This window comes from Pseudomonas sp. FH4 (assembly GCF_000510915.2).
Taxonomy (GTDB): Bacteria; Pseudomonadota; Gammaproteobacteria; order Pseudomonadales; family Pseudomonadaceae; genus Aquipseudomonas; species Aquipseudomonas brenneri.
Genome location: NZ_AOHN01000026.1, coordinates 230,006 through 311,137, shown reverse-complemented (window position 1 = coordinate 311,137; position 81,132 = coordinate 230,006). Strand labels below are relative to the sequence as shown.

The window sequence follows — 81,132 nt, the reverse complement described above, 5'->3', positions numbered from 1 at the left end:
CCCCGGCCGGCGCCGGGATCTGTGACGACTTCCGGCCGCGCTATGCAGTTGATATCGAAGTACTGGGGCCGGATGGCGAGCCAGACAGCAAGCTGCCGATCCTGGCCGGTGTGCCGTTGCCACTGCCCACTGGTGGCGAGGAAATGGGCATCTATGCCTTTCCCGAGGAAGGCACCCAGGTGGTGGTGTGTTTTGCCTACGGCCTGCCGCACAAGCCCTATATCCAAACCATCCTGCCCCATGGCCTGAGCATGCCCAGCGTGCTGAAGGGTGACCAGGTGTGGCAGCACAGCGAGGCGTGCTAGCAGCGTGTGGACGCCGACGGCAACTGACTACGCCAGACTGACGGCAAGGCCCTGGACAAGGCGATCGAGCGGGAGGTGGAGGCGATGGGCAACACCGAACGGTTCCAGAGCCATACCAGGACGGTAGATGACCATTCCACCGAGTCGGTGGGGGGCATCAAGACGCTGGAGGCTCTGGGTGCGCTCAAGCTGCTGTCGGGCGGATCTGCCAGCCTGGCGGCAATGGATGACCTGCACCAGGTAACCGGGCGGGACTTGAACCTGGTGGTGGGGCAGAAGCACAACGCCACGGTGGGTGGCGATATGGAGGAAAGGATTCAAGGACTGCGCAGCAGTGTTGCGGCGGTCAGCCAGCGGCTGGTCGCGCCCAAGACCTGGTTGGGTTCCGAAGGGGTGAACGTTCTACAGGTGTTGTGTGATTTGCTCGACCTGGTGCAGCAGATGAACACCCAGTTAGCCTCTCATACTCACGGGCCGACACCGGTACCAGGAAATGCGTTGGTATTTTTAAGCAACTCAGGTATAGCTACTCAATTGGCCGCAAAGATAAAAACAATTACGTTCTGACTTCGATAATCCGAAGCTGTTAACTCCACCCAAGTTAGCTGTTGGCCGATTTCGCTTCTTAAAAAGGGCTGGAGTCGGCCAAGGGAGGCCGTCCAACGTCTACAGTCTCGAAGATGGTTCGAGACCGGCCATTCTGGACGCGATTAAGGAGAGGATTGATCAATCCTCTTCAGTAGACTCTTTTATGGCCTCTATCCGAGTGACCAAATACGAGGTTAGGCTCAAGATATCTAAGCAGTCTACCTCTGAAAATGTATTGGGGACTAGCGTATCAATGGGAGAGTGGTTTAAAGGGTTCCTAAAACCCATGAAAAGCCCTCTGGATAAATGATCCTGCCCTTTCTGAATGTTATCTCCAGAGTCAGTACTTACATCCGCCACTTGGATTAAGGGAGGTCGTGAGCCGAAGGCTTTACCTACTAAATCTGTACCATCGATTTTAAGGCCAGAGTTTTTTCTAATAGCTTCAAAGTAGATTTTAACACCCTGGTCAGCCGCATCTCCATATTGTTGGTTTTCATAATAGCTACGAACTCGATCTCTAAGTACCGAATGCAGGTGCCGCCAATGCAGTTGCGGGTATTCTGGTATTAGTTCATGTAGCGCTTCAACGATGGGGACATACTTCGTTATAGACTCGTCGTTATTCAGAGTATCAAGAATTATGGAAGTTTGCTCTCTAACTTTTTCGGGCATTGTGGACATCCATTTCTCGGTGTCGATGCCAGTCGCCTCTTTGATCGTGGTGCCCTTCTTTGTTCTTCTTTTTTCACGCCAGCTATTGTTGACCTTGGAAATAGTCTCGGAAAGAAATTCCCGGAATTCCGCCATCTCAAGGTTGTCCCAGTTTATTGATTGGCGATTCGTCGAGATTACATCTTCGTCAAGTTCATCAATGAAGTCTGCTCGGATCCAGCCAGTGAGATACTGGTAAAAGTGGCTGGAAGTGCTACTTGAAAAGAACTCGGGCGCATTCACAAGTTTTCCGCGCGAAAAAATAGATATGCCGCGTAACCCAGAGTTTGGGCGGATCGGAGTCTCGGCGGTAAAAAGCTTCCCAATTACATTGTTGTACTTAGAGTCATCTTCTATATAGTCGTCCAGATCCCACTCGAATTCTTTGTTAAAGTTTTTGTATCTCCGCTGCTCGTTAACGATAGCGCGCTCCGTACCCTTGTTTAAAATAATGCTAAATGTGGTGTCGGAGATAAAAATTTTAGACAAACTATCAGCCAGCGCTTCAATGTCGAAGCTCGATTGACGCTTTAGTTTCGAAAGCTTAATAGTGGTGCCCGAGGGGCGAGTGGTTTTTAAATTGTTAATTTCACGATTGGGCGAGTACTCTCCCTCAGACGTCATAAGCGTGTCCCAATCCAAGCTGAACCGGTTCTGCAGTCCGTCCTTAATCGTATCGATCGTTATATGTTTTGATAGTCCAAAAAGTGCAAGTTTTCCCAGACCTTTTTTACCAGTGGCAAGCCGCTTGAATCGTGTGGTGGGCTCATCACCTTCTTTCTGTCGGCGATTTCTACCAATGACTAGAAACTTTTCTTGAATGTCGAGCGCGCTCATCCCGTGCCCGTCGTCTGTCACACTAATAGAAGATGGCCCTGACGCAGTCTCTGTTAGATTTATTTTTACCTCGGATGAGTCCGCGTCATAGGCGTTAGAAATCAATTCAGCAAGCGCCGGAGGAAGCGTAGAGTACATTCGAACCCCCAAGTGCTCGATAGTCTTGGGGTCAAATTTCATTACAAAGCGCTTGGTCATTTTACATTCCCTGTTTCAACCGACTGTAGATGCTGTATATATTTTTTAGCGTGAGCTTTGATCAGCAAGGGCGGAAGTGCGTTACCTATCATGAGCGCGGCGTAATCTTTCCCTCGTTTTAGTGAGAATTTATAATCGTCAGGGAAAGTTTGGAGCAAGGCCGCTTCTCTAAGCGTGATTGAGCGATTCTGATCCGGGTGGATAAATCGCCCTTTAGAAGGGTTGGTGCAGCCGCCAGTGATTGTTGGTGCTACGTCATTCCAAGACATTCGCCCATAAACGTCTTTGTAAGAGCCAGGTCGTTTGATATGACAGGGTAGCCAAAGCTCAAGTGGAAGTTCGCTTCTTGAACCACCATCGATAGGAACGTTTTCGATTATCGTTAATACTTTTTTGCTTCTGGAAACAGGTAGGTCGTGAAGTACGTCACCTGAAAAACCAGGTAAAGCTAACGCACCAATTGACTGTTTTACCGTTTTTCTAGTTTTTACCTTTTCTGGCTCATTGATGATTCCAAAAAGTGAAGCTTGTAGAATCATGCGCTTTCGGCGTTGTGGCACGCCAAAGTCAGCAGCGTCCAGAACTTTTACAGTGTTCTCATCAATTATGTAGCCAAGTTCTTTAAGTTCGTCTTTAAGCTTTGACATGCGTTGATCTTTAGCAAGACCTGGCACGTTTTCCAACATAATGGTTTTTGGCAAGAAAACCTTTATGTAACGTAAAACCTCGAAGACTAGATCGTTTCGTATGTCATCTACGGAACTGGATCTGTTACGTGTTTTGTGGGTAGAGAAGCCTTGGCATGGTGGACAGCCTGCAAGTAGATCTAGTTCTCCTCGTTTTAACGCCAAACTATGCATAACTTCTTTAGGATCTATTAAAGAAAGATCGCCAATAAAAAGTCTTGTTTTTTTGTGATTTAATTTGTATGTGGCTGCCGCAGTTTCATTGAGTTCAAACCCTGCAAGTACTGAGAACCCAGCGGCTTTTAATCCAGTTGTGAGTCCACCTGCTCCACAAAACAGGTCGATTGCGCTTGCTTTCTTATGGGTCATATAAATTAACTAAGGCTCAAAAAAATAAAAAACGTCCATGTGTCCAGCTAAACGACATGCCCACTGAACGCTAGCAGAAAGCCATCCTTTGAGCCAGAGGAGCAGGAGTGAAACTCGGCTACTGCACTTTCTGTCATTCGCGAGAGGGAGTCGATTTTTGCATAGTCCTGTTGCTCATGCACGTGGCGAGCGCCAGTGCTAGCAAGCGAAAGCGCCAGACGGTCGGGCTAGGGCGTAGTCGGTCATTTTCTGCCGGCTATTTTTCTAAGCCCAAGTCATCCAGAAGCTGAAAAGATTTCAGGCAGAAGAAAAAAGATCACAAAAAAGCACTTATCCCCCTCCCGCCGACGGGGTTTGCGTCGTTTTTTTGTGCAAAGCGGGATGTAGTGCAAACAAACCTGCAGACCAGGCGGGCCGGGGGGCTCGGCAGGCGATCGGCAATTTCACAGATTGCAAAATTTTGAACAGAAATGCAGCGGGGTTGCAAAGAGCTGCTTCGGACGGACACGAATGGGGATCAACTGGAACCCCCGGTTTCATTGGGCGAAAAACTTGAAAATGCTCGGACTCGGGGGTTTTCAGAATCGCCACCAATCGAAAGCGCACATCATTGCAGGTGCAGGGTGTATAGCAGCCTATGCAGTGAGTCCCGCGCCGGTACGGGCTGGCAGGCTGATTACGTCGGGGTGAGGGGGTTCAAACTTTTGCACGGGCGCGGCGTACATGAGGAAGGGCGGCGAGAGCAGTCTGGTGCGGTACGCCTGAGCGGATGCTGACAACTTTTTCCAGGTACAGCCCCTCCTGACACGTAAGTAGCGTCAGCGGGTCGAAAAACGTCCGAAAACCCCGGATTCATTGGGGAACGTCACTTACAGTCACGTCGTCAAAAAGTGTAAGTAAGGAAAGCGTCTTAAAAAACCCTTTAAAAAGAGTAGGTTGAAGCCATCCTCACTTACAGTCATGAACTGTTCGGCGCCGACACTGATCTGACAGTCTACTTACGGTTTAGAGATGGTTCTAAGCTATTGAAATATAAGGGGTAGAGATAGATAAAAAATCTCACTTACACTTCTTACGCACTTTTGGTGGATGCACCGGAAAAAAATCTCGTGTGTCGTAGGAGGGGGCTTGATGCGTAGGCACACCTCGGCGGCGTTCAACTTGGCGGGGTAGTCTCGCCCGCTTTAAAGGTCGTCTGTGAAACCTTCATTACTTTCATTGGCTGGCGGCGTTGCTGCTTGAAGCCTCTCTATCAACCATGCGCAAGACGCTGACATCGAAAGTGCGTCGTCAGTATCGAGTTGCCTGTCGGTTAGGTGAGCAGCATCGTTTCGAACCTTGGTCAGCCGTACAAAGGTTGAGTAAGTCAGATCGTCGATGATTCCTTTACCTAATAGGATCTGCATCTTGTAGCTGGGGCGGTCGTATTTCGCCGCAAACTTCATTCCCAGCCTGGCAATCAACAGATTGAGCGCGGACTCAACTTCAAACCAAGAGTGCAGGATGGCAGCCCGGGGGGCGGTAGCGGCTAATTGGGCTGCGATAGAGGACATTGGCGGGACGATCAGCGCATCCGAATGGCTGGCTTTGGTAGTCAAATCCGCTTGGACTGCCTTCAGTTGTTCTTCAAGATCAATCTGGAGCTCGCCATATTTTAGGCTGCGGATTTTTGGCAGAAGCCCAGTGATGTGATGCTTGAACGACAAAAGCACAACGATCACTGCAATCGGCCAGGCCAATGAGGAAGTTAGTGCTGCCACAAACTGCATCCAATCCATGGTGCTACTCCCTTTTGGGGTCGTTGTTACGTGGCTTGTTACGTATTACGCAAAAAACAAAGGCCTGCATCGCTGCAAGCCCTTGTTTTGTATGGTGCCGGCACCAGGAGTCGAACCCGGGACCTACTGATTACAAGTCAGTTGCTCTACCAACTGAGCTATACCGGCGTGTTAGGGCGACGATTATAGCGATTGGAAAGGTTCTGTAAACCCCTGAATTCTGACTATTTTTCAGATCGCGGTTTTTCCGCTGCCGGCTGTGCTTTCCAGCGGATTCGTGGGGGTGAGATCCTGCTGTGGCAGCGGATAAATACTCGCCATTAATTTGACCATTTGCCGTTCGTCGAAATGGATCCAATAGAAAACACCAAAATAATGACACTTTCATGCTCCTGTCCCACACTGCCTAAACAACAAGTGCACCTAAAAGGTGCCGTGACAAGGGAGGATGGTCTGTGAGCCAGGACGACAAACGTTTTGCAACGAATACTGCCCGTCATGATCAGCAGATGACGTCGACGCTGCAGTTCTTCGAAGATACCCCCATCGCAGATGCGCCCTGCGCCGCTGAACAACCCCAGCCAATCGCTTTGCCAGCCTGCCATGCGCGGGTTGTGGTGTTGGCGTCGGTCAATGGCGGGGTGGGGCGCAGCACTCTGGCGGCGCTGTTGGGCAGTGGCTTGCAACGATTGGGGCGTGCGGTGACGGTCCTGGAGCTGGACCCGCAAAACGCCCTGCGCCTGCACTTTGGCCTGCCTCAGGACACCCCGGGCATCGGCCGCGCCAGTCTGTGCAATCAACCGTGGGATCACCTCGTCCAGCCCGGTTTCGCTGGCTGTCGGGTGCTGGTTTTTGGCGAGACCGACCTGCAACAGCAGGAGGACTTGCAGCGCTGGCTCAAGCAGGACCCGGATTGGCTGGCGCAACACCTGTCGCGCCTGGGCTTGAGTGAGCAGGACATGGTCATCATCGATACCCCCGCCGGCAATAACGTTTACCTGCACCAGGCGTTGCATGTCGCCAATAGCGTGGTGGTGGTTGCCCTGGCGGACGCGGCGTCGCTGGGTGCGCTGGAGCAAATGCAGCGCTTGCTGGCGCCGTACCTTGCGCGGCCGTCGGCCCCGCGTTGCCACGTGTTCGTCAACCAACTGGATGAAGGCAGCGCCTTCAGCCTGGATATGGTGGAGGTCTTCAAGCAGCGCCTTGGGGAAAACGCTCTGGAAGTGATCCATCGCGACCCGCTGATCAGTGAGGCACTGGCCTTTGGCGAGGACCCGCTGGACAGCGAGGCGGTGAGCATGGCCTGTGACGATATCCATGGGCTGTGCCAGCGATTGGATGGTGCTTGAACCGCGTCTTATACGGTTAACCGCAGATGCTTATGCACAATCTGTTGGTTGGACAGAGGTTGAAACAGCCATTTTGTGGAGCTGTTCTCATTACGCTGCAACTGCCTGTTTTGCGTGCGTTTTATTTTGTGAACAAAAAATGACCAGTCAGCATTTTTGCCTGTAGCGCCCGCTTCTACGGCGTCCTACAGAATTTCATCAACAGAGTTATCCACAGGGCGCATTGCCCTTTAATCGCGCTCGGCAAGCACCATCAGGTTGCGTGGTGTCAGGGCTGTTTCGCAGAAGTGGCCGACTTGAGCCTTGTAGCCGTTTTCCTGAAGAAACAATGCCCGATCCAGAACCAGCCACACTTCCAAGGGGCGACGAAACAGGCCACGCACCAGTTCCAGGTTTCGTACGTGGGCGAGGCGTTGCCAGCCGTGCTGTTCCAGCGTGACCCAGTCCTGTTCACCTGTGGATAACCCTTTGAGCGCCGCGAGGTGCTGGCAGTAATCGGCGTAGGGCCGATTCAGCCATTCGCTGGGCAACGAAGGCGTGGGCAGGTACTCGTCGCTCCCGCGCAGTTGCCGCTGTAACAGGTCGAAGCCCAAGCGCCGGGCCATGGAGGTGTCGCGTTGCAGGCGCACCCGCAAGCCTGCGGTGACGGTTTCGCTCAGGGGCAGGCCAAGGTCATCCCGCGACAAACGTAGCGCCGAAGCGCGGGCCGGGGCCGATAGGGCCTGGTAGTGTTCGCTGGCGATGCGGTTGTAACAGCAGGGCGCCACGGCCAGGTGTTGGCAGCCGGCGGCGCTGGCCAGTTGCAGCAGGCGCACGTGCAGGTCGCCACAGGCGTGCAGGGCGACCGGGGTGTGCTCGCGGGTGAGTTGCTGCACGGCGCTTTCGGCCATCACGTCTTGCTGATGGTGGCGGGCGGGCATTTGATGGTGGTCGCTGAGCGCCTGGCCTGCGGTGATCAGCGCCGGATCGTACTCCAGGCAAGTCAGGTTTTGCCCTGGTTGCAACAGTCGACGACCAAGATGGCCTTTGCCGGCGCACCAGTCGAGCCAGTGGGTGGGGCGCTCGGCAAAGTGCAGAGCGGCGCCAAACGCCTCGATCTGCTGCCATTTGCGCCCGGGCACATCCACATTCAGGCGCGATGGCGGCGCATGTAGCGCCCCCGACGGTAACTTATCCACAGCACTCAGACGCGTCGACAGCTCCGCCCATTGGCGAAACGGCGCTGGCGCCTGTAGTTCGGTGGGCAGGTTGTGGTTGCTTTCGGCCTCTGCCAGCGAGCGCTGGCGCAGCCATTGGGCAAGCGTTGGATGCCGGGTTTCCCAAGGCAATTGCAGGTGGGTGAAGGGCCGTGGTCGCCACAGCCCTTGATGCTCGGTAAGGAATGCATCCAGCGCAAGGAAGCGGGCCAGCAGCCGCTCGCCCTTCAGCCCGGTATCAGCGTCCCTGGCAGGCATCGACCCGCAACCAGCGTTCCAGCAGCTTGAAGCCACGCACCAGCACATAGGCCATCAACAGGTAGAACATCCCGGCGGCAAAGAAGATCTCCACCGGCAGGTAGGTTCGGGCAATGATGGTGCGGGCCATGCCGGTCAGTTCGAGCAAGGTCACGGTACTGGCCAGGGCGCTGGCCTTGAGCATCAGGATCACTTCGTTGCTGTAGGCCGGTAGGCCGATCCGCGCGGCACGCGGCAGGATGATGTAGAACAGCGCCTTGGGCTTGGACATGCCCAGCGCCCGCGCCGCTTCGATTTCACCGGGCGGGATGGCCTGGATCGCGCCGCGCAGGATCTCGGCGATGTAGGCGGCGGTGTGCAGGGTCATGGTGGCGGTGGCGCACCAGAACGGGTCCCGCAGGTACGGCCACAGGGCGCTTTCGCGCACGGCGTCGAACTGCGCCAGGCCGTAGTAGACCAAGAACAACTGCACCAGCAGCGGTGTGCCGCGGAAGAAGAAAATGTAGCAGTAGGGCAGGGTGCGCACGTACCACAGGCGTGATGAGCGCGCGATGCCCAGTGGGATCGCCAGCAGCAGGCCAGCGATCACGGCGATGGCTACCAGTTCCAGGGTCAGGGTCGCACCCTGGGCCAGTCTCGGCAGCCACTTGATGATCACGGCCCAGTTCAGGCCCAGGTCGAAATGCGACAGCCAGCTGTAGTCGCCGTTCATTGTGTGCTCCTCGCAAAGCCGCGAGCGGCACGTTTTTCCAGGAAGTACATGCCGGCCATGGCCAGGACGGTGAGGCCCAGGTACATAAAGGCCGCGACCATGAAGAAGGTGAAAGGCTGTTTGGTGACGGTCACGCCGATCTGCGCGTGGCGCATGATTTCTTCCAGGCCGATCACCGAGACCAGCGCGGTGTCCTTCATCAAGATCATGAACAGGTTGCCCAGGCCCGGCAGGGCGATGCGCCACATCTGCGGCATGATCAACCGGGTGAAGATGCGCAGCTTCGACAGGCCCAGGGCAACGCCGGCTTCACGGTGGCCCTTGGGGATCGCCAGGATCGCGCCCCGAAACACTTCGGTGGCGTAGGCGCCAAAGCACAGGCCCAGGGCGATCACCCCGGCGGCGAAGGCGCTGAGCGACAGGTCGGGGTTGCCGAAAAACTCCCCCAGGGCCCGCATCATATTGACCGTGCCGAAGTAGATCAGCAGCACCCAGAGTAATTCGGGAATGCCACGGACAAGGGTCGAGTAAGCGCCGCCAAGCCATTGCAGCGGCTTGTACGGGGAAGTCTTGGCCAGGGCGCCGGCGAGGCCGAGCACCAGCCCCAGGCATAACGCCGTGAGTGCCAGTTTGACGGTCATCAGCGCGCCGGCAGCGAGTGCGGGGCCGAATCCGTAGAGATCGAAATTCATGGTTTAGTCATATCGCGCAAGGCTTGCTAAAAGCCGGCACGCTCGGGTGAGCGCGCCGGGCAGGCCGATCAGATCATTCGATGCTGAAAGGGAAGTACTTGTCGTTGATCTTCTTGTAGGTGCCGTCGGCCTTGATTTCCGCCAGTGCCTTGTTCAGGCGCTCGCGCAGCGGGTCGCCCTTGCGCACGGCGATGCCGATCTTGTCGCTTTCTACAACCGGATCGCCTTTGAACTCATAGGCCGAACCGTCTTTGCTCTTGAGCCACTCGTATTGCACGTACTTGTCAGCGAGCATCCCGTCCAGGCGCCCGGAAGTCAGGTCGAGGTAGGCGTTTTCCTGGGTGTCGTAGAGCTTGGCGGTGGTGTCTGGCAGTTTGTCTTCCAGGTAGGTACCGGCCAATGTCGCGCGCTGTGCACCGATGATCTTGCCTTTGAGGTAACCAGCGTCGGTCTTGAAGTCTTTGATGGATTTTGCCGCGATGAACTGCAGCTTGTTGGAGTAGTACGGGTCGGTGAAGTCAACGGCTTGCTTGCGCTCGTCGGTGATCGACAGCGACGACACCAGGAAGTCGAACTTCTTGGCGTTCAGGGCCGGGATGATGCCGTCCCAGTCCGATACATACACTTCGCACTTCTCGACTTTCATCTTGGCGCACAGGGCGTCGCCGATGTCTTTGTCGAAGCCGACAACATTGCCGCTGGCGTCTTTATTGTTGAAGGGCGGGTAGGCCGCTTCGATCCCCATTTTCAACGTCTCGGCCATGGCCGTGGCGCTGAATGCCATGGAAACGGCGGCGGCCAGGAGGAATTTTTTATAGTTCTGCATGCATGTTGCTCCGTTAGCGGTTGCTGGACATGAATTGTTTGCAGCGCGCCGAAAGCGGGTTCTCAAACACCTGCTGTGGCGATCCTTGCTCTTCGACCAGCCCCTGGTGGAGGAACACCACTTCGCTGGACACTTGGCGGGCAAAGCCCATTTCGTGGGTGACCAGCAGCATGGTGCGGCCTTCTTCGGCCAGCGCGCGGATCACATTAAGTACTTCCTGAACCATTTCCGGGTCAAGTGCCGAAGTGGGCTCATCGAACAGAATGACTTTAGGTTGCATTGCCAGGGTACGGGCAATCGCGGCGCGTTGTTGCTGGCCGCCGGACAATTGCGCCGGGTAGGCGTGGCGCTTGTCGCTGATGCCGACCTTGGCCAGCAGCGCCTCGGCCACTTCGATGGCTTCGGCCTTGCTTTGGCCGAGCACGCGGCGTGGGGCCTCGATGATGTTGTCGAGGATGCTCATATGGGGCCAGAGGTTGAAGTTCTGGAAGACAAAACCGATTTCGCTGCGCAGGCGATTGATCTGCTTGCCGTCGGCGGCCATCAGTTCGCCGTTTTTCGCGGCCTTGAGCTTGAGCTCTTCGCCGGCCACCAGGATCTGGCCCTGGTGCGGGTTTTCCAAGAGGTTGATGCAGCGCAGGAACGTGGACTTGCCGGAACCGGAGGAGCCCAGGATCGAGATCACATCGCCGTCGCGAGCGGTCAGCGAGATGCCTTTAAGCACCTCCAGCTCACCATAGCGTTTATGCAAGTTGCGGATTTCAAGCGCGGGCGCGGCCAAAGCCATGTGCGGTCCTCATTGTGTTCATTGCGTTCCTGCTGTTGGGTCGCCTTCCTGGCGTGGCGCCAAGCTAGCATAGCGTCCGGATGACAGCCAACAGCGCCACGGGCGTTAAACAGACGGTGTGTGACAGGTTGTCGCATCGGCACAGCAGCGTGTCGCGCCATCAACAACCGAACAGCCGTTTTAACCGATAAACCCGTGGCAGTCGCGTAAAAAAGGGCGCGATGGTGCCAGCTTTGGCCGGGTGTTGGAAGGGTTAAACGGGTAAACGGTGCCTATCAGCCCTTTAATTGGGCGTCACTTACTTTTTGTGTGTGTTTTTGGTGCGCTGATTCGTTCTTGAAGTGAGTCGGCGGGTAACGCTGTGGCGGATTGCCAGCAATCTCAATGACTTGCGATCAGTTAGGAATTTCCCTACAGCCCGCATCAACCTTGAGTTTGTTACATTTTGGCGCAAATCTTGCGTAAGAAATAAAGAACGCCCCGTTTGTTTATTTTCACGAAACACGGCAGGCCGGGCGGACCGTATTCGCAATTCCTCGCAAAGGTGTGTCAATGAGTCGTACGCAAAGCTCCAATGACCTCGAACAGGGGCTCAAACCGCGACATGTCACCATGTTGTCGATTGCCGGTGTGATCGGCGCCGGTCTGTTTGTCGGCTCCGGCCACGCGATTGCGGCAGCCGGGCCCGCCGTGCTGCTGGCCTATGCGGCGGCCGGTACGCTGGTGGTGCTGGTGATGCGCATGCTGGCCGAGATGGCCGTCGCGTCTCCCGACACCGGTTCTTTTTCCACCTATGCCGACCGGGCGATCGGGCATTGGGCCGGCTTCACCATCGGCTGGCTGTACTGGTGGTTCTGGGTGCTGGTGATTCCCCTGGAAGCCAACGCCGCCGCGACCATCCTGCATGCCTGGTTCCCCGACGTGGCGATCTGGGCTTTTACCCTGGTCATTACCTTGCTGCTGACCGCTACTAACCTGTTCAGCGTGAAGAACTACGGCGAGTTCGAGTTCTGGTTTGCGCTGATTAAAGTGGTGGCGATCATCGGTTTTGTGATTCTCGGCGTGCTGGCGATTTTCGGCCTTTTGCCGGGCAGCCAGGTCAGCGGCGTTTCGCACCTGTTCGACACCCAGGGCTTTTTGCCCAACGGTATGGGCGCGGTGTTGGCGGCAATCCTGACCACCATGTTCTCGTTCATGGGCACCGAGATCGTGACCATTGCGGCCGCAGAATCGAAAAACCCGGGCCAGCAGATCACCAAGGCCACCAACTCGGTGATCTGGCGGATCGGCTTGTTCTACCTGGTATCGATCTTCATCGTTGTGGCCTTGGTGCCGTGGAACGATCCTACGCTCGCGGCCGTCGGTTCCTATCAGACCGTGCTGGAGCGCATGGGCATCCCGAATGCCAAGCTGATTGTCGACCTGGTGGTCTTGGTCGCTGTGACCAGTTGCCTGAACTCGGCGCTGTACACCGCGTCGCGCATGCTGTTCTCCCTGGGGCGTCGTGGTGATGCTCCGGCGGTGGCCAAGCGCACCAACAAGAGTGGCACGCCTTACTGGGCGGTGATGTTGTCCACAGGCGCGGCATTCCTCGCGGTGTTTGCCAACTACGTGGCACCGGCTGCGGTGTTTGAGTTCCTGCTGGCCAGCTCCGGCGCGATTGCGCTGCTGGTGTACCTGGTGATTGCGGTATCGCAACTGCGCATGCGTCAGAAACGTACGGCAGCGGGCGAGAAAATTGCCTTCAAGATGTGGCTGTTCCCGGGCCTGACCTACGCGGTGATCGTGTTTATCGTCGGCGCGTTGACCATCATGCTGTTCCAGGAGGCGCACCGGGTGGAGATCATCGCGACCGGTGTCTTGAGTTTGCTGGTGGTGGCGGCGGGGTTGCTGGTGGCGAGCCGGCGCCTCGGGGCTGCGGTGCTTAACTGATCAGTTGAAGCCTTGCTGCTAACGCCACGAAACACTGTAGGAGCGAGCTTGCTCGCGAAAAACGTCAACGATAACGCGTACAGCCTGAATAAACGCGTTGTTCTTGAGTTCTTCGCGAGCAAGCTCACTCCTACATGGGTTTTGTATCAATCTTGCGAATGGGTCAGTGCTTGCGACGCCGCCACGTAGTCGGCCTGGAACGCTGGCGATTCAATCCACGCCAACGCTGCTGCTTCATCATCGCTATGGGTGGACCACTGCCGATACTCGATCAGCGCCGCCAGGATAAAGTCAGTGGCGTTTTCTTCGCCTTCCTGCTCCAGCACCAACGCCAGCAACGGGTGCGCCAGGAAGGCCGCACACAGCGCCTGCTGGCTGGTCTCGCCGGCCTCGCGCATCTCCACGAACAGTTCGGTCAAATCTACCGATTCAAGGTCAATACGCTCGTCGTCGTCGGCAAACGCATCCTGCTTGGGTGCATTGGCGCGCTGGGTGCGGTTCTGCTTGGCCTTGGCTTTTGCCCGTTGGGCACGTTTTTGCTGCTTGTCTGGCGAAGCCATGGGCTCACGTCCTTGGTTCAGGATCTGGGTGGCGTATTGAAGCGCAGGTCTGGCGAAATCCCAAGGGTTTCTACAGGCGTGCCCCCGGTGTGTCGGCCGCGAGCTGGCCGTGCTGCAGCCAGGTCAGCGCAATCGGCCATAAGCGATCCTGATATTCACTGCGGAAAAATGCGAAATGCCCGACGGCTTCTTCGCCAATATCCGTCGGCGCAATCCGCAAGTGCAGGCGCTCGCTGGCGTGGAAGTAGTCCAGCAGACGTTCAATGGCTGGTACCGTGCCAAACGGGTCGTCGGTAATGCTGATCGCCAGGATCTGTGCCTTCACCCGGGCAAAGGGCAGCTCGCCCAAGGCGCGCCCACTGGGCCGTGTCTGGTAGGTGGGCGTGGGGCTGCTCCAGTCACGCACCACCCCGGCTGGCGTGTCTTCCAGCCAACCCAGGCGCTTGCCTGGGAAATACCCGCACACGGCCGTCACCAGCGGCATCACCAAGTGCCACTTGGCCAACATCCGCCAGCGGCCATTCGCCTGGTAGTCACGCCAGTACGCAAACTGCGCGCCCACCGTGACCAGCCGCCTGATGGCTGCACCCGATGCGCCAAGCCCGGCCGCGCAACCGCCAAAACTGTGGCCGACCACATCAATGGGCTGCCCGACAAACTCCCGCTGCGCGCGCTGCATGATTGCCTCGAAATCCAGCCGGCCCCAGTCTGACCACGAGGCCTTGAACCCGCGCAATGAGCCGCTGCGTGATTCGCCGATGCCGCGATAGTCGTAGGTGATGACGTCAAAACCGTTGGCAAACAGGTAGTCGGCAAAACGCGAATAGTGACGGCAGCGCACCGAGGTGGCGGCGTTGATGATCACCACCGGGCGCTTGGCATCCGTGCGGATATGCCGCCAGGTGAAACCGCCGATGGGGTAGCTGTCGGCGGCGGGCTCGCGGAATGCCTCGGGGTGAAGGCGGGTGGGCAGGTTCATGACGGGCCTCGGTCCATGCGCTTTCGATGGGGTTTGGTGACCCGTGCGCAGTTTTTATTGGAAGTTGACGCTAACAAAATCGACGGACAAAGGCTCGTGATCTTTAAATGCAACTGGGTGCGGGGAATGTTGCATTTGGTTCAGGCGTGATTCAGGCGTACTGTCGGCAATATACGCCAGCATTCCCCCGGCCTGGCAGGTTGAACCATGGAACACCGCACGCGTTTTCGTCTGGAGGCCCTGGGTGTTTTCCTGGTGGCCCTACTGCTGTTTACAGCAGGTATCTGGGATCAGCAGCCGCAAGGGTTTGACGGGCGTTGGGCGGTGTTCCTGCAGGAAATGTTTCGCCACGGCGCCAGCCTCTTCCCCACCACCTACGGTGAGCCTTACCCGGATTACCCAGGCACCGCGACCTATTTCAGCCTGCTCTTCGCTCGGCTGTTCGGCGCGCCTAACGACCTGGCTAACGTCATGCCCACCGCCCTGGCTTCGGCTGGGGTGATGGCGCTGGTCTACCGTTTGCTGGTGCCTTGCGGGCGAGCCTGGGCGTTGCTGACAGTGTTACTGACGGCATTGACTGCCCAGTTGCTGGAGAAGTCGCGCTCGGTCTGCCTGGATCAAATGGTCTCTTTATTGTGCCTGGGCTGTTTCTACCTGCTGCACACCGGTGAGCGCCTGGGGTCGCGGCTGCGCCAATACGCAATCTTTCCCCTGTTCGTGGCGGCGTTTGCCATTCGTGGTCCTCTGGGGCTGATCGAGGTCTGTGGGGTTGCTTGTGTGTACTGGGCGCTGGGGCCTGCGCGCTCGCGAGAAGAGAAGATTGGCCTGCTGAAAAAGGTGATTGCCCACGGGGTGATCGGACTGATCCTGCTGGCTGCCTGTTGGTGGGTGCTCTTGAAGCTGGCGCGGATCAGCGGGGGCGATGGGTTTGCCGATGAGGTGCAGAAGATGCAGGTGGCCGGTCGTCTTGATGAAAGTGGCGAGCCGTTTTACTTCTACTTCAAGCTGAGCCTGTATCGCTATTTCCCGGTGATACCGTTGGCGCTGGCGACGTTGATTGCCCTGCGCCATACATGGTCGGCGCGTCATGATGAGGCGGATGTGCGGTTGATGCTGCGCCTGGGCGGTTGTGGCTTGATGATTCTGTTGGGGCTGTCGGTGCCGAACTTCAAGCGCGCGTACTACATCGTGCCTATGGTTCCGATGTTTGCCGCTGTGGCGGCCTATGGCCTGCTTCAGGCCCGAGGCTGGCTGCTTGGCGTGCGTCGGGGCTATGAGTGGCTGGTGGCGATCCTGCCGCTGCTGGGGGTTGTCGTGGTATTGGTCTGCCGGCAACTGTGGAGCAAACACGGCTACTGGCCCGATGTCTCGGTGCCGGGATTGATTGCACTGTTGATTGCCCTGCAACTGGCGGCGGTCGTTGCCTGGCGTCGTCTGCGTGGTTGCGTCGCGCAGCGATTGGTGGTGCTCAGCCTGATCGCGTTGGCCACCCAATGGCTGGTGCTGGTGATGGTCGTGGAGCCGGCCAAGGACCTGCAATTTGACACGAAAAACTTCGTGGGCGCCGTGGAAACCCTGCGGGCCGAGAATCCCGGGCAGTTGGTGTTTCTCAACCTCGGCAAGGACACCTGGGCCATTCGCTACATCATGAACCTGGACCACGACGAACAGCCGCTGTTTATCGGGCGCGACGACCTTGCGCAACTGAACGCGCTGCCGCGCTCGTCCTGGGTCATCGTCGCGCGCAAGGAAACCCAACTGCTACACGGCACGCCGCTGGAGCACCTGGCTCCAGCGTTCAATGGGCGGCTCAATGACAACCCGCTGCTGGTGTTCCGTGTGCCGTGATCAGTTGTTCTGGCTTACAGCGCAATCAAAAGTTGTAGGCCAACGTACCAACGATCGTACGACGGTTGCCGATGAAGCAATCGCCTCGCGCCAGGCATGTTGTGTAGTAGGTCTTGTCTTCAAGATTGGTTGCGTTGAGGGTCATGTTCCAGTTCTGGTAGCGGTACCCCAGCATCGCGTCCAGCAAGGTTGAAGACGGCGTCTTCACCCGGTCAGCGCCATCCCAACTGGTCCCCACATAGCGAACACCCGCACCGACACTGAACCCGGGAATGTCACCGATGCTGAATCGATGCTGGCTCCATACCGAGGCCATGTTTTCGGGAACACTGGCCAGGCGTTTGCCTTGTTCTGCCGGTGAGCCGTTGAGGACGGTGGTGTCGGTGTAGCTGTAGGTGCCAATCAGGTCCCAGTCGGGTGTGACGGCTACCAGTGCTTCAAGCTCCAGCCCACGGGCGCGGGTCTCACCACTTTGCAGGGTGTTCATCGGATCCACGGGGTCGGGCATGCGGCGGTTCTGCTCGCGGATGTCATACACCGCTGCGGTGTAGAGGCTGCTGCTGCCAACCGGCTGATATTTCACGCCCAGTTCCCACTGTTTGCCCTTGAGCGGTACGTAGGGTTCAAGCGTGCGCTGGTTGAGGCCGATTTGCGGCTGGAATGATTCGCTGTAGCTCACGTAGGGCGCAATGCCGTTGTCGAACAGGTAGGTCAGGCCCGCGCGGCCGGTCACCTTGTCGTCCTTTTGCCGGGTTTTGCCTTGGGTCTGGCTGGTGGCCCAATCCTTGCGCAGGCCCAGGGTCAGCAACCACTGTTCGTATTTGATCTGGTCCTGGGCATAGAGCCCTTGTTGCATGACCCGTTGTTCCGGGTCTGCGGTGAGGCGAATGATTGACGGATCAAAGGTGCCATACACCGGGTTGTACATGTTCAGTGGTGTTGCCGCGCCGCTGGCACTGTCCCGGTTGGTGACCGCATGCTGGTAGTCGCCCCCCAGCAGCAGGGTGTGTTGCAGTGGGCCGGTATCAAACCGGGCCTCGACGTTCTGGTCGGCGACCCAGACTTTGACCTCTGGCTTGGACACGTAATAGACGCGGTCGAGGGTCTGGTTATCGGGTTTAAAGAGTGGTTTTGCTGCAAATTTCGCGTAGACCGACTGGTAGCTGACTTTGCTTTTCTGCCAGCGCAGGTTTTGGCGCAGCGTCCACGTATCGTTCAGGTGCCACGAGAATTGCGAGGTCAGGGCTGTCTGGTCACTGTCGTACTCGTCAAACCCTGGCTCGCTGGCGAAGCGGTTGCTGTGGAACCGACCGTACGGCGCGTTCCAGAGGGTGCCCTTATGTGGGAAAAACTGTGTGGTGGAGCCGCTGTCATCGCGCTGGATGTTAGCCATCACGGTCCAGTCGATATCCTCGTTGGGGCGCCAGGTCAGCGATGGCATCAGGACCTGACGGTTATCTTTGACGTGATCAACCTGAGTGTCGCTGTCGCGTTGAATAGCCACCAGCCGATACAGCAAGGTGCCTTCTGGGTTGAGGGCGCCCGTGGTGTCCACCGCGACTTGCTTGCGGTTGTAATTGCCGTATTGCAGTTGCAGCTCGGTGTGTTGCTCGGCTTTGGGGCGTTTGCTGACCTGGTTGATCAGGCCGCCCACCGGGCTCTGCCCATACAGCATCGACGCGGGGCCCTTGAGTACTTCAAGGCGTTCGAGGGTGAAGGGGTCGGTGCGGATGTTGGTGTAACTGCCGAAGCTCTGCTGTAAACCATCAAGGAACAGGGCGGGCGCGCTGCCTCGCACTTTCGACCAGTCTCCCCGGCTATCGAGCCCAAAGGGTTCGGCCCGCACCCCGGAAACATAACGCAGTGCGTCCTGCACGGTCAGTGCGCCCTGGTCGCGCATGCGGTCGGCGCTGATCACGGAAATCGACTGAGGGATTTCGGTGATCGGGGTGTCGGTCTTGGCGCCTGTTGTACTGCGCTTGGCGACATAGCCTTGGACCGGGCCGTTTGCCGTTTCTTCGGAAGCCGTCGCCGTAATACTTTGGCTGGGCAGTTCGAGTTGGCCTTTCTCCTCGGCCGCGACGGCGACGGGGACAAGCATCGAAACGAATCCGAAGGGGGCAAGGCTGAGTGCCTTCACCCATGAACCTGGCTCGCGTGCAAAGGGCATCGCAACTCCTTGATTATTTTTAGTGATGCGGGGGGAGGATATTTTGCGCGCAGCTTAAATGATAATAATTGCTATTAGCAATATTGGTGTGCAGTCGATCCTGGCCTGGGGCCGCAACGGTTGACTGCGAAGTGACCTTTACCCTGAGCTACCTGTAGCTCATGAACGAACTATTTGCAGCGGTACCCTTCAGGCATCGTAACGGTGTAATTGCGTTGCACACGGTCCTGGAAGTTCAGGTTCTGCAAGCCTTGCTGCACCACAAAGGCTTCGACCTTGGCGGCCTGGCAGTCGTCGTTGTAGGACGTCACGCGCAGCAGGTACACCGCGCGCTTGCTCGCTTCATCCCGCGCGGTGGCGGTGAAGGTGGTGAGGGTGGTGTAGCCGGTTCGTTCCGAACTGCCTACCGGGCCGTAGGTGGTGTTCGGCGTGCTGGTGCAGACCATTCGGTCGTCTTTTTTCTTACTGTTCTTGCACACGGTGGACGTGCTGGTCGGCACTTGCCCGTAGTCGGTGGCGACATAGCGGTAAGTCTTCTGGCGGCTGCCAATATCCAGGGTGACGGTCATTTTGATCGGCGCATGATGCTTGGGCTTGTTGGTGTCGGTAAACACCTCGCGAAAACCCTGGTCCTTCAGCGCGCTGACCATGTCGCGCAGGTAGTAGCGGGCATTGAGAGCGTTTTCGTCGCTGCCGTTTGCCGATGTCACCAGTACGGGGGCTTGCCGGTCAAAGTGATAGTCCGGATCCGGGGTTGCGTTGATCGCGACGTCCATCGTCGTGGCGCATCCACTGAGCAGCGCTGTCAGCATTAATAGCGTGCAGAACAAGTACCGGGTCATGAAATAACTACCTTGCTGAAAGTTGGGTAAAGGCTAGACGGTTGAGCTGCGCGATAAACAACCCTCAGGTGTTTACCGGGCCTGGCGCGGCATGCATGAAAGTATCCAGTTTCGGCTGTGGCGGCGTAAAGCCTGTAGGTATTAAATCGCAGGCAACAAAAAAACCGCACTAGCGGCCAGGCGGTTTTTTTGTGTGTTGCAGATGACATTTGCAGTGGCGCGTTCTTGGCAGTGCGTTGTGCCAATAGCCCCCTAGAATTGGGTCTCTTCTATTTCAGATGAGCACTTCTCACAGGGTTTCATCAGGCAATCGCTGTTTTGTCTCAGCGCATGCTCTCGGCGTTGATATAGAGATAGGCAGAGCCGCTTCTACCCCTCGTCCTGTCCTCATTTGCAGGCCTAGCATGGCAATGGCAACCAACGCCGCGCCTGCTCCCGCAATCGGTATATACGCCAGTCCCACATGGGTAATCACCCAGCCCGCGCCTATGCCACTCAATGCCGTGCCAAGGTTGAACGAAGCGATATTAAGTCCCGAAGCCACTGCACTGGATTGCGGGATGTATTGGTTCGCCAGGCGCAACAAACGCAGGGTCGACATGGTGACGATGGCAAAGAACACCACCCCCAGCAGCCCGACCAGCGTCAAGGTGACGATCTTCGAATCCCCCCACAGGTACAGACCCAACAGGTTCAGCATTAAGGCCGTCAGCCCGCCAAGCAGGCACCGGTCGACATCGAAGGCATCCACAAGATGGCCGCCCAGCAAGTTGCCGAGAATGGAGCAGACGCCGAACAGCAGCATGGCGAAGCTCAGAACCTGCGGTTGGATACGGGTGATATCCAGCAGAAATGGCGAAACGAAGGTAAAGAACGAAAAGGTGGCCACGCTCACCAGCATGGCGATCGTGGCAGCCATCAGTAGTTCGCGATGAAAGAGAGCGGTGAGGCCTTGTTTGATGCCCTGGTGTTCGTGGGGCTGGGGCGCAGGTTGAAGGCGCATCAGCAGCACCAGGCCAATGGTGCTGATCAGGCCCAAGCCGCCGATGGCCAGGAACACCACGCGCCACGACCAGTAGCTGCCGAAGAAGGTACCGATAGGAACGCCGAAGGCGATGGACAGGGTCAGGCCCATCCACACCAGGGATAATGCCCGCCCGGCGCGCATCGGGTCGACCAGTTTGACCGCGGCATTGGATGCCACGGCCATGAACACCCCATGGGCCAGGCCGATGATGAAGCGCACGCCGTACAAGGTCACGATGTTCGGTGCCAGGCTGATGGCCACGCTACCGACGGCGAGCACGGCGAGGGTCAGCAGCAGCACTGACTTGTCGCGCCAGGTGGCCAGCATTGCCGTGAGCAGCGGGGCGCCAATCGCCGCGCCCAGGGCGTAGGCCGCGATGGTCGAGCCGACTTGCGCGATGGATTCGTGCAGGTCCATGGAGATCGCCGACACCAGGCCGGCGACGACGAATTCGGACAGGCCGAAAGTGAAGGTGCAGAGCGAAAAAATGTAGATGACGGCTGGCATAGGAACTCAAGTTTTAGGAAAAGGGCAGGTGCACCTCAGCGAGGCGCGTGCTCCAGGTGCGCAACCCGCAGCGCCAGTTCAAGGGACTGTTCGTAGTTGAGGCGCGGATCGACCTTGCTCAGATAACGTCGAGACAGGTCATCGGGCTGCAGGTTGCGTGCTCCCCCCAGGCATTCGGTGACGTCGTCGCCCGTCAACTCCAGGTGCAGGCCGCCCAAGCGGGTGCCGTGTTCGCGGTGGACGCTGAAGGCCTCTTCGATCTCCGTCATGATCTGTTCGAAGCGCCGGGTCTTGGTGCCGCAAGCCAGGGTTTCGGTATTGCCATGCATGGGGTCGCACAGCCATAGCACCTTGGCCCCCGAGCGATGGACGGCGTTGAGCAGGGCCGGTAGTTTTTCCCGCAGGTGCTCGGCGCCCATGCGGTGAATCAGGGTCAGCCGCCCGGGCTCGTTATGCGGGTTGAGCCGGTTGATCAGGGCCAGCAAGGCTTCGGGGGTGACTTCGGCCCCGACCTTGACTCCCAGCGGGTTACGAATACCCCGGCAATACTCCACGTGGGCACCGTCCAGCTCGGCGGTACGTTTACCGATCCATGGGAAGTGGGTGGACAGGTTGAACCAACCGTCGAAACCAGGCACTTGCCGGGTCAGGCCGTGCTCGTAGTCCAGCAGCAGCGCTTCGTGGGAAAAAAAGGTCTCTCGATGCAGGAATTTATCCGCATCGCTACCGGCCAGGGACGCCATGAAGTGTGAGGAGTGCTGTACGTCCTGGACGGTGCGGTGGAAGTCTTCTCGTTCGGGCAGCGCATTGATCCACTCGGTGGCCCAGTGAGCGGGCTTGAGCAGGTCATCGACACCGGTTTCATAGAGTGCCCGGACAAACCCGAGCGTCGAGGCGCAGTGGGCATGAGCCTGCAGCAAGCGTTGAGGGTCCGCGCGACGCTCCTCGTGGGTGAACGCACTGCCGTTGACGATATCTCCGCGGTACACCGGCAGGGTTTTCTGCCCCTGGGTTTCACTGCCGCTGGAGCGTGGCTTGGCATATTGCCCGGCCAGGCGTCCCAGGCACACCACTGGCATGTGCAGGCGCTGCATCAGTATCTGGGCCATTTGCTGTAGCACTTTTATCTGCTGTGTCACCGCTTTGCTGGAGCACTGATCAAAGGACTCGGCGCAATCGCCGCCCTGCAGGATGAAGCGCTCGCCGTCCTGGGCCTGGGCGATCAATACCTTGAGTTGCAGGATTTTGTCGGCACACACCAGGGCCGGTCGCCTGGCCAGCGTTTGCAAGGCTTGGCGGTGTTCGGTGGGGCAAGGGTAGGTGGGCTGGTGCAGGGCAGTGCACGAGCGCCAGGTTTCGGGTGTCCAGCCAGTGACGGTGGCGTGGATGTGCTTGTGCGTCGTCAGCATTCAGCGTCTCCTTGTCGGTACAGCAATCGAGGATTCAGCCGGTGCAAATACAGTAAGTCGGCGCCGACTTTAGAGGGCAGCAGATGTTATGTTCGGGACTAGTTCTTCTGAGGTGGCGGTGATAGTGCGGTGGTAAAACTACGATGGGAAATACTATAAAAGTCTCTGTTTAATACTTTTGGCAGGTGCTAATGAATTATTGATGAAAAATTGATTCACGTTCGATGAGCTGTTTTTTAGGTTGATTGTATTGTGCAGGTGATTAGCGTATTGGCGGGCCCGCGACGATGCGACTAACAGATACCGCCAGGTCGCCAACAAGTAGTTGGGCTTTCTCTCTGATATCTGCAGGCTCTTACAAACAGACCGCGAAAGTATTTTACTTTGTCCGTCGACTCGCCAATTCTCGCTGTTTAAAGAAAGAGGGCGGGTTAATGTTAGTTCACAACGATCATTACTATGGGATTTTGCAGGGCGCCGAACGCGAAATCCTGCGTCATGGGGAGTTGATCCCCGACGCCACTTTCTATGAGCACAAACTTCAAGCCGTGTGGGCGCGTGCCTGCCACAGCGAGTTCTACCGGTCCCTGGGTGAGTACAGTTTTGCCGGGTTCCAGGCCTTGGAGTTGACGCCCAAGGCCAGCCTGAAGGGCTCTCCGCGCGCGTTCTGCACCGTCGATTACGGCCAGGCCGCCAAGTATTACGCGACCACGGGCACCACCGGCGAGCCCACCCCCAGCCCACGGCTGAAAGAAGACATCATCTGGAACGCCGTTTCGGTAGCCTTCCACTGGCGCCATGTCATCGAGCCCGGCTCGCGGGTGGCCAATCTGATGCCTTCGGATATCGTCCCAGTCGGCGACTTGATCGCCAATGTTTGCGAATACCTCGATGTTTCCCACGTGCGGGCCTATCCCTTTACTACCGGTATCACCGACTGGGAGCGCCTGTGCAAAATGTTCGAGACCTACCGCCCGACAGTGATCTTTATCGCCCCGGGGGTATTGGTGCAATTGACCCGCTACCTGAAGCAGCGGCAGATGCTCGAACGCGTCAGCGAGTCCATCAAGGCGATCATGTTGCTGGGCGAGGTCAACACCCGGCCGTTCCGGGAAAAGCTGGCTCAGTGGTGGGCCTGTGATATCCACGACGCCAGCTATGGCAGCACCGAAACCGGTACCTTGGCCGCTGTCACCCAGGGCAAGGTCCAGCGCTTGACCACGGCCACCAACTATTTCGAACTGGTGACAGCCAATGGCCAGATCGTGCCCCTGAGTGATGGCGCCACCGGGCGCTTGGTGGTCACCCCGCTGAATCTGTACGCCCGTCCCCTGCTGCGCCTGGACACTGGCGACAGCGTGACCATCACGTCCCAGTGCGCGCCGGGATTGCCGGGGCCGACGATGATGGTCAACGGTCGCGATTCGGACGCGGTAATAGTGTCCGGGGTAGATCTTGAAATCCGCAAGATCGAAGAAATCGTCTACGGCAACAGCAACGCCACCGGCTACCTGATCGAGGTGGACCGCCAGACGGATCGTGCCAGTCTGATCCTGGAACGCGACGTTGTCTGGGACAACGACTTGGAGGCGGGGCTCGCCGACGCGTTGCGCGAGTGTTCCCAGGAGCGGATCAAGCTGGATTGGGACAAGATTCTGTTCGTCAACAACCTGGCGGCGGTCAGCAAAAGCGGGGCCTCGCAGAAGAGCTGGAAAAAAACCAACCTGCGTTTTGTCGGTGGCCAGCAATGAATGCTTTGAGCCAGATCGCACCACGTTTTCCCGCGGGGAACGCGGTGGTCAGCGGCCAGCCGGACTTGTGGTGCACCTATGCCGCTATTCGCAGCCTGGCCTGGGTCGACCAGTTGCAAAGCGTCGACCGGCCGCAGATCTGCCGCTACATCGAGTCCCGGCTGAACCGCGATGGTGGCTATGCCTGGAGCAAAGGCATGCCTTCAGATGCCTGGGCGACTTTTTACTGCACAGAAACCCTCAACGACCTTGGCGCGCAGGAACGGGGGACGCAAAAGACCGAGTCCTGGCTGGACAGCCTTTGGGACGGCCACGCCTATGCCATGTGCGCGGGCCAGGGCGCAGACGTGTGGGCTACCCACTATGCCGTACGCACCTTGATCAATGTCTGTCATGGCGAAGTAAAAGAGCCGGCGGAGCTGCTCGATTGGCTCAGCGGGCTGCAATGTGAAAGCGGCGGTCTCAGTTGGTCTCCGGCGTTTGCCCGGCGCAACAAAGCCGACGTGCGCGCCTGTTTTTATGGGGTGATGGCTTGGAAAGCCCTTAGCCAGCAAGGCGCGTGGGTACCGACATGGGACATGGACCGACTGGTCCAGTGGATGCAGGCCCAGCAGCTTGAATGCGGCGGTTTCCGCTTCAGTGAAGCGGCGGATACGCCTTGCCTGTGGGCGACCTATCGCACGACCGCGACCCTGGCGGCACTGGGTACCAGCCCGCTGCACAGTGCCCGTTGCGTGGCATGGATTGATTCGTTGCGTGGCCCAGGCGGCGGTTTCGTGCGTTGGCAAGGCTACGATTGTGAAGACGTGTGGGCGGTGTTTTGTGCGGTGGGGTCGCTCAAGGCCCTGGGTCAGGATGTCAGCGGGCTGGCCCAGGGTGTCAGCCAGTTTATCCAGCGTCTTTATGTCGACAATGGCGGCTACACCTACCGTGAAAAAAGCGCGGCGGCTGACGTGTTGACCACAGCGGCCACCGTGTTGGGCGGAACTCTCGCCCCCCAGGACCGCGACTCGGCGGTGCGTTGGATCGAGGGATGCCAACTGCCCAACGAAGCCGGAGTGATGTACATGCCGGGCCGGGGCGCGGAAGTGCGCTGCACCGCCTGGGCCTTGGCTGCCGGAGCGTTGCGTGATGCTGTGCAAGGCCGACAGGCTGTGCTCGCCTGGCTGGGCCGGATCCAGAACCCTGATGGCGGTTTCGGCTTCTGGGAGGGGCGCGGCTCGGACATGGTTTCGACGGCCTCAGCCGTGTCGATCATGGCCATGTTGGGTAGCAATAACGGTGTCGACTGCGCTCAGTTGGAGCACTTTATCCGGCGGTGCGCCATCACCCAGGAGCCGCCGACCTACGGAAACTTTCCTGACGGCACGCCAACGCTTCGCTCCAGTATCCAGGCGCTCAAGTGCCTCCGGTACCTGGGGCACGGCAACGGGGGCGCGATGCAGGCTCTGCTCCTGCGGCACAAGGTCAAGCAGGGTGGTTTTGCCAATATCGGCAACCGCATTCCGGACCTGCTGAGCACTTACGAAGCCATGGCTGCCTCCAGTGCCTTTGATCTGGAGGTGGACCGCGCCCACGTGTTGTATTTCCTGGAGAAGGTTGAGACTGCCAGCGGATACGCCTGGTCACCGATGTATCGCGAGGGGCAAGACGCGCTCTCTACGTGCCTGGGAAGTTTATTAAGGCAATGGTTCCAGGGGCGCCTGGATGTACTTCCCCACTTATATTTGTCTTGAGAGGCTGTTGTGCCGACGATCAATATTCGTTCCGGTTTTCTTGGAATAAGTGAAAAGAAAAAAATCGCCTTGAAAGTTGCCCGTGAACTCAAAGGCCATGGACTTGACCCCGCTCACTGTATGGTGATTTTTAGTGCGCTGGATGAAGACAGTGTATTCAGCGCCGGTCTTTCGATGCCGATTAATCATGGCGACTCGAAGAAGAGTCGTGTGTTCTTTATTCGTGCATCAATCGCGGCCAGCCGCGATCAGTTTTTTCGCAAGGATTTCGCCACGCAACTGTTCAATTTTTTTAATGCCCAGTTTGCCGATGTATTTTTCTACCTGCAGTACGAAGATGTTTTCCCTGAAAGTGTTTTCTATTCCACAGGCGAAGCTCTGAATAACGCAGCCATAAAGGGTTAATAACATGATCAACTCCAACTCTGTAAAAGAAGATATTCGTTCAGCACTAGAGACCTTGCTTGGGCCTGAAGTCCGCACCATCGGCGTTGACCAGAGCTTTCGTGACTTTATCGGTGAGCGCTTTGACAGCCTGATGGCCGTAGAAGTGGTGACCACCATTGAAGAGCGCTTCGGGATCGAGGTGGACTATGTGGGCGATGACGTCCGCTACTGGTTCGAGACCCTGGAAAAGATGGAGCAGTTTGTCAAAGAACGCCTGGAAGATAACGTTACCTTGCAGGCTATGTAAGCGATGAGCCTGGAACACGTTTTCAGCACCTCGGGGTCCACCAGCGCGCCGCGCCAGTGGGTCCGCACCCGGTGGCAAATGGAGCAGGAGGCGCGGATGATCCTGGGGGCATGGGCTCCGGGCGTTACCGATATCTTGTCGTTTGCGCCCACTGAACACAGCTACGGCATGATTCTGGGGCAGGTGGGGGCCGACGTGACCAAGGCGCGGCTGCAACGGTGCTCCCTGGAAAAACTGGTGCTGCCGGACCTGCAAGTCACGGGGCCTACGGTCATCCTGTGTATTGCCAGCACCTGGACATTGCTCCCCTCTTTACTCAAGCGCCTGGCCCCGCAGGTGCCGGTGTTGGTACTGCATAGCGCCTCGACGTTACCGTCCAAGGCGTACGAGGTGGTCAATCGTTTTGCCGGGGGCAATGTGCGTTTTGTCGAGATCCTCGGTTCGACCGAGACCGGTGCCATTGCCCATCGCCCCATCGCCGAGGCGAGCATGCCCTGGACGGTATTCGAGGATGTTTCATTGCTCAGCCCGATTGGCGTCGAGTCGCGCCTCAAGGTCCACAGCCTGCGGATCGCCAGGGCCGCAGGGAACCGGGTGGCGGCGCTGACCCACCAGAGCGATGACTGGATCCTGGCCGGGGACCGCGAGCAGTTCCAGTGGTTGGGCCGCGCCAGCCAACTGATAAAAATCAATGGCGTGCGCCAGGACCTGGGCGTCCTGCGCGCCGAACTGGGTGCCGCGACCCAGTGCCAGCACCTCACCTGTGTGCCCCTGCGCGATGAGTTGCGCGGCGAGGCCTATGAAGTGCTGTTCAGCTCGCCGACCCTCAGTGAGGCGAGCATTACCTTGGCTATCGAACGCCTGGGCGTCCATTTTCCCAAGCCGGTGCAGATCCGGCGCGTCGAGTATTTGCCGTTGTCGGCCAGCGGCAAGCCGCAGGCTTGGGCTATCCAGCAAACAGGGAATTGAGTGTTATGAACACCCGTATTGCAGAGCAGAGCATTACCGCTTACCTGTCCGGCCACGCGAGTAGTGGTGAGCAAGCCGAGGCCATGCCGGACTTTCTCAAGTTGCCGTTACGCCAACGCCATCGCTTGCTGCAGGAACAGCCCCAACTACAACAACAGTGGGCCCGACAGTACAACCACTGGGCCGGCTGGGCCGACAACCAATACCGTTGCCTGGTGGCGAGTGTGATCGACGACAGTGCAATGTTCCGCCTGGGGGTCAAGGATACGGTCGACGTGGCGGGCATGCCGACGCGCCTGGGGCTGCGCAGCTATCGCCACTACCCCGAAGTTTCGGCCAGCGCCTTGTGTGGTTTGCATCCCGAGGTGCGCACCCTGTTCAAGGTCGCGACCACCGAACTCAATATCGGCTTTGGCTGTGGTGCCCGTAATCCGTTGTACCCCTCCATTGACCCGTCGGGCTCCAGCACCGGTTCGGCGGTCTCGGTGGCCGCCCACTTGTGCGATATCTCCTTGGGCACCGATGTGCTTGGCTCCGTGCGTTGGCCCGCGGCCCATTGCGGCATGGTCGGGCTGCGCATGACCCACAAGGCTTCCAATCTGGACGGCGTATTTCCGCTATCACCCTCCATGGATGCGCTGGGCTGGGTCACCCGCACCGCCGATGACCTGGATTTCCTGATGCCCAGGCTCGGCCTGGAGCAACACCTGGGCCAGCAGAGACCGCTGGCGGACACCTACCGGATTGGCGTGTTGAGCCACATCGACGAGGGCGTCACCAGCACACCGATGCTTGACATGATGAGGCAGGCCAAAAGCCTGCTGGCCGACCTGAACATGCCTCAAGTCGCCATGCAGTTGCCTGAACTGTGGGACTGCCGCGGTGCCGCCTGGCAGTTGTGTGCCCGGGACGCATGGCTGGCTTCGAAGGTCTGGCGTGATGTATTCGATACCGAACTGCATTGGTCGACCCAGGCGGCTCTTGACGTTGGCGCCGGTGTTACAGACAGCGAGCACCTGCAGATAATCGAGCGTATGCACTCGGTACGGGCTGGGATCGAAGGCTGCTTCGAGGACGCCGCGGTGGACTTCGTGGTGTTCCCCATCGACCCTTGCCGGCCTTTCGATATCCGCAACCCACAGCCGGGGGATTCGACCATTCCGTGCCCGACCGACCCGGACTACGGGCAAAAAATCGGCTTCACCCCGTTGGCCAGTTTCAGCGGCCTGCCGGCCATCACCTTGCCGATCATCCTCAGTGCCGACGGCAAGGCACCCCTTGCCTTACAGATCATGGGGCGCCGCGACAGCGAGCTGCAATTGATTGACCTGGCCAAACGGCTTGAAGCGTTACGCGGTCCGTTACCTGCTGCTTCAACCGAACGATAAGGATCATCTGATATGTGTGGAATTACTGGTTGGGTCGATTTTTCGAGAGTCCTGACAGACCAGCTGCCGGTGGTGCGCGAGATGACCGCCAGCCTCGCCCGACGCGGCCCGGATGCCGAAGGTATCTGGCAGGGCCAGCATGCCTTGCTGGGGCATCGGCGCCTGGCGATCATTGACTTGAGCGGCGGCGCGCAGCCGATGACGTTTACCACGGCGGGTGGCGCCACGGTGGCGCTGGTGTACACCGGTGAGGTGTACAACTATGTCCAATTGCGCGAGTCCTTGCGCAAGGCCGGGCATCAGTTCAATACCCAGAGCGACACGGAAGTGGTACTGCACGCCTATCTGGAGTGGGGCGAGCACTGCGTGGATCACCTCAACGGCATGTTCGCCTTTGCCATTTTCGATGAGCGCCACGGACGTTTCCTGCTGCTGCGCGATCGCCTGGGGGTCAAGCCACTGTTCTATGCCTCGCTGGACTCGGGCCTGTTGTTCGCCTCGGAGCCCAAGGCCATCCTCGCCCACCCGCAGTTCCAGCGCTCGCTGGACGTCGTGGGCCTGGTGGATGCATTGTCCCTGTCCAAGGCTACCGCGCAGACCCCATTCAAGGGCATTCGTGAGTTGCCTGCGGGCCATCGCTTGCAATTGCTGGCCGGGCGGGCGCCGTTGGTGCAGCGTTATTGGTCGCTGGAGCGTTGCGAACACACCGACAACGAGGCGCAAACGGTGGAGAAGACCCGCGCCTTGCTGGAGAAGGCTCTGGGTGAGCAACTGTATGCTGACGTGCCGGTGTGTACGCTGCTTTCCGGTGGCCTGGACTCGACCATTCTCACTGCCATGGCCCAAAAGAAATTGCAGGCAGAGCACGGGCGAGTGGTTAACTCGTTTTCCGTGGACTTTGTCGGCCAGGCCGAGCAGTTCCGCGCTGATACGTTCCGTCCGGATCGCGACCAACCCTTCGCCCTGGCGGCGGCCGAAGCCATCGGCAGCCATCACCAGACGATCCTGATCGACAACCAGGAACTGGTGGATGAGGCCGCGCGGCAATCGGTGTTCAGGGCCAATGATTCGGCCCAGACCTTCGGCGATGTGGATACCTCTCTGCACTTGTTGTTCAAGGCCATTGGCGAGCATTCCACCGTAGCCATTTCCGGTGAGGCGGCGGATGAGGTGTTTGGCGGTTATGCCTGGTTTCGCGATCCTCAGGCCCTGGAAGCCCAGCGCTTTCCCTGGCTGTCGCGCATGCAGCTGTTGCAGAGCGAAATGATCAACCCGGACTTCAACAAACTCTGTGATTTCACCGAGTACCAGCGTGCCAGTTATGGCCAGGCGGTGGACAGTGTCGAGCACCTGAGTGGCGACAGTCTTGAGGAGCGCAAGATGCGTGAGGTCTGCCACATGCACTTGCATCGCTGGCTGCCGATCCTGCTGGATCGCAAGGATCGCTTGAGCATGTACGCCAGCCTCGAAGTGCGGGTGCCCTTTACCGACCATGAGCTGGTTCATTACGTCTACAACGTGCCGTGGAGCATCAAGGGCAAGGACGGCGTGGAGAAGTGGTTGCTCAAGCAAGCCTGCGCCGACCTGGTACCGGCTGCCATACTGCAGCGCAAAAAGAGCCCGTACCCGACGTCAGCCAACCTCGCCTATGAGCAGTTCTTGCGTGGTCAGACCCGGGCGCTATTGCAGCAAGCGGATAACCCGGTGTTCCAGATTATTGATCGCACTCACCTGCGTCGCGAGCTTGAGCAGCCGGTGAGTTATTTCAACTCTCAACTCAAGCGCAATAATCTGGAAACGGCCCTGTCCCTTGCGGCGTGGCTGAAGGATTACAAGCTGGCGCTTTAACTGAGCTGGGTGGCCAGTGTCTTTTCAACCTGGGGGGCGGCGCCGAAATCGAGCATGGATATGAAACTGTCCATCAAGGGTGATTCGTTGTGGGTGTTCCACGTCATGTAGAGGCCGATTGCCGGGTTGGGGGACGCGGTGACTGGGTAGATCCGGCGAAACAACACCTTGTCGCGCATGATCGAGTTGGCAATCGACTCGGGTACCAGGGCCACGCCGAAGCCACAGGCCACGAGGCCGATCAAGGTATGGATCTGCGCGGCCTCCTGGACCACCTTGGGATAAAAACCGGCGGCTTCACACAAGGCAATGAGCTGACTGTGATAGCCGGTGCCCAGGGCTTCCGGGGTGAACACGAAGTCTTCCCCGGCGAAATCCCTCAGGTCGATCTGGCCATCCCGCGCCTTGGGATGATGAGTGGGCATTGCCATCACGATCTCTTCATCCAGCAGCAGGCGCGACTCGACGTTTTCCGCCGAGATTGGCAACTTGCGCATGAACGCGATATCCGCTTCCCCCGAAAGGATTGCCTTGGCCTGGCTGGAGGACGGCATCTCCTTGATGATCAGTTGGACCTTGGGAAAGGTTTCTCGGAACTGGCGCAGGGTACTGAGCAGCGACTCGTAGTAGGCGATCGATACGGCGGTTACGGTCAGTTTGCCCGCGATGCCTTCGGACACCTGGCGCGCGTGTTCGATACCCAGCTCCAACTCCTTGAGGGTGCTGTAGGCCGCATTCAGGAAAGCACCGCCGGCAGGGGTCAGTTTTACTCCGCGCTTGTTGCGGGTGAACAGGCTAAACCCCAGTTTGTCTTCCAGGCGATTGATGGCCTGGCTCAAGGGTGGCTGGGCCATGTGCAGGCGAATAGCGGCCTTGTGAAAATGCAGCTCTTCAGCCACGGCGATGAATTGGCGCAGCAGGCGGGTTTCGATCATTTCTTCTGTTCCTTCATTTGAATTGATCAGGGGAGGGCAATGTTACCGGCTATTGGACGCTCGATTGAGTGTTAAATACCGTTATTTGATATTTTGGATCCGGATTTTACAAGCCCATTCAGCAGGCCTAAATGCCATGGGGAAGTTCATGGATGGGGGGAGACAGGTGAATATTCTTTAATGCTTCACAAGAGTTAAACGTTAACTTGATATAGGGTAAGTATCAATTTGCGCCGTCGTTAGTATTAAACAAGCCAGATATTCATTGTTAAGGTGAGGTGATAATCAAGAGGAAGAACCAATGAACTTTACAGGTAAAACAGCGGTTGTAACGGGCGCTGGTCGAGGGTTGGGTTTTATTTATGCCCAAGAGTTGGCGAAATTGGGCGCCAATGTGGTGATCAGTGATGTTGGCTCGGATAACCTGGGTGCGGGGACCGATGCCTCGATTGCCATGGACGCTGCGCGAACGCTTCAGTCCAAGGGGTTTAGCGTGGTTGGCCACCATGGCGACCTTTCCACGGAGCAGGGTTGCCAGCAGTTGGTAGAGACGGCCATCAAGGCGTTTGGGCAACTCGATATCCTGATTCACAACGCCGGTTGGGTGGGTTATCAATCTATTGAAGATGCGGATGCAACTTTCATTGGGCGAGCGGTGGATATCAATATCTATACGCCTGTGTGGTTATGCAAGCATGCCTGGAAACACCTCAAAAAATCTGCTGCTGCGCGGGTGGTGCTGACTTCATCGGATCGGGCGATGTACCAGCAATATGCACAACCCGGCCTGACGGCGTATGCCGCAGGTAAAATGGCGCAACTGGGTATTATGAATGCACTGAGTATGGAAGGTGCAGAGGCGGGCATCCTGGTCAATGCGGTATCGCCGGTGGCCAAGACCCGTATGTGGGGCGTGAAGGGCGAGCCGGAAAACCTCAAGCCCGAATGGGTAGCCCCTGGCGTGATCTTCTTGGCGTCGCAGCAATGCCAGGACACCGGCTATATCCTGCGCGCCAGCAATGGCCAATTTACGGCCACACGGTTTGCCGAGAACCCGGGTGTCGACTATCCCGTCGATCTCGCCCGGATCAGCGCAGTCAGCGCCGAGCAAGTTGCTCAACAGTGGGACCACATCAAGGAGTGCTGAAAATGTCTGCTCAGGAAGAGCTACGTCTTTTTGCATCGTGCCAGGCCGACCTGGGCGAAAGCCCGGTCTGGGACGAAGCCCAAAACAGTTTGTTATTCGTGGATATCAGTGGCGGGCAGATCAATGCCCTGGATCAACAGGCCAACCTCACGCGACTGTATGAGTCGCCTTCGCGGATCGGTGCGTTGGCGTTGACCCAGAAGGGCAATCTGATTTTTGCCCAGAATGCCGGGGTTGCTATCCTCGACCGCACCAGCCTGCGGGTTATCCATAACTCCAAACTGGCCATCACCCTCTCGTCCTATCGTTTCAACGATGGTGCTTGCGACCCCCAAGGGCGTTTTGTCACCGGCTTGATGGATGAAGGGCACAGTCGAAGCACCGGCAAGCTCTATCGCTACGATGCCGGCTTGAATGCCTCGGTGATGCTGGATCACATCAGTCTGCCCAACGGCCTGGCCTGGTCGATCGACGGCACCGAGCTTTTTTTTGTCGACTCAGTGGCCTGTACCATTTACCGCGCCCGTTACCCGGCCAACGGCAGTTACCTGGAACAAGTGGCAGTGTTTGCCCAGACACCTGCCGAACTGGGCCGCCCGGACGGCCTTGCGCTGGACACGGAGGGCGGCCTTTGGGTCTGCCAGTTCAACGGCGGCTGCCTGCTCAGGTACGACCGTAACGGCGTCTTGACCCAGACCTTGCCAGTGCCAGTACCGCGCCCCACAAGTTGCTGCTTTGGCGGGCCGGACATGCGTACCTTGTTCATTACCACCGCCAAGTTCGGCATGTCGGCCGCCGAGCAGGCGGACTTCCCGGAAGCGGGAAATATTTACAGTATCCGGTTGCCTGTCCCCGGTGTTCCTCGCCACCGTTTCAAAGAACTGTGAGCCCAGTGGCATCAAGGGCGTGGCAGGCCTGTAGGAATCAGTGAGTAATCGGTCAGTGTCATGACCTTCTCTTGAATCTCCCCCACCATCGCGCCGTGCTCTGCGGCGCTTTTTGCCTTGATGGCCGACCATTCCTGGTCGGCCATTAATTTTTCCCATCCCTGGCGCATCACGTTGGCATCCGGCCACTTGATCAGATAGACAAATTCGGTGCGCTGGTCGGTCTTGGTTTCCCACAAGGCAATGATGTCGAACCCATAGCGAGTCATGATCCGCATGGCGTGATCGCGGAATCGCTCATGAAATGCGGCTTTGTTGGTCTCGAAAATCTCGTAGATACGCAATTGATAGACGGCGTCTTGTTTCTTGGCCGGCACGGTTGTTTCCACCGGGCTGGCGTGGGCAGTCAGTGAGGGCATGAACAGGCCTGCGAATGTCATGAGGTGGAAAGCCAATAGCGTGGTTTTAAGTCCCGCCATGATTGATCCTGCCGCAAGAATGAGGGAGGGGCCGCTGATGCGGGCGATGCATGGATATTTGGGGAGCGGGAAGGCTTTGTATAATATTTTTTGCCTGACCGTTTGAGACGCGGCAGGTCTCAATGGATGCGCAAATCGATCGTCATTCACTGGGCTTACAAGGAAACGGTTGTGAACCGTAGAAAGCAAAAAACCCGCACTAGGCGGGTTTCTTGGGTGCTTTCAGGTGTGCTTGGCATCACCTGAAAACGAAAGGTGGTGCCCAGAGACGGAATCGAACCGCCGACACGGGGATTTTCAATCCCCTGCTCTACCGACTGAGCTATCTGGGCAACGGGGCGCATTAAACGGGTTTTTCAGGGGGTCGTCAAGCAAGTTTTCAAAAAATATTTAATTATTACCGTCGCTTACGTGCCGACCCCGGTTTTTGATCAATTATTGAGCAGGCGGCACGTAGCCGTCAGCCTTGGCGTAATCCTCGCCGGAAAAGTACTTGTCCATCTCGCCTTGAAGATATTTGCGATCTTCGGCGTTCATCATGTTCAGGCGTTTTTCGTTGATCAGCAGGGTCTGGTGCTTCTGCCAGTCGGCCCAGGCCTGGGCGGAGACATGGTCGAAAATGTCCTGACCCTTGGCACCCGGGAACGGGGCGCGCTCCAGGGCAGGCAGTTCTTTGTGGTATTTGCGGCACATGATGGTGCGGGTCATGACGAAACTCCTGCGTTCAATACATCGGCCGCGCGCTTCAGCAGTTTTTTTACCGGGGCGGCAAGGCCCAGGCGCGGCGGGGTGGCGAGGTTATACCAGAGCCAGTCGGCCTCGGCCACGTGATGGGCCGATTCCTCGACCCGGACCAGCCAGGGTTCGATAGCCAACTGGAAATGGCTGAAGGTGTGGACCAGCCCAGGCAGCGCCTGCTGCTTGCCCAGCGCCAGTGAGTGCTGGTTGGCCAGGTGTTCCAGGTCATTCAGGTCGTCCAGTTCCGGCAAGCTCCACAACCCGCCCCACAGGCCCGTAGACGGGCGACGGTAAAGCAGGATCGCGCCCTCATGGTTGGCCAGCAAGGGCATCAGCGTGCGCTTTTGCGGGATGGTCTTGCGTGGCTTGGGGATCGGGTAGCGGGTCTCCAGGCCCAGCATGTGCGCTTCACAGCCCTTTTCCAGCGGGCACAGCAGGCAGCTGGGCTTGCTGCGGGTGCAGAGGGTGGCGCCCATGTCCATCATCGCCTGGGTGTAGGCGTTGACGCGATCGTGCGGGGTAAAGCGCTCTGCGGTGGCCCACAGCTGCTTGGCGACCTTGGGCTCGCCCGGATAGCCTTCCTGGGCGGTAAAGCGCGCCAGTACGCGCTTGACGTTGCCGTCGAGGATCGGCGCGCGCAGGCCCATGCTCAGGCTGGCGATGGCGCCAGCGGTGGACAGGCCGATACCGGGCAGCTCGGTGAGCTTCTCGACGTCGCGGGGAAACTCGCCGCCGTGCTCGGCGACGACGATCTTTGCGGTCTTCTGCAGGTTGCGTGCGCGGGTGTAATAGCCCAGCCCGGTCCACAGGTGCAGCACTTCATCTTCCGGTGCGGCCGCCAGGGCTTCGACCGTTGGCAGCGAGGCCATGAAGCGGTCGAAGTAGTTGAGCACGGTGCTGACCTGGGTCTGTTGCAGCATGATTTCCGAGACCCACACCCGATAGGGGGTGATGCCCTGCTGCCAGGGCAGGTCATGGCGACCGTGCTGGTCGTACCACTCCAGTACGGCCGCTGAAAATTGCTCGTTCCTCATCGGTTGAACAAACCTTTGAGGGCGTCTTTGAGCTTGGGATTGACCTTGTCGAGCTTCTCTTCAATCTTCTCGCTGAGCTTGTTGCCCGCCATCTTGGCCGCCACCTGGCCCAGGCCGTCCTTGTCCAGGCGGCAGGCCTTGGCGCCCAGCTCCAGCGGGCCACGGCAGCGCAGCGGGACTTCGATGCCGCGGAAGTTCGAGCCTACCTGGCAGGCCGGGTCCGGCATGTCACGCTTGTCGCCTTCGACGATGATGCCTACGCGGTAGTCCATGCCCAGCACGCGCAGGTCGATGTCGCCATTGCCGTTGACGGTCAGGCCGGGGATCCGCACTTTCAGGTCCGGGTTGCTGGCGACGCCGTTACGCAAGGTCAGGTTGCCCTTGAGCTCCTGGAACGGTGTGTCCTTGCCACGCGGCTCGCTGGCCAGGGTCTTGCGATTGAGCAGGGCGATGCCGGTACACAGCTGTTGTTCAATGTTGGCGTTGAGCAGCACGCCATTGTTGATCACAAAGCTGGCGCTGCCGTTGAGGCTGTCGATCAGCGCCTTCTGGCTGTTGCCGCGTCCCGTCAGGTTGCTGTCTAGGGTGAGCTGGCCCTTGACTGGTGGGGTTTTGCCCTGGGCCTGGAGGATGCGTTCGACCGGCACTTGCTTGATTTTGGTCTGCAGTGCCAGTACGGGCACATCTTCGCGGGCGTCAAGGTTGCCGTTGGCCTGGAACGTGCCGTTGTAGAGGCCACCGCTCAAGGTGTCGAGCTTGAGCTGACCACCCTGGCCGGAGGCTTTGAGGGTGGCGTTCTCGATGGGTAACTGGCCGAGGGTCAGTTGGCCGAAGGACAGGTCGGCAATCACATCCAGCGTGCGCAGGCGTGCCAGTGGCAGCAGTTTGTCGGTGCTCCAGGCGCCTTTGGTCGGTGCGTCCGGCAGCGGTGTGGTACCACCGGCGGCCATGGCCCCGGCTTCGCTGCTCTGCACTTCGGCCTGGCGTGCGACGGCGGCGCTGTTGGCCGCCTCGGACTTGGCCGGCAGGTAGTTATCGGCGTTGAACGTGTCGGCCTTGAGCTGGACGCGCAGGGATTGCTTGGCAAAGTCTTCAACGGCCAGGCGCCCGGTAAAGGTACTGCCGTCGAGTTTCAGGTTCAGGTCTTCCAGCGCGATGCTCGAAGGCGTGCCTTGCAGGCGGCTGACCAGTTCGACCTTGCTCAGGCTGCCGGGGGCCATGGCCGGCAGTGGCTGGCCGACGCTGTCGAGGAACTTGGCCAGGTCAAACTGGGCAATCGACAGGGCGCCGCTGACCTGTGGGGTTTTATCCAGGTCGTTGACCTTCAGTTCGCCCAGCGCCCGCAGTTGGTTGAGCGAGAGCTTGAGGCTGGTCCACTCGGCAATGTTCGCCGACAGGTCCACCAGCAACTGGCCCTGGGTGGCAAACGTCACGGTCTTGCCTTGCAGCGGCTCGCCCGTGGCTTCGCCGGCGATTTTCATGTCTTCGAACTGATAGCGCTTGAGGGCGCGGTCAAAGCGCAGCTCGCCGTTGAGTTCGCTCTTGACCCGCATGACCGGCTGGTTGCTGCCGAAGAACGCGGTGAGCTTGACCGGAATGCTCGCGCCTTCATGCACGGCACCGGTGCTCAGTTGGATGCTTTCGGCGCTGAATTGCTTGCCGGTCTGCTCGTCGTTGTACTCGATACGAGCGTTGTTGACCGTCAGGCTGTCGATATCCAGGCGGATCGGCTGGGCCGCTTTCTCCGGCGCTGGCGCCGTGGTTGGTGCTGGCGTCGCGGGCACCTCGGCGGTGCCTGTGGCCGCAACGGCCGGCGCCTTGCCGATATCTTCCCAGTTGCCATGGCCGTGCTTGTCACGGGTCAGGCGCAGGTTCAGGCCCTCGACGCGCACATCGCTCATCTGCACTTCGCGGCGCAGCAATGGCAGCACGCGTACCGACAGGCCAAGCATCTGCAGGTCGGCGAATGGTTGGGCAGGATTGCTCAGGGTGGCCACGCTGGCTTCATGCAGCTCCAGGCCCAGCCACGGGAACAGGCTCCAGCCGATATCGCCATTGAGCGTCAGCTCGATGTGGGCCTTGTCGCGGGCAATCTGGCGAATCTCGTCTTTATAGTCGTTGGGATCGAAGAGGTGGGTCAGGGCAAAGCCCAGGGCCACAATGATCAGCAACAGCCCGAGAAGTACCAGACCCAGGATTTTGCCGAACGCTTTCATGGGCGAGTCCTTGTATGTCGATTTTAAAATTTAGCCGCTGAGTATAACGCCGCGAGGCCGGTGGCTGTTTACGCATCGTTACATCGTGTCAAACAAAACAGATGAGCCGAAAAAGGTAGTGTCAGTTTGGTTTTTCTGTCACCGGCAAATGCTAATCTCTGCGCGTTCGCCCACCTTCTGCGACTAAACGTCGCGCTTACAGGGAGCTTTACTCAACAGAACGGCCACGCCTCGCGTGCAAAGGCCGAGGAGGAGAGCGCCTGGCGAACACAGACTAATAACTGGGGGAAACACCAATGAGCACTAGCACTGCGGCCGGATCTACCGCCGCGCAGCCTGCGTTCCTGTCCAAGGAACGCATCATCGCCAAGCCCGGGTTCAACCGCTGGCTGGTTCCGCCGGCCGCCCTGGCCATCCACTTGTGCATCGGCATGGCCTACGGTTTCTCGGTGTTCTGGCTGCCGCTGTCCAAGGCGCTGGGCGTCACTGCGCCGGTCGCTTGCGCACCGGACATGAGCTTTATCGCGCAGATTTTCTCGTCGTCCTGCGACTGGCCGATCTCCATGCTGGGCTGGATCTACACTCTGTTCTTTATCTTCCTGGGCTGCTCGGCGGCGATCTGGGGCGGCTGGCTGGAACATGCCGGGCCGCGCAAGGCGGGCGTTGTGTCGGCCTTGTGCTGGTGTGGTGGCCTGCTGATCTCGGCGCTGGGGATTTATACCCACCAGATCTGGCTGATGTGGCTCGGCTCTGGGGTGATTGGCGGTATCGGCCTGGGCCTGGGCTATATCTCGCCGGTCTCGACCCTGATCAAGTGGTTCCCGGACAAGCGCGGCATGGCCACGGGCATGGCGATCATGGGCTTTGGTGGTGGTGCGATGGTCGGCGCCCCCCTTGCAGCGGCACTGATGGGCCACTTCGCTTCGCCGACCGGCGTGGGCGTATGGCAGAGCTTTTTGGTCATGGCCGCGATCTACTTCGTGTTCATGATCGGTGGCGCCTTGTCCTACCGCGTGCCGCCGACCGGCTGGAAGCCTGAGGGCTGGACCGCGCCGGCGAAAAAAGCCAGCAACGCGATGATCACCCACCGTCACGTCCATGTGAACGTGGCCTGGAAAACCCCGCAATTTCGCCTGGTGTGGCTGGTGTTGTGCCTGAACGTGTCGGCCGGTATCGGCATTCTCGGCATGGCGTCGCCGTTGTTGCAGGAAGTGTTTGGCGGCAAGTTGCTGGGTGTCGATGTGCCATTTGGCCAACTGGATGCCGGGCAACTGGCCTCTATCGCGGCCATCGCGGCGGGTTTCACTGGCCTGTTGAGCCTGTTCAACATTGGCGGGCGGTTCTTCTGGGCGTCGTTTTCCGACTACCTGGGCCGTAAAAATACCTACTTCGTGTTCTTCGCCCTGGGTTTTGCCCTGTATGCGCTGATCCCGAACCTCGGCCACCTGGGCAACGTCTCGCTGTTCGTGGCGGCGTTCTGCATCATCCTGTCGATGTACGGCGGCGGTTTCGCGACCGTGCCGGCCTACCTGGCGGACCTGTTCGGTACGCAAATGGTCGGCGCGATCCATGGTCGCCTGCTCACCGCCTGGGCTGCGGCTGGCGTGCTGGGCCCGGTGTTGGTGAACTACTTGCGTGAATATCAGTTGAGCATCGGCGTCGAACGCGCCGCAGCCTATGACATCACCTTGTACATCCTCGCCGGCCTGCTGGTGCTGGGCTTTATCTGCAACCTGCTGGTGCGTCCGGTGGCCGACAAGTACTTCATGACCGACGCTGAACTGGCGGCCGAACAGGCGCTGGGCCATGACAAGGGGGCTGATGCCAGCACTTCCCTGGAGTGGAAAGCCGCTTCCGGCACCGTGCCATTGGCCATTGCTGCGTGGCTGGTGGTGGGTATTCCGCTGGCGTGGGGCGTGTGGGTGACCTTGCAGAAGACGGCAGTGTTGTTCCACTAACACCGCTGTAGGCATGTGGGCCCGGTTCCTGTGGGAGCCGGGCTTGCCCGCGATAGAACCAGCTCGGTGTATCTGTAGTACTCAGGCGTCTGCATCGCAGGCAAGCCAGCTCCCACACTTGTACTGACATGTCTATCCCCGACACGCGGTCAGTCTTATCCCCTCCGATGTTTCTGTTTAGCGCCCGCAGCCCCTATAATGGCCACTTTTTTCGCCCAATGATTTTGCGGAGTTGGTGATGGCCGAACGTAAGGCGTCCGTCGAGCGCGACACTCTGGAAACCCAGATCAAAGCCTCGATCAACCTGGATGGCACCGGAAAGGCCCGATTTGATATCGGTGTCCCTTTTCTTGAGCACATGCTGGATCAAATCGCCCGTCATGGGCTGATCGACCTGGATATCGTCAGCAAGGGCGACCTGCATATCGACGACCACCACACCGTGGAGGATGTCGGTATCACCCTCGGCCAGGCGTTTGCCAAGGCCATCGGCGACAAAAAAGGCATCCGCCGTTATGGCCACGCCTATGTCCCGCTGGACGAGGCGCTGTCGCGGGTGGTCATCGACTTCTCCGGCCGCCCAGGCCTGCAGATGCACGTGCCGTACACCCGCGCCACCGTGGGCGGCTTCGATGTGGACCTGTTCCAGGAGTTTTTCCAGGGCTTCGTCAACCATGCGCTGGTCAGCCTGCATATCGACAACCTGCGTGGCACCAACACCCACCACCAGATCGAAACCGTGTTCAAGGCTTTCGGCCGCGCCCTGCGCATGGCTGTGGAGCTCGATGACCGCATGGCCGGGCAAATGCCTTCGACCAAGGGCGTTCTGTAATGCAGACGGTCGCGGTTATCGACTATGGCATGGGCAACCTGCATTCGGTGGCCAAGGCCCTCGAGCACGTGGGTGCCGGCAAAGTGCTGATCACCAGCGATGCCAAGGTGATTCGCGAAGCCGACCGGGTGGTGTTTCCCGGCGTGGGCGCGATTCGTGACTGCATGGCTGAAATTCGCCGCCTGGGCTTTGACAGCCTGGTGCGCGAAGTCAGCCAGGACCGGCCGTTCCTCGGGATCTGCGTGGGCATGCAAGCCTTGCTCGATCGCAGTGAAGAAAACGGCGGCGTCGACTGCATCGGGCTGTTCCCGGGGGACGTGAAGTTCTTCGGCAAGGACCTGCACGAAGACGGCGAGCACCTGAAAGTCCCACACATGGGCTGGAACGAAGTGCGCCGCACCGTCGACCACCCGCTGTGGCATGACATCCCGGACATGGCGCGTTTCTACTTCGTGCACAGCTACTACATCGCCGCCGGTAACCCGCGCCAGGTGGTGGGTGGCGGGCACTACGGCGTCGATTTCGCCGCGGCGCTGGCCGAAGGCTCGCGCTTTGCCGTGCAGTTCCATCCGGAGAAGAGCCATACCCATGGCCTGCAATTGCTGCAGAACTTCGCCAGCTGGAACGGGCGCTGGTAATGGCCAAGAAGATCAAGCCGCCGATCCTCAATCTCACTCCCCAGCAGGAGAGTGAGGCGACCGACAAGATCAAGCGTTTCATGGAAGACCGCTTCGAGCTCAGGCTCGGGTCGTTCGAGGTGGCTGAGATCCTCGAACTGTTTACCACTGAAATTGCTCCGCACTATTACAACAGGGCGATTTTCGATGTGCAGACGCACCTTAAAGAAAGGTTCGAGAGCATCGAAAGCGACCTGTGGGCGCTTGAGAAACCCTGATTTTTCAAGCAATGCTGAATATCGAATAAGGTTTGCCAGATGCTGATTATCCCCGCTATCGATCTCAAGGACGGCGCTTGCGTACGCCTGCGCCAGGGCCGCATGGAAGATTCCACGGTGTTCTCCGATGACCCGGTGAGCATGGCTGCCAAGTGGGTGGAGGGTGGCTGCCGCCGCCTGCATCTGGTGGACTTGAACGGCGCCTTCGAAGGCCAGCCGGTCAATGGCGAAGTGGTTACGGCCATCGCCAAGCGCTACCCGAACCTGCCGATCCAGATCGGCGGTGGCATCCGTTCCCTGGAAACCATCGAGCACTACGTCAAGGCGGGCGTGAGCTACGTGATCATCGGCACCAAGGCCGTGAAAGACCCGGCCTTCGTCGCCGAGGCCTGCCGCGCGTTCCCGGGCAAGGTGATCGTGGGGCTGGATGCGAAAGATGGTTTTGTCGCCACCGACGGCTGGGCTGAAATCAGCACCGTGCAGGTGATTGACTTGGCCAAGCAGTTCGAAGCCGACGGCGTGTCCGCCATCGTTTATACCGATATCGCCAAAGACGGCATGATGCAGGGCTGCAACGTACCCTTCACCGCCGCACTGGCCGCCGCGACCAAGATCCCGGTGATCGCTTCCGGCGGTATCCACAACCTGGGCGACATCAAGTCGCTGCTGGACGCCAAGGCTCCAGGGATCATCGGCGCGATCACCGGCCGTGCGATCTATGAAGGTACCCTGGACGTCGCCGAGGCCCAGGCCTACTGCGATGCCTACAACGGCTGAGGACTGACCATGGCGCTGGCCAAACGCATCATCCCTTGCCTGGACGTCGACAACGGTCGGGTGGTCAAGGGCGTCAAGTTCGAGAACATCCGTGACGCCGGCGACCCGGTGGAAATTGCCCGTCGCTACGATGAGCAGGGTGCCGACGAGATTACCTTTCTCGACATCACTGCCAGCGTCGACGGCCGCGACACGACGCTGCATACCGTCGAGCGCATGGCCAGCCAGGTGTTTATCCCGCTGACCGTGGGTGGTGGCGTGCGCACCGTGCAAGACATCCGCAACCTGCTCAATGCCGGTGCGGACAAGGTCTCGATCAACACCGCCGCGGTGTTCAACCCCGAGTTTGTCGGCGAAGCCGCGCAGCACTTTGGCTCGCAATGCATCGTCGTCGCCATCGACGCCAAGAAGGTTTCCGGGCCGGGCGAAACCCCGCGCTGGGAGATCTTCACCCACGGCGGTCGCAAACCTACCGGGCTGGACGCAGTGGAGTGGGCGATGAAGATGGAAGGCCTGGGCGCTGGTGAAATCCTGCTGACCAGCATGGACCAGGACGGCATGAAAAACGGCTTCGACCTGGGCGTGACCCGCGCCATCAGCGATGCGCTGGGCATCCCGGTGATCGCTTCCGGTGGTGTCGGTAACCTGCAGCACCTGGCCGACGGCGTTATCGAAGGCCACGCCAGCGCGGTGCTGGCGGCGAGCATTTTCCACTTTGGCGAGTACACCGTTCCCGAGGCAAAGGCCTACATGGCGGCGCGCGGAATCGTCGTACGCTAAACGTCACTGGACACCATGACAGGCTCGCGGCACTCTGGGGCCTGCCATGGATTCCGGTAACCCTTGATGCTCAAAGACCTGCTTCTTGCCCTCGCCAGTTCCTCCATTTTATTGGCGGGTTCGCCCCATGCTGCCGAGCCGTCTGGTGATTCCCTGGTGTTGTTGACGGAAAACTTTCCGCCTTACAACATGGCGAAAAACGGCAAGAACTTCGCCAAAGATGAAAACATCGAAGGCATCGCCGCAGACATCGTGCGCGAAACCTGCAAGCTTGCCGGTATTTCCTACAACCTCACCCTGCGCTTCCCCTGGGAGCGAATCTATAAACTCGCCCTGGAAAAGCCCGGCTATGGGGTCTTTGTCATGGCCCGCCTGCCGGACCGTGAAGCGTTGTTCAAATGGGTCGGCCCGATTGGCCCGGATGATTGGGTGTTGCTGGCCAAGGCCGACAGCCCCATTCAGTTGACCGATCTTGAGCACGCCCGTAGCTACAAGATCGGTGCCTATAAAGGCGATGCCATTGCCCAGACCCTGGAAAAACGCGGGCTCAAGCCGATTATCGTGCTGCGCGACCAGGACAATGCGCAAAAGCTCATGGAGGGGCAGATTGACCTCTGGGCCACTGGCGACCCTGCTGGGCGCTATCTGGCGCGCCAGGTCGGTGTTTCCGGACTCAAGACGGTGCTGCGCTTCAACAGCGCCGAGCTCTATCTGGCGCTGAACAAGGAAGTGCCGGATGAGGTAGTGGCCAAGCTGCAGGCGGCGCTGGACCAGTTGCGTAAAGAGGGTGTCGTTGACGAGATCATGACGCGCTACCTGTAGGAGCGAGCTTGCTCGCGAAAAACTCACAAGCGCCGCGTTTAACCAGGCAGCTCGCGTTATCGTTGACGGTTTTCGCGAGCAAGCTCGCTCCTACAGGTTTCAGCGGTAAATTCCGTCCTTGCCGTGCCCAGCCATGGCCCGGTTGCTGCGCACACTGATCATCAGCTTGATATCAATCCACTCGATGCCCTGTGCCTTGAGCTTGGGCAGTTCGCGCTCCAATACCGCCAGGGTCTGCGGATAAGGATGGCCGATCATCACGGCCGAACCCTGTTTGTGGGCCAGCTTGATAGCGGTCTGCAACTGCGTGGTGATGGCCGCTTCGGTGCGTTCGTCATCGAGAAATACATCCCGCGAGACATGCGCCAGGTCAATCTTCTGCGCTTCAGCGGCGGCCACGGTCTTGGCGCTGGTGCGGCTGTCGACAAAGAACTTGTGGCGGCGTTGCAGTTCACCCATCAACCAGGCCATGGCGCCAGGCTCGGCGGTCATGCGGCTGCCCATATGATTGTTGATGCCTGCGGTGTAGGGCACAGCCTTGAACGCCGCGTCCAGGCGCTTGCCCAGTTCTTCGATGGGCAGCTCCGGGTGCCAGGCGAACGGGCCGGTGGCGGGGTCCATGGGCATGTGCAGGATCACGATCTTGCCGGCCTTGTGCGCCTCGCGGGCAAATTCGGCGGCGTGAGGGGTGTCAGGCATGATTGCTGTGGTCACCGGCCCGGGCAGGGCCAGCACGCGGCGGTCGCGGGGCAGGTTCTGCCCGAGGTCGTCGATGATCAGCGTCAGGTAAGCCTTGTGGGGCTGGTTGGCAGGGTTCGCCTGGGCGACCCCTGCCATGCAGCACAGCAAAGCGATGATCAGGGCAAAACGCATATCAACGGCTGCGCGTAATGCTCAAGCCCTTGAGCAGGCTCAGCGCCTGGGCCAGCTGGTAGTCATCGTCCTGAGGCATCGGCTTGGCTTTCGGGCCGCTGCCGGTTGGCTGGTCGGCACCGCCGTTGCCATTGCCCAGGTGACCTTGCAGGTCGGCTTCCTTGAAGTACTCGTTGTCGGTCTCGTTGGTGATCTTGGCCCGACGAACTTCGATATCCGGGACGATGCCCTGGGCCTGGATCGAGCGACCGTTAGGCGTGTAGTACAACGCCGTGGTGATTTTCAGTGCGCGTTCGTTGTTCAGTGGCAGCACGGTCTGCACCGAGCCTTTGCCGAAGCTGGTGGTGCCCATCAGCACGCCGCGTTTCTGGTCTTGCAGGGCGCCGGCGACGATTTCCGAGGCCGAGGCGCTGCCACCGTTGATCAGCACCGCCAGTGGGACGTTTTCGCTCAGGTCCTTGCCGGTGGCCGAGAAGCGCAGTTCGGAGTTGGCGATACGACCCTTGGTGTAGACGATCAGACCCTTGGTGATGAAATGGTCGACCACTTCCACCGCCGATTGCAGTACGCCGCCCGGGTTGTTGCGCAGGTCGAGGACGATGCCGTTGAGCTTCTTGCCGTTGTCCTTGCGCAACTTGGCCAGGGCCTTGGCCACTTCGTCGCCGGTCTTGACCTGGAACTGGGTGATGCGGATGTAGCCGTAGCCGGACTCCAGCAACTGGCTCTTCACGCTCTTGACCGTGATGGTGGCGCGGGTCAGGGTCACGTCAAACGGGCTGCCGCCGTCGCGTACCAGGGTCAGGGTGATTTTCTGGCCAACCTTGCCGCGCATCTTGTCGACGGCTTCGGTCATGGTCTGGCCCCGGGTCGGCTGGCCGTTGATCTTCACGATCAAGTCGCCAGCCTGGATGCCGGCCTTGGACGCCGGGGTGTCGTCGATCGGCGACACCACCTTGATGATGCCGTCCTCGGCGCCGACTTCAATGCCCAGGCCACCAAATTCGCCGCTGGTGCTTTCCTGCAGCTCGGCGAAATCTTCCGGGCCCAGGTAGGCAGAGTGCGGGTCAAGGTTGCTGAGCATGCCTTTGATGGCATTTTCCAGCAGAGTCTTGTCGTCGACGGGTTCGACATAGGCTGCCTTGATCCGGTCCATGACCTCGGCAAAGGTGCGCAATTCGTCCAGCGGCAGCGGCGCCTTGGTGGTCGCGGCCATGGCTGACGGGGCGGTCTGGTCGGCGAATGCCATAGGCGCGCCGATTATCAGGGCGATCGTCAGGGCCAGCGATGTGAGGCGGGACAAATGCAGCATGTCGAACGAACTCCTAATGTAGATGCGGCCCTATCCTTGGGCGCGACACCATTGTGCAGGGTCGCTTGGGCGGCCCTGCAGACGAATAGCGAAGTACAGCGCCGGGGTGTCCTGGCCGCCACTGTTACCGACAGTGGAGATGGATTCACCGGCTTTTACAACATCACCTGCGGCCTTGAGCAATGTCTGATTGTGGCCGTACAAGCTCAAATAGCCATTGCCGTGGTCAAGAATCACCAGCAAACCGGCGCCGCGCAGCCAATCGGCAAACACCACGCGCCCGCCGTGGACGGCATGTACCTGGCTGCCCGCGGAGGCGCTGATCATCACGCCGTCCCACTTGGTGCGGGTGTCATCGCCACGGGTTTCACCGAAGCGTGCCAGTAGTCGACCATCAACTGGCCATGGAAGTTTGCCTCGGGCAGTAGCAAAAGGCCCGCCAAACGATTCGCCGGCACTGGAAACCAGTGGGCCAGGTGCTGCGCGCGCGGGTTTGCGCGGGGCGTCGGTGGCGACCGCCTCGGCTTCACGCTGGCGCTTTTTTTCTGCTTCCTGCTGGGCGATCAGCGCTTTTTGCCGCGCTTGCTCGGCCTCGCGGGCCTGGCGGGCCAGGGTTTCCTCGATGGTTTTCAGCACTTTGGCCAGATCGGCCTGGTCCTGCTGGCGCGCCTGGAGCTTGGCATCCCGGGCTTTTACGTCGCTGTTGAGCTTGGCGAGTGCCTGCTGGCGTTCCTTGCGCACCTTGTCCAGTTCGTCGCGCTGGGTGTCGAGGCTGCTTTTGTGGGCCAGCAGTTGGCTTTGCTGGTCAGCGATTTCCTGCTCGACATTGGCCAACTGGCGCAGGGTCTCGTTGAAGCTTTTGAGTTGCTCCAGGCGCGCAGTGCTCAGGTAGTCGTAGTAGGTCAGGGTGCGGGCGAATTTTTCCGGGTTCTGCTGGTTGAGCAGCAGCTTGAGGTATTCCTGGCGGCCGTTCTGGTAGGCGGCACGGGCCTGGATTGCGATCAGGCGTTGTTGTTCAACGCGCGCGCTCTGGAGTTTTTTTTTCTCAGCGTCGAGTCGCTCCAGTTCCGACTCGCTTTTCTTTAGTTCTTTTTGCAGCTCCTGGACCTGCTTCTCCAGCTTGCCCATTTCGGTTTCCGTGCCGCGCAGGTCTTTCTGCACCCCGGATTTTTCTTCCTGGAGTTTGCCGAGCAGTTTTTTCAGCTCGGTAATGTCCTGACGCGTAGCGTCCAACTGTTGTTGGGTTTGCGCGCGCTCGTCGGCAAAGGCCGGTTGGAGCAGGCAGACAAGAGCAAGGGTAATCAAGGCGCGAAGCATAGAGGCGGGCGACACCAGGGAAAGGGACGGCCTAGTATGCCCGGCCCACGCGGCAAAAAAAACGTCCAATTCGGGCTGGCGGGCAAGTTAGGCGCCCAGTGGCGCGGGTGTGGCTAAAAGCCATCTTCAAAAACACCACCTACCCATGTGGGAGCGGGCTTGCCCGCGATTGCGTTGTGTCAGCCATGGAAATATCGACTGATCCGCCGCTATCGCGGGCAAGCCCGCTCCCACATTGTTTGGTGGTGGGTTTGAAAATTAGACCAGGATCGACGTACCGGTCATTTCGACAGGCTTCTTGAGCCCCATCAGCATGAGCATGGTCGGTGCCACGTCTGCCAGCACGCCGCCTTCGCGTACCTTGAAGTCGCGCTTGCCCACATAAATGAATGGTACCGGCTCGGTGGTATGCGCGGTGTGGGCCTGGCCGGTGGATTCGTCGGACATCTGCTCGCAGTTGCCATGGTCGGCAGTGATCAGCGCTTCGCCGCCAACCCTCTCCAGGGCATCGACGATGCGACCTACGCACAGGTCCAGGCATTCCACGGCCTTGATCGCCGCTTGCAGGTTGCCGCTGTGGCCGACCATGTCGCCGTTGGCGTAGTTGACCACGATTACGTCATAACGCTGGTGTTCAATGGCGTCGACGATCTTGTCGGTGACTTCCGGTGCGCTCATCTCTGGCTGCAGGTCGTAGGTGGCGACTTTCGGCGACGGGATCAAGATGCGCTCTTCGCCGGGGAACGGTTCTTCGCGCCCGCCGGAGAAGAAGAAGGTGACGTGGGCGTATTTCTCGGTTTCGGCAATGCGCAGTTGGGTCTTGCCGTTTTTGGCAAGGTAATCGCCCAGCACGTTTTCCAGGCTGCCCGGCGCGAAGGCCGAAGGGGCCGGGATGCTGGCGGCGTATTGGGTCAGCATGACGAAACCTGCCAGTTTGGGCTGGCGGGCACGTTCGAAGTCCTTGAAGGCGTCATCGACGAACACATGGCTCAGTTCGCGGGCACGGTCGGCGCGAAAGTTCATGAACACCATCGCGTCGCCGTCTTCGACTTTCACCGGCTCGCCGATGGTGGTGGCCTTGACGAACTCATCGCTCTCGCCACGGGCGTAGGCCGCTTCCAGACCTTGCTGGGCGGTGGCGGCGTTGAATTCGGCGTTGCCGTCGACGATCAGGTTGTAGGCCTGGGCCACGCGGTCCCAGCGGTTGTCGCGGTCCATGGCGAAGTAGCGGCCAACCAGGCTGGCGATACGGCCCTTGCCGAGCGCGGCGAAGGTCGCGTCCAGCAGCTCGATGGACGATTGCGCGCTTTTGGGTGGGGTGTCGCGGCCATCAAGGAAGGCGTGCAGGTAGATCTTCTCGGCGCCGCGCTTGAAGGCCAGTTCGGCCATGGCTACAAGGTGGTCCTGGTGGCTGTGCACGCCACCGTCGGACAACAGCCCCATGAAATGTACGGCCTTGCCGGCGGCAACGGCTTTATCCACCGCAGCGCAGATGGTCGGGTTCTCGAAGAACTCGCCATCGCGGATGGCTTTGGTCACGCGGGTGAAGTCCTGATACACCACTCGTCCGGCGCCCAGGTTCATATGGCCGACTTCGGAGTTGCCCATCTGCCCGTCCGGCAGGCCGACGTCCATGCCGGAACCGGAGATCAAACCATTGGGCACCGTGGCGCACAGGCGGTCTAGAACAGGCTTGTTCGCCGCGAATACCGCGTTGTCGTGGGGGTTTTCACTGTGACCGAAGCCATCGAGAATCATCAGGACCAAAGGTTTAGGCGTGGTAGTCATAGATCCTCTCGCGGCGGTATTAAAGGAAGGCGATTGAAAAGTGAGTGGCAGTTTAAAGCGAAGTTCCGATGCCGTCACCGCTTTACGGGGCTTGGCCCCCCATGACGGCTGTGTATACTTACCGCCATTTTAACGCCCTGGAACCTCCTTGATGGTTGATCACCTGATTGCATTTGCTACCTCTCACTATCTGCTGGTCGGTGCCTTCGTCGTACTGCTGGCGCTGCTGATTGCTCATGAAGTGAGCCGTGGCGGCCGTAGCCTCAGCACGGGCGAGCTGACCGCGCTGGTCAACAAGGACCAGGCCGTAGTGGTTGACCTTCGTCCGGTTAAGGATTTTGCCGCCGGTCACATCGTTGGTGCGCTGAATATTCCCCAGGACAAGCTGATCGCCCGCATCGCCGAGCTGGAAAAGCACAAGGCCAAGACCATTATCCTGGTCGACGCCCAAGGCCAGCACTCCGGCGGCCATGCTCGCGAACTGATGAAAAGCGGTTTCACCGCGGCCAAGCTGTCGGGTGGTATCTCCAGCTGGCGCGCCGATAACCTGCCGTTGGTGAAGTGATATGAGCCAGGTTGTCGTTTATTCCAGCGATTATTGCCCCTATTGCACGCGAGCCAAGCAGTTGCTCCAGAGCAAACAGGTTGCCTTCGACGAGATCAAGGTCGATGGCAAGCCCCAGGTGCGTGCCGAGATGGCCCAGAAGGCGGGGCGCACTTCCGTGCCGCAGATCTGGATCGGCAGCAGGCATATCGGTGGATGCGACGACCTGTTCGCCCTGGAGCGCGCCGGTAAACTGGATGCGCTGCTTCACGTCTGACTCCAAAAACCTAAAAGACCCCAAGATCAAGAAGGATCTGCGAGATGACTGACCAACAGAACACCGAAGCGGCAGCAGCAGAAGAGGCTCAAGGCCCACAGTTTTCCCTGCAGCGTATCTACGTGCGTGACTTGTCGTTCGAGGCCCCTAAAAGCCCGGCGATCTTCCGCCAGGAGTGGACTCCAAGCGTTGGCCTGGATCTGAACACCCGTCAAAAGCAACTGGAAGGCGACTTCCATGAAGTCGTGCTGACCCTGTCGGTCACCGTGAAGAACGGTGAAGAAGTGGCGTTCATCGCTGAAGTGCAACAGGCCGGTATCTTCCTGATCCAGGGCCTGGACGATGCGTCCATGAGCCACACCCTGGGCGCGTTCTGCCCGAACATCCTGTTCCCGTATGCCCGCGAGACTCTGGACAGCCTGGTCACCCGTGGTTCGTTCCCGGCGCTGATGCTGGCCCCGGTGAACTTCGATGCCCTGTACGCGCAAGAGCTGCAGCGCATGCAACAGGAAGGCGCGCCGACGGTTCAGTAAGCCTTCGATGCATAAAAAAGCGCCATCACAGGCGCTTTTTTTATGCACTGCTAACGCCTGTAGGCGCGAGCTTGCTCGCGAAAAGCGTCAACGATGACGCAGCGCTATTAGGTAGCCCACGTCGCCTGTTGGTTTTTCGCGAGCAAGCTCGCTCCTACAGGGAGAAGGGGTGTTACTTGAAACCGAGCTGGCGCCAGCCTTCGTAGACGGCAACGGCCACGGTGTTGGACAGGTTCAGGCTGCGGCAGCCCTCGCGCATCGGCAAACGCAGGCGCTGGCCGTCGGGCAGGGCGTCGAGGACCTCTGCCGGCAAGCCACGGCTTTCCGGGCCGAACAGGAAGGCGTCCCCCTCGGCAAAGCTGGCATCATGAAACGGCCGCGAACCTTTGGTGGTGAACGCAAACAGCCGTGGATGGCCCAGGCTTTCCAGGCAACTGGCAAGGTCGGCGTGGCGTTGCAGGGTGGCGTATTCGTGATAGTCCAGGCCTGCGCGACGCAGGCGCTTGTCGTCCATCTCGAAGCCCAGCGGCTCGATCAAATGCAGGTGGCAGCCACTGTTGGCGCACAGCCTGATAACGTTGCCGGTATTCGGCGGAATTTCTGGTTGAAAAAGGATGACGTGAAACATGCACGGCTCCGAAGGTAAAGATGCAGCGCATTCTACCCCTGAAGATGATCCCAGGCCGCAGCTATTGCCCAGAGTCTTGGGCTCACTGGCGATTGTCGGCCTGATGGTGGGCCTGATGATCGGTCGCCTGACCACCCCGGACCCGGTTGAGCTGCTCCAGGTGGAGCCTGCAACCGATGGCCTGGTGGTGTGGTTCAACAGCGAGCCGAAGCTGCACGGCGAACATATCGACGGCACCGTGGCGCTGCTGTTCGACGCGCTGGGTACGGCCCAGGCGGGACAATTGAAGGTCAATGACAAGGATGTGAACTGGCGGGTGCGCAAGGCTGACAAAGGGTTGCTGCTGAACCTGGTGGCGGCGCGGCCGCTGCGCGGGGAATGGTCGGGCAAGGCGGTCGATGACCGCTGGCGGCTGGAGATCCATCTCCTGGAGCAATAAAAGAGGGAGTTCCCGGCCTGCCTGTACCAGGGCTCCCAAAACGGTGTGAAGCTCGAATTAAAGAGGGGATTCTCGGCCTGCCTGTACCAAGGTCCCCGAAACTGGGTAGTACAAGGGTTAATGCAGGGTGCGTGCCAGAGTTGGCTGAGGGTGCAAAAAATCTTATCCAGAAAGCGAAAAGCCCCGATTTACGGGGCTTTTGTGTTTTCGGCGTTCAGGATTTCTGTGAAAACGACCCTGGGTTTGTGCGCGATGCCGGTTCGCGGTGCGTTGAAGCGGTGCACGATCCCGCGACAGGATGAAGATCCCACAGGGGGGATCTTCAGTGGCCTGGAGGGCTGTGCTCAGCCCTCTTCTCCCTCGTCATCCTCCCCGCCATCAACCTTCATCCCCAATTCCTTGATCTTGCGGGTCAAGGTGTTGCGGCCCCAGCCCAGCAGCACGGCGGCGTCACGCCGGCGGCCGGCAGTGTGCTTGAGGGCGGTCTCGATCATGATCCGCTCAAAGGTTGGCACGGCGCTGTCCAACAGGCTCGACTGGCCACGGGCCAAAGCCTGGTCGGCCCATTGGCGCAGGGCTTGTTCCCAGTTGGTCACCGGCGCCGAATCCTGCGGCAGGCTCAACAACTCGGGTGGCAGGTCGCTGATATGCACTTCGCGCCCGGACGCCATCACCGTGATCCAGCGGCAGGTGTTTTCCAGCTGGCGCACGTTGCCTGGCCACGGCAGGTTCTTCAGGTATTCCTCGGTTTCCGCCTTCAGTAACTTGGGCTCCACCGCCAGCTCCTGGGCAGCGCGGCTGAGGAAGTGACGGGCCAGGGTCGGGATGTCTTCGCGGCGGTCCGACATCCGTGGAATATGGATGCGGATCACGTTGAGGCGGTGGAACAAGTCTTCCCGGAACTTCCCGGCGTGTACCAGGGTTTCCAGGTTCTGGTGGGTCGCGGCGATGATCCGCACATCGACCTTGACCGGCGTGTGGCCACCCACGCGGTAGAACTCACCGTCAGCCAGCACCCGCAGCAGCCGGGTCTGGGTATCGGCCGGCATATCGCCGATTTCATCCAGAAACAGTGTGCCGCCATCCGCCTGTTCAAAACGGCCACGACGCAGGTTGGCCGCGCCGGTAAACGCGCCTTTTTCATGGCCGAACAGCTCGGACTCCATCAGGTCCTTGGGGATTGCCGCCATGTTCAAGGCGATGAACGGCGAGGCGGCCCGTGGGCTGTGACGGTGCAGGGCATGGGCGACCAGCTCTTTGCCGGTGCCGGACTCACCGTTGATCAGCACGGTGATGTTGGAGTGGCTCAAGCGCCCGATGGCGCGAAACACTTCCTGCATTGCCGGCGCTTCGCCGATGATCTCCGGGGTGCGGGTCAGTGTGGGCACGACGGCCTGGCCCTGCTGTTCCTGGGCGTGCTGGTTGGCGCGCTTGACCAACGCCACCGCTTCATCGACATCGAATGGCTTGGGCAGGTATTCGAAGGCACCACCCTGGTAGGACGCGACAGCGCTATCGAGGTCCGAGTGCGCGGTCATGATAATCACCGGCAAGCGCGGATGCTGCTCGCGGATCCGCGCCAGCAAGTCCAGGCCACTGGCGCCGGGCATGCGGATATCGGAGATGATCACATCAGGCTGCTGGCGTGCCAGGCGGCTCATCACCCCGTCAGCGCTGTCGAAGCTCTGGGTGGTCATGCCTTCCTGTTGCAAGGCTTTCTCCAGGACCCAGCGGATGGAACGGTCGTCATCGACGATCCAGACAGTTTCACTACGGCTCATGTCGATGGGGCTCCTTGTTCCAGTGGCAGAAAGATCGAAAAGGTCGTGTGGCCGGGATGGCTGTCACATTCGATCAAGCCCTGGTGCTGGCTGATGATGTTCTGGGTAATGGCCAGGCCCAGCCCGGTACCGTCCGGGCGGCCGCTGACCATCGGGAAGAAAATGGTTTCCTGCAGTTCGGCCGGGATGCCCGGACCGTTGTCGATGATCTCGACCTTGGTCACCAGGCGATGGCGCACGTGGCCGATGGTGAACTGGCGCAGGGCGCGGGTGCGCAGGCTGATGCGGCCCAGACGCAGCTCATTCTGGCTGCTGATGGCCTGCATGGCGTTGCGCACGATATTGAGTACCGCCTGGATCATCTGCTCGCGGTCGATCAACACGTCGGGAATACTCGGGTCATAGTCGCGCACCAGGGTGATGCAGCCCTGGCTTTCGGCCTCCACCAACTGGCAGACGCGCTCCAGCACTTCATGCACATTGGTCATCGCCAGCGACGGCAGCTTGTTGGAGCCGAGCATGCGGTCCACCAGGTTACGCAGGCGGTCGGCTTCCTCGATGATGACGTTGGTGTAGTCCTTGAGGTGCTCATCCGGCAGCTCGCGGGCCAACAACTGTGCGGCGCCGCGAATCCCGCCCAGGGGGTTCTTGATCTCGTGGGCCAGGCCGCGCACCAGCATCTTGCTGGTTTCTTGCTTGGACAGTTGCGCCTCTTCCTTGGTGATCCGCAGCAGGCGATCACGGGGGTGGACTTCCAACAGCAGCAGGGTCGCACCTTTGCTCAGGATCGGCGTGACCGCGTAATCAACGGTCAGGGTCTGGCCGGTGAGGGCGGTGAGCATCGCTTCGCGCTTGGTGAACGGGTGGGCTTGCTCCACGGCCTGGCGCAGCGAACTCAAGGCCTCGGCGGACTCGGTGAACAGCTCGCTGATGAATTGTCCATGGCTGCGCTGACCGCTGATGGCCAGCAGCATCTCTGCCGCGGGGTTCATGTACTCAAGGCGCAATTGGTCATTGAGCAGGATGGTCGCGGTGGTCAGGTTGTCGAGTAGCAAGCGGTGCAGTGCGTCGCTGATGGTCATTAGGACCTCTTTTGGAGCAAGGCGCGGGCTTGAGGCTCACGCTGATACCAGGAAAATGCAAAAACCAAACCAAGGCTCCGAAAAGAAGCGTAAATGCCCTGAAATAAGGGCTTGAGGCGCGAAACAATGGCGCTCTGCCAGCCAGTTCGGGAGATTTCGACCCAAAATGGGTTGGCCTGTGGGCGTGGGTGCAACCTATCGCACCAATATAGTGCGAATCACGGCATTCTGTTCATCGATCAAATATTTCCTGAAAGCACCCAATCAAACTGTAGGGGCTGGCTTGATGGGGTTTGCAAAGGTGGATCGTCATTATTCCAGGCAAAAAAAGACCTCCCGAAGGAGGTCTTTTTGTCACGCCACGTTAAGCAGCGCTACCGGATCAGCAGCTGTAGTACAGCTCATATTCCAGTGGGTGTACGAAGGTGCGGACCTTGATTTCTTCTTCGCTTTTCAGGGCGATGTAGGCATCGATAAAGTCGTCGCTGAACACGCCGCCTTTGGTCAGGAACGCACGCCCCTTGTCCAGCTCTTCCAGGGCTTCTTTCAGGCTGCCGCACACTTGTGGGATTTCCTTGGCCTCTTCAGGCGGCAGGTCGTACAAGTTCTTGTCGGCGGCGTCGCCTGGGTGGATCTTGTTCTGGATGCCGTCCAGGCCAGCCATCAGCAGTGCAGCGAAGCCCAGGTACGGGTTGGCTGCTGGATCCGGGAAGCGGGCTTCGATACGGCGAGCACGCGGGCTGGACACGTAAGGAATACGGATCGAAGCGGAACGGTTACGAGCCGAGTAGGCCAGCATTACCGGTGCTTCGAAACCTGGGACCAGACGCTTGTAGGAGTTGGTCGACGGGTTGGTGAAGCCGTTCAGGGCCTTACCGTGCTTGATGATACCGCCGATGAAGTACAGGGCGGTGTCCGACAGGCCGGCATAACCTTCGCCAGCGAAGGTGTTCTTGCCGTCTTTGGCGATGGACAAGTGAACGTGCATACCCGAACCGTTATCGCCGTACAGAGGCTTAGGCATGAAAGTAGCGGTACGGCCGTAGGCAACGGCAGTGTTGTGTACGCAGTACTTCAGGGTCTGGACTTCGTCAGCCTTGGCTACCAGGGTGTTGAACTTCACACCGATCTCGTTCTGGCCGGCAGTGGCCACTTCGTGGTGGTGCACTTCGATGACCAGGCCCATGTCTTCCATGGCGTTGCACATGGAGGTACGGATTTCGTGGTCGTGGTCGAACGGCGGAACTGGGAAGTAGCCACCTTTGATGCCTGGACGGTGGCCATGGTTGCCGCCTTCCACGTCCTGGTCGGACATCCACGAACCTTGTTCGGAGTAGATCTTGAACATGGAGCCGGAGATGTCGGACTTGAATTTGACTTGGTCGAAGATGAAGAATTCTGGCTCCGGGCCCACGAATACAGTGTCACCGATACCGGTCGACTTCAGGTATTCCTCGGCACGCTTGGCGATCGCACGTGGGTCGCGGTCGTAGCCTTGCATGGTCGAAGGCTCGATCACGTCGCAGACGATGATCAGGGTCGACTCTTCGGTGAATGGGTCGAGGACTGCAGTGGAGTCGTCCGGCATCAGGATCATGTCGGAGGCTTCGATGCCTTTCCAGCCAGCAATGGAGGAGCCGTCGAACATTTTGCCTTCTTCGAAGAAGGCGTCATCCAGCGCGTCGCGAGCCGGCATGGTCACGTGGTGCTGAGTGCCTTTGGTGTCCGTGAAGCGCAGATCAATCCATTTAACGTCATGATCTTTGATGAGTTGAACCGACTTCGACATAGTGTCCTCCGGGTGGCTTCGGGCTTGGGTAGTGGAGTAGCCCTTAGAATGTGGGTGATGCCGGCGCGGATAGTCCGCCATGGCAACCTGCCTCACAAGAGAGCAAATTGCATGCCAGTGCCCCGACATGGGTTTTTTGCCTCAAAATCGCCCCTATAAAGGTGCAAACCGTCAAAACGGCAAAAATAGCGCACTGCAATGTAGCGCAATCCTCTGCAAATGCACCTGTTTGGTGCGCTGCATGCCGTTTGTATATTAACTGGTTAAACCTTGAGCTATTTCCGCTATAATCCGCGCCCCCCTTTTTCGGCTGGCCCTGTGCGCGCTGTTTCCATGAAATTAATCGTTAAAGTCTTCCCCGAGATCACCATCAAGAGCCGACCGGTACGGATGCGTTTCATCCGTCAATTGGCCAAGAATATCCGCGCCGTGCTCCGTGACTTGGACCCGGCTGTGGTGGTGAATGGTGTGTGGGACAATCTCGAACTGGAAACCCGCGTTACCGACCCTAAAGCCTTGAAAGATATGACCGAGCGCCTGAGCTGCATGCCGGGCATCGCGCATTTCCTGCAGATTGACGAGTACCCGCTGGGCGATTTCGACGACATCACCGAGAAGTGCAAGCAGCACTACGGCGCCCAGCTGGCGGGCAAGATTTTTTCCGTGCGTTGCAAGCGTGGCGGCAAGCACCCGTTCAGCTCCATGGACGTCGAAAAATACGTCGGCAGCAAGCTGCGTCGTGAGTGCGGCGCCGCTGGAATTTCGCTCAAAGAGCCACAAATCGAAGTTCGCATCGAAATTCGCGACCAACGGTTGTATGTGATCCACAGCCAGCACAACAGCATCGGCGGCTACCCGCTGGGCGCGCTGGAGCAGACCCTGGTATTGATGTCCGGTGGTTTCGACTCCACCGTGGCGGCCTACCAGATCATGCGCCGCGGCCTGATGAGCCACTTCTGCTTCTTTAACCTGGGCGGGCGTGCACACGAATTGGGCGTGATGGAAGTCGCGCACTATATCTGGAAGAAGTACGGCAGCTCCCAACGTGTACTGTTTGTCAGCGTACCGTTCGAGGAAGTCCTGGGAGAAATTCTCGGAAAAGTCGATAACGGTCATATGGGCGTCGTATTGAAGCGTATGATGTTGCGCGCAGCGTCGAGAATCGCCGACCGTCTGCAAATCGAAGCGCTGGTGACCGGCGAGGCGATTTCCCAGGTCTCCAGCCAGACCCTGCCGAACCTGTCCGTGATCGACTGCGTGACCGACAAGCTGGTATTGCGCCCGCTGATCGCCAGCCACAAGCAGGACATCATCGACCTGGCCAACGAAATCGGCACCGCGGATTTCGCCAAGCACATGCCAGAGTACTGCGGGGTCATCTCGGTGAACCCCAAGACCCATGCCAAGCGCTACCGCGTGGAGCATGAAGAGAAAGAATTCGACATGGCGATTCTGGAGCGAGCGCTTGAGAACGCCAAACTGGTGCCGATTGATCGTGTAATCGATGAACTGGGCCAGGATGTGCAGATCGAAGAAGTCAGCGAGGCCCTGGCCGGCCAGATCGTCATCGACATCCGTCACCCGGATGCCGCTGAGGATGAGCCGCTGGAAATCGCTGGCATCGACGTGCAAACGCTGCCGTTCTATGCACTGAACGCGCGTTTCAAGGAACTGGATAACAGCCGTCAGTACCTGCTGTATTGCGACAAAGGCGTGATGAGTCGCCTGCATGCCCACCATTTGCTCAGTGAGGGGCATGCCAATGTGCGCGTTTATCGACCGAGCTAAGAGCCCGGGGCTGTTTGCCTGTGGCCTGCGTCACCGGCCCCCCGACTCTGCCGTCAAGCTGTAACGGCAAGGCCTGACTCTACTGTTAATCGCTGCCACGACCTGTCAGCACACCGAATCCTCTGATCGAGATACACAAGTGATCGAAAATCTACGTAACATCGCCATCATTGCCCACGTTGACCATGGTAAAACCACCCTGGTAGACAAACTCCTGCGTCAATCCGGCACCCTGGAGCGCAACGAGCTCAACGACGAGCGCGTGATGGACTCCAACGACCAGGAAAAAGAGCGCGGTATTACCATCCTGGCGAAAAACACCGCCATCAACTGGAACGGCTACCACATCAACATCGTGGACACCCCGGGCCACGCCGACTTCGGCGGCGAAGTTGAACGTGTAATGTCGATGGTTGACTCCGTTCTGCTGCTGGTTGACGCTCAAGACGGCCCTATGCCGCAAACCCGTTTCGTGACCAAGAAGGCTTTCGAAGCCGGCCTGCGTCCGATCGTGTGCATCAACAAGGTTGACCGTCCAGGCGCGCGTCCGGACTGGGTTCTGGACCAGATCTTCGACCTGTTCGACAACCTGGGTGCTACCGAAGAGCAACTTGATTTCCAAGTGATCTACGCTTCGGCCCTGAACGGTATTGCCGGTCTGGAACACACCGCCATGGCGGAAGACATGACCCCGCTGTACCAGGCGATCGTTGACCACGTGCCACCACCGAAAGTTGACCGTGACGGTCCGTTCCAGATGCAAATCTCGGCACTGGACTACAACAGCTTCCTGGGTGTTATCGGCGTTGGCCGTATCGCTCGTGGTAGCGTCAAGCCGAACACCCCGGTTGTGGCTATCGGCGCCGACGGCAAGAAGCGCAACGGTCGTATCCTCAAGCTGATGGGTCACCACGGCCTGCACCGTATCGACGTTGAAGAAGCTTTCGCCGGCGACATCGTTTGCGTGAGCGGCATGGACTCGCTGTTCATCTCCGACACCCTGTGCCAGCCGGACACTGTCGAGGCGATGAAGCCTCTGACCGTTGACGAGCCAACCGTTTCCATGACCTTCCAGGTAAACGACTCGCCTTTCTGCGGTAAAGAAGGCAAGTTCGTGACTTCCCGTAACATCAAGGAACGTCTGGACAAAGAGCTGCTGTACAACGTTGCTCTGCGCGTTGAAGAAGGCGACTCGGCTGACAAGTTCAAGGTTTCCGGCCGTGGTGAGCTGCACCTCTCGGTACTGATCGAAACCATGCGTCGCGAAGGCTTCGAAATGGGCGTTGGTCGTCCGGAAGTGATCATCCGTACCGTTGACGGCGTGAAGCAGGAACCGTTCGAGAACGTCACCATCGACACCCCGGAAGAATCCCAGGGCAAGGTGATGGAAGAGATGGGCCTGCGTAAGGGCGACCTGACCAACATGGTGCCGGATGGCAAAGGCCGTGTGCGTCTGGAATACAACATCCCTGCTCGTGGTCTGATCGGTTTCCGTAACCAGTTCCTGACCCTGACCAACGGTGCTGGCATCCTGACCTCGATCTTCGATCGCTACGACACCATGAAGTCCGGCGATATGTCCGGCCGTCAGAACGGTGTTCTGGTATCGGTAGAAACCGGCAAGGCGCTGACCTACTCCCTGGAAACCCTCCAGGCACGTGGCAAGCTGTTCGTTGAACACGGTCAAGAGATCTACAACGGCCAGATCGTTGGTTTGAACAGCCGTGACAACGACATGGGCGTCAACCCAACCAAAGGCAAGAAGCTCGACAACATGCGTGCTTCGGGTAAAGACGAAACCATCGCCCTGGTTCCACCTGTTCGCTTCACCCTAGAACAGGCCCTGGAATTCATCCAGGACGACGAGCTGTGCGAAGTGACGCCGAAGTCCATCCGTCTTCGTAAGAAGATCCTGGACGAAGGCGAGCGTACCCGCGCTGCCAAAAAGGCCAAGAACTGATACTGGGTTCTAGCTGAATAAAAACGCCCCCGGTCGAAAGGCCGGGGGCGTTTTTTTATGCCTGCAGTTTTTGTGGTGTCTGGCCTGGCCTCATCGCGGGCAAGCCCGGCTCCCACATTGACCGAGTTTATTCAGGATGAACGCGATCAACTGTGGGAGCTGGCTTGCCTGCGATGGCGATCTGTCAGGCAACAAACATTTAGAACTTGTCGAGCGTACGCAGCTTGGTCTCACGCACCACTTCCTTGGGCTTGTACGCGCAATACCCCGGCCGTGGCCCGATCTTCGGGTGGTTACGGCAGGTATCCGGGCGCTTGTCATAAATAGTGCAGAAGCGCGTCTTACGATCCAGGTACAGGCAGTCGTTGTTGCTCATGCGCTGCAGGGTAAAGATCTCGGATTTGGAGTTGAAACGCTCGACGATGCCTTCCTTCTGCAAACGCTTGGCGATGTTCTTCGGCGGGTCACCGCGCTCGAATTCGTCGACGATGCCAATGCGGATCAAATCCTTGATCTTCACCTCAACCGGCAGGGTGCAGCAGTTGGACGTGCAGCCGCCGCACATGTGGCTGGAGTATTTCTGCCACGTTTCGAGACGGTCGAGTTCCGCGGCGGCGATCAGTTGAGGCTTCATCAGGTTTCCAAGAGGGGCTTTGTCCGGGCGCGCGATCATACCGGGATTGGTGATTTTTTGAACAATATTTTGCGGGTTTCGGCTCAAAGGCTGATTCGCTGCCTGAGTTGGGCACGGCCCCTGCATCTAATTCCTGCGCCAGGCAATCAGTGAAAAAACTGCCGAACCGTCAGCCATGCCGTTTGTCAGACCGTCTAGGCTCTAGGATTTCCCTTCTTCTATCTCGCCCGAGGTCGCACCGATGTCTCAGGAACCGCTTGTACGAGAAGCAGAGGTAGCCGCATTTCGCGATGCCGTCTTGACCAAACTCACTTACGCGGTGGGCAAGGATCCCGATCACGCCTTCGACCACGACTGGTTCGAAGCCATCGCCCTGGCGGCGCGCGACCATATGGTCGATCACTGGATGGACCATACCCGGCATATCTACCGGCGCGGGCAGAAGCGGGTGTATTACCTGTCCCTGGAGTTCCTGATTGGCCGTCTGCTGTTTGACAGCCTGAGCAACCTCGGCCTGCTGGAGGTGGCGCGCGAAGCTCTAGGCGAGTTGGGCGTGGACCTGGAGCGCATTCGCCTGCTGGAGCCCGATGCGGCCCTGGGCAACGGTGGCCTGGGACGCCTGGCCGCGTGCTTTATGGAAAGCATGTCGACCCTGGGTATCGCCGGCCATGGCTATGGTATTCGCTACGAGCACGGCCTGTTTCGCCAGGCGATTGTCGATGGCTGGCAGCAGGAACAGACCGAACGCTGGCTGGATTTCGGTAACCCCTGGGAGTTCGAGCGCGCCGAGGTGATTTACCCGATCGGCTTTGGCGGCAGCGTCGAGACTGTGCTGGATGCGTCCGGCAAATCAATCCAGGTCTGGACGCCCAGCGAGACCGTGCGCGCAGTGGCCTACGACACTCCGGTCGTTGGCTGGCGCGGTGCCAGCGTCAACACCTTGCGCTTGTGGCGTGCGCGGGCCGTGGAAGACCTGCACCTGGAGCGCTTCAATGCCGGCGACCATTTGGGCGCCGTGGCCGAAGTGGCCCGTGCCGAAAGCATCTCCAGGGTGCTTTACCCGGCCGACAGCACCGAAGCAGGGCAGGAATTGCGCCTGCGCCAGGAATACTTCTTCGTTGCCGCCTCTTTGCAAGACTTGCTGCGCCGCCACAAAAACATGCACGGCTCGGTACTGAGCCTGGGTGAACACGCGGCGATCCAGCTCAACGACACTCACCCGTCGATCGCCGTGGCCGAATTGATGCGCCAGTTGGTCGATTTGCACGATATCGCCTGGGATGCGGCCTGGCAGGTCACCGTCGAGACGCTGTCCTACACCAACCACACCTTGCTGCCCGAAGCCCTGGAAACCTGGCCGGTGGGCCTGATGGAGCGCATGTTGCCCCGGCACATGCAGATCATCTACCTGATCAACGCCCAGCACATCGACTCGCTGCGGGCCAAGGGCATTCACGATTTTGACGTACTGCGCGCCGTATCGCTGATCGAGGAAGACAACGGCCGCCGCGTACGCATGGGCAACCTGGCGTTTCTCGGTTCCCATAGCGTCAACGGCGTTTCCGGCCTGCATACCCAATTGATGCGCAGCACGGTGTTTTCCGAACTGCACAAGCTCTACCCCGACCGTATCAACAACAAGACCAACGGCATTACCTTCCGCCGCTGGCTGTTCCAGGCCAACCCCAAGCTCACCGCGATGCTGGTGGAGGCCCTCGGGCCGGACATTCTCGACAACATGGAACAGCGCCTGGTAGAGCTGGAAACCTTCGCCGAGAAAGACGCCTTTCGCAAAGCCTTCGCCGAGCAGCGCCTGCACAGCAAGCGGGTGCTGGCGGACATCATCCACGAGCGCCTGGGCATTTCGGTCAACCCGGCGGCGATGTTCGATGTGCAGGTCAAGCGCATCCACGAATACAAGCGCCAGTTGCTCAACCTGCTGCACACCGTCGCCCTGTACCAGGCGATTCGCGCCGAGCCCGAAGTGGACTGGGTGCCACGGGTGAAGATCTTCGCCGGCAAGGCAGCGGCCAGTTATCACCAGGCCAAGCTGATCATCAAGCTGACCAACGACATCGCCCGCACCGTGAACAACGACCCGACCGTGCGTGGCTTGCTCAAAGTGGTGTTCCTGCCCAACTACAACGTCAGCCTGGCAGAAAACATCATTCCGGCGGCTGACCTGTCGGAGCAGATCTCCACCGCAGGCTTCGAGGCCTCGGGCACCAGCAACATGAAGTTCGGCCTCAATGGTGCGCTGACCATCGGCACCATGGACGGCGCCAACGTCGAGATGCACGAACGCATCGGCGGCGAGCACATGTTCATTTTCGGCCTGAGTGCCGAGCAGGTCGAAGCACGCAAACAGGCCGGAGAATTTAATGCCAGCCCTGATATTGCCGCCTCCCACCGCCTGAACGACGTGCTGCAAGCGATCCGTGGCGGGGTGTTCTCGCCGGACGATCCGGGCCGTTATGTGGGGCTGATCGACTCGTTGATCTACTACGACCGTTTCCTGGTGTGTGCCGACTTTGATTCCTACTGGGACGCCCAGGCGCGGGTCGAGGCCCATTGGCATGATTCCAAGGAATGGTGGCGTTCGGCGGTGCTCAATACCGCACGCACGGGTTGGTTCTCCTCGGACCGCACCATCCGGGAATATGCGACCGAGATCTGGAAAGCCTTGGACTAGACGGCGCAAAGCGAGGTGTGACGGGCTTGTGTGGGAGCTGGCTTGCCTGCGATGCAGGCGCCTCGGTGTATCAGTGACACCGAGGGGATGCTATCGCAGGCAAGCCAGCTCCCACACAAGCCTCCCACATTGGGATTGCATCGATATACTAGGCCTCGGTTTGCTTAGGGATCTCGACCATGCAATGGATGTTCATGCTGATTGGCCTGGTGCTTGGCTGGGCACTGGATGAATCGTTCAGTGACGCAGGCTTCGGTGCGCTACTGGGTTTGGGGATTGGCCAAGCCATTCGTCTGTCGAACCTGGGCAGCGCCTTGAAGGCTCTGGAGCAACGCCTCGCGGTGCTGGAAAAGCCGCCTCAAGTCGAACCGCCCATTGCTGAACCCGTGGCTGCACCCGAGCTGGTCTGGGAACTGCCCGCCGAACTGCAACCGACCTATCCCCCCGAACCCACTCAGCCACTACCGGACGACCTGTGGAAACCTGCCGCTGCTGCGCGCGTCGCTGAACCCGAAATTCCCCGCGGCCCCAACCTGATCGAACGTGCCATTTTGGGGGCGCGCAACTGGCTGCTGGGCGGCAATACCGTGCTGCGCGTGGGCGTGGTGCTGCTGTTTCTTGGCCTGGCCTTTTTGCTGCGTTATGCCACTGAAGGCGTCGATGTGCCCATCGAACTGCGTTACGCCGGGGTTGCTGCCTGCGCCCTGGGCTTGCTGGGCCTGGGCTGGTGGCTGCGCCTGCGCAACGGCAATTACGCGCTGATCCTGCAAGGCACCGGCATCGCCGTGTTGTACCTGACGGTATTCGCCGCCATGCGTCTGCACCCTTTGCTCGACCCCGGCGCGGCACTCGGCCTGCTGGTGGCGGTGACGCTGTTTTCGGCGATCCTCGCGATTACCCAGGACGCCATCGGCCTGGCCTGCGCCGCCGCCCTGGGCGGTTTCGCCGCGCCGATCCTGGCGTCCACCGGCGAGGGCAGCCATGTGGCGCTGTTCAGTTACTTCACTTTGCTCAACGTTGGCATCCTCGCCATTGCCTGGTTCAAGGCCTGGCGCTTGCTCAATGTGATTGGCTTTGCCGGCACCTTCGGCATTGGCTTTGCCTGGGGGATTCGCTCCTACACGCCGGAGTTGCTATGGAGTACCGAGCCGTTCCTGATTGTGTTTTTCCTGATGTACCTGGCCATCGGCCTGCTGTTTGCGCGGCGCAAACTCCTGGAAATGAGCGATGCCCCGGCCGATGACAGCCGTGGCGCACTGCTGCGCTGGTCGGCGGCCAAGGGCGATTATGTCGATGGTGGCCTGTTGTTCGGCCCGCCGATTGTGGCGTTCGGCTTGCAGTTCACCCTGGTGCAACACCTGGCGTTCGCGCCGGCATTCAGCGCGTTGGCGTTGGGCATCATCTATATGCTCCTGGCGCGTGTGCTCAGTGGCGGGCGTACGGTGTTGCTCGCAGAAACCTGCCTGGCCCTGGGTGTGATCTTTGCCAGCCTGGCGATCCCGCTGGGCCTGGATGCGCGCTGGACGGCTGCGGCCTGGGCGGTGGAAGGCGCTGGGATCTTCTGGCTGGGCCTGCGCCAGCAGCGCTTGCTGGCGCGCGGGTTTGGCCTGTTGCTGCAACTGGGGTCGGCACTGGCGTTTCTCAGTGAGTTGGAGGCGGGCGAACACACACTGCTTGAGGGGGCACCGTTGGGTGCGTTGCTGCTTGGCGTGGCATTGCTGTTCAGCTTCTGGCAACTGCGCAAGGCGGGCGATGGGCAGGTGTCTGGCTGGGAGCGCTACGGCTTGCCGGTGTTGGCCGGCTTGGGGCTGGGCGGCTTGTACTTGCTGGCGCCGTTGCTGTTGTCGATTAACGGTACGGCAATCAGTTGGGCGCTGGCGGGCGCGGTGACGCTGTTTGTCGGCCTGCACATCGCTTCGCGCACCTTCCTGTTCGCGGGGCTTGCTGTGCAAGTGCTGGGCGGCGCATTGCTGTTGTGGTGGGCGCCATGGATCGATGAAGAGTGGCCGGCGTTCCGGCACCTCGCATTCTGGGCGCCGATGCTCGTGGGCCTGGCGGCATTTGTGGGCGCCTGGCGTTTGCAGGGTACGGGTCAATCGTCGGTGTTTGACGGGCTCAAGTTGCCGCGCATCTCGGACGGGCTGCTGGCCTGGGGCGTGATCTGGTGGGCGTCGGCGTTGAGCAACGAAGTGCTGCGCTTCACACCACCGGAGCTGCAAGCCACGTTCCTGTTGGCGGCCGCGGCGGCCAGTGTGGCGCTCTGGACCCTGTTGGCCGTGCGCCTGCGCTGGGCATCGCTGGGCGCCCTGAGCCTGTTGCTGATGCCGGCGGCGGCGATGGTGCTGCTGGTCTCGGCGCATCGTTATTATCACCCGGCGGCCGAATTTGGCTGGCTGGCCTGGATCAGCGTGTTCGCCGTGCATTTCATCGCGCTGCGCCGGTTGAGCAACGTGGCGCCGGTCAAAGCCCTGAGCATCGCCCATGTGCTGGGCTGCTGGATGCTGATCGGCATGCTCGCCCTGGAGTTGCGCTATGGCTTGCTGGTGCTGTCGGTGCAATACAACGCCTGGCGTTGGCTGGGCTGGGCGATTTTCCCAAGCCTGTACCTGATCGCCATCGCTGCGCCGCGTCAGTGGCCGTGGCCGATATCTGCCTATTCGCGTGAATACCGCCTGCTGGCGGCGCTGCCGTTGGCCGCGCTGATGCTGGTGTGGTTCTGGTTGGCCAATATCTTCAGCGACGGTACCGCCAAGCCGTTGCCCTATGTGCCGTTGCTCAACCCCTTGGACCTTGGCCTGCTGTTCGCGCTGTTGGGCGTGTACTTGTGGGCGCGCAGCGCGGCGCCGCAATTGGGCGGGCGCACCCCATGGATTGCGCAGGGCGTGGCCGGGGTTTCGTTGTTTGCCTTCTTCACCGCGTTGGTGATGCGTGCGGCGCACCATTGGGGTGGCGTGCCGTTTCATCTGGATGCGTTGCTGGAGTCAATGCTGGTCCAGGCCGGTCTGTCGATTGTCTGGACCCTGATTGCCCTGGGCCTGATGATCGGCGGTCACCTGCGCAATCGTCGGGAGGTGTGGCTGATTGGCGCGGCGCTGATTGGCGTGGTGGTCGCCAAGCTGTTCCTCGTCGAGCTGAGCAACCGTGGCGGCCTGGAGCGGATCGTGTCGTTTATCGGCGTGGGCGGACTGTTGCTGGTGGTGGGGTATTTCGCCCCGCTGCCGCCCAAGCGTGAACCCCAAGGAGCAACCTCTTGATCGGCAAACTGAGCATCACACTGCTGGGCCTGTGTACCGCGTTCACGGCAGGTGCCCGGGAAGCCCCCGCTGATTTCAGCAGCCAGGCACCACTGGCGATCAGCGGCGAAGGCCCCTGGTACACACTGGAGCTGCCGTTGGCGGTGCAATTGAGCGCCCGCCAGGCCGATCTCAGTGATGTGCGGGTGTTCAACGCGGCCGGTGAACCCCAGGCGTATGCGTTGGTGCGCCAGTCGGCTGAAAACGCAGACAGCCTGGCCCGCCTGAAGGGGTTCCCGTTGTACGCCGTCGACAACACTGGCGAGACCGTACCGGGCGTGCGCGTGCAGTCCAGCGCCACCGGAACCTTGGTCCAGGTGCAACCGATGGGTGAGTTGCCGACCAGCGTGCAGGTGCGTCGTGGTTGGTTGCTGGATGCCAGTGCAATCAAGGCGCCGCTGCAAAAGCTGATCCTCGACTGGAGCAGTGAGCATGACGGTTTCCAGCGTTTCAGCATCGAAGCCAGCGACGATTTGCAGCACTGGCGATCCTGGGGCGAAGGGCAGGTGGCGCGCCTGGCATTTGCCGACGAACGGGTTGAGCAGCGTGAAGTGGTTTTACCCGGACAGTCCACCCGCTACTTGCGGTTGTTATGGAAAGGCCAGGCCGCGCCGGAGCTGACGTCGATCCAGGTGCAGAGCACTCACAGCCAGCCATTGCCGCTGGTGTGGTCGCAGCCACTGGCCGGTAGCGTCATCCAGCCTGGGCAATACAGCTGGCAGTTGCCCACCGCGCTGAACATCGAGCGGGTCCGCATCGAGTTGCGCCAACCCAACAGCCTGGCTCCAGTTGGCCTGCTGGGGCGCCAGGACAGCCAGCAGGTGTGGCAACCGTTGAGTCGTGGCTTGCTCTACCGCTTGACGCAGGGTGGGCAAGAAGTCACCCAGGATCAATTGCAGTTGCCCGGTTACCCGGTCCAGCAACTCAAGCTGGATGTCGATGAGCGCGGCGGTGGCTTGGGGCCCCAGGCACCGGCGTTGAGCTTTGCCGTGCGGGCCACGCAATTGGTGTTTCTGGCACGGGGCGAACCGCCGTTTACCCTGGCGGTGGGCAATCCGTCGGCCAAGGCGGCGAACCTGTCGTTGACGACGCTGATTCCTGACTACAGCCCCCAGCGTCTGGCAGGTTTGGGCCAGGCCAGGCTCGATGGCGAGTGGCGGCTCAATCCACCTGTCGCACCCAAGGCCGCAGGCATCAACTGGCAGGCAGTCGGCCTGTGGGCCGTGCTGTTGCTGGGCGTGGCGGCACTCGGGGCGATGGCCTACAGTCTGTTGCGCAAGCCTGTGCCCAAGCCCTGAGCCGGGGGTTGCATGAACTCTGTCAGGGTTATCTCGTCTGATAGGAGGAAATGCGCCCCGACTCGCGCTAAACTGCGCGGGTTTTTAGCCCCCCATTCTCCGGAGCCGTCCATGTCCCGCGTTACCCTGAGTCGCTATTTGATTGAGCAGACCCGCAGCAACAACACCCCTGCCGATCTGCGCTTTTTGATCGAAGTGGTGGCGCGTGCTTGCAAGGAAATCAGCCACGCCGTGTCCAAGGGCGCGCTGGGCGGCGTCCTGGGCAGCATGGGCACTGAAAACGTGCAAGGCGAAGTGCAGAAGAAACTCGACGTGATTTCCAACGAAATCCTGCTCGAAGCCAACGAATGGGGCGGTCACCTGGCCGGCATGGCGTCCGAAGAAATGGACAATGCCTACCAGATCCCGGGCAAATACCCCAAGGGTGCCTACCTGCTGGTATTCGACCCGCTGGACGGTTCGTCGAACATCGACATCAACGCGCCAGTCGGCACCATCTTCTCGGTACTGCGTTGCCCGAACGAATACCTGAGCCAGAACGAAGCCCTGAACGAAAAGGCCTTCCTGCAGCCAGGCACCGAGCAGGTTGCTGCCGGTTATGCGATCTACGGCCCACAGACCATGCTGGTGCTGACCCTGGGTGATGGCGTCAAGGGCTTCACCCTGGACCGTGAAATGGGCAGCTTCGTGCTGACCCACGAAGACATCTCGATTCCTGCCTCTACCCAGGAATTCGCGATCAACATGTCCAACCAGCGCCACTGGGAAGAGCCGGTCAAGCGCTACGTCAACGAGTTGATGGAAGGCGAAGAAGGCCCGTTGAAGAAGAACTTCAACATGCGCTGGGTGGCCGCGATGGTCGCTGACGTACACCGCATCCTGACCCGTGGTGGCTTGTTCATGTACCCACGCGACAGCCGCGAGCCGTCCAAGCCGGGCAAACTGCGCTTGATGTACGAAGCCAACCCGATGTCGTTCCTGGTCGAACAAGCCGGCGGTGCTTCCACCGACGGCCACCAGCGCATCCTCGACATCCAGCCTGAAGGCCTGCACCAGCGTGTAGCGGTGTTCCTGGGCTCCAAGGAAGAAGTGGCGCGTGTGACCGGTTACCACAAGAAGGCGTAACGCCTTCTGTAGGAGCGAGCTTGCTCGCGAAAGTATTCCAGGCAGCATTGCTGCCTTGGCTGTACTTTTTTCGCGAGCAAGCTCGCTCCTACAGTGAACCTTGCGCGTCAGATCAAGCCCCGAAACGTTTCAGCGTTGCGGGGCTTTTTATTGGATAAGGTTTTTGAGTAGCAGTGCCTGCAGGTTTCTACGTGTGTCGGCAATGATGTGGATGTAGAGGGTCTTGTCTCGGACTTCGTAGATGATCCGGTTCATTGCGCAGATAACTTGTCGGTACTGGGTCAGGTTCAGCTTTTCGATTTCTTCCGGCATCGAGCCTGCATACGGTTGGGTTTCCAGGCGGCGTAAAGCCTGTTTGAGCAACTCGTAAGTCTGTTGCCAGGTTGATGTAGAGAACTGTCGCGTGAGGTAGGACTTGAGTTCTTTCAGATCGTTTTTTGCAGATTGAAGAATAACAACTCGATAAGTCATTGAGCTTCGTCCTGATCCAGTTCAGCGAACACGTCCTCCATATCCTGAAACTGGCCCAGCTCAATTTGTCGGTTGCCTAGTGCCAAAAGCTTCAACAGCGCCATCGTTTCCGCTTGCTCTTCAAAGCTCTTCACATCCATTACGACTAATTTTGCCTCACCATTTTGGGTGATGACCAGCGGTTCGCGGCTTTCTGTGAGGTTCTTGACGATCTCTGCGGTATGGCTTTTCAGGTAACTGATCGGTTTTATCTGGGATGAGAATTTCATTACAAGACCCCTACTTGAAATTAGGACTGATTTTAGTCTTAATTTAGTTGTTTCTGGTCTGTTCAATCAGTCTGATCGACGAAAGGCGGCGATCTACTCGTTTAAAAATTTTCGAAAAAGGCCATTTTGTAGAAAAAAGAAATACCACCCCCTTCCGGGAACCAGACCCCCCTTTTCCCTTCTAAGCTTCTGGCAGATCCCCACTGCTGTGTGTCCCTCCAGGAGCTCTACCATGTCGTTACGCCGTATCGCCCTCTTGTGTTTTTGCGTCCTGCTGGCCGCTTGCAGCAAGGTCACCCAGGAAAACTACCAGAAGCTTTCGGCTGGCATGGCCAAGGCCGAGGTGGAGTCATTGCTGGGCAAGCCCACTGATTGTTCCGGCGCGCTGGGCATGTCCAGCTGCACCTGGGGCGACAAAACCAGCTTTATCAGCGTGCAGTACGCCGGTGACAAAGTTCTGATGTTTTCCGGGCAAGGCCTGAAGTAAACCGGGGCGAAAGCCTGCGGGAGAAGAAGAATGATGCGTTTTGTTTTGTACCTTTGCGCCAGCCTGTTTTTGGCAGGCTGCGCCAGCCATTCTGGCGATGATCTGCAACCCAAGACTGTCGGCAGTGTCAACCTCAAGCGTTACCAGGGCACCTGGTACGAGTTGGCCCGCCTGCCCATGTACTTCCAGCGTAACTGCGCGCAGTCCGAGGCGCGTTACTCCCTGCTGCCCGATGGTGACATGTCAGTGTTCAACCGCTGCCTGACCACCGAGTGGAAGTGGGAAGAAGCCAAGGGCACGGCCACGCCGCAAGTACCGGGCAAGACTGACAAGCTGTGGGTCGAATTCAACAACTGGTTCACCGCATTGCTGCCGGGTGTGGCCAAGGGTGATTACTGGGTGTTGTACGTCAGCGATGACTACAAGACTGCCATCGTCGGCAGCCCGAGCCGACGCTACATGTGGCTGCTGTCGCGAACGCCGACTGTCAGCGCCGACACCCGCGAAGACCTGCTCAGCAGGGCACGCCAGCAGGGTTACGACACCACGCGGTTGATCTGGCGTACGTCGGACAAGCAGATGGCGAAGACCTCGCAGTAACCTGGCCACGGGTCGATTAAAAAAGGCGGGCTTGCCATACAAGCCCGCCTTTTTTTGCACTCAGGTTTTTGCCCTGGCAGGGTGCAGGCACTCAATCGATTGATCGACGGTGGTCTTGGCCATTTCCAGTAGATGCCACACCGCCAACACCTTCGCCCGCTCGGGGCTCTCCAGCGACTCTGTGCAATCGAGTGCCGTCGCGCAGGCACTGTCCAGCAGGCTGGCGGTATAGAGCAACGCATCTTCGAAGCTCAAGTCTGCGTGGTTGCTGTGAACTTCCCGGGTCGGCAGGTAATGGTCGATGGCGCGGTTGAACGCGGCGCGGTCTTTGGCGGGATCACGAGGTGGGTCGGGGACAAGTTTATGGATGGCGAAGCTCCTTGTGAGAATCGGAGCCGGTCCGTCGCGACTAAACGAAGGGTGGCGGCTGTACGCAGGTTAGTCGACCGGCCACAAGGAAATCCGGCGCACCCGAGGGTGCCCTGCGCACAGCCACCATAAAACTTCATGGGACCATGCACCTTGTGATGTACCGGGCGACTAAACCCGATCACTGATGAGCAGTGACGGAGCGCAGGCTAGCCATCGATTCCAACAGACACAAGGCGGCAGGGATTGTCTCGGAAACGTCCTGCAATTTAAAGGGACACGCCTTGCTGGCCCTTTACAAACCATGACCAAATTGTAGGAGCGAGCTTGTCTCCGGGCGGCGTTCCGACGAAAAACTTACAGGCGCCGCATTCATTCAGTAAGCACGCGTTATCGTTGACGTTTTTCGCGAGCAAGCTCGCTCCTACAGAGGGTTCCGGCGTCGATGATGGATTTTGATGGCTGTGCTGATGAGGATTCGCTTCTGGCCAGCGCGCGAGGCTGAGTTAAATACCCGCCTTTTCCTCTGAACGGCCCCACCCCATGGACAACTCCGATATTGCGATCACCCTGGTCCTGATCTCCGCCTTTATGCACGCCACCTGGAATGCGGTGGTTCGGGCCGGTAGCAGCCGTTTCATGACCCTGGCCCTGGTCGATGGCACCGCATTGCTGATCTGCCTCGCGGCGCTGCCGCTGGTCGATGTGCCGAGCCTGCAGGTCTGGGGTTATGTCCTGCTTTCGGTGGTGCTCAATACGGTCTATCGACTGTTTCTGATCAAGGCCTATGAAACGGGCGACTTCGGCCAGGTCTACCCGGTGATGCGCGGCGTGCCGCCGGTATTGGTCGCGCTGTTTTCCTACTTTCTGCTGCACGAACACCTGTCGTTCCAGGCGATGGCGGGGGTGCTGTTGATCTGCCTGGGGATTATCAGCCTGACGTTTGTGCGCAGGATGACGGCGCACAGGCTCAGGCCGATCCTGATGGCGGTGGGCGCGGGGGTGTTTATTGCGTCCTACACAGTAGTGGATGCCAAGGGTGTAAGAGCCAGTCAGACGGTACTGCAATACATCATCTACCTGACTGTGTTCCAGAGCATTCCGATTCCGCTGCTGGCGTTTTTGAAAGCGCGTACGAGTTTCGTCCAGGCAATTCGCAGCCATTGGCGGGTAGGCATGCTGGGCGGTATTTTTTACCTCGCGTCCTACGGCCTGGTGTTGTTCGCGCTGTCGCTGGATGCGGTCGCCAAGGTGTCAGCGCTGCGGGAAACCAGTGTTATTATCGGCGCCATTATTGCCGCGCTGTTCTTCCATGAACGGTTCGGCTGGCGGCGGATGCTTTCGGCGCTTGTCATTGTTTGCGGGATCATCCTGATCAAAGTGAGCACCTGATGGCCCAGCGCCCACCTCCGACACCCATGCTTCAAGCGTTTGTCAGTGCCGCACAGACCGGCAGTTTCGCTCGTGCAGCTGCTGGCCTTAACCTCACCGCCAGCGCCATCAGTCACCAAATTTCCGGACTGGAGGAGTGGTGGGGCGTGCAGTTGTTTGAGCGCCACTCGCGGGGTGTCAAGCTGACCGACGCCGGGCAGGCCTTGTTGCCGGTGACGGCTGGTTTTTTCAACGAGTTGGATGCCGTGCTGCATTCGCTCAACCTGAGCACACCCCAGCCGCTCTATTTTTCGTGCACCTCGTCCCTCTGTTCGACATGGTTGACTCCCAGGCTGCATGGCTCTCATGCAGAGGCTTCGTTCAATCTGGATCTGGTGTTGACCAGTACCGATAACCTGGGTGCCCATCAATACGACGTCGCGGTGGTGATGGGGTACGGCGACTATCCGGAGCATCATGTCGAACTGCTGATGCGTGATGGCGTGTTCCCGGTCTGCTCGCCGGAGTTTGTGCGGGCCAATGGCGATATTGCGCTGGAGGATATCGCGCGGCACTCGTTGATTCATCGGGTCGACGATCAAGTGTGTCCAGGCTGGGACGGCTGGTTTGCATTCCAGGGGATGGCGCCTGTGCCGTCTCACCATGGCCCGCGGTTTGCGGATTCCAGTCAGGCCATCAGTCTGGCGGTCAAAGGCGGCGGGATTGCTCTGGGCAGGACGGCGCTGGTGTATGACGCGCTGAAAGAGGGGAGCCTGCTGGCTTTGAACTGTCCGGTGATGATGTCACCGGCGGCGTACTACATCATTTGTCGAAACGGGCGACAGTCTGAGCCGGATATCGCCCGGCTATTTGCTTGGCTCAAGGCGACTGCCGATGAGTTTGTGGGAGAAGTCCGCGAGCAGTGTCCGCAAATCTGTAGCTGAAGAGGTCCATGTAGGAGCTGGCTTGCCAGCGATAGCGGTGGGTCAGCCAATGAATTTATTGACTGGCAATCCGTCATCGCTGGCAAGCCAGCTCCTACAGTGGGATGTACTGTTAGGACAGTAGGTCTCTAAGAACCTGCGTGAAGGCCCGGCTGCTCTCTTCCTCGCCAGCATGCCGCCCATCGCGCACCACCCACTGGCCATTGACCAGCACATCACGCACTTGCCGATCACCCCCGGCGAACAGCCAGCGGTTGAGAATCCCGTCTTCACTGGCCGTCGCCAGGTACGGATCATTGCCGTCCAGCACCAGCCAGTCCGCACGCTTGCCCACTTCCAGTCGGCCAATCGGCTGGCCCAAGGCCTGGGCGCCACCGTCCAGGGCTGCGTCGAACAACGTACGCCCGACCATCGGTTGATCGCTGCGATACAGCCGGTTACGCCGCTGGTCGCGCAGGCGCTGGCCGTATTCCAGCCAGCGCAGTTCTTCGACCACGCTCAACGACACATGGCTGTCAGAGCCAATCCCCATGCGCCCACCCTGGGCCAGGAAGTCCACCGCCGGGAAAATCCCGTCGCCCAGGTTGGCTTCAGTGGTCAGGCACAGCCCGGCAATCGCTCGGCTCTGGGCCATCAGCGTCACTTCTTCGGGGTTGGCGTGGGTGGCGTGCACCAGGCACCAACGCTGGTCGACGTCGACATTGTCATACAGCCATTGCAGCGGGCGCTTGCCGCTCCAGGCCAGGCAGTCGTCGACTTCCTTTTGCTGTTCGGCGATGTGGATATGTACCGGGCAGGCCTTGTCGCTGGCGGCCAGAACTGCGCTGATCTGTTGCGGCGTTACCGCGCGCAATGAGTGGAAACACAGGCCCAGTTGCTGCGCCGGTTGTGCGGCCACTATCGGTTGTAAACGCGCTTGCAGGTCCAGGTAGTTTTCGGTGCTGTTGATAAACCGGCGCTGGCCGTCGTTCGGTGCCTGGCCGCCAAAACCTGCGTGGCTGTACAGCACCGGCAACAACGTCAGGCCGATGCCGCTGCTGGCCGCCGCCAGGCTGATCTGGCGTGACAGTTCGGTGGGGTCGGCGTACGGCTGGCCGCTGACATCGTGGTGCACATAGTGGAACTCGGCGACTGAGGTGTAGCCGGCCTTGAGCATCTCGATATACAGCTGGCGGGCGATGACCTGCAATTGCTCGGGGCTGATCTGGCCGACCATGCGGTACATCAGGTCGCGCCAGGTCCAGAAGCTGTCATTGGGGTTGCCGGCGACTTCCGCCAGCCCCGCCATGGCCCGCTGGAATGCGTGAGAGTGCAGGTTCGGCATGCCCGGCAGCAACGGGCCCCTGAGCCGCTCGGCACCGTCTGCGCTGGCATTGGCCGTCACGTTGGTCAGCAGGCCATCGGCGCTGACTTCAAGACGTACATCGTTGGCCCATCCATTAGGCAGCAGCGCGCGTTCGGCAAAGAAAGCGGACATGATCAAGGCACCCCGGTCGTGTGTTTATTTGTATATACATATACAGACGTTTGCCTGCTCGGTAAACTCCGGCAATCTATGCATCTTTTCCCCCTGCAAGGATTCCCCGTGCCGACTCCGCCCGCCAAGTCTCCACTGGCTGCCCACATGGACGAAAGTCCGGCGCCCTTGTATGCCCGCGTCAAACAGATGATCAGCCAGCAGATTCTCAACGGCAACTGGCCGCCGCACTATCGCGTGCCGTCGGAAAGCGAACTGGTCAGCCAGTTGGGCTTCAGCCGCATGACCATCAACCGCGCCCTGCGGGAGCTGACCGCCGAAGGCCTGCTGGTGCGCATGCAGGGCGTCGGCACCTTCGTCGCCGAGCCCAAGAGTCAGTCGGCGCTGTTCGAGGTGCATAACATCGCGGACGAGATTGCCTCCCGTGGCCATCGTCACACCTGCAAGGTGATCACCCTGGGCGAAGAAGCCGCCGGGTCCGAGCGGGCCGTGGCCCTGGAAATGCGCGAAGGCGGGCGCGTCTTCCACTCGCTGATCGTGCACTACGAAAATGATATCCCGGTGCAAATCGAAGACCGCTTCGTCAACGCCCTGGTCGCACCGCAGTACCTGCAACAGGATTTCACCCAGCAAACCCCTTACGCCTATCTCAACCAAGTGGCGCCATTGACCGAGGGCGAGCATGTGGTGGAAGCCATCCTGGCTGACCCGCAGGAGTGCCAGTTGTTGCAGATCGAGGCCGGCGAGCCGTGCCTGCTGATTCGCAGGCGCACCTGGTCCGGTCGCCAGCCGGTGACGGCGGCGCGGTTGATCCACCCTGGCTCGCGTCATAGCCTCGAAGGGCGTTTCAGCAAATGACTACGGTAAAGGTCTGGCGCGCCGCTGATTACGTGCGCATGCCGTGGAAAAACGGCGGCGGCAGTACCGAAGAAATCACCCGGGACGCAGGCCACGGCCTGGACGGTTTTGGTTGGCGCCTGTCGATTGCCGATATCGCCGAGTCGGGTGGTTTTTCCACGTTTGCCGGCTATCAGCGGGTGATCACTGTGATCCAGGGCGCCGGTATGGTGTTGACCGTGGATGGCGAGGAGCAGCGTGGGTTGTTACCGCTGCAGCCCTTTGCCTTCAGTGGCGAAAGCCAGGTCGCGTGCCGCTTGATCACCGGGCCGATCCGCGACTTCAACCTGATCTATGCGCCCCAGTGTTACCACGCACGTTTGCAGTGGGTGGATGGGGTGCAGCAGTTTTTCAGTACTGCGCATACCGTGCTGGTGTTCAGCGTGGCTGATGAGGTGAAGGCGCTTGGCGAAGTGCTGGGCCATCATGATTGCTTGCAGGTGGACGGTAACACCGGCCTGTTGGACATTGCGGTAACTGGCCGCTGCTGCCTGATCGAACTGACCGCACACGATTAAAAATGTGGGAGCGAGCAAGCCCGCTCCCACATTTGGATCTTCATAGGCTACAAAATCTGTTTCCAGTCCCGCACCAAGTTGTTACCGAATGCCCCAGCATGGCGCAATGCCCTGCTTCAGTAGCAATCCTGCGGCACTTCAAAACCCCTTTGTAAGAAATTTCATCAAGCCGAAAAGCCTTGTTTTCCGGGGCTTTCACTCATCTCCAGAAAAATCTCCACCTCGTCCAATCCAAGTTGGCCGCTTGATTGCATATGCTTGTATGTACAAGTAAATATGTGTGCGTAAGAGTCACAGGCAATCCTCTTCGCACCCATCATGTTCGCGCATTGATCGCAGAGGAATTTTTCGTGAGTAAGCCCACCAAGTACCGTGACGTCGAAATCCGCGCTGCCCGCGGTAACAAGCTCACTGCCAAAAGCTGGCTGACTGAAGCGCCGCTGCGCATGCTGATGAACAACCTCGACCCACAAGTGGCCGAAAACCCCAAGGAGCTGGTGGTGTATGGCGGTATCGGGCGTGCGGCGCGTAACTGGGAGTGCTACGACCAGATCGTCGAAAGCCTGACCCACCTCAATGACGACGAAACCCTGCTGGTGCAATCGGGCAAGCCGGTCGGCGTATTCAAGACCCACAGCAATGCCCCGCGTGTACTGATCGCCAACTCCAACCTGGTACCGCACTGGGCCAGTTGGGAACATTTCAACGAGCTGGATGCCAAGGGCCTGGCCATGTACGGCCAGATGACCGCCGGCAGCTGGATCTACATCGGCAGCCAGGGCATCGTCCAGGGCACTTACGAGACCTTCGTCGAAGCCGGTCGCCAGCATTACAACAGCGACCTGACTGGCCGTTGGGTCCTCACCGCCGGCCTGGGCGGCATGGGTGGCGCACAACCGTTGGCCGCGACCCTGGCCGGTGCCTGCTCGCTGAACATTGAATGCCAGCAGGTCAGTATCGATTTTCGCTTGAGCAGCCGCTATGTCGACGAACAAGCCAGCGACCTCGACGACGCCCTGGCGCGCATCGCCAAGTACACCAAGGAAGGCAAGGCCATCTCCATTGCCCTGCTTGGCAACGCTGCTGAAATCCTGCCTGAACTGGTCAAGCGCGGCGTACGCCCGGACATGGTCACCGACCAGACTAGCGCCCACGACCCGCTCAACGGTTACCTGCCGGCTGGCTGGACCTGGGACCAATACCGCGCGCGCGCCAAGACCGAACCGGCGGCGGTGATCAAGGCGGCCAAGCAGTCGATGGCCGTACACGTCCAGGCCATGCTGGACTTCCAGAAAATGGGGGTTCCGACCTTCGACTACGGCAACAACATCCGTCAGATGGCGCAAGAAGAAGGTGTAGAAAATGCCTTCGACTTCCCGGGTTTTGTACCGGCCTACATCCGCCCGCTGTTCTGCCGTGGCATCGGCCCGTTCCGTTGGGCGGCACTGTCGGGCGACCCGCAGGACATCTACAAGACCGACGCCAAGGTCAAGGAACTGATCCCCGACGACGCCCACCTGCACAACTGGCTGGACATGGCCCGCGAACGCATCAGCTTCCAGGGCCTGCCGGCGCGTATCTGCTGGGTTGGCCTGGGCCAGCGCGCCAAGCTGGGTTTGGCATTCAACGAGATGGTGCGCAGCGGTGAGTTGTCGGCACCGGTGGTGATCGGTCGTGACCATCTGGACTCCGGCTCGGTTTCCAGCCCGAACCGCGAAACCGAATCCATGCAGGACGGTTCCGACGCTGTGTCTGACTGGCCGTTGCTCAACGCCTTGCTCAACACCGCCAGCGGCGCGACCTGGGTCTCGCTGCACCACGGTGGCGGCGTAGGCATGGGCTTCTCCCAGCATTCGGGGATGGTGATTGTCTGCGACGGTACCGATGAAGCCGCCGAGCGGATTGCGCGGGTGCTGCATAACGACCCGGCTACCGGAGTGATGCGCCATGCCGATGCGGGCTACCAGATCGCTATCGACTGCGCCAAGGAGCAGGGCCTGAACCTGCCGATGATCAAATAACGGCTGGCTCGGCTCCTGTGGGAGCCGGGCTTGCCCGCGATGGCATCACTGCGGTCTGCCTGACAGACCGCGTCGCGCGTATCGCAGGCAAGCCAGCTCCCACATTTGAACTGCTGTGTACACAAGACCTGCTTCATCCGCACCACCGAAAAACAATCCATCAGAGGTTGAACACCCATGGCTGCAAACGACGCGCGTGCAAGCTCCACCCCGTTGATCGAAAGGCGTTCGATCGACTACATCCCGGAAGCGGAAAGACACGGTCGTCTATTGAGCCAGTTCACCCTGTGGATGGGCGCCAACCTGCAAATCACCGCGATTGTCACCGGGGCCCTGGCCGTGGTGTTGGGCGGTGATGTGTTCTGGTCGTTGATCGGTCTGTTGATCGGTCAACTGCTGGGCGGCGGCGTGATGGCGTTGCATGCGGCGCAAGGGCCAAGGCTCGGCCTGCCACAGATGATCTCCAGCCGGGTGCAGTTCGGTGTGTATGGCGCGGCCATTCCGATCGTGCTGGTGTGCTTGATGTACCTCGGTTTCACCGCAACCGGGACGGTGCTTTCCGGCCAGGCACTGGGCCAGTTGTTTGGGGTCAGCGACAGTGTCGGCATCCTTATCTTCGCCAGTGTCATTGTGCTGGTCACGGTGCTCGGTTACCGGGTGATCCATTTCATCGGGCGTGTTGCCAGCGTCATTGGCGTGATTGCCTTTGTCTACCTGTTCAGCCGCCTGATGAGCCAGACCGACATTGGCGCACTCCTGCAAATCCGTCACTTCAGTTGGAGCAGTTTTTTGCTCGCAGTGTCGCTCGCGGCCTCCTGGCAAATCGCCTTCGGCCCCTACGTGGCTGACTATTCGCGCTACCTGCCGAGCAATACGTCCTCGGTGAAAACCTTTCTGGCCGCAGGCGCAGGTTCGGTCATTGGCGCACAGGTGGCGATGATCCTTGGGGTGTTCGCCGCCGCCATGTCCAACGGGCAATTTGCCGGTAACGAAGTGGCCTACATCGTGGGGCTGGGTGGCACGGGGGCCACGGCGGCGCTGCTGTACTTCAGCATCGCGTTCGGCAAGGTCACCATCTCCACGCTCAATTCCTACGGCAGCTTCATGTGCATTGCGACCATTGTCAGCGGCTTTCGGGGGCGCATGGAGGTGACGCGCTTGCAGCGCCTGGCTTTCGTGCTGCTCATCGTCGGTGCTGCGACCCTGATCGCGTTGCTCGGCCAGCACTCGTTCCTCAGTGCGTTCAAGTCCTTCATCTTGTTCTTGCTGGCGTTCTTTACGCCCTGGAGCGCGATCAACCTGGTGGACTACTACTGCATCACCCGCGATCGCTATGACGTACCGGCATTGGCCGACCCGAACGGTCGCTACGGCCGGTGGAACCTGCTCGGTATCAGCGTCTATGTGTTCGGCGTGCTGGTGCAATTGCCGTTCATCGCCACCAAGTTCTACACCGGCCCCCTGGTGGCCGCCCTGGGAGGTGTGGATATTTCCTGGATCATCGGCCTGGTACTGCCAGCAGCCCTGTATTACGTATGTGCAAAAAAATGGCACGGCGCAATCCCTGAACGACTGATCCTGCCGGTAGAGCAGGGCGCTGTATCAACAACAACCGGGCAGCTTGCACAAGCCTGATGGGACGTGGACGAGGCAGGATGCCTTTTGACTGCCGTAATCCATTTCATGATTGGGAGCGTCACACAATGAAAATGCATAAGACCTTGCTGACCCCATTGCTCGCCGCAGGCTTGCTCACCGCTGCTGGCGCCTCTCAGGCAGCCGGTTGGTGCGAGTCGGGCAAACCGGTGAAATTCGCCGGCCTGAATTGGGAAAGCGGCATGTTGCTGACCGATGTCCTGCAAGTGGTCCTGGAAAAAGGCTACGACTGCAAAACCGATAGCCTGCCGGGCAACTCCATCACCATGGAAAACGCCCTGGGCAGCAACGATATTCAGATCTTCGCCGAGGAGTGGGTTGGCCGCAGCGAAGTGTGGAAGAAGGCCGAGAAGGCCGGCAAAGTCGTGGGTGTCGGTGCGCCCGTGGTCGGTGCTGTTGAAGGCTGGTACGTGCCACGCTACGTGATCGAAGGCGACGCCAAGCGCA

The 81,132-nt window shown here is 59.4% G+C and carries 70 protein-coding genes, 2 tRNA genes and 1 pseudogene (1 of these 73 running past the window's edge); 39 read left to right on the top strand and 34 right to left on the bottom strand.

The genetic code is table 11. The annotated features are described in order from the left end of the window. A pseudogene (locus H097_RS21510) lies at positions 1–872 on the top strand (hypothetical protein); the annotation flags it as partial. A 159-nt stretch (positions 873–1,031) separates the two neighbouring features. On the opposite strand, the gene H097_RS21505 reads toward H097_RS21510, so the two are convergent. The 4 genes from H097_RS21505 to H097_RS21495 form a co-directional block, all read right to left on the bottom strand. After that, positions 1,032–2,642 carry a TIGR02391 family protein gene (locus H097_RS21505; RefSeq protein WP_032862332.1) on the bottom strand — a complete coding sequence of 537 codons (1,611 nt, stop codon included), beginning with the start codon at positions 2,640–2,642 and terminating at the stop codon, positions 1,032–1,034. Continuing rightward, positions 2,639–3,697: a DNA cytosine methyltransferase gene (locus H097_RS27970; protein WP_032862330.1), complete on the bottom strand. Its 1,059-nt coding sequence runs from the start codon at positions 3,695–3,697 to the stop codon at positions 2,639–2,641. Before H097_RS27970 ends, H097_RS21505 begins: the two co-directional genes overlap by 4 nt. Positions 3,698–4,881: 1,184 nt before the next feature. Then, complete coding sequence (locus tag H097_RS21500) at positions 4,882–5,475, bottom strand: hypothetical protein (protein ID WP_032862329.1); 594 nt, start codon at positions 5,473–5,475, stop codon at positions 4,882–4,884. A 92-nt stretch (positions 5,476–5,567) separates the two neighbouring features. Then, positions 5,568–5,643 (bottom strand) — tRNA-Thr (locus H097_RS21495). 341 nt (positions 5,644–5,984) lie between these two features. On the opposite strand from H097_RS21495, the gene bcsQ reads away from it, so the two are divergent. After that, a complete protein-coding gene (gene bcsQ / locus H097_RS21490; protein ID WP_082445653.1) occupies positions 5,985–6,824 on the top strand; it encodes a cellulose biosynthesis protein BcsQ in 840 nt (279 codons plus the stop codon). 230 nt (positions 6,825–7,054) lie between these two features. On the opposite strand, the gene H097_RS21485 is transcribed toward bcsQ, so the two are convergent. The 5 genes from H097_RS21485 to H097_RS21465 all read right to left on the bottom strand — a co-directional run bounded on the left by H097_RS21485 (position 7,055) and on the right by H097_RS21465 (position 11,295). Continuing rightward, the gene (locus H097_RS21485) at positions 7,055–8,278 is read right to left on the bottom strand and encodes a methyltransferase (RefSeq protein WP_032862325.1); all 1,224 of its coding nucleotides are present in this window, start codon (positions 8,276–8,278) and stop codon (positions 7,055–7,057) included. Continuing rightward, the gene (locus tag H097_RS21480; RefSeq protein WP_032862362.1) at positions 8,259–8,948 is read right to left on the bottom strand and encodes an ABC transporter permease; all 690 of its coding nucleotides are present in this window, start codon (positions 8,946–8,948) and stop codon (positions 8,259–8,261) included. Before H097_RS21480 ends, H097_RS21485 begins: the two co-directional genes overlap by 20 nt. A 38-nt stretch (positions 8,949–8,986) precedes the next feature. Continuing rightward, positions 8,987–9,682: an ABC transporter permease gene (locus H097_RS21475; protein ID WP_032862323.1), complete on the bottom strand. Its 696-nt coding sequence runs from the start codon at positions 9,680–9,682 to the stop codon at positions 8,987–8,989. A gap of 73 nt (positions 9,683–9,755) precedes the next feature. Next, complete coding sequence (locus H097_RS21470) at positions 9,756–10,508, bottom strand: ABC transporter substrate-binding protein (protein ID WP_032862321.1); 753 nt, start codon at positions 10,506–10,508, stop codon at positions 9,756–9,758. Between the two features lie 13 nt (positions 10,509–10,521). Next, the gene (locus H097_RS21465) at positions 10,522–11,295 is read right to left on the bottom strand and encodes an ABC transporter ATP-binding protein (RefSeq protein ID WP_032862319.1); all 774 of its coding nucleotides are present in this window, start codon (positions 11,293–11,295) and stop codon (positions 10,522–10,524) included. A gap of 552 nt (positions 11,296–11,847) precedes the next feature. Here H097_RS21465 and gabP point away from each other — a divergent pair. Beyond that, positions 11,848–13,227 (top strand): GABA permease, encoded by a 1,380-nt coding sequence (gabP, locus tag H097_RS21460; protein ID WP_032862318.1) that lies wholly within the window; start codon positions 11,848–11,850, stop codon positions 13,225–13,227. A 146-nt stretch (positions 13,228–13,373) separates the two neighbouring features. Here the strand turns inward: gabP and H097_RS21455 are convergent, their stop codons facing one another. Further along, entirely contained in the window at positions 13,374–13,787 is a 414-nt protein-coding gene (locus H097_RS21455) for a hypothetical protein (RefSeq protein ID WP_032862316.1), read from the bottom strand. Positions 13,788–13,857: 70 nt separating this feature from the next. Beyond that, positions 13,858–14,766: an alpha/beta fold hydrolase gene (locus H097_RS21450; RefSeq protein WP_032862315.1), complete on the bottom strand. Its 909-nt coding sequence runs from the start codon at positions 14,764–14,766 to the stop codon at positions 13,858–13,860. A 207-nt stretch (positions 14,767–14,973) separates the two neighbouring features. Between H097_RS21450 and H097_RS21445 the strand changes: the two genes are divergently transcribed. After that, a complete protein-coding gene (locus H097_RS21445; protein ID WP_032862314.1) occupies positions 14,974–16,614 on the top strand; it encodes a glycosyltransferase family 39 protein in 1,641 nt (546 codons plus the stop codon). Positions 16,615–16,639: 25 nt separating this feature from the next. On the opposite strand, the gene H097_RS21440 is transcribed toward H097_RS21445, so the two are convergent. The 4 genes from H097_RS21440 to H097_RS21425 all read right to left on the bottom strand — a co-directional run bounded on the left by H097_RS21440 (position 16,640) and on the right by H097_RS21425 (position 22,569). Next, positions 16,640–18,715, bottom strand: a complete 2,076-nt coding sequence (locus tag H097_RS21440; protein ID WP_050593427.1) for a TonB-dependent siderophore receptor — start codon at positions 18,713–18,715, stop codon at positions 16,640–16,642. A gap of 239 nt (positions 18,716–18,954) precedes the next feature. Continuing rightward, positions 18,955–19,626, bottom strand: coding sequence for a hypothetical protein (locus H097_RS21435; protein ID WP_032862311.1), 672 nt, complete (start codon positions 19,624–19,626; stop codon positions 18,955–18,957). 289 nt (positions 19,627–19,915) lie between these two features. Beyond that, positions 19,916–21,160, bottom strand: coding sequence for an MFS transporter (locus H097_RS21430; RefSeq protein WP_082445652.1), 1,245 nt, complete (start codon positions 21,158–21,160; stop codon positions 19,916–19,918). Positions 21,161–21,195: 35 nt separating this feature from the next. Continuing rightward, entirely contained in the window at positions 21,196–22,569 is a 1,374-nt protein-coding gene (locus tag H097_RS21425; RefSeq protein WP_032862309.1) for a 3-deoxy-7-phosphoheptulonate synthase class II, read from the bottom strand. Positions 22,570–23,003: 434 nt separating this feature from the next. Here H097_RS21425 and H097_RS21420 point away from each other — a divergent pair, with 434 nt between their 5' ends. Genes H097_RS21420 through asnB form a run of 7 tightly spaced genes read left to right on the top strand, consistent with a single transcriptional unit; the run spans position 23,004 to position 30,955 of the window. Further along, positions 23,004–24,320: an AMP-binding protein gene (locus H097_RS21420; RefSeq protein WP_032862308.1), complete on the top strand. Its 1,317-nt coding sequence runs from the start codon at positions 23,004–23,006 to the stop codon at positions 24,318–24,320. Continuing rightward, the gene (locus H097_RS21415) at positions 24,317–26,056 is read left to right on the top strand and encodes a prenyltransferase/squalene oxidase repeat-containing protein (protein ID WP_032862307.1); all 1,740 of its coding nucleotides are present in this window, start codon (positions 24,317–24,319) and stop codon (positions 26,054–26,056) included. The genes H097_RS21420 and H097_RS21415 overlap by 4 nt, the downstream gene beginning before the upstream one ends. A gap of 9 nt (positions 26,057–26,065) precedes the next feature. Further along, positions 26,066–26,461 carry a hypothetical protein gene (locus H097_RS21410; protein ID WP_139115756.1) on the top strand — a complete coding sequence of 132 codons (396 nt, stop codon included), beginning with the start codon at positions 26,066–26,068 and terminating at the stop codon, positions 26,459–26,461. 4 nt (positions 26,462–26,465) lie between these two features. Beyond that, complete coding sequence (locus tag H097_RS21405) at positions 26,466–26,750, top strand: acyl carrier protein (protein WP_223232732.1); 285 nt, start codon at positions 26,466–26,468, stop codon at positions 26,748–26,750. 3 nt (positions 26,751–26,753) lie between these two features. Then, the gene (locus H097_RS21400; protein WP_032862304.1) at positions 26,754–27,719 is read left to right on the top strand and encodes an acyl-CoA synthetase; all 966 of its coding nucleotides are present in this window, start codon (positions 26,754–26,756) and stop codon (positions 27,717–27,719) included. 5 nt (positions 27,720–27,724) lie between these two features. Next, positions 27,725–29,107 (top strand): amidase, encoded by a 1,383-nt coding sequence (locus tag H097_RS21395; RefSeq protein WP_050593424.1) that lies wholly within the window; start codon positions 27,725–27,727, stop codon positions 29,105–29,107. A 12-nt stretch (positions 29,108–29,119) separates the two neighbouring features. Then, the gene (gene asnB, locus H097_RS21390) at positions 29,120–30,955 is read left to right on the top strand and encodes an asparagine synthase (glutamine-hydrolyzing) (RefSeq protein ID WP_032862302.1); all 1,836 of its coding nucleotides are present in this window, start codon (positions 29,120–29,122) and stop codon (positions 30,953–30,955) included. Here asnB and H097_RS21385 read toward each other — a convergent pair. After that, positions 30,952–31,890 carry a LysR family transcriptional regulator gene (locus H097_RS21385; RefSeq protein WP_032862301.1) on the bottom strand — a complete coding sequence of 313 codons (939 nt, stop codon included), beginning with the start codon at positions 31,888–31,890 and terminating at the stop codon, positions 30,952–30,954. The two genes, asnB and H097_RS21385, sit on opposite strands and share 4 nt — an antisense overlap. 301 nt (positions 31,891–32,191) lie before the next feature. Between H097_RS21385 and H097_RS21380 the strand changes: the two genes are divergently transcribed. Beyond that, entirely contained in the window at positions 32,192–33,037 is an 846-nt protein-coding gene (locus tag H097_RS21380) for an SDR family oxidoreductase (protein WP_032862300.1), read from the top strand. A 2-nt stretch (positions 33,038–33,039) separates the two neighbouring features. Further along, complete coding sequence (locus H097_RS21375) at positions 33,040–33,924, top strand: SMP-30/gluconolactonase/LRE family protein (protein WP_032862299.1); 885 nt, start codon at positions 33,040–33,042, stop codon at positions 33,922–33,924. Between the two features lie 11 nt (positions 33,925–33,935). Here H097_RS21375 and H097_RS21370 read toward each other — a convergent pair whose 3' ends face one another. From H097_RS21370 to H097_RS21350, 5 genes are all read right to left on the bottom strand, one after another. Beyond that, positions 33,936–34,553 (bottom strand): NIPSNAP family protein, encoded by a 618-nt coding sequence (locus H097_RS21370; protein ID WP_241495440.1) that lies wholly within the window; start codon positions 34,551–34,553, stop codon positions 33,936–33,938. A 106-nt stretch (positions 34,554–34,659) separates the two neighbouring features. Then, positions 34,660–34,735: transfer RNA gene (locus H097_RS21365), tRNA-Phe, on the bottom strand. Between the two features lie 103 nt (positions 34,736–34,838). Further along, positions 34,839–35,111: an oxidative damage protection protein gene (locus H097_RS21360; protein ID WP_032862296.1), complete on the bottom strand. Its 273-nt coding sequence runs from the start codon at positions 35,109–35,111 to the stop codon at positions 34,839–34,841. Further along, on the bottom strand, positions 35,108–36,175 hold the full coding sequence (gene mutY / locus H097_RS21355; RefSeq protein ID WP_032862295.1) for an A/G-specific adenine glycosylase: 1,068 nt from the start codon (positions 36,173–36,175) through the stop codon (positions 35,108–35,110). Before mutY ends, H097_RS21360 begins: the two co-directional genes overlap by 4 nt. After that, the gene (locus H097_RS21350; protein WP_032862294.1) at positions 36,172–38,391 is read right to left on the bottom strand and encodes an AsmA family protein; all 2,220 of its coding nucleotides are present in this window, start codon (positions 38,389–38,391) and stop codon (positions 36,172–36,174) included. The genes mutY and H097_RS21350 overlap by 4 nt, the downstream gene beginning before the upstream one ends. A 296-nt stretch (positions 38,392–38,687) precedes the next feature. Here H097_RS21350 and H097_RS21345 point away from each other — a divergent pair, with 296 nt between their 5' ends. The 7 genes from H097_RS21345 to H097_RS21315 all read left to right on the top strand — a co-directional run bounded on the left by H097_RS21345 (position 38,688) and on the right by H097_RS21315 (position 44,455). Beyond that, positions 38,688–40,349, top strand: a complete 1,662-nt coding sequence (locus H097_RS21345) for an OFA family MFS transporter (RefSeq protein ID WP_032862292.1) — start codon at positions 38,688–38,690, stop codon at positions 40,347–40,349. Positions 40,350–40,587: 238 nt separating this feature from the next. Continuing rightward, positions 40,588–41,181 (top strand): imidazoleglycerol-phosphate dehydratase HisB, encoded by a 594-nt coding sequence (gene hisB / locus H097_RS21340; RefSeq protein WP_003218037.1) that lies wholly within the window; start codon positions 40,588–40,590, stop codon positions 41,179–41,181. Further along, a complete protein-coding gene (gene hisH, locus H097_RS21335; RefSeq protein WP_032862291.1) occupies positions 41,181–41,819 on the top strand; it encodes an imidazole glycerol phosphate synthase subunit HisH in 639 nt (212 codons plus the stop codon). The genes hisB and hisH overlap by 1 nt, the downstream gene beginning before the upstream one ends. Further along, positions 41,819–42,076: a DUF2164 domain-containing protein gene (locus H097_RS21330; protein WP_029295898.1), complete on the top strand. Its 258-nt coding sequence runs from the start codon at positions 41,819–41,821 to the stop codon at positions 42,074–42,076. Before hisH ends, H097_RS21330 begins: the two co-directional genes overlap by 1 nt. A 39-nt stretch (positions 42,077–42,115) precedes the next feature. Further along, positions 42,116–42,853: a 1-(5-phosphoribosyl)-5-[(5-phosphoribosylamino)methylideneamino]imidazole-4-carboxamide isomerase gene (gene hisA / locus H097_RS21325; protein WP_003187784.1), complete on the top strand. Its 738-nt coding sequence runs from the start codon at positions 42,116–42,118 to the stop codon at positions 42,851–42,853. 9 nt (positions 42,854–42,862) lie between these two features. After that, a complete protein-coding gene (gene hisF / locus H097_RS21320; RefSeq protein ID WP_003171107.1) occupies positions 42,863–43,633 on the top strand; it encodes an imidazole glycerol phosphate synthase subunit HisF in 771 nt (256 codons plus the stop codon). Between the two features lie 66 nt (positions 43,634–43,699). After that, complete coding sequence (locus tag H097_RS21315; RefSeq protein ID WP_032862289.1) at positions 43,700–44,455, top strand: ABC transporter substrate-binding protein; 756 nt, start codon at positions 43,700–43,702, stop codon at positions 44,453–44,455. Positions 44,456–44,554: 99 nt separating this feature from the next. On the opposite strand, the gene H097_RS21310 is transcribed toward H097_RS21315, so the two are convergent. From H097_RS21310 to gpmI, 4 genes are all read right to left on the bottom strand, one after another. Continuing rightward, entirely contained in the window at positions 44,555–45,328 is a 774-nt protein-coding gene (locus H097_RS21310; protein WP_032862288.1) for a divergent polysaccharide deacetylase family protein, read from the bottom strand. A gap of 1 nt (position 45,329) precedes the next feature. Then, positions 45,330–46,637 (bottom strand): S41 family peptidase, encoded by a 1,308-nt coding sequence (locus tag H097_RS21305; RefSeq protein ID WP_032862287.1) that lies wholly within the window; start codon positions 46,635–46,637, stop codon positions 45,330–45,332. A gap of 30 nt (positions 46,638–46,667) precedes the next feature. Next, on the bottom strand, positions 46,668–47,954 hold the full coding sequence (locus H097_RS21300) for a murein hydrolase activator EnvC (RefSeq protein WP_032862286.1): 1,287 nt from the start codon (positions 47,952–47,954) through the stop codon (positions 46,668–46,670). A 258-nt stretch (positions 47,955–48,212) separates the two neighbouring features. After that, positions 48,213–49,742: a 2,3-bisphosphoglycerate-independent phosphoglycerate mutase gene (gene gpmI, locus H097_RS21295; RefSeq protein WP_032862284.1), complete on the bottom strand. Its 1,530-nt coding sequence runs from the start codon at positions 49,740–49,742 to the stop codon at positions 48,213–48,215. A 151-nt stretch (positions 49,743–49,893) separates the two neighbouring features. Between gpmI and H097_RS21290 the strand changes: the two genes are divergently transcribed. The 3 genes from H097_RS21290 to secB are packed head-to-tail and all read left to right on the top strand — an operon-like array spanning position 49,894 to position 51,096. Then, entirely contained in the window at positions 49,894–50,307 is a 414-nt protein-coding gene (locus tag H097_RS21290; RefSeq protein ID WP_032862282.1) for a rhodanese-like domain-containing protein, read from the top strand. 1 nt (position 50,308) lies between these two features. Next, positions 50,309–50,563, top strand: coding sequence for a glutaredoxin 3 (grxC, locus tag H097_RS21285; protein WP_032862280.1), 255 nt, complete (start codon positions 50,309–50,311; stop codon positions 50,561–50,563). Between the two features lie 44 nt (positions 50,564–50,607). Next, the gene (gene secB / locus H097_RS21280; protein ID WP_032862279.1) at positions 50,608–51,096 is read left to right on the top strand and encodes a protein-export chaperone SecB; all 489 of its coding nucleotides are present in this window, start codon (positions 50,608–50,610) and stop codon (positions 51,094–51,096) included. 172 nt (positions 51,097–51,268) lie between these two features. Here the strand turns inward: secB and H097_RS21275 are convergent, their stop codons facing one another. Continuing rightward, positions 51,269–51,724 (bottom strand): tRNA (cytidine(34)-2'-O)-methyltransferase, encoded by a 456-nt coding sequence (locus tag H097_RS21275; protein ID WP_032862277.1) that lies wholly within the window; start codon positions 51,722–51,724, stop codon positions 51,269–51,271. On the opposite strand from H097_RS21275, the gene H097_RS21270 reads away from it, so the two are divergent. After that, on the top strand, positions 51,723–52,163 hold the full coding sequence (locus tag H097_RS21270; RefSeq protein WP_032862276.1) for a hypothetical protein: 441 nt from the start codon (positions 51,723–51,725) through the stop codon (positions 52,161–52,163). The two genes, H097_RS21275 and H097_RS21270, sit on opposite strands and share 2 nt — an antisense overlap. Positions 52,164–52,507: 344 nt before the next feature. Here H097_RS21270 and ntrC read toward each other — a convergent pair whose 3' ends face one another. The 3 genes from ntrC to glnA form a co-directional block, all read right to left on the bottom strand. Beyond that, positions 52,508–53,944 (bottom strand): nitrogen regulation protein NR(I), encoded by a 1,437-nt coding sequence (gene ntrC / locus H097_RS21265; protein ID WP_032862275.1) that lies wholly within the window; start codon positions 53,942–53,944, stop codon positions 52,508–52,510. Continuing rightward, positions 53,941–55,026, bottom strand: a complete 1,086-nt coding sequence (gene glnL / locus H097_RS21260) for a nitrogen regulation protein NR(II) (protein WP_032862274.1) — start codon at positions 55,024–55,026, stop codon at positions 53,941–53,943. The genes ntrC and glnL overlap by 4 nt, the downstream gene beginning before the upstream one ends. 382 nt (positions 55,027–55,408) lie before the next feature. Next, on the bottom strand, positions 55,409–56,815 hold the full coding sequence (gene glnA / locus H097_RS21255) for a glutamate--ammonia ligase (RefSeq protein WP_032862273.1): 1,407 nt from the start codon (positions 56,813–56,815) through the stop codon (positions 55,409–55,411). A 333-nt stretch (positions 56,816–57,148) separates the two neighbouring features. Here glnA and thiI point away from each other — a divergent pair, with 333 nt between their 5' ends. Continuing rightward, complete coding sequence (gene thiI / locus H097_RS21250) at positions 57,149–58,603, top strand: tRNA uracil 4-sulfurtransferase ThiI (protein WP_032862272.1); 1,455 nt, start codon at positions 57,149–57,151, stop codon at positions 58,601–58,603. Between the two features lie 139 nt (positions 58,604–58,742). Beyond that, positions 58,743–60,563 (top strand): translational GTPase TypA, encoded by a 1,821-nt coding sequence (gene typA / locus H097_RS21245; RefSeq protein WP_024072901.1) that lies wholly within the window; start codon positions 58,743–58,745, stop codon positions 60,561–60,563. A 199-nt stretch (positions 60,564–60,762) separates the two neighbouring features. On the opposite strand, the gene H097_RS21240 is transcribed toward typA, so the two are convergent. After that, entirely contained in the window at positions 60,763–61,197 is a 435-nt protein-coding gene (locus H097_RS21240) for a YkgJ family cysteine cluster protein (RefSeq protein ID WP_032862271.1), read from the bottom strand. 241 nt (positions 61,198–61,438) lie between these two features. Between H097_RS21240 and H097_RS21235 the strand changes: the two genes are divergently transcribed. The 4 genes from H097_RS21235 to H097_RS21220 all read left to right on the top strand — a co-directional run bounded on the left by H097_RS21235 (position 61,439) and on the right by H097_RS21220 (position 69,605). Beyond that, positions 61,439–63,889 carry a glycogen/starch/alpha-glucan phosphorylase gene (locus H097_RS21235; RefSeq protein ID WP_032862270.1) on the top strand — a complete coding sequence of 817 codons (2,451 nt, stop codon included), beginning with the start codon at positions 61,439–61,441 and terminating at the stop codon, positions 63,887–63,889. Positions 63,890–64,068: 179 nt separating this feature from the next. Further along, the gene (locus tag H097_RS21230) at positions 64,069–67,143 is read left to right on the top strand and encodes a DUF2339 domain-containing protein (RefSeq protein ID WP_032862269.1); all 3,075 of its coding nucleotides are present in this window, start codon (positions 64,069–64,071) and stop codon (positions 67,141–67,143) included. Beyond that, entirely contained in the window at positions 67,143–68,480 is a 1,338-nt protein-coding gene (locus tag H097_RS21225) for a DUF3999 domain-containing protein (RefSeq protein ID WP_032862355.1), read from the top strand. The genes H097_RS21230 and H097_RS21225 overlap by 1 nt, the downstream gene beginning before the upstream one ends. A 111-nt stretch (positions 68,481–68,591) precedes the next feature. Then, positions 68,592–69,605: a class 1 fructose-bisphosphatase gene (locus H097_RS21220; RefSeq protein ID WP_032862268.1), complete on the top strand. Its 1,014-nt coding sequence runs from the start codon at positions 68,592–68,594 to the stop codon at positions 69,603–69,605. 147 nt (positions 69,606–69,752) lie between these two features. Here H097_RS21220 and H097_RS21215 read toward each other — a convergent pair whose 3' ends face one another. Next, the gene (locus tag H097_RS21215) at positions 69,753–70,076 is read right to left on the bottom strand and encodes a type II toxin-antitoxin system RelE/ParE family toxin (RefSeq protein ID WP_032862267.1); all 324 of its coding nucleotides are present in this window, start codon (positions 70,074–70,076) and stop codon (positions 69,753–69,755) included. Then, positions 70,073–70,345, bottom strand: a complete 273-nt coding sequence (locus H097_RS21210) for a type II toxin-antitoxin system Phd/YefM family antitoxin (protein ID WP_032862266.1) — start codon at positions 70,343–70,345, stop codon at positions 70,073–70,075. Before H097_RS21210 ends, H097_RS21215 begins: the two co-directional genes overlap by 4 nt. A gap of 232 nt (positions 70,346–70,577) precedes the next feature. Between H097_RS21210 and H097_RS21205 the strand changes: the two genes are divergently transcribed. Then, on the top strand, positions 70,578–70,832 hold the full coding sequence (locus tag H097_RS21205; RefSeq protein ID WP_032862265.1) for a lipoprotein: 255 nt from the start codon (positions 70,578–70,580) through the stop codon (positions 70,830–70,832). A gap of 30 nt (positions 70,833–70,862) precedes the next feature. After that, positions 70,863–71,432 (top strand): lipocalin family protein, encoded by a 570-nt coding sequence (locus tag H097_RS21200; RefSeq protein WP_032862264.1) that lies wholly within the window; start codon positions 70,863–70,865, stop codon positions 71,430–71,432. Positions 71,433–71,492: 60 nt separating this feature from the next. Here H097_RS21200 and H097_RS21195 read toward each other — a convergent pair whose 3' ends face one another. Continuing rightward, the gene (locus tag H097_RS21195) at positions 71,493–71,801 is read right to left on the bottom strand and encodes a hypothetical protein (RefSeq protein ID WP_032862263.1); all 309 of its coding nucleotides are present in this window, start codon (positions 71,799–71,801) and stop codon (positions 71,493–71,495) included. A gap of 543 nt (positions 71,802–72,344) precedes the next feature. Here H097_RS21195 and H097_RS21190 point away from each other — a divergent pair. Both H097_RS21190 and H097_RS21185 read left to right on the top strand, forming a co-directional pair. Next, a complete protein-coding gene (locus tag H097_RS21190) occupies positions 72,345–73,193 on the top strand; it encodes an EamA family transporter (protein WP_032862262.1) in 849 nt (282 codons plus the stop codon). Continuing rightward, on the top strand, positions 73,193–74,116 hold the full coding sequence (locus H097_RS21185) for a LysR substrate-binding domain-containing protein (RefSeq protein WP_032862261.1): 924 nt from the start codon (positions 73,193–73,195) through the stop codon (positions 74,114–74,116). The genes H097_RS21190 and H097_RS21185 overlap by 1 nt, the downstream gene beginning before the upstream one ends. A 112-nt stretch (positions 74,117–74,228) precedes the next feature. On the opposite strand, the gene H097_RS21180 is transcribed toward H097_RS21185, so the two are convergent. After that, on the bottom strand, positions 74,229–75,593 hold the full coding sequence (locus H097_RS21180; protein WP_032862260.1) for a formimidoylglutamate deiminase: 1,365 nt from the start codon (positions 75,591–75,593) through the stop codon (positions 74,229–74,231). 147 nt (positions 75,594–75,740) lie between these two features. Here H097_RS21180 and hutC point away from each other — a divergent pair, with 147 nt between their 5' ends. From hutC to H097_RS21155, 5 genes are all read left to right on the top strand, one after another. Next, a complete protein-coding gene (hutC, locus tag H097_RS21175; protein WP_223820148.1) occupies positions 75,741–76,451 on the top strand; it encodes a histidine utilization repressor in 711 nt (236 codons plus the stop codon). Then, positions 76,448–77,008 carry a HutD family protein gene (locus H097_RS21170; protein WP_032862258.1) on the top strand — a complete coding sequence of 187 codons (561 nt, stop codon included), beginning with the start codon at positions 76,448–76,450 and terminating at the stop codon, positions 77,006–77,008. The genes hutC and H097_RS21170 overlap by 4 nt, the downstream gene beginning before the upstream one ends. Before the next feature lie 350 nt (positions 77,009–77,358). Beyond that, the gene (gene hutU, locus H097_RS21165; protein ID WP_032862257.1) at positions 77,359–79,029 is read left to right on the top strand and encodes a urocanate hydratase; all 1,671 of its coding nucleotides are present in this window, start codon (positions 77,359–77,361) and stop codon (positions 79,027–79,029) included. 177 nt (positions 79,030–79,206) lie between these two features. Continuing rightward, positions 79,207–80,664 carry a cytosine permease gene (locus tag H097_RS21160; protein ID WP_032862256.1) on the top strand — a complete coding sequence of 486 codons (1,458 nt, stop codon included), beginning with the start codon at positions 79,207–79,209 and terminating at the stop codon, positions 80,662–80,664. A 68-nt stretch (positions 80,665–80,732) separates the two neighbouring features. Next, on the top strand, positions 80,733–81,132 hold the beginning of the coding sequence (locus H097_RS21155) for an ABC transporter substrate-binding protein (RefSeq protein WP_032862255.1). It continues 569 nt past the right edge of the window; only the first 400 of its 969 coding nucleotides appear in the window; its start codon is at positions 80,733–80,735; its stop codon lies beyond the right edge, outside the window.

What these genes read in the sequence shown, in the direction of transcription:
- H097_RS21440 (WP_050593427.1), bottom strand. Translation starts at nt 18,715, where the DNA reads ATGCTTGTCCCCGTCGCCGTCGCGGCCGAGGAGAAAGGCCAACTCGAA.
- H097_RS21310 (WP_032862288.1), bottom strand. Translation starts at nt 45,328, where the DNA reads ATGCGTTTTGCCCTGATCATCGCTTTGCTGTGCTGCATGGCAGGGGTC.
- hisH (WP_032862291.1), top strand. Translation starts at nt 41,181, where the DNA reads ATGCAGACGGTCGCGGTTATCGACTATGGCATGGGCAACCTGCATTCG.
- glnA (WP_032862273.1), bottom strand. Translation starts at nt 56,815, where the DNA reads ATGTCGAAGTCGGTTCAACTCATCAAAGATCATGACGTTAAATGGATT.
- secB (WP_032862279.1), top strand. Translation starts at nt 50,608, where the DNA reads ATGACTGACCAACAGAACACCGAAGCGGCAGCAGCAGAAGAGGCTCAA.
- H097_RS21395 (WP_050593424.1), top strand. Translation starts at nt 27,725, where the DNA reads ATGAACACCCGTATTGCAGAGCAGAGCATTACCGCTTACCTGTCCGGC.
- H097_RS21470 (WP_032862321.1), bottom strand. Translation starts at nt 10,508, where the DNA reads ATGCAGAACTATAAAAAATTCCTCCTGGCCGCCGCCGTTTCCATGGCA.
- H097_RS21200 (WP_032862264.1), top strand. Translation starts at nt 70,863, where the DNA reads ATGATGCGTTTTGTTTTGTACCTTTGCGCCAGCCTGTTTTTGGCAGGC.
- H097_RS21240 (WP_032862271.1), bottom strand. Translation starts at nt 61,197, where the DNA reads ATGAAGCCTCAACTGATCGCCGCCGCGGAACTCGACCGTCTCGAAACG.
- H097_RS21375 (WP_032862299.1), top strand. Translation starts at nt 33,040, where the DNA reads ATGTCTGCTCAGGAAGAGCTACGTCTTTTTGCATCGTGCCAGGCCGAC.
- H097_RS27970 (WP_032862330.1), bottom strand. Translation starts at nt 3,697, where the DNA reads ATGACCCATAAGAAAGCAAGCGCAATCGACCTGTTTTGTGGAGCAGGT.
- H097_RS21430 (WP_082445652.1), bottom strand. Translation starts at nt 21,160, where the DNA reads ATGCCAGCCGTCATCTACATTTTTTCGCTCTGCACCTTCACTTTCGGC.
- H097_RS21350 (WP_032862294.1), bottom strand. Translation starts at nt 38,391, where the DNA reads ATGAAAGCGTTCGGCAAAATCCTGGGTCTGGTACTTCTCGGGCTGTTG.
- ntrC (WP_032862275.1), bottom strand. Translation starts at nt 53,944, where the DNA reads ATGAGCCGTAGTGAAACTGTCTGGATCGTCGATGACGACCGTTCCATC.
- hisB (WP_003218037.1), top strand. Translation starts at nt 40,588, where the DNA reads ATGGCCGAACGTAAGGCGTCCGTCGAGCGCGACACTCTGGAAACCCAG.
- H097_RS21190 (WP_032862262.1), top strand. Translation starts at nt 72,345, where the DNA reads ATGGACAACTCCGATATTGCGATCACCCTGGTCCTGATCTCCGCCTTT.
- H097_RS21425 (WP_032862309.1), bottom strand. Translation starts at nt 22,569, where the DNA reads ATGCTGACGACGCACAAGCACATCCACGCCACCGTCACTGGCTGGACA.
- grxC (WP_032862280.1), top strand. Translation starts at nt 50,309, where the DNA reads ATGAGCCAGGTTGTCGTTTATTCCAGCGATTATTGCCCCTATTGCACG.
- H097_RS21160 (WP_032862256.1), top strand. Translation starts at nt 79,207, where the DNA reads ATGGCTGCAAACGACGCGCGTGCAAGCTCCACCCCGTTGATCGAAAGG.
- H097_RS21400 (WP_032862304.1), top strand. Translation starts at nt 26,754, where the DNA reads ATGAGCCTGGAACACGTTTTCAGCACCTCGGGGTCCACCAGCGCGCCG.
- H097_RS21435 (WP_032862311.1), bottom strand. Translation starts at nt 19,626, where the DNA reads ATGACCCGGTACTTGTTCTGCACGCTATTAATGCTGACAGCGCTGCTC.
- H097_RS21420 (WP_032862308.1), top strand. Translation starts at nt 23,004, where the DNA reads ATGTTAGTTCACAACGATCATTACTATGGGATTTTGCAGGGCGCCGAA.
- H097_RS21205 (WP_032862265.1), top strand. Translation starts at nt 70,578, where the DNA reads ATGTCGTTACGCCGTATCGCCCTCTTGTGTTTTTGCGTCCTGCTGGCC.
- hisF (WP_003171107.1), top strand. Translation starts at nt 42,863, where the DNA reads ATGGCGCTGGCCAAACGCATCATCCCTTGCCTGGACGTCGACAACGGT.
- hutC (WP_223820148.1), top strand. Translation starts at nt 75,741, where the DNA reads ATGGACGAAAGTCCGGCGCCCTTGTATGCCCGCGTCAAACAGATGATC.
- H097_RS21235 (WP_032862270.1), top strand. Translation starts at nt 61,439, where the DNA reads ATGTCTCAGGAACCGCTTGTACGAGAAGCAGAGGTAGCCGCATTTCGC.
- mutY (WP_032862295.1), bottom strand. Translation starts at nt 36,175, where the DNA reads ATGAGGAACGAGCAATTTTCAGCGGCCGTACTGGAGTGGTACGACCAG.
- H097_RS21305 (WP_032862287.1), bottom strand. Translation starts at nt 46,637, where the DNA reads ATGCTGCATTTGTCCCGCCTCACATCGCTGGCCCTGACGATCGCCCTG.
- H097_RS21450 (WP_032862315.1), bottom strand. Translation starts at nt 14,766, where the DNA reads ATGAACCTGCCCACCCGCCTTCACCCCGAGGCATTCCGCGAGCCCGCC.
- H097_RS21405 (WP_223232732.1), top strand. Translation starts at nt 26,466, where the DNA reads ATGATCAACTCCAACTCTGTAAAAGAAGATATTCGTTCAGCACTAGAG.
- H097_RS21220 (WP_032862268.1), top strand. Translation starts at nt 68,592, where the DNA reads ATGTCCCGCGTTACCCTGAGTCGCTATTTGATTGAGCAGACCCGCAGC.
- H097_RS21290 (WP_032862282.1), top strand. Translation starts at nt 49,894, where the DNA reads ATGGTTGATCACCTGATTGCATTTGCTACCTCTCACTATCTGCTGGTC.
- H097_RS21445 (WP_032862314.1), top strand. Translation starts at nt 14,974, where the DNA reads ATGGAACACCGCACGCGTTTTCGTCTGGAGGCCCTGGGTGTTTTCCTG.
- H097_RS21465 (WP_032862319.1), bottom strand. Translation starts at nt 11,295, where the DNA reads ATGGCTTTGGCCGCGCCCGCGCTTGAAATCCGCAACTTGCATAAACGC.
- gpmI (WP_032862284.1), bottom strand. Translation starts at nt 49,742, where the DNA reads ATGACTACCACGCCTAAACCTTTGGTCCTGATGATTCTCGATGGCTTC.
- H097_RS21500 (WP_032862329.1), bottom strand. Translation starts at nt 5,475, where the DNA reads ATGGATTGGATGCAGTTTGTGGCAGCACTAACTTCCTCATTGGCCTGG.
- H097_RS21300 (WP_032862286.1), bottom strand. Translation starts at nt 47,954, where the DNA reads ATGCTTCGCGCCTTGATTACCCTTGCTCTTGTCTGCCTGCTCCAACCG.
- H097_RS21180 (WP_032862260.1), bottom strand. Translation starts at nt 75,593, where the DNA reads ATGTCCGCTTTCTTTGCCGAACGCGCGCTGCTGCCTAATGGATGGGCC.
- H097_RS21270 (WP_032862276.1), top strand. Translation starts at nt 51,723, where the DNA reads ATGCACGGCTCCGAAGGTAAAGATGCAGCGCATTCTACCCCTGAAGAT.
- H097_RS21215 (WP_032862267.1), bottom strand. Translation starts at nt 70,076, where the DNA reads ATGACTTATCGAGTTGTTATTCTTCAATCTGCAAAAAACGATCTGAAA.
- H097_RS21505 (WP_032862332.1), bottom strand. Translation starts at nt 2,642, where the DNA reads ATGACCAAGCGCTTTGTAATGAAATTTGACCCCAAGACTATCGAGCAC.
- H097_RS21485 (WP_032862325.1), bottom strand. Translation starts at nt 8,278, where the DNA reads ATGCCTGCCAGGGACGCTGATACCGGGCTGAAGGGCGAGCGGCTGCTG.
- H097_RS21380 (WP_032862300.1), top strand. Translation starts at nt 32,192, where the DNA reads ATGAACTTTACAGGTAAAACAGCGGTTGTAACGGGCGCTGGTCGAGGG.
- H097_RS21385 (WP_032862301.1), bottom strand. Translation starts at nt 31,890, where the DNA reads ATGATCGAAACCCGCCTGCTGCGCCAATTCATCGCCGTGGCTGAAGAG.
- glnL (WP_032862274.1), bottom strand. Translation starts at nt 55,026, where the DNA reads ATGACCATCAGCGACGCACTGCACCGCTTGCTACTCGACAACCTGACC.
- H097_RS21345 (WP_032862292.1), top strand. Translation starts at nt 38,688, where the DNA reads ATGAGCACTAGCACTGCGGCCGGATCTACCGCCGCGCAGCCTGCGTTC.
- H097_RS21330 (WP_029295898.1), top strand. Translation starts at nt 41,819, where the DNA reads ATGGCCAAGAAGATCAAGCCGCCGATCCTCAATCTCACTCCCCAGCAG.
- H097_RS21230 (WP_032862269.1), top strand. Translation starts at nt 64,069, where the DNA reads ATGCAATGGATGTTCATGCTGATTGGCCTGGTGCTTGGCTGGGCACTG.
- H097_RS21360 (WP_032862296.1), bottom strand. Translation starts at nt 35,111, where the DNA reads ATGACCCGCACCATCATGTGCCGCAAATACCACAAAGAACTGCCTGCC.
- thiI (WP_032862272.1), top strand. Translation starts at nt 57,149, where the DNA reads ATGAAATTAATCGTTAAAGTCTTCCCCGAGATCACCATCAAGAGCCGA.
- H097_RS21210 (WP_032862266.1), bottom strand. Translation starts at nt 70,345, where the DNA reads ATGAAATTCTCATCCCAGATAAAACCGATCAGTTACCTGAAAAGCCAT.
- hisA (WP_003187784.1), top strand. Translation starts at nt 42,116, where the DNA reads ATGCTGATTATCCCCGCTATCGATCTCAAGGACGGCGCTTGCGTACGC.
- bcsQ (WP_082445653.1), top strand. Translation starts at nt 5,985, where the DNA reads ATGACGTCGACGCTGCAGTTCTTCGAAGATACCCCCATCGCAGATGCG.
- H097_RS21415 (WP_032862307.1), top strand. Translation starts at nt 24,317, where the DNA reads ATGAATGCTTTGAGCCAGATCGCACCACGTTTTCCCGCGGGGAACGCG.
- H097_RS21455 (WP_032862316.1), bottom strand. Translation starts at nt 13,787, where the DNA reads ATGGCTTCGCCAGACAAGCAGCAAAAACGTGCCCAACGGGCAAAAGCC.
- H097_RS21475 (WP_032862323.1), bottom strand. Translation starts at nt 9,682, where the DNA reads ATGAATTTCGATCTCTACGGATTCGGCCCCGCACTCGCTGCCGGCGCG.
- gabP (WP_032862318.1), top strand. Translation starts at nt 11,848, where the DNA reads ATGAGTCGTACGCAAAGCTCCAATGACCTCGAACAGGGGCTCAAACCG.
- asnB (WP_032862302.1), top strand. Translation starts at nt 29,120, where the DNA reads ATGTGTGGAATTACTGGTTGGGTCGATTTTTCGAGAGTCCTGACAGAC.
- H097_RS21170 (WP_032862258.1), top strand. Translation starts at nt 76,448, where the DNA reads ATGACTACGGTAAAGGTCTGGCGCGCCGCTGATTACGTGCGCATGCCG.
- H097_RS21275 (WP_032862277.1), bottom strand. Translation starts at nt 51,724, where the DNA reads ATGTTTCACGTCATCCTTTTTCAACCAGAAATTCCGCCGAATACCGGC.
- H097_RS21185 (WP_032862261.1), top strand. Translation starts at nt 73,193, where the DNA reads ATGGCCCAGCGCCCACCTCCGACACCCATGCTTCAAGCGTTTGTCAGT.
- H097_RS21315 (WP_032862289.1), top strand. Translation starts at nt 43,700, where the DNA reads ATGCTCAAAGACCTGCTTCTTGCCCTCGCCAGTTCCTCCATTTTATTG.